Source organism: uncultured Pontibacter sp. (genome assembly GCF_947499215.1).
In the GTDB taxonomy this organism is placed as follows: Bacteria; Bacteroidota; Bacteroidia; order Cytophagales; family Hymenobacteraceae; genus Pontibacter.
Genome location: NZ_CANMNI010000001.1, coordinates 633,924 through 749,266 on the forward strand (window position 1 = coordinate 633,924; position 115,343 = coordinate 749,266).

Consider the following 115,343-nt stretch of genomic DNA (forward strand, 5'->3'; position numbering starts at 1 on the left):
GGCTCCCGGCGTTACCGGATGTTTGTCCAGCGCATCTTCCTTGTCAGCCGCCTCTCGCATCATGGCCAGCGCTTTGTTCTTGTCTCCTTTTTGATACTCCAACCACGCCTGCACTGCCATGTGCTGTGCTTCGGCCTGCGCTGCCCAATAGGTGTCGCCAGAACTGTTCAACTGCGTCCGCAATCTGTCCAGTGCTGCAGTAGCCTCTTCTGCCACCGCTGTGTTGCCGGAACGGGCACCGCCTATACCTTTGGCAAAATGGGTGATGGCTTCGGCGCCTGGGTATTTATCCCAAGCAAAGTTTTCAGGTGAGCGAACAGGCAAAGCTGCCGCCTCCGCCCATTTGCCCCTTTCCAGTGCATGGCGGGCAGGTATAGCGGCAAGGGCATAGGCCGTCGCGAAACTTGGCGCATACCCCTCCACTCGATGCATTTTTTCTACTACCTCCTGCGCTTTTTTGTCTCGTCCCTGTTGCAGGTAGCCGTAAGCCATGTAATCCAAGGCGTGCGGATAGTGCATGGACATGGACTCTTTGGATGACTGCCGGAGTGCAGCGTCGGCGGAGCGCATGTTCCAGTCCACGGCATCTGTCCACTGGCCCAAGCGAACAAAAATATGGCTCGGCATATGCAGCGCGTGTGGCACGTCCGGAGCTATGCGCTCATACTCTCGTGACACCTTCACGGCCCTTTTGGCAAGCATCGGATTGTCGTAAGCGTGAATGATGTAGTGAAACAGCCCCGGATGATTAGGGTGCTTGGCGTGCAGTTGTTCCAGCAATGCTCCAGCTTCTTTCTGCTTGGCAAAGGTGTTGTCCGTTTTAGGGGCAGTGCCCAGCTGGCCTAAGGCGTAAAAAGCCGCCGCTTCCACTTCATTTGGATACGCTTCGTGCGCTGCCCTATACCCTGCCTCAAAGGCTTTCAGTTGATCTGCATAGCTTGTATTCTCCCAATTCTCATAAAACCCAGACACCGCTTTGATATAAGCTTTCTCCTTATCTGGCAGATTCTTCTGCTGCAGGGCCTTCTCCACCGCTGCCTGTCCCTTCTGCAGGTCTTCATTGGAGGGCCGCTCACCCCAGAGCGGGTGAATATAGCTCATGGCGATGCCCCACTGCGCCATACCGCAATCTGGAGCGGCCTGTGCAGCGGCGGCAAACTCCTGCTCTGCTTGGTCATACATCATGTGGTGCATCAGCGCCAGCCCATTGTCAAAACTTTGTTGGGCCGACTCGCTGCAGGAAGTTTGCAGATCCACGGTGCCGTGTTTGGTTACATGGCCCTGCGCTACAGAAAAGTGAGGCGTTATAACATAGAGTGCACAGCTAATAATAGCTGTTTCAAGTAATAGCTTCATATTGGCGTTGCGAAATGGTTGATTGAAAACATCAGAGGCAAGGACGAATATCGCCAACAGTTAAGCTGTGATTGCTTAATAGAATGGGGTACTGATAAGCCTACTTGCAGAGTAGCCTATCCTATTTTTTTACTCATACCGCTGTGTTTTGTTTATTTTCTCTTTACTTAATCTCACTTTGATCAGCAAAAGAAAAAAAGGTATAGCATTAAACCATTCTTATCGGGCAGAGTCTTTTATACTATATTTTAAACCGATATATTGTATTAACAACCTAAAACTAACCTAATCTTTCACCCATTTATGAGCAAGAATGTACGCTATGCCCGGCTGGCTACGCTGCTTCTGGCTGGTGCGCTTATAGCCCCGCCTACCTTTGCCCAGAGCAAGGAAAAAAAGAAGAAGAAAAAAGCCAAGCAGGAAGTAACCACTACACAGGCTACCCCAGCTGCTAAAAAAGACGACAACGGTGTAAAGCCCTACGCCAGCGTCATCACCCCGAGTGCCGTAACCGACGAAGGACTGTTTAAGGTGCACCGCATCGACGAGAAGTATTTTTACGAAATTCCGGATACGCTCCTGAACCGCGACATGCTCATGGTAAGCCGCATCGCCAAAACAGCGACTAACCTTGGTTACGGTGGTGAGGAGCTGAACCGCCAGATGCTTCGCTGGGAGAAAAAAGGCAACCGCATCCTGCTGCGCCTGATCTCTTACCAGAACGTGGCAAGCGACACACTCGAGATCTATCACTCCGTACAGAACTCCAACCTCGCCCCTGTTATTCAGGCCTTCGATGTAAAAGCCTATAATAATGGTGCATCGGTAGTAGAAGTAACTGATTTCTTTTCAAAAGACGTGCAGGCCCTTGGCTTGAACAAACGCCAGCGTGAAGCCCATAAAGTGAAGAAACTGGACGATAAGCGCTCTTTTGTAGAAGGCATCAAGAGTTTCCCACTCAACATTGAGGCACGCTCGCTCATGACCTACGAGGCTACTGATCCGCCTGCCAACTCCAATGCCGGCACTATTACAGTAGAGCTTAACCACTCTATGCTCCTGCTGCCAAAGGTGCCGATGCCAGCTCGTCGTTTCGATGAGCGCGTAGGGTACTTTACACTTTCACAGACCGACTATGGCACTGACGAACAGCGTGCTGCCAAGCGCCGCTACATCGTGCGCTGGAAACTGGAGCCGAAAGACAAGGAGGCTTATGCCCGTGGAGAACTGGTGGAGCCTATCAAGCCAATTGTATACTACATCGATCCGGCCACGCCGATGAAATGGCGCCCATACCTGAAGCAAGGTGTTGAGGATTGGAACAAGGCTTTTGAAGCCGCAGGTTTCAAAAATGCCATCATCGCTAAAGATCCGCCGAGCTTCGAGGAAGATCCGGAGTTCAGCACCGAAGACGCACGTTACTCTGTTATCCGCTACTTCTCTTCGGAAACGCAGAACGCTTACGGCCCGAACGTGCACGACCCGCGCTCTGGCGAGATTCTGGAAAGCCACATCGGCTGGTACCACAACGTAATGAACCTGCTCCGCAACTGGTACTTTGTGCAGACGGCAGCCATTAACCCGGACGCCCGCAGCATAAAGTTCAAAGACGAGGTGATGGGTGAGTTGATCCGATTTGTGTCCGCGCACGAGGTGGGCCATACTTTGGGTCTGCCGCACAACATGGGCTCCAGCGCTGCCTATCCGGTAGAGAAACTGCGCGATGCGAAATTCACGAAGGAAATGGGCACGGCCCCTTCCATTATGGACTACGCCCGCTTTAATTACGTGGCACAGCCGGAGGACAAGGGCGTGGCCCTGATGCCGGGTATCGGCGTGTATGACAAGCATTCTGTGAAGTGGGGTTACACTTACTTCCCGGAAATGAACGGCTACGACAATACGGCCAAGCTTACGCAGTGGATCCTTGAAAAGGAAAAAGATCCGATGTACCGCTTCGGACGTCAGCAGGGCAACCCGGTAGATCCGTCTTCACAGACCGAGGACTTGGGTGATGATGCCATGCTGGCCAGCCACTACGGCATCCTGAACCTGAAGCGCATCATGCCAAACCTGATGGAGTGGACGAAAGAGGAGAATAAGAACTACGACGACCTGCAGGAGATGTACTCCCAAGTACTGGGCCAGTGGAACCGCTACATGGGCCACGTAACGGCTAACATCGGCGGGGTGTACGAGAACTATAAGACATACGACCAGAAAGGCGATGTGTACGCTGCCGTACCGAAAGAGAAGCAGCAGCGCGCCATGAAGTTCCTCAACGAACAGGGCTTTGCCACACCGACTTGGATGTTGGACCAGAACATTCTGCGCAAGTTTGAGTCTGCCGGGGCATTGGAGCGTATCCGCACAGCGCAGGTGAACATCCTGAACAATGTGCTGGAGCCGGGCCGCATGCAGCGCTTGCTCGAGTCTCAGGCTTCGCTTGGCGGCAAAACCTATACCCTGCCGGAGATGATGGCTGACTTGCGTAACGGCGTGTGGTCTGAAGTAGGCAGCGGCAAAACAGTGGACATGTACCGCCGCAACCTGCAGCGCGGCTACCTTGACCGCATGGAGTTCCTGATGAAGGAGGAGCAGCGTTCGGTTCCGGCCAGCGCACGTGCTTTTGCCGGAGTAACTTCGGTGAACGTGTCGCAGTCTGACATCCGCCCGATGGTGCGTGGTGAACTGACAGCGCTCCGTAACCAGATCAAGGCGTCACTACCAAAGACTAAGGACTCGATGACGAAGTACCACCTGCAGGACGCACTGGTGCGTATCGATAACATCTTGGATCCGAAAAGTTAATTTTCCTGTTTTTATAATAGTGAAAGCCCCGGTCATTTTGGCCGGGGCTTTTTATTTATCCTTTCTGTTGAATATTAACTAAGATATCCTATGCAATAACAGAACTCATCATCCGCTTTACCGAAAAATCAAATTATTCCAGTAACTTTGTAGCCCATAAGACTAACACAACTTATGGCTGCTAAATATATTTTTGTTACGGGGGGCGTTACCTCCTCACTCGGTAAAGGTATCATCTCCGCTTCTCTTGCTAAGTTGCTGCAGGCAAGGGGCTTTTCTGTAACAATCCAAAAATTCGACCCTTATATCAACATCGACCCGGGCACGCTCAACCCCTACGAGCATGGCGAGTGCTTCGTGACCGAAGATGGCGCTGAGACCGACTTGGACCTAGGCCACTACGAGCGTTTCCTCAACAAAGCGACTTCACAGGCAAATAATGTGACCACCGGTCGCATCTATTATAATGTGATCACGCAGGAGCGCGAAGGTGCTTACTTGGGTAAAACGGTGCAGGTTATCCCCCACATCACCGACGAAATCAAGCGCCGCATGCTGCTTTTGGGCGAATCAGGCGAATATGACATCGTAATCACGGAGATTGGCGGTTGTGTGGGTGATATCGAATCCCTGCCGTTTATCGAGGCCGTGCGCCAGTTGCGCTGGGAACTGGGTGTGCACGAAACGTGCGTGATTCACCTGACGCTGGTGCCCTACCTAAAAGCAGCCGGCGAACTGAAAACAAAACCAACACAGCACTCCGTGCGCGACCTTTCAGAAGCCGGTGTGCAGCCGGATATTCTGGTGTGCCGCTCTGAGTATCACATACCTGCCGACCTGCGCAAAAAGATCGCGCTGTTCTGTAACGTGAAGCAGAACTCCGTGATCGAGTCAATTGATGCGGAAACGATATACGATGTACCACTGCTCATGCGCAAAGAGAAACTCGATGAGCGTGTGATCGCCAAACTGAAACTGCCGCAGCGCGGTGAGCCAGAACTGGAAACTTGGAAAGAGTTCTTGGGCCGCCTTAAAAACCCGACCGCTGAGGTTAACATTGGCCTAGTGGGCAAGTACGTGGAGTTGCCGGACGCCTACAAGTCCATTGTGGAGTCCTTTGTGCACGCCGGGGCATCCAACGAGTGCAAAGTCAACATCAAGTGGTTCCAGTCGGAGAACATCAACGACGAGAACGTAGCCAGCCTGCTACAAAAAATGGATGGCGTGCTGGTAGCCCCGGGATTCGGTGAGCGGGGCTTTAAAGGCAAACTGGAGGCAATCCGTTTTGTGCGCGAGGCCGGTATACCGTTCTTGGGCATCTGCCTAGGCATGCAGTGCGCTGCCGTGGAGTTTGCCCGCAACGTACTGGGACTGGAAGGCGCCGCCTCAACCGAGATGGACCCGAACACGCCATACCCAGTGATCGACATGATGGAGGATCAGAAGGAAATTACGCAAAAAGGCGGCACGATGCGTCTTGGTGCCTATACCTGTGAACTAAAGAAGGGCTCAAAAGCATTTTCTATTTACGGAAAGGCCAAGATTTCGGAGCGTCACCGCCACCGTTATGAGTTCAACAACAGGTTCTTGTCCGATTTTGAGAACGCCGGCATGGTCGCTTCGGGCATTAACCCTGGTACCGGACTGGTAGAAGTGATTGAGCTGCAGAACCACCCATGGTTTGTGGCGGCGCAGTACCACCCTGAACTGAAAAGCACCGTGCTGAACCCACATCCGCTCTTCGTGAAGTTTGTGAAAGCGGCCATGAATTATTCTAAACCTAAGTAAGCATTAACCAACACACAATTCAATATTTATTAAATGGATAGAAATCAAGCTATTGGCTTTGGATTGATTGCCGTGCTCCTGCTGGCTTATTCCTTCTTCTTCTCGGGAACGGGTGATGAAGCCAACACACCGGCATTTGACCAGACAGCCAAGGTAGAGCAAGTGCAAACGGGACCTGCCCCGGTAGCAGAAGACGACTCGCTAGCACAGGTGCGCCGTGCAGAGGCGCTTGGTGCTTTTAGCGCCGCTGCCACAGGCGAGGCTGTTAACACCGTGCTCGAAAATCAGAACATGGTTGTCTCCTTTAACAGCAAGGGCGGCCAAGTAGAGGAAGTTGTACTGAAGAACTACAAGGATTACAGAGGCCAGACACTGGTGCTTTTCGACAAGGCGAGCAGCCAGACCGATGTGCAGTTCGCCACCAACGACGGCCGCAACATCCGTCTCTCTGACCTATATTTCACACCTTCTGAGGTACAAACAGGTAATGTGGGCGATGTGGCGACGCAAACCCTCACCTACCGCGCACAATTGGGCGACGGTCAGTATATCGACCAGATTTATACCTTGTTCGACAACAATTTTCAGGTAGGCTACAAGCTTGATTTCAAAGGCCTTAACAACCAGATCAGCGGCGACAATGTCACCATGACTTGGAATGACAATTTAAAGCAGCTTGAGAAAGACATCACGCAGAATCGCGCCAAATCTACGATCAATTTCTATACTGCTGACGAGAGCTTTGATTATGTGTCTATCTCAGAGGGTACAGAAACTGAGAACGTTTCAGAGCCCCTTAAATGGGTAGCTAACAAGCAGAACTTCTTTACAGCCGGTATTATCGCCACTAACACTTTTTCTGGTGCTAAATTAGAGGCGGTGACCAACCCAGCTGATACTACCGTAGTCAAAGCCCTTAATTCTCAGATTCTGATCCCGACGGCTGACCTGCTGAGCGGAAAGGGTGAGTTTACGTACTACTTCGGTCCGAACGACTATAAGATTCTAAAGCACATGGGCCATGAGTTCAACAAGAACCTTGACCTTGGCTGGGGCATTTTCTCCTACGTGAACAAGTGGATTATCATCCCGGCGTTTGACTTCCTGGAGAATTATATCGGCAACTACGGCATCATCATTATGCTGCTGGTGCTTTACATCAAAATGATTCTGTTGCCGTTAACCTACAAGTCATTCCTGTCGATGGCTAAGATGAAGGTGTTGAAGCCGGAGATCGATGCCATAAAAGAGCGTAACGATGGTGACATGCAGAAAACGCAGATGGAAACCATGAAGCTGTACGGCGAAATGGGCGTAAATCCGCTGAGTGGCTGTATACCTATGCTGTTGCAGATTCCGATCCTGTTTGCGATGTTCAACTTCTTCCCGAACTCGATTGAGCTGCGCCAAGAGGCTTTCCTGTGGGCAGATGACCTTTCAACCTACGACGTATTCGCCCGTCTGCCATTCGAGATCCCGTTCTATGGCAGCCACGTGAGTATGTTTACCCTGTTGATGACGGCTTCTACGATCCTCTATACTTGGTCTAACAACCAAATGAACACCATGCAGGGTCCGATGAAGATGTATACCTACCTGATGCCGATCATCTTCATGTTCGTGCTGAACTCCTTCCCGGCAGGTCTTTCTTTCTACTACTTCGTGTCAAACATGGTGACTTTCGGTCAGCAGGCGATCATCCGTAAGTTTGTTGATGAGACCAAGATTAGAAGAAAACTGGAGGAGAACCGCGACAAGCGCAAGGAAAAGAAAAAAACAGGCGGTCCGTCGTTCACGGAGCGTATGCAGGAGGCCATGCGTGCCGCAGCTGACAAAGAGCAGGAGCGTCGCAAAAACCCGAAACTCAAGAAGTAAGTATTTGTATGCTATACCTAACAGAAAGCCCCGAAGCAATTCGGGGCTTTTTTGTTTGACCATAATCGCGGCTTTGCGTATAGCCCTATACCTATATTACAAAAATGCGAAAGAACACACTACCCTACCTCTTATTGCCCCTGTCTTTTATGGCGATCATGGGAGCCGCCTGTCAGCAACAGACAGACGAAGAAAAGACCATTGCCAGCACGCACCCGAAGCTGGAGGAACACCTGCAGCGCGACACCGTGCGGATGCCCATCACATCAGAAGAAAACCCTGACTTGTACCAGCGCTACCGGTTGCGCATGGAAGCCTACCAGAGCGATGAGGCCTTTCGGGTGCAGGAGCCCTTCAAAGGCCGTTTAGCTCCCTTGGATGAAGGGAGCCATAGTGATGCCGCCAAACACAATAGCGTCTTGCGAGACGGCCTGAAACAGGGCGTAAACTTTGCGGGAAGGTATACCGTGGTGACGGTGGAGTGCGGCCCTACCTGTCAGGAACACTACGTTGTCGACCGTAAAGACGGCAAGGTGCTCGACAAACTACAGAGCAGCTCAGGGGCTCAGTTCAGCCCAGACAGCCGTATTTTTATCGTCAATCCTCCTGACTCCTCGCAAAACTATGTAGACTGTCCCTACTGCGAGCCGGAGGCTTATGTGTTAGAACAGGGTAAGTTCAAAAAACTACCCAAAGGGCAGTAAAACAAGTATAACCAAGTATGGATACAATGATCATGCTGTTTAAATGGAGTTTGGGCTTGGGCCTCACGCTGGCAATCGGCTGTAGCGCGGCACAAAACAGTGGGCGCCAGCTGCAGGACACCCCGTTTCTGCACTTTCAGAAAACGCCCTGCCTCGGCACCTGCCCTTCCTATGAGGCCACCATCTTGGAGAATGGCAGGATACGCTACACAGGCTATAAGCATGTGCCGCTGCAAGACACCGCATCCTTTGAGCTTCCACCCCAAGTGCTGGAGGAACTGCGACAAGACGTAGCAGCCTTAAACTATACCGCGCTTAATGCCACCTACCTAACCAATTGGAGCGACATGCCCTCCACCATCACAACGTTCTATGAGCAAGGCAAAGAAGCGAAACGCGTGATCGAAGAAGAAGGCGGCCCAGAGCCCCTGCTAGACTTTCAGAAAAAAGTCCATACCCTGCTGATGGAACTGGCTGAACAGGAAGCTAGAAACAGGCTGCCTTTAAAATGATTTAGACTTTTGACAAGCCAATGCCTTTTATCTCACCATAAATTTTTCTTCGATAAGCAATCCTGCAATTCTCTGAATGGCTTTTCTTAATATAGGCACTCTCCTAGCCTATACCTGCTTTTTAGCTACTATATACCAAAAACGCTAAGTTTTAATATAGGATGAACGCCACTCCGATTTTAAAGATAATAATAACTAATCCCATCTGAGGCCGTAAAAAAATATAGTGCCATCAGCAAGGGCACTAACGGAAAATTAATATTTATATATAGTTTTCATTTTAAATTACTAAGAATTAACTACAATAAATATTAATTCATTTTAACCTATATTCTAGAATAAGCCTATTATTTATTCTTAGCTAGGCGAATGATTTCCCTTTCTAAAATGGGGAATTATCCGACACATAGGTATGGCCCTATTATGGCCTTAAAATCAATAAAAGAAGGGGACTGGAATTCCCACAGATAATAAGCAACGGGTGCAGTGGAGACGCCCGGCCCTATTCAGGGATAAAAGGTCTCCGATGTAGAACTTAACACACATATAACTATGGAACGACAAACTGTAATTGGTATTTTTAAAGAAGGTATAGACGCACAGGCCGCCGTGCAAAAACTAGAGAGCACGCAGCACATTGGCCGTGATAAAGTAGATATAGCGCATCCTGCTTCTGCCAAGCATGTAGGAGGTAGCACAAGCAACAAAGACAACGACGGCGTAAGCGGTTTCTTTGGATCACTGTTTGGCACAAATGACGACGCTAACAAACACACACAGGCCGCTCGCAAAGGCTGGGTGGTAACTGTACACGCTGATTCCCGCCAGCAGGCTGAGAAAGCCGCCGAAGTGCTAGATTCATGTGGCGCTGTGGATGTAGATGAGCATGCGGCACAAACCAATCCGCAGGCTGGTACTGCCAGACCACCTCAAGGAACGGCACAGCCTAGAACAGGCCAAACCGGCAACACGGATCAGACTATTCCGATTATGGAAGAGCGCATGAACGTTGGTAAGCGCGAAGTGGAGCGTGGCGGTGTGCGCATGAGAAGCCGCATCGTGGAGCGCCCAGTAGAAGAGCACCTGCGTCTGCGTGAGGAACATGTTGACGTTGAACGCAACAAGGTAAACCGACCAGCCACAGACCGCGACTTCCAGAACTTTAAGGAAGGCGAGATCAATATCACTGAACGCGCTGAGGTGCCTGTAGTAAACAAAGAGGCCCGCGTAGTGGAAGAGGTGAAGATCAACAAGCATACAGAACAGCGCGACGAGACCGTTCGAGGTACGGTGCGCAAAACTGATGTGGACATTGACAAACTAGACAAAGACAAAGACCTTCGTAACCCGGACAACAAACCCGGCAATCCTAGAAATATCTAGGAAGAAGCTTTGTAGATAATGCAAGAGGCGGCCATCATATGGCTGCCTCTTGTTGTTTAGCGGAAAGAGTTGAGCGAGCATAGCACTGCCTTGCGCTCAGAAAACAAACTATCCCCCACCACACGCGTAAAATTTGAAATTGATAAGGCAACACTAGCCAATGAATTAAACAGCCATACCCCCTAAACATGAGCAAGAAATCAGACAAACTTAAATCCGAATTTGATGAGAAACTTCGCGACAGCCACACCACCAGTCCCCAAGAGGAACGGGACATACAGGATGAATATGGCCGTGATGAGCGCGAAAAGCTGGATGTAGATATAGAGTACGCGAAGACCATACCTGTCATTGAAGAGCAAGTGCATGTGGACAAGGAGATAAGGGAAACCGGCCAAGTGCGTATTTCAAAAGATGTGCACCGGGAAGACGTGTCGCTGGACCTGCCTATCATACATGAAGAGGCGGAGATAGAGCGTGTCGAAATAAACCAGTACGTGGACACTCCACCCCCTCCAGTGCGCTACGAAGGCGACAAAATGATCATACCGGTGCTGAAGGAAGTACTAGTAGTTGAAAAGCGCATACTGGTGGTGGAGGAACTACACATAACGAAGCACCGCACCGAAGAGCACGATAGCCAGCAAATAGAATTGCGCCGTGAGGAAATCCGTGTGGAACGCAGGCGAGCTAATCCCAACGATCCCGGACACAGGTAGTGTACTTGAAGAGTTTCAACCATAAAACCGGACAGGTATAAAATAAATAGTTCCACGGCGCGTTATAGGCTTAACGAATCCATCAATGCATACGGGTCCGACTGCTATCCAAAGTGGTCGGACCTGTTTGCTTTATCATGCTAAAAACGCGCTTATTGTTAGCTTAGCGCCTTCCGCCTCCTATCACCTCGGAATGTGGATAACCCCCAAAATCGTGGATAAAAATATCCTGCGCCGGGCGTGGAACATCATACGTTCTGTACAAAAAACTGTATCTTTGTAAAAGTTCTATACCCGAAACGGGCTAACAGATTAAAAACGGCATACTATGGAAATAACGTATTACGGACAGTCCTGCTTTCTTTTTAAGATCGGTGAGCACCGCATTCTATTCGACCCGTTCATCTCCCCGAATGAGTTGGCTTCGCATATAGACGTTGACAAAATTGAGGCGAACTACATCCTGCTCTCACACGGCCACCAAGACCATGTACACGACGCGGAGCGCATCGCCAAGAATAATTTTGCCACTATTGTAGCCTCTTTTGAGATTGCGACTTGGTACGAGGACAAAGGTATAGAGAGTACCCACCCCATGAACATCGGCGGCAAGGTGACCCTGCCGTTCGGCACCGTGAAGATGGTTAATGCCGTGCATTCCAGTGTGTTGCCGGATGGAACCTACGCTGGCGTCGCAGCCGGATTTGTGGTGGAAACAGAGAATCAGACATTTTATTTTGCCGGCGATACGGCCCTTACCTACGACATGAAGCTTATTCCGGAGCAGTTTGATCTGGATTTTGCCCTGTTGCCGATCGGCGACAACTTCACCATGGACATCCACGATGCCTTGGTGGCAGCTGACTTTGTGCAGGTAGACAAGGTGATCGGCATGCATTACGACACCTTCCCTTACATCAAAATAGACCATGAGGAAGTGAAGGAAGTAGCGCAGATGGCCGGCAAGGAACTAATATTGATGGAGATAGGTCAGACTATAAACCTATAATTTTTAGATGGGAAAAATAATAGCGGTTGCAAATCAAAAAGGTGGCGTAGGCAAGACCACCACAGCCATAAACTTGGCTGCGAGCCTGGCAGCCCTCGAATATAAGACATTACTGGTTGACGCAGACCCGCAGGCAAACGCCACGTCGGGCCTCGGCTTCGACCCGGCCAGCATCACGACCAGCATTTACGAGTGCATGGTAGAGGATGTAACCATTCAGGACATCATCCTGAACTCACCAAACATTGCGTTTCTGGACCTGATTCCGTCGCATATCGACTTGGTGGGTGCCGAGGTGGAGATGATTAACGTGCCGAACCGGGAGGAGAAAATGCGCGAGGCGCTGGCTCCGCTCAAGGAGGTATACGACTTCATCATCATCGACTGCTCCCCTTCCTTGGGTTTGATTACGGTGAACTCGCTGACGGCGGCAGATTCCGTGATCATACCGGTGCAGTGCGAGTATTTCGCTTTGGAGGGCTTGGGCAAGCTCCTGAACACGATCAAGATTATACAGTCGCGACTGAACACGGAATTGGCTATTGAGGGTATTCTGCTGACGATGTATGATGTGCGTCTGCGACTGAGCAACCAAGTAGTGGAAGAGGTGAAAACGCACTTCCAGCAGATGGTGTTCGATACGATCATCCCAAGAAACGTGAAGTTGAGTGAGTCTCCTAGCTTTGGTATACCTGCCTTGCTGCATGACGCAGAGAGCAAGGGTGCCATGAGCTACCTGAACCTCGCCCGTGAGATAGCAGAGAAGAACAGCGTTGCGCTGGCGAAATAACCTAGTATTACATGTCCGATAACAAGAAACCAGTACCAACACGCAAAGGTGGCCTCGGCAGAGGCTTGGGCTCTCTTTTGGAGGGTAACAAGTATACCGGTAAAACTGAGTCTTCCACACTTAACGAAGTCAATACCATCGCAGATATAGCCATAGACCAGATCCAGACGAACCCCTACCAGCCCCGCACGCATTTTGATCAAACGGCACTGGAGGAACTGGCTGAGTCCATCAAAATTCAGGGCATCATTCAGCCCATCACGGTTCGGCAGCTAGATCAGAACACGTACCAGCTGATATCGGGTGAGCGCCGTTATCAGGCCTCCAAAATGGCCGGCCTGACGTCCATACCCGCCTACATCCGCAAGGCCGATGACCAGCAGATGCTGGAAATGGCCCTGATCGAGAACATTCAGCGTGAAAACCTGAACGCGATCGAGATCGCCCTCTCCTACCAGCGTCTGCTCACCGAGTGCAGCCTGAAGCAGGAGGAACTGGGTGACCGTGTGGGTAAAAAGCGCACGACGGTAACCAACTACCTGCGCCTGCTCAAGTTGCCGCCGGATATTCAGATCGCCCTGCGAGACAACGTGATCAGCATGGGCCACGCCCGCGCCCTCATCAACATTGACACGATCGAGAAGCAGTTGGAGATCTTTAAAAAGGTGGTAGCTGAAGAACTCTCGGTGCGCAAGGTGGAGGAGCTGGTTCGCAACGTGCAGAATGCCAGCAAGAAGCCTGACATGCAACAAAAACTGATGTTCAACAAGTATGATGATGAGTTAAAGGGAGTTGAGAAACGCCTGTCGTCCCAGTTCGGCACCAAGATTCTGGTGAAGGCGAACAACGAGGGCAAAGGCGAAATCAAGATTCCGTTTGTGTCTGTGGATGAGTTGAACCGCATTTTAGAAATTCTGAATTACTAATTCGATAGCATGAGGATAGCACCGGGCATTGCGTTCTTTCTGGTAGGGCTGGCATTCCAGTTCCTAGCTCCGCAGGCGCATGGACAGGTTATTACCACCAGTCCGGACTCGGTGTTGGTGCTTACGCCGGAGGCAGACACAGTGAACCAAGAGAAACAGTTCTTTTTGAGCGGTTTCAAAAATCTGGGCAGACCCGGCCGTGCCGCCGTTTTCTCGGCTGTCGTGCCCGGCTTGGGCCAAATTTATAATGGCGCGTGGTGGAAAGTTCCGATCATCTACGCTACAGGCGGTGTCATTGGCTACTTCATTGTCGACAACCACAATAATTACAAAGACTTTGAGCAAGCATTGGAGCAGCGACTAGACCCCAATGCCACCGATAAGTACGTCGACCACCGCTACTATGGCACAGCTTGGCCTGCCGGTACCCGTAACCTAGGCTTAAGCCGTGACTTTTACCGCCGCAACCGGGATATGTCGATCATTATCGGAGTGGTGGCTTATACCTTGAACATTGCAGAGGCCTATGTGCACGGGCACATGCGCGATTTCGACGTAGGCGATAACCTGAGCCTGCGGGTGCAGCCCGACATGTTCCGCACTCCCACCGCAAATACCCTGACGCCGGGCCTTACCCTTACTTTATACACGAGAACTAAATGAGAATCCTATTGATTGGCTATGGCAAAATGGGCAAAACCATTGAGCAGATGGCCTTAGCCAAAGGCCACCAGATAGCCGGCACCATTGACTACACCAACGCAGAAACACTGAACAGTTACACCTCCGAAAATGCGGACGTAGCTATTGAGTTCACCCACCCGGAAGCTGCTTTCGGAAACATTTCCTACTGTCTGCGCCAAGGTATACCGGTGGTTTCCGGTTCCACAGGCTGGCTGGACAAATATGAGGAAGCCGTAAGACTTTGCGAAGAAAACAAAGGCGCTTTCTTCTATGCCTCCAATTATAGCGTGGGCGTTAATTTGTTTTTCCATTTTAACGAATATATTGCCGCTAAAATGCAGGCCTACAAGGAGTATCAGGTTTCGATCCGGGAGATACACCACTTGCAGAAAGTAGACAAACCTAGCGGTACGGGTATAACCACCGCCGAAGGTATACTGTCCAGCTACCCTAGCTTAAGCGGCTGGGCTGCTGATGACGACTCGGACAAGGCCAAACTGAATATTATTTCGGAGCGTGAGCCGGAAGTGGTGGGCACCCACATCGTGACCTACGAATCGGAAGTGGACAAGATAGAACTGGGCCACATTGCCCACAGCCGCGCCGGCTTTGCCGAAGGCGCCCTAATGGCAGCCGAGTGGCTCAAAGACCGTCAAGGCGTGTATGGCATGAAAGACATGCTTAACCTGTAGTTACAAAACGCTTTATACATGAAAGTAAAGTTTTGGGAGAAGAAGCCCGCTAACAGAGCGCCAAAAAAGAAGAAGAGCTTTGCGCGTGAGTGGGGCGACGCCATTCTGTTTGCCGTTATAGCGGCGAGTTTAATACGTTGGGCAACGTTTGAGGCCTATACTATCCCGACGCCTTCGATGGAGAAGTCGTTGCTGGTAGGGGATTTCCTATTTGTGAGCAAACTGCACTACGGTCCGCGCACGCCGATCACGCCGCTGCAGGTACCGCTCACACACCAGACCATCTGGGGCACGAATATCCCCTCCTACTCCGATGCCATACAGCTGCAGTCTTACCGCCTGCCGGGCTTTTCGGAGGTACAGCGCAACGATGTGGTGGTGTTTAATTACCCACCGGAGGAGCACCATCCGGCTGACCTGCGCACCAACTACATCAAGCGCTGCATTGGTATAGCAGGCGACTCCCTCGAGATCCGAGAGATGCAGGTATACATCAATGGCAAACCTGCTGAAAATCCCGGAAAGATGCAGTACAAGTACTTCCTGTCTACGGACCAGCGCTTGGCTGAGAAGTTCTTCTTGGAACGCGACATCACCGACGTGATCCAGTGGCAGGGCGGCTACATCATAGATACTTCACCAGAGAAAGTGCAGGAACTTGCTAAGCTTGACTTCATCAAAGAGGCCATGCTGCTGAAAGACGAAGCCGGAAAAGGCGACGCGGAGGTGTTCCCGCACGTGCCGAGCAAGTACGAGTGGAACAAGGACAATTTTGGTCCGCTGTACATTCCGAAAGAAGGCGCTACAGTAGCTATTACGCCTGAAACACTGCCTTTCTATGAGAAGGTGATCCTAGGTTATGAGCGCAACGAAAACGCCGAGGTGCGCGATGGGAAGCTGTACATGGATGGCGCAGAAGCCACGTCGTATACCTTTAAGCAGGATTACTACTTCATGATGGGCGACAACCGCCACAATTCCCTCGACTCCCGCTACTGGGGCTTCGTCCCTGCCGACCACATCGTAGGCAAGGCCGTGATGATCTGGATGTCCACCGATCCGTACGGCGGCTTCTTGGACAAGATTAGATGGAATAGACTGTTTAAGTCGATTGAGTAAGGTATAGATTATAGAAAATGAAACCGCCAGTTCTGTGAGGAGCTGGCGGTTTTTTGTTTTGGGTACTGATGAGTAATAGCTGAAATATTATATATTTGGTATAATATATAGCGAGTTTTATCGTAATCTATAACTTTAACTCCACACATAATGCAGATAGTGGGAGTAGATACTCCTGCTAGCAGATAGTTATCTAAAATAGGGAATCAATGAAAAATCTTTACCTCTTGCTCTTTCTGTTTTTACTTTCATGTCAGCAAAAAGAGCTGGAAAGCGGTAATGAAGATGAATTTAATTATAAAGTAGTACCTCGACATTTTGGTGAACCATTACCAAATGACCCATACCTCATGGCATTGTACGAGAAGAATAAGTTAAAAAATGGTGACTGGTATAGAGCAAAAGTTTTCCTAGAAAAATTCGAATTCCCTCCTGAATATTCTGACAGTACAATCATAAAATTCTTTCATGGTAGGGCTTCATATAAAGACATAGTGGATGGTAAAGGCATAAATGCTGTTGTTAGGAATGATACAGGATATGTAAAATTTCAGGCTTTTGAACCAGATCTAGCAAAAGGTGATTCAGTGCAAAAATTGTGGGAAGCGGTAATAATTAATCCTGCATTACCTGATAGTATTACCTTTACTGTTGTATTAGACTATATAGTATATGGCAGGTAGAACAAATTTAGATAACCACACCTTTACTGTAGCTACGCCACAGCAAAGCCCAGTACGTTAGACCTCTATTCACCTTATAGTCTTTAAGTTTTTAACGATTTATTATTCATTAAGAGATGAATACGACACCTGAGCATGATGAACGCATGGCCAATTTGACTTTTGCCTCGGTATATCCGCACTATTTGGCAAAGGTTGAAAAGAAAGGCAGAACGAAAGAAGAACTGCATCAGGTAATTACTTGGCTAACCGGTTTCAACAACCAAGAACTGCAGGAACTGATTGACGAGAAAACGACGTTCGCCGACTTTTTTACAAGAGCTAATCTAAACCAGAATGCTCACCTCATAACCGGGGTTATTTGTGGCTATCGTATTGAGGAAATTGAAAACCCCTTAACCAAACAAGTGAGATATTTAGACAAACTGGTGGACGAACTGGCAAAAGGTAAAAAGATGGAGAAAATACTAAGAGATGTATAAAAAGAGCAAATACCCAATATTTTGAAACTCTAAAACCATGAAAAAAAACCTTTTAAACTTCACCCTATACCTGCTCCTCCCATTTCTCACCCTATCCTGCTCCAACAACATGAACCCAACTGCCAGTAAACCCCAAAACGGCCAGCAAGTAATCGAGACTATGTACAGCTACTGGGAAAACAAATGGTACCCGAACTTTGCTTTCGATCAGCGGGCTATCTTTTACACAGATGATCAGGTAAGTAAAGAAGAGGTATGGCAGGAAATCTACAGTTATCCATCTAACCTGCACATCCGCTTCGACGGCTTTGAGACCGGCAACGGCATTATCTACCACCAAGACACGCTGTATACCTTCAAAGAGGGCAAGCAGGTAAATAAGCAATACTCCATCCACCCGCTGGTGCTGTTGAGTTTTGATGTATACTTCTTCTCCCCCGCCACGACCATCAGCAAAGCACAGGAGCTGAACTTTGACCTGAGCAAACTCACTGAAACCAAGTGGCAGGGCCGCGACACCTATGTGATCGGCACCACAGACCCGAATGACAACACCAGTAACCAGTTCTGGGTGGACAAAGAGAATCTATGGGTGGTGCGCGTCATCACCAATAACAAAGGCGTAGCCCGTGACGTGGAAATGAAAAACTACAAGCAGGTTGAAGGCAGTTGGGTAGCCACGGAAATTTTATTTAAGAACAACGGCAAGCTATTCCTTAGAGAGGAGTATTTCAACATCTCTTTTCCTGAAAAAGTAGACCCAAGCTGGTTTGATCCGGCGCAGTTTGCAACTGCAAACTGGAAGTAATAGGTTTCATGGCGCGAGCGTCGACGCTCGCGCCAGTTACCGAGAGGTTACCAGTCAATCGGCTCTTTCCCCTGCGCCTTCAGGTACTCATTGGCCTTGCTGAAGTGGCGGGTGCCAAAGAAGCCGCGATCGGCGGCGAAGGGCGATGGGTGAGCGGCTTTGAGGACGAGGTGCTTGCTTTCGTCTATAAAAGCGCCTTTCTTTTGGGCATAGGCTCCCCAAAGCATAAATACCACCCCTTCCTTCAGATCATTCACTTTGCGCACCACCGCGTCTGTAAACTCCTCCCAGCCCTTTTTCTGGTGGGATCCGGCATCGGAGGCGCGTACGGTAAGCGTCGCATTTAGCAATAATACCCCCTGCTCTGCCCAGCGTTCCAGATTGCCAGTTGCAGGCAAATCTTTTCCTAAATCACTTTTTATCTCTTTGAAAATATTAACCAGCGAGGGAGGTATACGCATCCCGTCTTTCACAGAAAAAGCCAATCCGTTGGCCTGATTGGGCCCATGGTAAGGGTCTTGCCCTAAAATAACCACTTTTACAGCATCAAAGGGACACTTCTCGAAAGCATTGAAAATCTGGTTGCCCGGCGGGTAAACTTTTTGGCTCGTGTATTCGTCTTTAACAAATGACACAAGGTTTTTGAAATAGGGCTTTTCAAATTCGTCTTGTAACACATTTTGCCAGCTTTCTTCTATCTTTACATTCATGATTTGTGGGGATGGTCTTAAGCATTCTGGAATTTGTTTTCAGGAAATAGAACGGCTTTACCTGAAACAGATTCTAATTATACAAAAAACTCTGTAACATGGATACAAAAACTACAGAAGGGGTAAAAGTAACGGTTACGACCAATTACCTCCCAGATTACTCCAGTCCGGTACAGCAGCACTATGTATTCGCTTATAAGATCAGCATAGAAAATAACAGTGAGTTCACGGTGAAGCTATTGCGTCGCCACTGGTACATACATGACGCCACCGGCACCATGCGCGAAGTGGAAGGCGAAGGCGTGGTGGGCCAGCAGCCCGTGTTGGAGCCCGGCGAGTCGCATGAATACGTATCTGGCTGCAACCTCAAAACAGGTATGGGCAAAATGCGCGGCACCTACCTGATGGAGCGCATGGTCGACGGCAAGCAGTTCCATGTTACCATACCTGAGTTCTCGCTCATCGTACCGTATAAGTTAAATTGATTATTGATTGTTAATTGCTGATTGATGAATCAGCTATAACTGTTTGATTATTGATGGTTGAATTGCTTAATTGTTGAAACGATTATACCTTTAATTCGCAGATTCAAACGGCCCTAGTATATCAAATGCTGTTTCGTACTGAGAAAAAAAAAAATCGACAACCAACAATTAACAATTTAAGCATTGCTCCCCTTCCACCTTGCAGCCCATTACCTGCTTTACCGACTAAAGGCATTTAAGCTGCACGGCGTACATTCCCCTTTTGTATTTGACCTTTACCAGAATGTGATCCTGCACGATGGGGATTACTATGCCTACCCGCAGATAGAGGATATGCGGGCATCGCTGTTATTCGACGACCGGACGATAGAAGTAACCGATTTTGGGGCCGGACCAAAAGCCGGGCTGAAGAAAAAACGAAAAATAAGCTACATCGCCCGCACCTCGGCCAAGCCTCCCAAGTATGCGCAGCTGCTTTTCAGGCTGGTAAGTCATTTCAGACCCAACACTGTTTTCGATCTTGGAACCTCACTCGGCCTGACCACCTCCTACCTTGCCAAAGGCAATGAGCAGGCCACTGTCTATACCTTTGAAGGGTGCCCGGCCATCGCCGCCGAGGCACATGACACTTTCGAAAAGCTAAATCTGCAAAATGTGAAGCAAGTGATAGGCAACTTAGACGAAACGTTGGCTGCGCAGCTTAAAAAGGTTGATCAACTGGATTTTGTGTTTTTTGACGGAAACCACCGTTATGAGCCAACTATGCGCTATTTTGAAGCCTGCCTCAGCAAGCATCATGAACTCAGCGTGTTCGTGCTGGACGACCTCTACTGGTCGGCAGAGATGAATAAGGCGTGGCAGGAAATTAAAAAGCACCCGCAGGTAATGCAGACGATCGACCTGTTCTATGTGGGGCTGGTATTTTTCCGGAAAACGCAGCCTAAAGAGAACTTTACGCTACTCTATTAATGCTGCCCTTATTCTATTTTTAGAAAATGATCTCTGACTGGCAAACAGCAAGAGATCATTTCTCCTAATTCCTAATTAAGCGCCACCGCCCTAGTCGTTCTCCCGGATTACCTGCGCTTCCCAACCGTCATACACACCATTATGCGCCTCAGCCAGCTGATAAAGCGCCAACGTACTGGCATGCACTGCCTCTTCATCCAAGGTCTCTACTTTCGAGACAACCAAGCTATAGGGCGCCTCCGGACTTTTCTCGTTTTCTCCCTCCTGCACTAAGGTGTAACCTTGCGCCTCCACCTCCTTCCGCAAAGCAGTTCTGTCGGCCTCGCTGGCTAAGTAGAAGAAATGGGAAATAGGACGAGGAATGTGCTGCTCGTCTCCCTGCTCCTGCATCATGCGCATTACTCTACCGTTTTTGATGCTCTGCATGTCAGCTGGCTCCGGGAACAGGAAATTCAGGTATAAATCCCAGTTAGGATCTTCGAGGTTGTTGGTGGCGTATGTATAGTCCGGGAATTGCTGCATGATATTGGCGGCAATCACATCGGGCAGGGCCTCCTGTTCTGTGTAGAAGTAGAAGTTGCGCTTGCCGTCGTGCAGCAGCTTGCCCACAAATGCCGCTTGCAGCGAGTTCTCAAACTCCTGCACAAAGGCCTCTTCTATTTCCTCCAACTTCTCCCACTCCGCTTCTTCTGCCGGAAATCCATCCTGATCAGCCGCTTGCAGTGCCACCACAATCTCAAAAGCGCGGCGCTTGTCAGGTATAGGCGCCAATGATTCGAAGCCGAGATCCACGCTCACACACGCTGGACGGTCATCAATGTCGCAGAAATAAACTTCCCACTCAGGGGTATAGGCAGGTATAGACATGGGCTAGGTATAAAATAAACAAGAAGCGTATCAACCGTTGTCGATACGCTTCTTGTATACGATTTTCTGTTGTTTAGCGTATGGCTTGGCGGATACGGATCAGTTTCTCCAGCAGTCCTTCCAGCTGGTCGAGTGGCAGCATGTTGGCACCGTCTGACTTGGCTACGGATGGCTGCGGGTGCGTTTCGATGAACAGACCGTCGGCACCAACGGCAATGGCCGCCTTAGCGATCGTCTCGATCAGGGCCGGCTTGCCACCGGTTACGCCCGAGCTTTGGTTCGGCTGCTGCAGCGAATGGGTTACGTCCATCACCACTGGAGCGCCTGTTGTTTGCATTTCCGGCAAATTACGGAAGTCCACCACCATATCGGAATAGCCGAAGCTGTTGCCACGGTCTGTCAAGATCACCTTGTCATTGCCCGACTCGCGTACCTTGTCCACTGCAAAGCGCATGGCCTCACCCGAAAGGAACTGGCCCTTCTTGATGTTCACTACCTTGCCTGTCTGGGCTGCCGCTACGAGCAGGTCCGTCTGACGGCATAGGAAAGCCGGGATCTGGAGCACGTCCACATATTCAGCGGCCATGGCAGCCTCGTGGCTTTCATGGATGTCGGTTACAGTAGGTATATCAAAGGTCTGGCTCACCTTCTGCAGAATGCGCAACGCTTTTTCATCGCCTATACCTGTAAAGGAGTCGAGGCGGGAGCGGTTGGCTTTGCGGTAAGAGCCTTTGAAAATAAGTGGAATCTCCAGTTTATCGGTGATGGTTACGAGGCGCTCTGCTATCTGCAGGGCCATTTCCTCACCCTCTATGGCGCAAGGACCAGCCATCAAAAAAAAGTTGCCGGAGGCGGTATGTTTTAGTTTTGGTATTTCGAACATAATTGGATGCTTAGTTAAATGCCTTTCGGCCTGCAAATTTAGTCAGATGACGGCGAAATAGGAATTAAATTGTGAATTGTTAGTTGCTGATTATTTGGTGCACGATTCGCACAGGTCGCGACCTGTCCCTACAAAATCATTCCCTCCCAAGACTCAGAACTCAGAATTCGGGACTCTCCAACCTCCTCAATTCTATAAACAGTTCTCTACCCTGCCGTGGCGGAATGGAATTGTAGGCGGTTTCGAAGTGCAGGAACTCGAAATAGGGCTCGAAGTAGGTGCGGTACTCTTCGCGACTGCCGCCGAAGGGAGGGCCTTGGTGCTCAAACTTTGTGTCGAAGAGCAGGCCGACCAGTTTGCCGCCGGATGCCAGTAGCTCGGCGCATTTACGGGCGTAAGCTGCACGGTCTGCTGGGTTAATCGCGCAGAAAAATGTCTGCTCCACGATCAGATCGAAAGGGCCTTTTAAATCAAAGAAATTCTGTAGCAGCAGCTGATCTTTGGGGAAGTCCGGGACACGCGTAGCGAACTGTTGCAGAGGCGCTTCCGCCACATCAGCCACATAGGTATGGACAAAGCCTTTTTTGAAAAGATACTCCGCCTCATAAGCATTGCCGCAGCCCGGAACCAGTATGCGCTGTCCGGTGTTAGGCATCTGATCGAAATAATCTTGCAAGGGAGTCGTTATACCCCCAACGTCCCAGCCGGTCTGGCCGTTTTGATAGCGGCTTTGCCAGTAGTCGGCGTTAAAATCTTGATTCATCTTGTATGATAATAGCGCAAAAGTCTTATATTTGGAACTTGCAAAAGCACTTTTCCAGACCGTAAACCCAATTTTATGAGCCCACTGGAACAAAAAGACACCCAAAACCATAATCAGCCCATGAACTCCTCTGAAAAAAGAAGCAACCGTAAGCTTTTGATAAGTGGCCTACTCGTCATCCTGATCAGCATTAACGGCATCCTGCTCTACATGAACTATCAGAAGAAAGAGAAAAATGAAGAGCAAGCTGAAGTTATCCGGGTTAAAGATAAAGAACTGGAGAACCAGATAAAAGTTTACGAAGCCCTGAAGGCCGACTTCGAGCGCCAAAGCCAAGAGTTGCAGGCCATGGGCTTGGAAAACGACTCGCTCGAGGCGCAGATAGCTTCCATTTCTTCTGACCTGACCGAGCTGCGCGGTTTCCGCAAAAGCAGCTACAGTCTTGCTGACCAGCGCCGCTTCCGCGACCGTGCACAGGCTTTTGAGCAGCAACTGAAAGTAAAAGACGAGCAGATCGCCAGCCTGAAGCAGGACAACGAAGTGCTCTTCACAGAGAATACCTCTCTCAAAACCACGCAGAACCGCCTCAGCGACAGCCTCACGACGATGAAGTCGACAAACCAGTCTCTGGTGGAGAAAGTGAAAGTGGCTTCCAGACTGGAGGCACAGCGTTTGAACATCAACGTTGTGAACAAGCGCGGCAGAGAGCTGGACGATAAAGACAACGAGTTCCGCGCCAAAAACGCAGAGAAGATCCGCGTTTCTTTCAATCTGGCCAAAAACGACGTTGCGCCGCGTGAGCCTAAGACGATCTACATGCGTTTGATCGAGCCAGATGGCGCTGCCCTATACAACCTTTCTACCGGCTCAGGTTCGTTTGAGATCGACGGTGAGGACATGTATTACACTGCCAAGCGCGACATCGTGTTCGACAATACAGGACAGCAGGTGAGTTTCGTATACGCCAAGAACGCAGAGTATAAGAAAGGCCAGCATACCATTGAGCTGTATGCTGACGGCTACCTGATCGGATCAACTAACTTCGTTCTGAAATAGATTTAAACCCTAATAGAAAAGCCCCGGCCATTTGGTCGGGGCTTTTTTTGTGCCTCTTCCGCTGAGGTATGGCCATAAAAAAAACCCTATCCTGAGGAAAGGGTTTTAGTCCATCGTTCACATGAAATTCTCTAACGCAGGCGTCAGAAATTAATCAACAAGAATCTTTTACTCGACCAGTATGTGCTTGCGGTCTTGTATTACTTTAAAGCTCTCCACCATCCTCACCGACTCGTGCACATCCTCAGTGAAGATGGCCACAAAGGCGCCTTCTTCGGCGTTTTCGAGTGCGTGGGCGATGGCGCGCATTTCTTCCGGTATCACCTTCACCTGTATGTGCGGTGCCACCTCTTCTATCCCCTGCATCATGGGCAGGGTTATCTCTTCGGCTGATTTGCCTCTCAGGTCATTGTCTAAGCGAATAATCACCTCGTCGAAAATCTCGCCGGCAACACGGCCCAGTTCATAGAAATCCTGCGTTCTGCGGTCGCCTACCCCAGCCACGATGCCAATTTTGCGCGTCACCTCCAAGTCCTCCATAAAGCCGCCTATGGCCTTCAGACCGCCCACGTTGTGTGCGTAGTCCACCAGCACCTCGAAGTTCGGGAACTGGAATAGGTTCATGCGGCCAGGCGTTTTGGCCGGTGAAGGTATAAAGGTGCGCAGGGCACGCTTGATATCGTCTATGTCAAAGTGCGATACATAGCCGGCCAGTGCTGCGGCCAGTATGTTCTCAATGTTAAATTTAGCTCTTCCGCCAAATGTCAGCGGCACGTCGGCCACCCTGTCAATCCGGATCTTGTAGCTGTTTTTGAAGATAGAGATATACCCGTTCTCAAAAACTGCCGCCAGTCCGCCTTTGGCAATGTGCTTGAGTATGCGCGGATTGTTCTCGTCCATACTGAAGAACGCCACCTTGCACTGTAATCCTTCGGCCATTGCGTATACCAGATCATCGTCGGCGTTCAGTATCGCATACCCGTCCTTGCTTACGCTTTTCGGGATCACGGACTTCACTTTGGCCAGATCCTCCAAGGTATGGATGTCGCGCAGACCCAAGTGGTCGGAGCTCACGTTGGTCACAATGCCGATGTCGCACTGATCAAAGCCAAGCCCTGAGCGAAGCAAGCCGCCGCGGGCGCATTCCAGTACCGCAAAATTCACGGTCGGGTCCTTGAGCACGAACTGTGCGCTGTAAGCCCCTGTTGTATCGCCTTTCTCGAGCAGCTTGTCCTGAATGTAAATGCCGTCGGTGGTCGTATACCCTACCTGATAACCCTTGCTCTTCACCATGTGGGCGATGAGGCGGGTTGTCGTGGTCTTTCCATTCGTACCTGACACGGCCACGATCGGAATACGGGCCGGTTTGGTATGCGGAAACAGCATGTCGATCACCGGCTCGGCCACGTTGCGGGGCAGTCCGTAAGTGGGCGAAATGTGCATCCGGAAACCCGGGGCAGCATTCACTTCCAGCACAGCGCCACCGGCTTCGTTCAGCGGTATGGCAATGTCAGTGGTCATCACGTCGATGCCGCATACATCCAGCCCCACTATCCCCGCGATACGCTCGGCCATCAGTACGTTGTAAGGATCCACTAAGTCAGTAACGTCAGTTGCGGTGCCTCCAGTACTTATGTTAGCCGTACTTTTTAGGTATAGCACCTCCCCTTCAGGCAGAACCGACTGAGTAGTAAGGTTTTTGGCCTTTAAAATATTTTGTGTGTGCTTGTCAATATTTATGCGCGTGAGTGCTTTTTCGTGCCCGACCCCACGTCTCGGGTCCTTGTTCTCCCGGTCCACCAGCTGTTTGATCGTGCAGACGCCATCACCAGTCACCATAGCCGGTGTGCGCATGGCAGCAGCCACGAACTTCTTGTTGATCACCAGCAGGCGAAAATCGAAGCCCTGAATGAAGCGCTCCACCAGCACAGCCTCCGAATACTTCTGAGCGGCGGCGAGGCCTTTGAGGGCATCCTTCCAGTTGGTGATATTAATGGTAGCGCCTTTGCCGTGGTTGCCGTCCAGCGGCTTCAGCACGAGTGGGTAGCCCAGTTTGTCAACGGCGCGCTTCAATTCCTCTTGGTCGTACACCGTGGTGCCTTTGGCCACAGGTATACCAGCTTCGTCGAGCAGCTCTTTGGTAGCGTTTTTGTCGCCGGCTATCTCCACGGCGAAGCAGGCGGTGCCGCAGGTCATGGTGGCCTGTATACGCTTCTGGTTCACGCCATAGCCCAGTTGTATGAGTGAGTGACGGTTGAGCCGGATGTAAGGTATGTTGCGGCTTGCGGCTTCCGATACAATGGAATATGTGCTCGGCCCGAAATACTCATCCTCCCGGATCTGGTGCAGACGGTCGATGTCTTCGTCCAGTTTATACTTCTCGCCTTTTATCAGGGCCTCGGTGATGCGCAGCGCGGCATGAGCGGCGTACTCTCCGGCCCTTTCCTCTTGGTAAGAGTAAATAGCGAACTGTGTGCCCTGCTCGTGAGCCATGTAGCAGCGGCCGAAACCACTCTCCATACCTGCCATGGTTTGCAGTTCGAGGGCGATGTGCTGCACCACGTGGCCAAAGGTAGTACCTTCCTCCACCAACTTAAAAAAGCCGCCAGCCACGCCTTCGGTGGCACGGTGGTTATACATATCCGGGAAAAGACGTTTTAAGCGGTTTGCAAAACCGGGCACCTCGTGGGTAAGGGTATCAGCCAGCTCTTCTAAGGCCAACTTCAGTACAATAATTTTTGGGTGTTCAACAGACCAGTAATTCGGTCCGCGCATAATGCGCAAGTCTGTAATCTTCATGGGATTGGGTAAGAAGCTTGTATCGCCTGTCAAATATTATGTAGGGAATGAAGAATTTGCAATCATGTAATGTCTGCTTGCAATACGATTTAGCTTTACAAAAGATATAGCCGCTGCGAAAAAAGAAACAATTTTAAGCGGATGATTTAGAGAATTTTTTAATCAAAAGCGAGGCCTCGATTGAGTGGACAGGTATAGCCAGTCTAATGTGCTGGCAAAAAAAATCGGCCGGTCAGAAATCTGACCGGCCGATTAAGGTGAGGTAACGAGCGGATTCGAACCGCTGTAGCAGCTTTTGCAGAGCTGAGCCTAGCCACTCGGCCACGTTACCCTGATTGGAGTGCAAATATAAGCAGAGATGTATGCTTGTCAAACTATACACCTATATTTTTTAGTCGCTACAAGGTATAGCGCTAATTCTAAGGGCATTATTTTTTGTTCCGGCTTATTTTGGAAGCGGAGCCCCTACAGGTACGGCACAATCGTGGCCCGGCTGTCCGTGCGGCGGGTTGGTGCCTGCTGCCACCGAACCGGATGGTTGCGGCTGGAATGTTGGCTGTGGTGATGTCAGTCTAGGCTGGGCCGGCAAGTTGAGCGGTGCGCCTACCTCGATATCGCAACGGTGACCGGGCTGGCCGTGTTCCGGATTCAGGGCCACATCGCCAGATGGAGCAGCCGTAGCAGCATTGTTCGTATTAGCCGGCAGGTTTGTGGTCGGGCTGTTCGTATTGCTCGTCTTGCTCTCTCCGTCAGAACAGGCGGTAAAGCCGATCAGGGCGGCGGCCAGCAACAGGTTAAAGGTGGTTTTCATGTAAAATTTCTATAAGGTATATGTCGCTAGCCAATCCCGCCGTACCGAGGAAGAACCGGAGCGCTTTTGTTACAACCGACAAGCTACCAAAAAGGTGCCGCAAAAACAAAAGTCACACGACAGACGACTACATCTGCCTGCTCAAAAACTATTGGCATCATCCATAACTTTATGCCCTCATTCAAGGTATATTCTGAAAAACCACTATATCATTAGCCAACCCGCAGCAGGACTTGATCAGATCGTGCGCCTTTAAGCATCAACTGAGCCGTCCTGTAAACTAGGCACTAAACTTTGACGGTAACACATTATATACTCTGGCCGTAACAGCCAGTTAGCAACAATGCAGGAGACGAAGCTATGCCTCCTCTCAGTTGCAGTTGATTACAATTATGAACAGACTTCTATTCTTAGACGCATTAAGGGGTATTGCCGCACTCTCTGTAGCCCTTTTCCATTATACCTCCGTGTACCGCAGCCTTTACGGACACACCTTCTCCCCCGCCTTCGATTTCGATTATGGCCTGTTTGGGGTGGAGCTTTTCTTTATGATCAGCGGCTTTGTAATCTTTTTCAGCTTCGACCGAATCAAGAGCGGCGGGGAGTTCCTCTTTAACCGGGGCATCCGCCTCTACCCTACTTACTGGTTCAGCATGCTCACCACGTTTGTGGTGGTGCAAAGCTTCGGACTGCCCGGCTTCGAGACCACGTTTACCGACATGCTCGTGAACCTGACCATGTTCCAAAAGCTGGCCCGCGTGCCCGATGTAGACGGGGTATACTGGTCGCTGTTTTCGGAGTGGATGTTTTACCTGATGATGCTGGCCCTGTTTATGACCAATAACCTGAAGCGCATCCTGTGGGTTGGGCCGGTATGGGTGCTGCTGAGCCTCGTGCATAAGTATGCCTTTAGTTTCGGGCCAGTAGGTGCGGTGCTTAACCTGTACCACGGCGTGTTCTTTTATGCGGGTATCCTTTTCTACCTGCTGCGCAAAAATCCGGAGAAGCAGCCTATCATTATGGGGCACCTGCTCTTCTCCATCCTCGCCATACTTGCCCTATACCTGCCGGAAGGCCTGCCGCATACCTTGGTGGTGATCAGCTTCTTTGGTCTTTTTTATCTGGGCTTTCAGGGCAAGTTGGAGTTCTTGGTAAACAAGGTGCTGCTATTCTTAGGCAGTATTTCCTATGCGCTATACCTGATCCACCAGTTTATCGGCTATGTGATCATCAATGAGACCAAACACTTTTTCGGAGACAGCCTGTTGGTGATTATACCGCCCTTGGTTATTTCGCTCACTGCCGCTTGGCTTATTACCACTTACGTCGAAAAACCCGCTGTAAGCCGTCTTAAGACTTGGTATAAGCAACGGTCAGGGCATGCTTTGCCACAGGAGAAGAAAGTGCCTGTCAGCGGTTTTGCCAAGCCGGAAACCGCGCCTACGAAATAGGTATAGCAGCTCTGATTTAGGCCTTAACTTGGGTATAGGCAACAGCTATTTCCGCTCCCAAGCGGGCATTGTGCTTAATAAGCGTGATGTTAGCTTCTAGGCTTTCTCCCTGACTATGCTCTGCGATATACTTTAAGAGAAAAGGTGTAACCGCTTTGCCCTTGACATGCTGCTGTGCGGCGGCGTGCAAGGCTTGGGTGATATACCATTCCATTTCTGGTGCCGGCACTTCGTACTTTTCAGGTATAGGATTGGCAATTAGTACCGCTCCTTCCAGTCCCAGTTCCCATTTGGTGCGCAACAGATCGGCAATAGCCTGCGGAGCGTCTAGTCGCAAGGGAGAAGGGAAACCGCTCTGGCGGGAGTAAAAGCTCGGAAAGGCATCCTGCCCCAAAGTAACCACAGGTATACCTTTCGTTTCGAGGTACTCCAGTGTCAGCCCAATATCCAGTATCGACTTCACACCAGCAGAAACCACAGCCACGGAGGTCTGCCCCATTTCCGTCAGGTCGGCCGATATATCCATCGTAGTCTCAGCGCCGCGATGCACGCCGCCAATTCCACCGGTTACAAAGACCCGTATACCTGCCATGGCGGCAAGGCGCATGGTCGCAGCCACTGTAGTAGCGCCGTCCAGCTGCTGGCTGATGACATAAGGCATATCCACCAGACTCACTTTCCAGACGTCCTTGGCTTGGCCCAGATGCTCTATTTGTTGCTCTGTAAGCCCAACACAGCATTTACCTTTCAAGATCGCAATGGTCGCAGGTATAGCGCCCGCTTCCCGCACCACCCCCTCGACCTCTAAGGCCGTCTGCACGTTCTGCGGGTACGGCATGCCATGCGCGATGATGGTAGACTCCAGCGCCACGACAGGTTTTCCTTGGGTTAGGGCTTGCTGGACTTCGGGATGTATTTCTAGGAAGGGGCTCATGGGATGATCCAGTTCTCTTGCTGTACTTAAAGGGCTCGTGTAAGAGGCGCCAAGGCCATCGACCGTAGCTGGTATTTACACAATGTTTGGACTAAGTTTTTCTTCTTTGAAGTTTGCTTAATAAATGTCTCTAAAGTCCCCTAACCAAGAATTAACTTAGGGTCCAACTTAGCAGTACTAAGGATAAGCTCATAGGCTTTAAGAAAATCATTGAGTTTTCTTCTGTCGGTATCGTGGTTAGGCGTATTTACCTGATAGGAGATAGATGACCCGAGCGTTCCAAAGATGATGGAACAAGCTTCTCCATCCAACACAGTAGGGTGTGGCCCGCCGATAATTTCTGCCTGTTTGATACCCTGTATGGCGTTAACAAGCTCGCTGAATTGCCCAGCCGTTATGATTATTTCCTTGTCGATGGATTTGGCGGGGTCTATTTGCCGAAGAGAGACTGATTCCACCTTCAACCTGTACGTATTGTCAGAATTGGGGTGTATGATAACTTTTACCTCAGCATTCACCGGTTTGGCCGCGGTGCTATATACCAAGTTTATGAATTTAATGTCTTGGCTTTGTGCTGTTAGTGACATTACTATTAAGAATGCTATAGAGAGTGCAGCTCTAATTTTTAATCGGCTATCCATTTTATTCAAATATTAAGAATCAGTTTATAAAATTTAGATCCACGGATTGTATAGAAGGCGAACGAGGCGTAGCCTAAGTGTGGCTTATATGTCTTGTTGCCATAAATTTTATTATTTTCAACTACTTTAGAATCTCTACATACTATTATTCAAACTCCACCAGCCAATAATTTCGGCAGCAATTTTTTCTACATCTTTTAAATTTGGGGACAGCCCATAATTGACAGTTAGTTCACTATCTAAAACACGAGTGATTTTTCCCATGTCAGCCCCTTTGTATAAATAACTTAATATCTTATGATTTAAAGAGTCGAATTCGTCTTTTGGTGAACCAGGAATCAAGTCGCAAGAATTCAGAATTTTTCTTAACTCAAGAAACCTCTCTTGAAACTCTTTTTTTAATTCACTATTATTCATTTCAAATTAACGTCTTGTATAAAAGGCGTACGAGGCGTAGCCGAAGTATGACTTGTATACCTTGTTGGCATGTGCCTTTTTATTACTTCTGTTCCATATATAGATTCCAAAGCTCTTGCATTGGCACAGCCCTTCTGCTTACATTATTCAAATCCTTACCTTCTGCTGTCCAGAGAAAAGGGAAGAAATGGATGCCTTTCTTACCATCAACTTTTTTTACTTCTTCTCTCCAGTTTGTCCACCTTAGCCCTTCATAAAATTTGTCGATGTCACCTGCAAAACAAAAGGATATAAAATCAGAGTAACTTAATCCTAATGACTCCCACTCCAGATTGTCAGGCGAGAAGTAGTATACCTTGCCAATCTCTTCTTGCCCGAATGCTCCCGCATTTATGGCGAAGAAACCACCAAGCACATCATCAGCTACCAAAAGAAATGAGGGCTGCTCTCCTTCATTCGTATAAGACTTTCCCCTGTTCCACTCCATGATGCTTCTGTCAAGCTTCTCAGAACCTGAGCCTAAGATGCGTATCCAACCATCATCAACCAGTATTCCGCCAGATTCGTAAACGATTGCTCCCATCGGTGAGCGGGTAGTAACCTGCAACTGTAGCAGGGCGTTCTCCGCCTTCTGCTGTTGTTTAGGCAGAATTTCTACTTTGTTACTCGCTTCTTTTAAACAACCCTGCACTAAAGTCCATCCTGAGTCTTCTTTATTTATAAGCTCTGATAAAGGGCGAGAACTACTGCTCTGTGCATTAGCCATAGTTAAAGAAGATAAAAGCAAAAAGGTGGACACAACTATCTTTTTCAATTCATGTTTTAGGTTAATGCCAACTATCTGCTAGCAGGAGCACCTTCTCCCACTATCTGGACTATGTGTGGCATACAGTGTATTGGGTTGATTTCCAACCTCATCAACCTTTACCTCAAGCATAGCACAAAGCTAATATAGCAGATTTAGCTGGATTATTATTACCCGTAAGTTAGCAGCGAGAAAAATAGCCCTAAAAACAAAAAAGGCCCCGGATTGCTCCGGGGCCTTTCATTATAGGACAAGCTTAGAATTAAGCGTTGTTCTCTTCTTCAGCAGACGCTTCGTCGTCAGAACCTTTTGCCTTTTTAGCGGCAGCGGCTTCCAATTTCTTCACGCCAGCTTCTTTCTCGTTAGAAAGCATTTGCTCTTTCAGGGCAGAAAGCGCGTCCAAGTCACCTAGGGTAGACTTGTTCTCAGCTTCTTTCTGAACTTTAGGAGCTTTCTCTTTCTTCTCACCAGCTGCTGCAGGAGCTGCTTTCTTAGTGGCCTTCGCAATACGCGCGTTGTCAGCCTCTGAGTAAGTAGCAGTATGCGAAAGGATGATCTTACGGTCGTCCTTAGAGAATTCAGTTACTCTGAAGTCAAGCTGCTCACCAGCTTCTACCTGAGAACCGTCTTCTTTAGCAAGACCTTTCGGGAAAGCGAAACCTTCGATACCGTATGGAAGCTCCAGTGTAGCGCCTCTGTCTGACTTCTCAAGAACTGTAGCTTTGTGCACAGAACCGATGTTGAATACAGACTCGAACGTATCCCAAGGGTTCTCCTCCAGCTGCTTGTGACCAAGAGCAAGTCTTCTGTTAGCTACGTCAAGCTCCAGAACAACTACGTCAAGGTTTTCACCAACTTTAACGAATTCAGATGGGTGCTTAATTTTCTTAGTCCAAGACAGGTCAGATACGTGTACCAGACCGTCAACACCTTCTTCCAGCTCCAAGAACAGACCGAAGTTTGTCAGGTTGCGAACTACGCCAGTGTGCTTGGTGCCAACTGCATATTTCGTGATAACATCTTCTTTCGTCCATGGATCTTCAGTAAGCTGCTTGATGCCCAGAGACATTTTGCGCTCTTCGCGGTCAAGTGTCAATACAACTGCCTCAACCTCGTCGCCTTGCTTGATGAAGTCCTGTGGGTTGCGCAGGTGCTGTGACCAAGACATTTCAGAAACGTGGATCAGACCTTCAACGCCTGGCATCAGCTCAAGGAATGCGCCGTAGTCAGCCACATTAACGATCTTACCTTTCACTCTAGAACCAACTTCGATTTCAGCTGGCAGAGCATCCCATGGGTGCGGAGTAAGCTGCTTCATGCCAAGAGAGATACGCTTCTTGTCATCGTCGAAGTCAAGCACTACCACGTTCACCTTCTGGTCAAGGTTCAATACTTCCTCTGGGTGATTAATACGTCCCCAAGAGATATCTGTGATGTGAAGCAGACCGTCTACGCCACCAAGGTCGATGAACACACCGAAGTTTGTCATGTTCTTGATAACGCCTTCCAGAACCTGACCTTTCTCCAGGTTGTTCAGGATGGCTGCACGCTGCTGCTCCAGGTCTTTCTCGATAAGTACTTTGTGAGATACAACCACGTTGTCGAAAGCGGCGTTGATTTTCACAACTTTCACTTCCATCTTCTTACCAACGAACACGTCAAAGTCACGGATCGGCTTCACGTCGATCTGAGAACCTGGCAAGAAGGCTTCAACACCGTAGAGGTCCATGATAAGACCACCTTTGGTTCTTCTCTTAACCACGCCTTCCAGCACAGAATCGTTCTCAAGTGCGTCGTAGATACGAGCCCAAGCGCTAACGATTTTCGCTTTCTTGCGGGAAAGGATAAGCTGGCCGTTCGGGTCTTCCTGGTCTTCGATGAAAACCTCAACCTCGTCACCAACTTTCAGCTCAGGCAGGTCTCTGAATTCAGAAACCGGCACTAGGCCGTCAGATTTGAAACCGATGTTCAGGATCACGTCACGATCAGTGATACCAACAACAGTTCCTTTAACAACCTCCTGCTCCTGTACGGTAGTCAGGGTGTCATCATACATTTTTTCCATTTCAGCGCGCTCTTCTTTGCTGTAGCCGCCACCGAAACCTTGAGACTCAAACTTGTCCCAATCGAAATTTTCTGGAGAATTACTCATAATGTTTTACTGCTCTGGAGAAGCCACCGACTTAGAGCAATAGGCCGGTTTGGTTTGGTTTTACATTTCCCCGGACGCGATGCCGAGGCCATTCACTCGAATGAAGGGGCAAAAGTAATAAATACTTTAAAAGTATGCTAGTATATAGTATAGATTTCGCAAAAAGCATATAAGGTATAAGTACCTGAAAGAGAAGCAACTTGACATATTTTATGCAGAGAACCTGAGCCAACCGAAAGAAAGGTATAGTAAAACCGCTATTTCTTAGCGACGCATGAGCGCTCATCAGCCAAAGTTCGGGCCCCTTTACATACTACCTTTCTAGCATTCCCCTCCTCCTTCCTAAGCCTTTACCAAACCTAGTGCGAGCGAACAAAATCTAAGGTATAGCAGGAGTCCAATGGCAGTCCTCCACCCCTTGTCCTGTAAAAATCATCGATGAGGTTGCCTTAACTGACTATCCAATTGCAGACTTCAAGTTAGTCATTAAGTAAACTAATACCTTTACACTGATTGTGAATCAGTTGAATCAAATGGACTAAATATATTAGTAATTATATACTCCTATTTTTTCCTACGTTCAGGTACAAACCCCAGTCTTGGTTGTAGGCATTTAGGTGCAGTTGCAGGAAGGTTTGCAGGGATGGCTTAGATGGTTTTTGAATAAGTTTTAGCCCCGCCTCTTCAGGCGTCCGGTCGCCCTTGCGGGAGTTGCAGCGGAAGCATGCCGTCACCAAATTGAGCCAGTTGGTTTCCCCTCCCCTAGAGCGGGGTAGCAGGTGATCGAGGGTTAAGTTTTTAGTAGTGCCGCAGTACTGGCAGAGGAAATTGTCGCGACGGAGCACGTTGTGCCTACTAAGCGAAATACCGTAATAGGGCACTTTTACGTAGCGCTGCAGCCGAATAACAGAAGGAACGGGGTAAGTGGTGCTGACGGTGCGCAAAACGGCGCCATTGGCCTTGGAAATGAGTTCAGCCTTTTCGAGATAGACCAGCAAGAAGGCTTTCGTCACCGTGCAGACGGCGATTGCGCTGAAGTCTTGGTTTAATATCAGCACTTTGTCTCTCATGGTCTTTCTTTGAACTTACGCTATGCTTCTACGAGAATTAACCAACTCGTTATAGCCTAAGTTCAAAGAAAAGTGCTGAGAATCAGGAAAAAATACGCTTGATAATGCGAAGATTGTGGGAATAGCGCTTGCGCTCGGTATTGTAGATGCCATTGTGGTCCAGCGTGTCGATGCGGATCTCGCCGTGAGCGTGCATGATCTGCTGTCCCTCCAGCATAATGCCTACGTGGGTAATGCGCCCTTCCTCATTGGCAAAATAAGCCAGATCGCCGGGTTGGGTCTGCGTGGCAAAGTGCACCTCATCGCCTACCGCCACCTGCTGACTGGCGTCGCGGGGCAATTGGTAGCCGCAAAGGCCGTATACCTGTTGTGTAAAGCCCGAGCAGTCGATCCCGAACATAGACTTGCCACCCCATAGGTAAGGAGCTTTCAGGAAGCCCAAGGCCAGTTTGGTGAGTTGAGCTGTTGTAACCTGCACACCGGGATTGGTTGCCCGACCGCTGTACTGGTAACTCTGCCCGTCAATCCGCAGGCTCATGCCGTCAAAAAACGGCAAATAAGCCCCTATACCTACCGGAATGCGCATATCGGCATTGCTTACCACCTGCACGATATCGAGCGCTCGCGGGTGTTGCGCCGCCTTCCACTCTTGGTAATAAGTCGCCGAAACAGGCACATACTGCTTGTAATCGATCCAGCCACGGTATTCATCCGTGGCCAGCTGTATCTGCACCCAGTTACCCTGCTTGGTGATTACCTCTAGACACTCCCCAAAGAGCACCTGCGTCACCATTTCAGCCTTGTCAGAGGGCTCAGCGCGCATCGGCACCAGACTGAGCATGCATATTCCGTAGTCCACTTTTTAAAATTTTGAATGAGTGAATAGTTTTTTGAATTTTGAATGAGTAGATGATTCAGATATCACTCATTCAAAATTACTAATATCCGCTTCTGTCGAGCTCGCGTTTTACGTCCTTTGCTTTGATGTCTTCTCGCTTGTCGTGCAGCTTCTTACCACGTGCCAGTGCAATCTCTACTTTAGCAAAACCACGGTCGCTGATGAATACCCGAATCGGGATGATCGTAACGCCTTGCTCCTGCACGCCCTTCTCCAGACGCTTGAGTTCGCTCTTGTTCACGAGGAGCTTGCGTACCCGCATAGGCTCGTGGTTGTAGTGCGTGCCCTCGGTATAGGTGGAGATGTGCACGTTGTGCAGGTATAGCTCGCCGTTGTGCAGCACACAGTAGCCGTCCTGCATGTTCACCTTGCCTTCCCGGATCGATTTGATCTCGGTACCCATGAGCATGATACCCGCCGTATACTTGTCCAGAAACTGGTATTCAAAAGAAGCCCTGCGGTTCACGATGTTCACGTGCTTCTTTATCCGATCTTTGTCTTTTGCTTTCGCCATGTTTTATCTTGGAGCCAGCACGCTGGCCAGTTTGTCTTTCTTTAAAATCTTCTGTCCTGTCTCGCCGTCCGCCACCAGCCTGTCGCCCACCCGGGCCTCAAAACTGCAAATCACGTTATTACCTTCCTGCGATTTCAGGGAAGCAATTATTTCAATTTGATCGCCTTCAAATGCCGGGCTTTTATGATTGATAGTCAGAAAAGTACCTATCCCCTCTTCATCTTTTTCTTTCATCTCCAACACAAACAATCTCCCTGCCCATTCTGCCGCCTGCGCCAACGAAAAGGTTGAGCAAACCGCATGCACCAGCCCATCATCAAAACGGGCAAAGTCCGCCGCCGTTACCGTTTTGCGGTATACCTTGGTGTCGCCGATTTGAAATGAATTGTTCATTGTTAATTGTTGATTGCTGTTTGTGCATGATTGGACAGGTCGCGACCTGTCCCTACAAAACGGTAATGTGTTATACCTGCTCACATGGCGTTTACCACCCCGCAACGACGTTACACTGTAACGTCGCTACAGATTAATCACCGACTCTTTAACTCCTCAACTCTTAAACTCCCAAACTCCTAGAATTTCATTCTCGGCTCCGGGCTCACATACTGGTCGGCGAAGTCACCTTTAAGGTACTGGTAATGAGCCGTCATGGCGATCATACCTGCATTATCGGTACAATACTGAAATGCCGGGATGTATACGTTCCAATCATACTTTTTGGCGTAGTCCTGCAGCGTTTGGCGGAGGCCGGAATTGGCGGATACGCCACCGGCTATGGCCACTTCTTTTATACCGAGGTCCTTGGCGGCCAGTACCACTTTCTTGAGCAAGGTCTTGATCAGGGTATACTGGACGCTGGCACAGATATCAGCCAGATTCTCCTGTACGAAGTTGGGGTTGTCTTTCGTTTTATCTTTCAGGAAGTAGAGCACCGAGGTCTTGATACCGCTGAACGAAAAGTCGTAGCCGGGCATGTTGCCTACCGGAAAGGCAAAAGCCTTCGGGTTGCCCTGCGCTGCTGTTTTGTCCAGCATGGGGCCTCCCGGGTAGGGCAGGCCGAGCATCTTAGCCGTCTTGTCGAAAGCCTCCCCTACTGCATCGTCAGTTGTCTGGCCGATGATTTCCATGTCCAGATGGTCTTTTACGAGCACGATTTGGGTATGGCCGCCGCTCACGGTCAGGCACAGGAAAGGGAAGTTCGGCTTCGGGTCGTCGATGAAATGCGCCATAATGTGCGCCTGCATGTGGTTTACGTCGATGAGCGGGATGTTGAGACCCAGCGCAAAAGACTTGGCAAACGAACTACCCACCAGCAAAGCGCCCAATAAGCCGGGACCGCGGGTAAAAGCCACTGCACTTAACTCATTTTTAGTTACATTTGCTGTACTTAAAGCCTGCGCCACCACCGGAATAATGTTTTGTTGGTGTGCTCTCGAAGCCAGCTCAGGCACTACGCCGCCATATTTTTCGTGAACGGCCTGAGTAGCAATGATATTCGACAAAACTTTGCCACCGCGAATAACGGCTGCCGAGGTTTCGTCGCAGGAAGATTCAATCGCTAATATTGTAGGTTCAGTCATCTTTTGGAAAAAGAACAGTCCATAAATTACTTCAAAGTTATAGGAAAAGCCATTCTAAAAATAGTTTTGGCTCTAATCCTGTTGCTTTTGGTGGTATTTGCGGTTGTTTTTGTGGCCATCCGCTATCCGGGCGTACAAACCAAGGTTGCCCAGAAGGCCGCCGAGTACATCTCCCGTACCATCGACCATGAAGTCACCATTGAGCGGGTCGACATCGAGTTCTTCAGCAACGTGATCCTCGACAAGGTGAAGGTGCTCGACTACCGAGGTGAGGAAATGTTCTATGTAGGACGTGCCGAAGCGGACATCAGCCTCTTTTCCATCTTCCAGCCTAATACGCTAGGTATAGCCACTCTCGAGTTGCAGGAACCCCGTGCCAACCTAGTGATGTACGAGGGCACCGACTCGCTCAACCTGACCACCTTCATTAACGCCCTTGGCGACCTGATTACCAAAGACACCACCAAGGCCTCTCAGCCCTTTGAGTTCTCAATCGATGAGCTAGTAATCAAGGACGGGGCCTTTACATACGACGACTTCAATAAGCCCCGCACCGACTACGGGATTGACTACTTCCACCTCGGCATTAACAAGATCTCGGCCCGCTTCACAGAGTTTGAGCCCGGCGACACCCTGAAGGTACGCGTGACGGACCTGACCGCCCACGAAACCCCCTCCGATATACAGCTGCACAACCTCGACGTGCTAATGACCTACGCCCCTACTTTCTGGGAATGGGACGAGCTCGACCTGAAAGTAAACGATAGCAATGTGCAGGAGTACATCCGCTTCGACTATAACCGCTTCGGCAACTTTTCCGACTTCATAGATAGCGTAACAGTGACTGCCCAAGTAAAGGACTCGCAGGTATATTCTCGAGACATCGCCTTGTTCGCCCCACAGATCAAAGACTACGATGAGAACGCCTACATCGCGTCGGCTGAATATGAAGGCCGCGTGTCGGAGTTCATGGCCAGCAACCTCGATGTGCGCTACGGGCAAAACACACATATTGTCGGGACTATGAATGTAGACGGTCTGCCTAACTGGGACGAGACCTTTGCCAACATTCGCCTGCGCCCTTCTACCCTCAACGCCGAAGACATTAAACAGTTCCTGCCACAGGATGCCTATGCCATCGCCTCCCGACTGGGCACAATTAAGGTAGACGGCCGCTTTCTGGGTTTCTACAACGACTTTGTGGCCAATGGCAGCTTCGTAACGGCACTGGGCAACGTGCAGTCTGACATCAACATGAAGATCAACCGGAAGACAGACATTGCTTCCTACCGCGGCCGCCTCAAGACCCAGAACTTTAACATTGGTCGCCTGATCGACCAGACTGACGTCATCAAAACTATCACCATGGACGGCAGCGTGGTCGGCTCCGGCTTCACACTGGAAGACGCCCGCCTCGAGATACACGCCGACATCGCCCAGCTTCACCTGCTTGACTACAACTACCGCAACATCCGGACGGACGGTACTCTTAGCCGGCAGAAGTATGTGGGGAGAGTTGCCATCGCCGACCCGAATCTAGCGTTCCGGGCAAATGGGGAAGTGAGTCTGGAACGTAATAACCAAGCCTTTAATCTGCGGGCGGACTTGGACAAAGCCAATTTACAGGCGCTTCGCATTACAGATAAATCGGTGGTGGTGCAGGCCAATGCTGATCTGAATTTCAGAGGCCTCCGACTCGACGACTTTGAAGGCACTGCTTTCTTCGACAGCGCCGCCGTTACCTACGAGGGGCAGCGCATCGCGCTCGACACCATCCGGATCGAATCGGAGATCGGGGGCGGACAGCGCAGCCTCAGCCTTAGCTCTGATGCACTGGCGTTGCGTGTGAACGGCAACTTTGACTACTCCGTGCTGTTTGCCGACCTGAAACAACTCGTGGAGGAGTATCAGCTCAACTTTGAGAGCAACGATGCGGCAACAGCTGCCTACTATGCTAAAAAACGTCCTTCCGCCGATCCAGAGTACAGTCTGGACTATGACCTATACCTGCGACGGGTCAATCCGCTCTTGCAATGGTTCGTCCCGCAACTCACCATCTCTGACTTTTCGCAAGTAGAAGGCACCTTCCGGCACGGCAATACGGTTATCCTGACCTCCTTTGCCCGTATCGATACCATCCTCTACGACAATGTGACGCTATACCAGAATGATATAGAGCTAAGCACCTCCAAGCTTCAGAACAGTCCGGAAGTGCTGGCCAGTGCCCAGTTCACTTCCGACAGACAACTTCTTCCGTCCATAGGCGAAACGGAACGTCTGCTGCTGGAGGCCATCTGGAGTGAGCGCACCATCGGTTTTTATACCAACCTCCTGCAGCCGGCTTACAACAATCAAGCGACGGTGGTGGGCGATGTCAACTTTTTACAGGACCGCTTGCAGGTGGTGTTTGGTAGATCCAACATCACGCTCCGCGAAACACCGTGGGCCTTCCAGCCGGGCAGTATGGTCTACATCAGCGAAAACGGCAAGCGCTTTGACTTCGAAGACCTCATTCTTTCCAACCAGAATCAGATCATCAAGCTAGACGGCGCAATCGGGCAGGATCCGGGCAGTACCCTGATGGCCAATGTGCAAAACTTTGACCTCCGCAACCTAAACCCGCTCATGCCGGAACAGATTCGGGGTACGCTCAATGCCGAACTGAGGGCGCAGGACATTTATAATAATGCGATCCTAAACGCCTCCATGCGTGTAGACTCCTTTTACTTGGACGATGTACTGATCGGGGACATCAACGGAAAGGGCGACTGGGTGAATGCGCAGCAACAGATGGTGGTGGATGTGGACATTGACCGCGACAACAAGAAAGTGCTTACCCTGACCGGAAACTACTACCCGCGTGCCGAAGAGGAACAGCTCGACATGCTGGCCGTGCTCGACGAAACCCAACTCAAGATAGTCGAGCCCATTTTGAAACCGATCATGTCTGAGTTGCAAGGCACCATGGAGGGCCGCATACGGGTATTGGGTAGATTGAGCGCTCCGGTGCTTACAGGGTCTGTTATGGTAACCGGCGGGCAGTTTAAGTTTGACTATCTCGGCACAACCTACCGCTTCTCGGACAGGGTATACTTCGGCGCCAACAGCATCAGCTTCCGCAACGCACAGCTGCGCGACCTCTATGGCAATACAGGGTTCGTAACCGGTGGCATTGCCCACGACGGTTTCCAGAACATGGTACTCGATCTGAGCGCCCGCTTCCGCAACCTGATGATCCTGAACACGACCAATGAGCAGAACGAACTCTATTATGGTACGGCTTTCGTCACGGGCACGGCCAGTGTGCTGGGCCCGGTGGAAAATCTGAAGATTGATGTGAATGCCCGCAGCGACGCCAATACACGCATTGTTATCCCGCTTGATAACCAGACCGACCTTGCCCGTAAGGACTTTATACGCTTCGTGAACCGCAACGTGACCGACTCGACAGGGGTGGCTGTGGCCGTAGAAGAACAAAAGGTGGACCTTTCCGGCATCAACATGAACTTTGACCTTGACGTGACCGACGACGCCTATTTCGAGATCATTATTGACCGGCAGACTGGTGACGTGATACGGGGCTCAGGAAGCGGCCAAATCAAAATGACCATCGACACCCGCGGGGAGTTTAACATGTACGGCAACTTCGAGATTGCTAATGGTGCCTATAATCTCAATTTGCTAGAAGGTGTGGTATCGAGGGAGTTCCGGGTAACGCCGGGTGGCACGCTCTCTTGGAACGGCGACCCACTTGAAGGGGTGATGGACATACGGGCTACCTATACCCAAAATACCGCACTGGATATAGCTCAGAACACCTCCATCGGTTCTGCTTTGCGGGGGGCTCGCTATCCGGTTACGGCCTTGGTAGACTTGAAAGGTCCTATTCTTACACCAGAGATCACCTTGGGGCTGGATTTTGAGAACTTGCCCGCTAACGTGCGGCTAGAGCTGGAGCCGATCCTTCTGGCCATGCGAAACGATGAGAATGAACTCAACAGGCAGGTGTTCAGCTTGCTCGTGCTTCGCAGGTTGGTACCACCGGGCTCATTCGGCGGGCTGGACGGTGTGGGGGTTTCCGCGGTAGGCGGCAGTTTAGGCAGTCTGCTGACCGGTCAGCTCAGCGGCTTGCTTAACTCCATAGACAGTAACCTCGAAATCGATATCGGTTTGGATGGCGTGAGTCAGGACGCCCTCTCCACGCTGCAGCTTCGTCTGAGCTATACCTTCTTCCAAGGTCGTTTGCGGGTAAGTAGCCAGACAGGTATAGGCGCTACGCAACAGGCAGGAGGGGCAAACCGAAACACCTACCAAGGCAGTTGGTCTATCGAATACTATATAACAAAGAGCGGGGAGCTGCGCGGCCGTCTGGAGTACAACACCTTACCGACCACTTACGGCCGGGTAACCAATACCCAGCGGATGAGTTTGCTGCACACCAAGCGTTTTGATAACCTGCGGGAGCTGTTTGGCCGTGACCGGGAAGGCAGACGCGAAAGGCGAAGAGAGGGACTGGAAGAACCTATTATACTGGACTCGGACCCCCGCATTAATCTATAAACACAGAAAGCCTGACCTTGCTGGAAGGGCTTTTTGCTTTAATGGCCTTTCCCCTCCTCAATATTAAATAATATTTCTATTTTTGCGTGGAAGCATATAGTATGGCAACAACTACCCCTAAGTCAGTAAAGAAGAAAAAGCTCGGCAACTACCCGCATGCCATGGTGGTGTTTTCCATCTCGTTGGCCCTTTTCGTGATCGGCCTGTTTGGCATGCTCCTGATACACGCTGGCAAGCTGTCGGAGATCGTGAAGGAGAGCATCGAAATGCAGGTATACCTCGATCGCAACCTCACCCCTGTGCAGATTGACCGTCTGCAGAAGACGCTGGCAGCCAAAGAGTATGTGGCCTATAAAGGCGACACGGCACAGGTGCGTTTTGTGTCGAAGGAAGAAGGTGCTAAGGCTTTTCTGGATGAAACTGGGGAAGATTTTATGGCTTTTCTGGGTGACAATCCGCTGCGAGATACTTATGTGCTCCGCATCAACGCCGAAAGCTCCACTTCTGCCCAGCTCAAAGGTATAAAGAATGATATTGAAGGGATTGAGGGTGTGTATGAAGTGCAGTATGTAGAGAGCCTGATCGAGTCCATCAACAGCAACATACAGAAGATCAGCATCTTGCTGCTCGGCTTTGCCGGTATACTGGTGCTGGTAGTGATTATTCTCATCAACAATACGGTTAAGCTGGCCTTGTACTCACAGCGCTTCCTGATCAGGAGCATGCAGTTGGTGGGAGCTACCTCTTTCTTTATTCAGCGACCTTTCCTGAACCGAGCGGCTTTTCAGGGCATCATTAGCGGCATTATCGCTTCTGCCCTGCTGTTTGGGTTGATGCAGTATGCCTACCACGAAATAACGGAACTGACCCTGCTCAAGGACGAGGAACAAATGTACATGCTCATGATCGCCTTGATCGTGTTGGGTTCCGTGATCGGTTTCCTGAGCTCTTACCGTGCCGTGCGCAAGTATCTGCGCCTTTCACTAGACGAACTATACTAATATGGAAGAAAATAAAATCAAGCTTGCCTTTGGCAGAAAGAACTACATCCTTATGCTGGTAGGCATTGCCGTACTAGCCGTGGGTTTTATCATCATGACACTGGATAACGAACAATACGGTCTCGGCTTTATGGGCATTACGTTGGGCCCATTAGTTGTAATGGCTGGTTTTATTATAGAGCTGTTCGCGATCATGGTAAAAGATAAAGCACACGAGAAAACACAAGATTAGTAACTAGATGAGCGAATGGCAGGCTATTATATTAGCCATAGTTGAAGGACTTACCGAATTTTTGCCTGTTTCCTCGACAGGTCACATGATCATCGCTTCGGCCCTGATGGGCATAAACGAGCTACCCATTACCAAGATATTTGCCGTGAACATACAGTTCGGGGCCATTTTGTCGGTAGTGGTGCTCTACTGGAAGCGCTTTCTCAACAGTTTTGAATTTTACCAGAAACTGATCTTCGCCTTTATACCGGCGGCTGTCATCGGCTTTCTGCTAAATGACGTGATCGACGCCATGCTGGGCAGCGTGTTCATTACGGCTGTGATGCTTGTGCTGGGCGGTGTGGTCCTCCTGTTTGTGGACAAGTGGTTTGCGCACGCACAGGAAAACAAGATTACCTTCAAAAATGCGCTCGTGATCGGTTTCTTCCAGTGTATCGCCATGATACCGGGAGTATCCCGTTCGGCTGCCTCCATCATCGGTGGCCTGACGCAAGGCATTAACCGAAAAGCGGCCGCTGAGTTCTCTTTCTTTCTGGCGGTACCTACCATGCTGGCGGCAGCCTCTTATAAACTGGTGAAGGACCTGCTTAAGCTAGAGATTTCAGATATCCTGACCTTTGATCTTGTGAAGATCCAAAACAGTTTTGAGGTAATCACAGCGGATGACTTACGTCTATTGATCATTGGCAACGTGGTGGCCTTTGTCGTTGCGATGGCAGCCATTAAGTTTTTCATTAACTTTTTGACCAAGTATGGCTTTAAGATGTTTGGCTACTACCGTATAGCATTAGGTATAGCCTTGCTGGCCCTGCTGGCGATGGGAGTTGACTTAAGAGTATAAAATGACCTACAACTTTGAGGCAGGCGAAGTACTGCTCCTTAATAAACCGCTTACCTGGACGTCGTTTGACGTTGTGAAGAAAGTGCGCAACACCCTGCGCGTGAAAAAGATCGGCCATGCCGGCACGCTGGACCCTTTGGCTTCGGGCCTGCTCATTTTGTGCACAGGCAAGTTTACCAAGCGCATTGACGAGATACAGGCGCAGGAAAAAGAGTATACCGGCACGATTACGCTGGGCCAGACCACTCCCTCCTATGACCTTGAAACACCTGTAAGCGAAAGCAAGGACATCAGTCACCTTACGCCCGAAGATATTCAGGCAGCTGCCAACACTTTTGTGGGCACTATCGAACAAATACCGCCTATTTACTCCGCCGTGATGATCGACGGCAAACGCGCCTACGATCTGGCCCGCAAAGGCAAAGAGGCCGAAATGAAGCCACGCACGGTCACCATCAAAGCCTTTGATATCACAAACATCGAAGGGGCTGTGGTCTCTTTTAAGGTCATTTGCAGCAAAGGCACCTACATTCGCAGTCTGGCCCACGACTTGGGGCAGAAACTGGGCGTGGGCGCTCACCTTTCGGCGCTGGTGCGCACCCGCATTGGGGAGTACAAGTTAGAAGACGCCCTGACAATAGAAGATATTCAGGAGATTAGAAGAGCCCAACTCGAAGCGAATGGAAGTAATTCGTGATATCTCTGATTTTCCGAAGCTGAGCTTTCCGGTGGTTACCAGCGGCACCTTCGACGGGGTGCATGTGGGCCATCAGAAAATTCTTCAGCGCGTCAAAGAAATGGCGCGACAGTCGAACGGGCAGAGTGTGGTGATCACCTACTGGCCACACCCGCGCCTCGTGCTTTTCCCGGAAGACAACGATCTCAAACTACTCTCCACCATAGAAGAGCGCATTGCTCAATTGCGCAGCTTTGGCATCGATTACCTGCTTATCATCCCTTTTACCAAAAAGTTCTCACGCCTGACATCCCGTGCCTTTATTTCGGATGTGCTGGTGAAAGCGCTGCACACCAAAGTGCTCGTAATCGGCTACGACCACCGCTTTGGCAAAAACCGCGAAGGCAGCTTTGAGCACCTGAAGGCCCGCTCAAGTCAGTATGGCTTTGAGGTGGAAGAGATTCCGCGTCAGGATGTGGACGATATCGGCGTTAGCTCTACCAAGATCCGCAGGGCGATCGAGTCAGGAGATATACCTACCGCCAACCGCTACCTCGGCCATACCTATACCCTCACCTCTACCGTGGAGGAAGGCAACAAACTCGGCCGCACCATCGGCTATCCTACGGCCAATCTGGCCTTGCCTGCTCCGCACAAGCTTATACCTGGCTACGGCGTGTACGCCGTATGGGTGAACCAAAACGGCCAGCGCCTGCCCGGCATGATGAACATTGGCACCCGCCCAACCGTGGACGGATCTCACCTCACTCTGGAAGTGCACCTGCTCGACTTTGAAGGTGACCTTTATGGCCAAACCTTAACGGTGGAGTTTGTAGAGCAACTACGGCAGGAGCAGAAGTTCGACGGTCTCGATGCCCTGAAGGCACAGCTGGCAAAAGACAAAGCGGCAACAGAAAAGTGCTTGGCGCTGCGCTAGATTACAGTCTGTATACCTAGTCTGCAAATAGCTGCGTGCAAGCACATTAGCATTAATTCCTTTAAACCCCTCTCCCTACTTTACATGAGAGCCTATAATCTGACCTTTGATCAGGTATAACAAACCATCAGGTAATTGAGTAATGCCAATCAGGATAAGCTTAATTCGCCACCCAAAGGATGGAAAAAATAACCCTGATCTACGACACCCGGGAAGAAAGCACGATTACTGATAAGATCGTGCCCGCATTCGGGGATAAAATTCACAAGCTGCTTCCTTTTAAACACAATGATGTCATCAGCCACGAACTGGAGCACGAGTGTTGCGTTGTCACCTACCTGAGCGACGAGTGGCTAGCGGAGGTGGTGAACCTTGCTCTCCACCGGAAATGGACATTGGGCTTTCTTCCTCACCCTGAAATGAAGGAGGCTAGGCAAGGCTATGGCATAGCGGCAGATCTCTTCGAGGCGATTGAGGACGTCAAAAGCTTTGAACAGGGTGTGAGCGCTGACCTATTGCTTTGCAACGGCAAACCTGTTTTCAACTCGGTTGTGATTGGCAACAGCCTCAGCTTGATGTCGGGAAGTGTGGCGCGTGACCCTTTCAAGTCCAGAGTAGAGAAGTTCAAGAACCTTTTCAGTCACACCGAGCTGTTGAAACCGCGGGCCTTCACGATCACAACCGGTAACAAACCTGCTCTTAAAACAGCGGCTCTCGGCATCGTGGCCGTACTGCACGGCAAAAGCACCATGGTATCGCGCTTGCTGCTCAAAGACTCCTACATAAACGACGGACGCCTGCATGTGCTGGTGCTAGCGCCCAGAAGCATCATGGAGCTGATCAGATTTTGGGTCGCCTCCACCTTTAATGGCAAAGACGACCAGCGACTGCCGGAGTTTGTGGGGCATATCAAGACCAAATCGGTGATCATCAGTAGTCCGGAGGCCATGGACTTTTCGCAGGACAACAAGCTGATGAGCGCGAAGGAAATCGAATTAAGCGTAAGCGAAGACAAACTACAGATCGTACCGGGCAGGTACTTGACCGTCGAAAAAGAGAAAACGGATGCGGAAGAGAAGTTCAGAGTAGGTACACTTCCGCGGGGAGAGGCCTACGTGCAAGAGTTTACAGATGAGCCTTTGCCGTTGGTTTACCACGCCTCCACGCATGAGTTCAAAGGACTTTTTACGGTGTTAAGAGAAAATGCCAAAGCATCGAGCCCCTATCTGACGCTCATGGTGATCTCTACAATGCTGGCCACATTCGGACTGTACGCCAATTCCACTCCGGTTATCATCGGGGCCATGATTCTGGCCCCGCTCATGGCCCCTATTATTTCTTTGTCGATGGGTGCGCTCCGGCAGGACCGGAAACTCACACTGCAAAGTATACGCACCATTGGCTACGGTCTCTTGCTGGGCTACATAGCCGCCATCCTGCTCAGCTGGCTGACGCCAATCCAAGCGATGACCGACGAGATAAGCTCCCGTATACGTCCCAACCTGCTGGACTTGGGCGTAGCTATCCTGTCAGGTATAGCTGGTGCCTATGCGCACGTGCGCGAAGAGGTGGCCAAGACGCTGGCCGGGGTTGCCATTGCAGTGGCACTTGTTCCGCCACTGGCCGTCTCAGGTATAGGACTTGGCTGGGGAGACTGGGAGGTGTTTCTAGGTGCCTTGCTGTTGTTGATGACTAACTTGGCGGGCATTGTGCTGGCTGGTTCGGTTACCTTCATGCTGATGGGTTTCAGTCCGCTCCATCTCGCTAAGAAAGGTCTGACCGTATCCTTGCTTGTTGTGATTATCGTCAGCCTCCCTTTAGGCTACGGCTCTTTTACAATGATCCGCGACCACAATATCATACGGTCGCTCAGCAACCACACTGTGGATGACATTACTATTAAACAAGTGTCGGTATTAAGAGGAGGTGACCCTGCAAGGTTGAGCGTAACACTCGTTTCAGAAAATCAGATAGATGATGCGGACCTCGAGAAAGTAAAGGCTTCGATAGCCTCCGAGATTGGTAGCGAAGTGGAGATGGAGGCGCTTATCGTCATCCGAAAATAGGCTTCACCCCATTTAATCCTGATTTCACCTGAAAACGGAAAGGCATGCATTGTATATGGCTTTTTTTCTATCTAACTTACCTTTTCTATAGAATCAATCGTTTAATCGCTGCCTGTGCAGGTATGGCTATACCTTGCATTAGGCAAAAGCACATCATAAACTATGATCAATAAAACTGTAAAAAACGCACAGGAGGCCCTGCAGGGTGTGCAGGACAGTATGACCCTGATGCTCGGTGGCTTCGGTCTGTGCGGCATTCCGGAGAACTCCATTCAAGAGTTGCTGCGCCTCGGCGTGAAGGACCTGACCTGTATTTCGAACAACGCCGGTGTGGATGACTTCGGTATCGGACTGTTACTACAGAAGAGACAGGTGAGAAAAATGATCTCCAGCTATGTGGGCGAGAATGCCGAGTTTGAGCGTCAGCTGCTGTCAGGCGAGTTGGAAGTGGAGTTGATTCCGCAGGGTACGCTGGCTGAGCGTATCCGTGCCGGTGGTGCCGGTATACCTGCCTTCTTCACCCCAGCCGGTTACGGTACCGAAGTGGGCGAAGGCAAAGAGAGTCGTGAGTTCAACGGCAAGAGGTACCTGATGGAAGAATGGTTGAAAGCCGACTTCTCCTTTGTGAAAGCTTGGAAAGGCGACACGGCCGGCAACCTGATCTTCAAAGGCACAGCGCGCAACTTCAACCCAATGATGGCTGCGGCCGGCAAGATCACGGTGGCGGAGGTAGAGGAACTGGTACCTGCCGGAGAGCTGGACCCAAACATGATCCATACGCCGGGTATTTATGTGCAGCGTATTTTCCAAGGCGAAAAGTACGAGAAGCGTATTGAACAACGCACAGTAAGAACCGCTTAAATCACTAAGAAATGGGACTGGATAAAAATCAGATAGCGAAACGAATCGCAAAAGAAGTTAAGAACGGCATGTATGTGAACTTGGGCATCGGTATACCTACCCTTGTGGCAAACTACATCCCCGAGGGTGTGGAAGTGGTGTTGCAGTCGGAGAACGGACTGCTGGGCATGGGTCCCTTCCCTACTGAAGACAAAGTAGACGCTGACCTTATCAACGCCGGTAAGCAAACCATTACGACCCTGCCGGGCTCCTCTATTTTCAGCTCTGCCGAGAGCTTTGGCATGATCCGCGGCGAGCACGTGGACCTCACCATTTTGGGCGCCATGGAGGTATCGGAGCAAGGCGACATCGCCAACTGGAAGATACCGGGCAAAATGGTGAAAGGCATGGGCGGCGCTATGGACTTGGTGGCTTCTGCCAAAAACATCATCGTGGCCATGCAGCACACTGCTCGCGACGGCTCCTCTAAACTCCTCAAGGAATGTACTCTGCCGATCACAGGCCTTAAGTGCATCAAAAAGATCGTGACCGATCTGGCCGTGCTGGAAGTGACTGAAGACGGTTTTAAGCTGTTGGAACGCGCGCCGGGTGTGACGGTGGAAGACATTCAGAAGGCCACGGAAGGACGTTTGATCGTGGAAGGCGACATACCAGAGGTGCAGATTTAATTTAAGCCGGAGCTATACCTGAAAAGCGCAGTATCAAAACTGCGCTTTTTCTTTTTAAATTTGTAAGGAACGGGCTTTTTTACAGCTCACACAAAATATCATATCAAAACTATACTTGCTTCACGTATACCTGTAGCAAGCAACCCCAATAATACAATATGAGTGAAAAGATAGAAGCAAACTCTGAGCACAGGCTGTTATTGCGCCAGCTGGAGCTCAAAGATTACAAAGAAGTAAAGGACATCATGGACTTGGTCTACTCCAACATAGACGGTGCATGGACCCGCAAGGAATTTTCCAATCTCCTTAAGAAGTTTCCAGAAGGCCAGATCTGTATAGAAGACAAAGGCCAAGTAGTAGCCGTGGCACTTAGCCTTATCGTTGACTACGGCGTCTATGGCGACAAGCATACCTACGAGCAAATTATAGACAAAGGGACTTTCAAGTCGCATGACCCGGATGGCGACACGCTCTATGGCATCGACGTGTTTGTGCACCCGGAGTATCGCAATCTTCGCCTAGGCCGTCGTCTGTACGATGCCCGCAAAGAGATTTGCGAGAACCTGAACCTGCGCGGCATCATCGCTGGAGGCCGTATACCTGGCTACAAAGACTACGCCGATAAACTCACTCCTGCCAAGTACATCGAGATGGTGCGCAACAAGGAGCTTTCTGACCCGGTGCTGTCTTTCCAAGTAAGTAATGGTTTCCACGTGCGCAAGATCCTGAAAGGCTATTTGCCTGATGATACCGAATCGCGCGCCTACGCCACCCTGCTCGAGTGGATCAACGTGTACTATGAGGAGAAAGAGAAGCTGCTGGGCGGCAAGAAAACGGTGGTGCGAATCGGCATTGTGCAGTGGCAAATGCGCGCAGTGACCTCTTTGGATGACATGATGCAGCAAATCGAGTTCTTCGTGGACACGGTGAGTTCTTACAAGTCGGACATGGTCGTGTTCCCCGAGTTCTTTAACGCGCCGCTGATGGCCCTCACCAACGAGGAATCCCCTTCGGAGGCAATCCGCAGTATGGCTGAGTATACCGATGAAATTCGGGAGCGAATGATTCACATGGCCCTCTCCTACAACATCAACATCATCGCGGGCAGCATGCCGGAGTACTACGACAACAAACTCTACAATGTGAGCTACCTCTGTCGTCGCGATGGTACCTACGACAAGCAATACAAGCTGCACGTAACGCCGGACGAGTCCCACTATTGGGGTATGCGCGGAGGCCACAAGCTCAAGATTTTCGACACGGATATCGGCAAGATCGGCATCCTGATCTGTTACGATGTGGAGTTCCCGGAGCTGGCCCGTATGCTCTCCGACATGGACATGAAAATCCTCTTCGTACCTTACTGGACGGATACTAAAAACGCCTACCTGCGCGTGCGCCGCTGTGCGCAGGCCCGTGCTATCGAGAACGAGTGCTACGTTGCGATTACAGGCAGCGTGGGTAACCTTCCGAAAGTAGAGAACATGGACATCCAGTACTCACAGTCGGCGGTGTTCTCCCCTTCAGATTTCGCCTTCCCGCACGATGCCGTGGTAGCCGAGGCCACTCCGAACACGGAGATGACGCTCATCGCTGACTTAGACCTTGACCTGCTCAAGGACCTAAACACAGCTGGTAGTGTGCGTAACCTGAAGGATCGCAGAAAGGACCTGTACAACCTGAGCTGGGTGATGCGGCAGGAGGAGTAAGTTAAGGTATATCATAAATCAAAAACCCCACTGCTTACGTGAAAGCAGTGGGGTTTTTGATTTATGATATAAAAGTTACGGCTGTGTTCTGCGCCTGCGTGGGTCTAGATTGAGCGCCACTGTTATACCTACAATCAGCCCAATCAGGCCTCCAATACCCATATACTTTTTCAGACTGGGTCCAGTTGGCCTGAGTCTAGGAACAAATCCACTCACGACCTGCACACTGCTCATTCGCTCCCGATCTGCTTCTAGTCTCACGAGTTCCTTATACATTGAAATACTCTCTTTGTAAAGATTGGTCGGATCTATGGGCTGGCCATAGACAAAACCATTAACTGGTCCTCTCGGCTCGCTCACGCTGGTTTTCATACTGTCGATAGAGGCTACTTCTCGCTTTAGCTTCGAAATCATGTTTTCAACCTCCTGTTGCTTGATCTTCTTTTGGTTTGCAAAGAATTTGTTATTACCTAAGTAACGGACCAAAGCAACTTCCATCGTATCAAACAGCTGTCTGTCATACAGCGCGAGTTCTATGCGGAACGGAAACGTAGTCATAACACTATCTTGCTGTATCCGATCAAGTTCTATATCATGGAAGTTCATTTCCATAATCTGCCTAGCGGCTGCGGGGCTTATGTTTAATCTCCTTGCAATAGCTTCTGAGTTTCTCTCTACAATCATGTCTGAGAGCTTGTTAAACTCATCTTCTATGAACTCATTCCTAATGTTGGCAAGCATTAGCGTCATGGAAGAGGTATAGAAAGGTTTCGTTGTGTGGTATAGTCCATAGCCGGCTCCTAAACCTAGGGCTAAAAACAAGAATACTAACAGCATATTATCTCGAGCTACTTTTACTACATAGCCTACCTTTCTAAACAATTTGCTGAAACCGTTTCCTATTTTATTGATCACTAATCGCAGATCAATTTCATCGTCATATTGGTTTCCTTGCTCTTTTAACCTTTGCATACCCTGATATTAACATTTAAAATGTAAATATGTATAAACATATCATATATTAGTTAATTCTGCAATGATCCTAAAAATAGATAACCCCATAATTAATTATATTTGCGGGTTACTCTCACAGAAACCTTAGTATCTACGAGAATAGAGTCATATGACTGACTCATAAAAAAACATCATAAATTACTATTGGAATTGTTAGGCTTAACTCTAAGCTAATTACACACCCTCTATGCACTTGATCAAAAAACTATATAAAAGCTTAGTACCCGAAAACATTAGATGGAAAATCTGGCGGTATCGGAGTAGAAACTCTGAGTTGGGATTATTACGCAAAGAGGTGCTCCAGTATTACGAATCGCTTCCAGCAAATAAGAAAACAGAAGAAATAAATGAGGTTCTTACGTTTATTAAGAAATATGACGTGGTTACCTTCCCCTACCCATTCATATACGATTATGATATTCAGGGTGTAAAGGTGTATCATGATGAGCGGTTGAATCTGCCCTATGTACTTCTTCAAGAAAAAAGGCTCTATTACAAAAGGAGCTGGACGACGTCTCAGATTCAAGAAAACTTCAATTTCCTTTCTATTGAGCAGGACCCAAGATCACCCCACCGCTACCTGACCGATACTTTCCAAGTCAATGATGGTGACGTGGTGGCGGACATTGGCGCAGCGGAAGGCAATTTTGGACTAAGTGTGATCGAGAAAGTAGCTAACCTTTACATATTTGAGACGGATGCTGAATGGATAGAGGCCCTAGAAGCCACCTTCGCACCTTGGAAAGATAAAGTCCAGATTATTAATAAGTATGTATCTGACAGCTCAGGTGACGCAACTATAAAGTTAGATGACTTCATGGCGGGTAATAAACCTGCTAATTTCCTGAAGATAGATACAGAAGGAGCTGAGGCGCAGGTGTTGAGTGGGGCAAGCGGCATGTTGGAGAAGACCACGCATCTAAAAGTCGCCATTTGTACCTATCATAAACAAAATGACCAAATTGAGCTGTCTGAACGCTTAAGCAGCGATAGTTTTGCAATTTCTTATTCCAATGGCTATATGTTTTTCCTAGAAGACAAACAGTCTCCCCCTTATTTAAGAAGAGGTCTTATCAGAGCTACAAAGCAGCCTTTGGGATCACTAAACTAGCTTGAGAAAATGTTGATTAGCGTTATCATCCCGAATTACAACCACGCAGCCTTTTTACCGCAACGGCTAGAGTCTGTGATGAACCAGACCTTTGATGACTTCGAGGTGATCATTCTCGATGACTGCTCGACCGACCACAGCCGTGAAATCTTGGACACCTATAAAAGCCACTCCAAGATTTCCCATGTAGTGTACAACGAGAAAAACAGCGGATCCACTTTTAAACAATGGAATAAAGGTGTGCAGCTTGCCCAAGGGGAATGGATTTGGATAGCCGAAAGCGATGATAAAGCAGAGCTGAATTTTCTTGAAGTACTGGCCAAAGAAATCCGAGCAAACGACCGCGTTGGCATAGCCTATACCCAGTCACTGAAAATGAACAGCAAAGACGAAGTGACTGGTAGTTGGTTAGAATGGACAGAAGACCTTAACCCCAACCTGTTCAAAACTGATTTTGTGATGAAGGGCATTGACTATACTGAGCAATTCCTCATTCATAAAAACACCATACCTAATGCCAGTGCGCTGCTATTCAAAAAAGAGATTTTTGTTGAAGTTGGAGGAGCAGACGAAACCATCCGGAATTGCAGTGATTGGGAACTGTGGCTAAAGTTTTTACTTGTAAGTGATGTGCTTTACGTTTCGCAGCCCCTCAACTACTTCCGGTACCATGAGCAAAGCGTGATTGCCAAAGCACTAAAGAGCAGACCAAAAGATGTATATGCCGAGCGGTTTGACAAATCAATGCGTCTCAAATTTCAAGATTTCCTGTTAAAGCATTTTAACAGTATCCCATTCAAAAAAATTGCGCGCCTGAACAAAGGCTATATCATGCAGGAAAGTATTTATGAAGCGCTCTTTGACCTTGTAAACCGAAAGTTTACTTCGGCAGGCGTTAAATTAAAAAGAGTGCTTCGCCAAAACAGTTTTTTGTTAGTAACTTTCATGGGAATCAAAATTGTTGCGAAGGAATCTCTTGCGAGAGGGTTTAAAAAATGAAATGGATAAGCAAAACTCACGTTTAAAACAACAGCTACCTTAAACTCTATTGTGGATGACGTGTCAAACCATTTACTAGTTATTAAAAACTAATTGAAGCCTTCTATTTTTTCCAGACTAAGCAATAAGCTCGCTGATGAAAATAAGCCCCTACTTGCAAACTTCTTTTCATTAGGACTTATTCAAGTAATCAATTTCTTATTGTCTATCATCACTTTCCCCTATATCGTGAGAGTGGTCGGGATTGAGTATTTTGGTCTCATAACTGTTGCGCAGGCAGTGATGCTATACCTGAATGTGTTTACAGATTATGGGTTTAACTTAACCGCCACTAAAGACATATCAGTCAACAGAGACAATAAGACTTACTTATCCACTGTTTTTTCTGAAGTTATTGTCACTAAAGCAGTGTTGTTCCTAGTTTCTGGCATTGTACTTCTGCTAGCCTTCTCCTTTGTACCCCAAATACAGGTATACAGTACCCTAATCATGCTCAGTCTGCCTATCGTATTGGGGCAGTTGCTTCAACCCCTATGGTTTTTTCAGGGAATGGAGCAGATGAAATACATCACCTATATCAACATAACTACCAGAGCACTGTATGCCATTTGCATTTTCGCTTTCATAAACGAAGCCGATGACTATCTGTACATCAACTTTATTAATGGCATCACAGCTATTATCGGTGGAGTATTGAGCTTTGTGATCGTATTTAGAACATTCGGTTTGAAATTTAAACTTCCCCGATTTACGCAGCTGACAAGGCAGTTAAAAGACGGATGGAGTATTTTCATTTCAACTATCACGGTTACAATTGCCAACAATACCAATATTCTAATTCTCAGTCTGTTTGCCACTCCCTTAGTATTGGGTTACTACAGCATCGCAGAGAAAGTATTTCTGATCACCAGAACATTTGCAGTAATTTTACACCAAGTTGTATATCCCAGAATCTGCCTACTCGCCCAACAGCCCTTCAAAATTCTCGCGGTTTTCCTGAATAAGATTCTGAAGTTAATTCTGCTCACTTTTCTGCCATTAGGCATTGGAGTGTTTGTTTTTGCAGACTACATTGTGTTCTTAATTGCCGGAGAGTACCATAGCGTCGCCTCTACGGTACTTAGAATTGTATGTTTTGCACCGCTGATGGCTGCCCTGAATATACCTGTGGCACAGACAATGTTAGCGTTTCGCCTAAACAGAACCTTTGCGACGATAGTTAGCATCGGAGCCGCAGCAAACATTGGACTCAATCTAGTGCTAGCCTCACAATTTAAAGCAATAGGTACTGCTTGGAGCATTCTTCTCACAGAAATGCTTATAACCATATTGCTGTATGTTGTATTTTATAAACAATACCCTCAGTACTCTTTCTTTTCACTTTCTCGTTCTGGCAGTCAAGAACAGGTAAAGCAAAAACACTAAACCCATTGTAAATTTTGAATCTATGTCGGAGAGAGTTGCGGGAGTAGTAGTGCTTTATAGGCCTGATGAAGAAGTAGTGGAAAACATAAATACTTACATCACGTCCGTACAGAAACTATACTTGGTAGATAACACCGAAACGTCAAATCACACCATCGTGCAAGCGCTTCAGTCAGCATCTGAACGTGTTGAGTATATACACCTACTTGAAAATCGAGGTATAGCTAAAGCTTTAAACGAAGCTGCAACACGTGCACTGCAGGAGGGATATGACTGGTTGCTAACAATGGACCAAGATAGCCGCGCCAGTCAGGGCATGCTGAGCGATCTGCTGGCTGTAGGAGACACTTACGCGAGTGAGGAACTCGGTATAATTGCGCCCAGATATATACAACAAACAGACGAGACCGTTATACCTCGTCACGGTATAGAGGAGGTGGACGTGGTCATCACTTCTGGCAACTTACTTAACCTTAAGGCATATGCTGAAGTTGGCCCTTTCAGGGAGGACTTTTTTATAGATTATGTTGATCATGAATACTGTCTCCGGCTTAAGCTCGCAGGGTACAAAATCATCGTAAACAACAAAGTCCTACTCAGCCACAAACTTGGCAACTCCCAGAACCACAGATTAATAGGCAGACCAGTTGTCTCTTCTCATCACAACTCTCTGCGACGCTATTACATCACCCGCAACCGCCTTGCTGTGCTTAAAGAGTTCGGCCCACATTTTCCTGATTATTACAAAGAGCAGCACTGGCTCAACGTAAAGGAACTTATTAAAGTACTGCTCTATGAAGATGACAAACTCAGCAAAATCAAGAGCGTTTTCAGAGGTTATTGGGACTTCAAAAAAGGTAACTTTGGTAAGTACAGGCATGACTAGTCTTCTGGCATTCTGTTAATAATTCATTACTTTAAGGCGACTAAGACATACTTATTCAAGCGGAAAGCAGCATGTTATACCTCCCAAAGATTTACATAATACTGGTAAATTATAATGGATGGAAGGACACCATAGAATGTCTGGAAAGCTTATTACAGTTACGTTACACCAATAAACAAATATTGGTGGTAGATAATAACTCCCCCAATGGCTCACTTGCTCACATGCTTGACTGGGCCAAAAACAGATATAACGGGAGGCCTAAAGGCTTTGAGTTAATAGCGGAAAAAAACATCACTGAAGCCTCAAGTGGAGAGGCTGAGATGATATTTATCGAAGCAGCGCAAAATGCTGGATTTGCAGCCGGAAATAACTTGGCTATCCGATTCGCGCTAAGGCAACATGATTTTGAATTTCTGTGGTTGCTTAACAATGATACAGTTGTAGATGCTGATAGCCTGAGTGAGTTAGTGATGAGTGCTTTATCGGCTATCGAAAAAAGAGAAAATATTGGTATTTGGGGCTCCAAGCTGTTATTTTACCATAATCGGGATAAGATTCAGGCCATCGGAGGTGCTTTTAACCTGAAGACTTTCACCACTTCACATATCGGAGAAAATCTTCCTGACCGTGAAGACATTGCTATACCTAACATCAAACAGGACTATGTGATTGGAGCATCCATGTTTGTTAGTAAAGCATTTATTGAAAATGTTGGCCTACTGAATGAAGACTACTTCCTTTATTTTGAGGAACTCGATTGGGCTAAGCGGGGAGAGTTGCAGGGCTATGGGCTTGGTTATGTAGAGAACAGTAAGGTATATCACAAAGAAGGTCAGTCGATAGGCTCGAGTACCAATGGGGCGAGCAAAAGCGCATTAGCTGACTATCATGGTATCAGGAGCAAAATTTTGTTTGTAAAGCGCTTTTACCCGAGTAAGCTGCCACTTTTGTACACATTGCTAACAGGCTCCATTCTGCTAAGGATTAAGCGTTTGCAATTCAAAAGAGCCTTAAAAATTGTATCTTTAATGCTCAAAACAAGCTAAAATGCCACTCTCCTATAGTATCACACCCTATTCTTTCCTGATTAAGTTAATGTTAACCGTACTGTTATTCAGCGGTTTCATTACAAACTTTTTATCCGTGACGCAGACCAACTTAGGCACTTTACTGATAGATGGGCTCATCCTTATCATGCTGCTGCACCTATCCTTCGAAGTTTATGCGGGTTATTATCAGGGGATCGCTGTTCAAAAAGTTTACTTCAACTTTTTGGCGGCTTGGGTAATTTTGCTGTTACTCACCTGCCTTAAACTTTTCCTGATTGATTCAAACCCTTTTACAGAGCGGCTGCTGGGCGTGCGCAACAACTTGCTCTACATGCTTCCATTTCTGTACGCGCCCCTTTTTTTCAAGAGTGAAGACAGTATAGCTAATATTGTTCGGCTTCTGCTCAGTCTCAGTCTGGTACTTGTTTTCTTCTCGATCGCACAATTCTATCTCGGTTTTCAATTGCCTAAATCACTATTGGTGCTGCGGGGAGAGGAGGTATTCAGCTTCTACCAAACCACGATTGTGCGTCCGACCGCACTGTTGGGCAACACGATCATCTTTGCCAGTTTCACACTGATTATTTTCGCTCTCTACCTTGCCAAGTATTACTATGTGGGTAGAAAGCGGTACCTGCTCATTTTGGCAGTGGTTGGTTTTTCGAATATCCTGACCCTTACCAGAGCTTCTATCACTGGGTTGGCTATTGTTATTGTTGTTTGCTTTTTCTTGTACTACTTAAAGCCTACGCTCCTTTTTGTTCTAAGATTTACTGGCCTTGTTTTACTGATGGCAGTCATTGTCTGGGGTACTATTAGGTCGTTCGAGGACACCTTTTTTGTGCAGCGCCTCACAGGTGAGGAGGTCACCTCCCAAGGCTCAACCGCCGTGCACTATCAGCAGCTTGAAGAGTCTACCAACTATTTTAAAACAAATTATCTGGCCGGTGCAGGTGTAGGTTCTCAAGGAGCCAGTGGCAATCCAGCCACCAAAATCATCACAGACGGGTTTTGGATGCAGATAATTGTTGAAAATGGCGTCGTCTTGGGCATCCTCTATATCCTGTTTCATGTGGCGGCCGCTCTGTTCGCGCTTCGGGCCTTTTTCAAGTCCGACAGCTTGCAGCTCAGGCAGCTGAGCATGGCCTTTGTGGCGTTTAGCGCTTACTTTTTTGCAGCCAGTATACTGAACTCCGGATTTGCTGGCAGGGCTAATTTTATCAGTTATTGGCTGCTGTTCGGCGTACTGCTGGCGCAATACATCATTGTCCAAAAATCTCGCCATGCCCTCCCTCGTCCTTGATGCCCGTATGCTCCGCGCTTCTGGTATTGGCGTATACCTGCAGCAGCTTATACCACGGCTCTCTAAAGATTTTGAACTAACACTCTTGGGAGATGCGGATGAACTGGCAACTTACCATGCGTCAGCCAGTGCACGGATCATCCCGATGCAGGCACCGATTTATTCACTGCAGGAGCAGTTGGAACTGAGACTGCGTATACCTGCCTGCGATCTTTTTTGGTCACCTCATTACAATGTGCCACTGTTGCCGATTGCCGCACGCCACCGGGTGGTGACCATACACGATGTGTACCACCTAGCCTACCAGCACACGCTCACGCTGCCGCAGAAAATGTACGCGAATCTGCTTATTCGTGCGGCCGTTAGAATGTCGGATAGGGTGCTGACGGTGTCTGAATTTTCGAAACAGGAAATCATAAAATACACTAAAGTAAGACCTGAGACGGTTGTCGCCATTCCAAATGGAGTGGATAGCTTTCGATTTGTCAGGTCACACAGCGCACATTCCCCTTCAACACAGGAAGCAGCACAACCTATACCCTACACAGCCAATCCCTACCTGTTATTTGTTGGAAATGTCAAGCCGCACAAAAATCTCGTCACGCTGTTAAAAGCCTTTGTAAGCTTGCAGGAGCACATACCTAAACTCGATCTACTAATCGTGGGCAAAAAAGAAGGCTTCATAACAGGCGACACGCAAGTGGGTACACTGCTTGAAAACGATGCCTTGCTCAAAAAAAGGGTTATATTTACAGGTTTTGTGGAAGACGAGCTACTACCGCACTTGTATCAACAGGCTGCTGCGCTGGTTTTCCCATCAGTATATGAGGGCTTTGGTCTGCCCCCACTGGAGGCCATGGCCAGCGGGTGTCCGGTTGTGGCGGCCGATACGGCGAGCATACCCGAAGTATGCGGCGATGCGGCCCTCTATTTCAGTCCTTTAAACCATCTGGAACTGGCTGAGCGACTTAGCGAAGTGCTAAATGTGCAGGCCCTGCGAGACAAACTTATAGCAAACGGCTATCGCCGTGTTCAAAATTTTTCGTGGGACAAGACCGCCGATGGGCATCTCGCTGTATTCCGGCAGATCCTGGAGGGCGGCGATGCCTGATTATCCATGCTGGAAACTAATGCTACTAAGAAACAGTACCTCTCCTACATTAAAAGACAAATTACTGGAAATCGGACTGCTGGGCTTTATACTGACCATGCCTTTCAAGATCCAGGTCAATTCTCTGTTTCTGATACTATCTGTGGTCGCTTGGCTAATCAGTGGCCACGCATGGACAGATGTGCGAGCCGTTTTGAAGATGCGACTGTACCAAGTGTACCTCCTGCTATACTTCCTATACCTTGTCGGGCTGCTTTACAGCGCTAACACACAGGCGGCGTTCGCCGAACTAGAGCTAAAAGTATCACTACTGCTGCTCCCCCCTATTTTCTACGGCAGGGTGCAGGACAAAGCAAGGCAAAACCGCTATTTATATACCTTTGTACTGGCTTGTTTTATAGCGGCCGCGGCCAGTCTCGCGCTGCTTCTTTACCGGATTTACGGAGAGGGCTTGTACAGGGCGGAGGGACAGCCACTGCAGATCGACTGGGTTTATTTTTCTTACTTCCTCCCAAAACAGATTGATTTTCACTCCCCTTTCTTCAGTATGTATGCCGTTACGAGCATGTTTATCGTGACATACTGGCTCATAAACGCCGCTGAGTCCACCAAGCGTTGGAAAGTTATAGTTCTAGTTTCGTTGCTTTTCTTTTTTCTGACTTTCTCAGTTGCGCTTGCTTCGAGAACAGCCTTAGTGGCCGGTATTACCATTCTGTTTATCGGGGGTATCGCCCATTTCATCGCCCAGAAGCGCTATGTTCAAGTTGGAGTGTTTCTTGTCCTATTTATGGCTGTATTTGGGTTGCTATACCTGAACACTCCATACCTTCGCCAAAAAATGGAAGGCGGCACTGGTGTTTCACAGCGGCAGCAACTGTGGCATTCCAGTTTTGAGCTTATTAAACAACATCCCATCATCGGTATTGGAAGCGGTGATGCAAGAGACGAACAGGTGGTGCAGTACAGGAAATCGGGCCTTGTAAAGGAAGCTGAGCAGCGCTTGGATGCACACAACCAGTACATACAGCTTGCACTTGCACTGGGGCTTACCGGTGTTTTGACTTACATAGCTACCTTGGCTTATCTATTACATCTGTCGTTTCGTTATGAGGTCTATCTGCTGACAGGCTTTGTGATGCTCTACTCAATGTGCGGCGTTACAGAAAGTGTTTTTAATGCCCAGAAAGGCTTGATTCTTTTCTCTTTCATCACCAGTGTACTGGCTTTCAAACAGAAACATGGAAAAAACGCTGATTAAAGTGGATGCAGCGCAACTTAAAATAGCCATCATACACGAGTGGTTTGTGGACTACTCTGGTTCTGAGCGGGTAGTGGAGCAGCTGTTGCACCTGTTCCCAGAGGCGGATCTGTATGCGGTGATCGACTTTATGCCGGACCAGCTGCGTAAGCACATGCTGCACAAAAAATCGAGGACTACCTTTATACAGAAGCTGCCTTTCGCCAAGAAATACTACCGGAATTACCTTGCCCTAATGCCGCTTGCCATCGAGCAGTTGGATGTTTCGGGTTACGACCTCGTTATCAGTAGCAGCCACGCCATGGCTAAGGGCGTGCTCACCCATGCCAATCAGGTACACATCTGCTATTGTCACTCCCCCATCCGCTACGCGTGGGACCTGTACCACCAGTACCTACGGGAGTCCGGGTTGAACAAAGGCCTAAAAGGCTTTGTGGCCAAAATGATGCTGCACTATATCCGTATGTGGGACTTTACCACGGCCAATCGTGTCGATCATTTCATCGCCAACTCCGGCTACATCGGTCGCCGTATCCGCAAGGTATACAACAGGGAGTCTAAGGTCATTTATCCACCGGTGGCGGTGGAGGACTTTACTCTGACCACTTCAAAAGAAGACTTTTATCTGGCCGCCTCCCGCCTTGTTCCCTACAAAAAGATGGATATGATTGTGGAGGCTTTCGCCCAGATGCCTGACAAAAAACTTATCGTGATCGGTGACGGCCCCGATTTTCAGAAAGTAAAAGCCAAAGCCACCACCAATGTTAACCTCATGGGTTATCAGGCATTTGAGGTGCTGCGAGACCATTTGCAAAGAGCGAGGGCCTTCGTGTTTGCCGCAGAAGAGGATTTTGGCATTCTGCCTGTCGAGGCACAAGCCTGTGGCACCCCTGTGATTGCCCTCGGTAAGGGTGGTGCTTGCGAGACGGTGCACGACGGCCAAACCGGCGTGTTATACCCGGAGCAAACCGTTGTCTCCCTCCAACAGGCTATCCTGCGGTTTGAGGCGCTGGAACCCCAGCTTGACCCGCACCTGATTCGCAGCCATGCTGAACGCTTCAGCATCGCCAACTTCAGAACTAATATACAGTCTTATGTAAAAGACGCTATTGCTCAATACAATTGATAATTCAATATATTTGTATTGAGATATTATGCCGGGATTATACAATAAATACATCAAACCCCTTCATGCCACTGGTGATGCAGCCTCCATTCTGCTGTCATCGGCTATGGCAAGTGTGCTTACAAACGGACAGGTAGACGTTTTTTTAACGGCACGGCATCTGCAGTTTGTGCTGATTTCTTTGGCAGCATGGTATGGTTGCGCTTATTTGCTTGGCACGTACAAGTTCCATCGCATTGTCCACTCCGCCAAGGTGTTTGCGAGCGTGCTCAAAATGGTCATTCTCTACATCCTATTGCTTGAGAGTATTCTGAGTATTTTTGAAATTCGAGGTCTGTCGCGTGAGTTTCTGCTCTACCACTATGGTATACTGACGGCACTGGTGGCCTTTTACCGTCTGGTGGTCATTTATCTATTGCGCTACTTCCGGAAGCAGGGCTACAACAAACGTTTCGTCGTGATCGTGGGAATGGGGAAGTCCGGCCGGGAACTGCAGCGCTTCTTTCATACGCACCCCGAATACGGCTATAGCTTTCAAGGCTACTTCGACGACAACTCCGTAGGCGAACCGGAGGTCCTTGGACAGATTGAAGATGTGGAGCCATACCTAGAGGAGCATCATGTTGACGAGATTTATTGCAGCCCTTTTGAACTGAGACGTCATCAAGTGATCCGCCTCATGAACTATGCCGATGATCACCTTATCCGAATAAAATTCCTGCCGGAGCCCGGCGCTTTTCCGCACACCCGCCTCAAGCTCGATTTTTATGACATGCTGCCGGTGCTCGTGTTTCGCTCCATTCCGCTCGACGACACCTTTAATAAAGCGGTGAAGCGAACTTTTGACATCGTATTCTCCTCGCTTGTCATCATCTTCTTTCTCTCTTGGCTTCTTCCTTTGCTGGCCTTGCTTATTAAAATCGACTCACGGGGACCGGTTTTTTTCGGACAGGAGCGCTCGGGTATTAACTACCAGACTTTCCGCTGCTGGAAGCTGCGGTCGATGTACGTGAATAACGAGGCGAACTCGCTGCTGGCACGGCGCGGCGACTCTCGTATTACACGCATTGGGGCCTTCCTTCGTAAGACGAGCCTTGACGAATTACCACAGTTTTTCAATGTGTTTTTAGGACAGATGTCCATTGTAGGCCCCCGACCTCACATGCTGAAGGTGAACGAGGAGTATGCCTTGGTGGCTGAAAAGTATATGGTCCGCCATTTTATCAAACCGGGCATTACGGGTCTTTCGCAGGTGCGCGGTTACCGCGGCGACACCAGTTCAAACTACCAGATCCGTGGTCGCGTGAAGCTGGATATCTTCTACCTAGAGAACTGGTCTTTCTTCCTTGACCTTAAAATCGTCTTCTATACCATCTACAACATGGTGCGGGGCGAGGACAACGCCTTTTAAAATTCAGGTGCCGCATTTGCTCCTGTTTTAGTAACTTCGCCTGCAAAGTTGAGAACATGAGCAAAGAGAAACCATCTATACCGAAAGGAACACGCGATTTTGGCCCAGCCGTAGTGGTCAAACGCAACTATATATTCGGCGTGATCAAGCGCACCTTCGAGAAATTCGGCTACCTGCCGCTCGAAACACCAGCCATGGAGCAGCTTTCCGTGCTCACCGGCAAGTATGGCGACGAGGGTGACCAGTTGATCTTCAAGATCCTGAACTCCGGCGACTTCCTGTCCAAAACCACTGCTGCTGACATCGAGCAGGGCTCCAAACAATTGACAAGGAAGATTTCAGAGAAAGCCTTGCGCTACGACCTGACAGTGCCTTTCGCCCGTTTTGTGGTGATGAACCGCAACGAGATCAGCTTCCCGTTCAAGCGATACCAAATCCAGCCGGTATGGCGTGCCGACCGTCCGCAGCGGGGACGCTACCGTGAGTTTTACCAGTGCGATGCCGATGTGGTGGGCACCAATTCGCTACTGTGTGAGGCGGAGATCGTGCAGATGATCGACGAGGTGCTGAGCACGCTGGGCATGACAGACTTCACGATCAAGATCAACCACCGCGGTATACTAGCAGGTATAGCCGAGGCTATCGGGGAAAAAGGTCGAGAGGGCGATATCTGTGTGGCTATTGACAAGCTCGACAAGATCGGGGCGGAAGGCGTGCGCAAAGAACTGCAGGACCGAGGTATAGCCGAAGGTGCCGTGGACAAACTTGAGCCGCTTTATGATCTGAAGGGATCTAACGCAGAAATCTTAGACCAGCTGCAAACCCTATTGGGCAGCACTGAAGAAGGCCAGCGCGGCCTGAAAGACCTGCGAGAAGTATGGGAGTACTTAGACAACTTGGGCAGCTACGCACTTTCGACGCAGAATCCGTCGGGGAAGTTGCGTCTGCAACTGGATGTGACATTGGCACGTGGTCTCTCCTACTACACTGGCTGCATTTTCGAGGTGAAAGTGAACAATGCGAATATGGGCAGCATCAGCGGCGGCGGCCGATACGACAACCTGACGGGAATGTTCGGCATGCCGGGCGTGTCAGGTGTGGGCTTCTCCTTTGGCGTGGACCGCATCTATGATGTTTTGGAGGAGTTGCAGCTTTTCCCAGCCAGCAGCGAAGTGGGCACTAAGGTACTGATCGTGCAGTTTGACAAGGAGGCGGAGCGCTATGCCCTGCCCCTGCTGCAGAAACTGCGCGACGCAGGTATAGCCTCGGAGCTATACCCGGAGGCTGCCAAGCTGAAAAAGCAGATGAGCTATGCCGACCAAAAGAAGATACCATTTGTGCTGCTGATCGGTTCCGAAGAAATGGCATCCGGCAAGCTGAAACTGCGTGACATGCAGACCGGCGAACAGGACGAACTTTACATCGACGACATTATTGCCCAGTTAAAAGCTGAAGCAAAATAAACAAAGCTATGAGCGACGTACACCACATCTCCAGCCAGCACCTGAGTCTGGAGCGCATCGAGACCATAATTAAGCACAGGTATACCTTGGCCCTGTCGCAGGAGGCGGAGGAGCGCATACTGCACTGCTATGACTACCTGCACCGCAAGATCGCCAACTCCGATAAGAGCATTTACGGCATCAACACGGGGTTCGGGTCACTTTACAAAAAGCAGATCTCAAATGACAATCTCGAGCAACTTCAGCGCAACCTCATGATGTCGCATGCCTGCGGGATGGGTGACGAGGTGCCGGCCGAGGTGGTGAAACTGATGCTTTTGCTTAAGATTCAGTCTCTGGCTTATGGCAACAGTGGGGTGCAGTTGCAGACGGTGAAGCGTCTGATCGACTTTTATAACCGCGACATCTACCCGATCGTGTACCAGCAGGGGTCACTCGGAGCCAGTGGTGACTTGGCACCTTTGGCACACCTTTGCCTGCCTCTGATCGGACTGGGTGAGGTATACTACCAAGGCTATCGGCTGGAGAGCCGCCACGTGCTGGAGATGTTCAGTTGGGAGCCGATTGCGCTGCAAGCCAAAGAAGGCCTTGCCTTGCTAAACGGCACACAGTTTATGAGTGCTTACGGTGTGCATTGCCTTTTACAGGGCCTTCGGCTGTCACGCACGGCTGATGTGGTGGGCGCGTTGTCGCTGGACGCTTTTGACGGCCGCATCGAACCGTTTAACAACCTCATACACCAAGCCCGCCCACATCCCGGGCAGCTGGAGACGGCCGCTACTTTCCGACAGTTATTGCAGGGCAGTGAGTTGATCGGGCAGTATAAGCAGCACGTGCAGGACCCTTACTCCTTCCGTTGCATTCCGCAGGTACACGGCGCGTCCAAAGACGCCATCCGCTACGCCGAAGGAGTTATTTTGACAGAGGTCAATTCCGTGACCGACAATCCGAACATCTTTCCCGATGAGGATGAGATCATCTCAGGCGGTAACTTCCACGGGCAGCCACTGGCTTTGGCGCTGGACTTTCTGGCGATCGCGTTGGCGGAGTTGGGCAGTATCTCAGAGCGTCGTACCTACCAACTGATATCTGGCAGTCGCGGTTTACCGGACTTTTTGGTAGCAGAGCCCGGCCTAAACTCCGGTTTCATGATCACGCAGTATACGGCCGCCTCCATCGTGAGTCAGACCAAACAACTTTGTACGCCGGCATCTATCGACACCATCCCTTCGTCTAACGGGCAGGAGGACCATGTGAGCATGGGCTCGAATGCGGCTACGAAGCTGTATAAAGTAGTGCAGAATGTGGAGCGCGTGCTGGCTATCGAGCTGATGAATGCCGCACAGGCGATCGAGTTCAGACGTCCGATGCGCACTTCGCCTCAGCTGGAGCAGCTATTTGCTGACTTCCGGGAGCAGATTCCTTTTGTAAGCACCGACCGCGTGATGCATCCAGACATGGAGCGCAGCGTGGATTTTTTGAGAGCGTATAGCTGGACCATTTCGATGGCCTAGCCACTACACTAAAAATCAGGAATCCGCAATGGCCTTGCTAGCTGTTGCGGATTATTTGTTAAAGAACATTCTGGTGCGGCGAATCATTTTTCACATTTAGCAACAGGTAAGTTCCCATTTTTCTTCAGGCTGAGCAGCGAAAGTCAGTCCCCTTCCCTGAAATTTAGGTATAGGCTTTTCAACTTACAGCCGCTTGACTATCTTCGTAGCATACCCTATACCTATCGCTTGAGGTTTCTGCTTTTCATATCAATTCTGCTGGCTTCTATACCTGCTCTTGGGCAGGACGGTTGTTTCCGGGCTATTCAGAACGGTGTGGAGGTTTCAGTCATCTGTGTGGGCACGCCAGTTTATTTTGTAGACTGCACCCCCGACCCTAACGAGCTGGACATCATCTTTTACGATCCCGGACCCAACGCTTTCGACGGCACCAACTACGACCAAAGCAAACTGGTGCAACGTGGTGCAGACGGGAGCTACCAGTATACCTATACCCAGCCCGGCTCGTACATCATCACCCAGATCATCAACCGACAGGGCAGCGGTGGTACCAGCCCGCCTTTTCCGCGCACCTTCAAGGTAGTAGCCACTCCGGCCCCTGATTTTACAGTGCAGGCTTGCGCCAGCAGTTCCGTTAAAGTCACCATTGCCGACACGGGTTACGATCTGTACGACATCAATTATGGCGACAACACGGTGGTGCGCGATGTGGCGTCAGGGGAACAGGCAACCCATACCTACCGTGGCGCGACCTCCTCCTATACCATTAACGTAAGTGGCAAGTATAGCGGAGGCTCCTGTGAGACAAGTAGTTCGCAGACAGTTACGATTCTGCCCACGCCCCCCACTCCTCTCATTTCGCAATTGGAAGTATTAAACGAAGCAGTTAACGGCGAAATAAGCTTCACTTTGCAAAATCTGCTACCGGGCTACCGCTACGTGGTGGAGCGACGATCTCCTGCCACAAGTAATTTTGAAGCCGTTTTCACAACGGCACCAGTCATGCAAAATGTTTTACCAAACCTGCGGGTAAGCGACTTAAATACCAGTGAAGCGGCGCAGTACCGGGTGCGCCCTGCGGATGACTGTGGCAATCAGCTTCAGATTTTCTCAGCACCGGTCAGCAGCTTGGTGCTAGGCGTGCAAGCTGGAGATGAACAGGCTATACTCAACTGGACAGGTATATCCGGCAACGTGCAAAGCTACGCCATATACCGGGATGGGAATCTTTTAACAGAGGTAAGCGGCACCACTAGCAATTACACAGACCCTAACCTGAGCTGCGGAGAGAACTATTGCTACCAAATAACAGGTATAGCCAACGGAGGGCAGAGCCGCTCCGTTTCTGTCTCCCGTTGCCTACAGGTTACTTCTACCGCCACCCCACCTGCGGGCTACCTTTACAGCTCCTACGACGAAAACAATCAGATCCAGCTTAAACTGACTGTTCCAGCAGGAGAGGCAGCCCAGCAGGTCCGCTTCCAGCGTAGCATTGATGGAGAACCGTTTGCCGATTTGGCCAGCGGGCAACAACCAGAGCATGTTGATCCGCTGCAGCCTTTGAGTCCGGTATGTTACCGGGCCAGCTATACCAATCCCTGCGAGCGAACTTCTACCTTCAGCAACACGACCTGCCCTGTATACCTGATCGCACTACCACAGGAAAACGCGCCGATCATCTCACTCGGCTGGACAGGGTATGTAGGCTTTCCGGATGGGGTAAGCAGCTATAGCATCGAACTTTTGAATGCCGACAACCAAGTGGTTACCAGCTATCCTGCCACGGGCAATACCTTTATCGACCGCAACCTGAGCGACGATTTGCAGGAGTTGCGCTACCGCATTAAAGTCGTCTCGGGCAATAGCAGCGCTGTTTCTTACTCTAATATGGTAGTGGTGCAGCAACCTCTGCAGGTACACATCCCGAATGCCTTTACGCCGAACGGTGATGGGCTAAATGACGTGCTGGAGGTAAAAGGCCGTTTCATCCAGTCTTTCAACATCAAGGTATACAACAGCATGGGGAACGTAGTTTTCACCTCTGATGACCGCAACAGTGCTTGGGACGGCACTTATCAAGGAAAACCCCAGCCCGCCGGGGCCTACGCCTACGAGATTAACATCGTGAGCACCAGTGGCGAAGCGAAACGCCGCACCGGCACCGTTACGCTGTTGCGTTAAGTTCTGTATTTCCATTCAAGTGGTATACTTAATTATTCTCAAGCCATACCTGATCTGCCGCCTTCTTGCACCATTTTCCCCTTATTTTTAAGATATGCTTGTATATTTGTATACCCCCTCGGCACAGAGGGACGTTTATACCTGTACAGTACACCAAAAAGAAGATAGACTATGTTTGATATGATGGGCATGATGGGCAAGATGAAAGAAGTCCAAGCCAAAATGAAAGAAGCGCAGGACAACCTGCAGCATATCACCGTTACCGCCGAGTCGGGTGCGGGCCTTGTGAAAGCCACCGTGAACGGACAGCGTAAACTCCTCAAAATTGAAATTGACGAGTCGATTATGAACACCAATGACCGCGATATGGTGAACGACCTCGTGGTAGCCGCTGTGAACAACGCCATGCTGACAGCAGGTGAGCGTGCGCAGGAAGAAATGAAGAAGAGCACAGAGGGCCTTTTACCTAACATCCCCGGTCTAGATTTAGGAAACTTTGGTCTCTAATCCCAGCCTCACGGCTATTGTTATACTTAACTGGAACGGGCTCCGCTATTTGCAGGAGTTCCTGCCATCGGTTGTGGAGAATAGTCCGGGCTGCGAGGTCATAGTGGCTGACAATAACTCTTCCGATGGCTCCATTCCTTTCTTGAAAGAGCACTTCCCGGAGGTGCGCATCATCCAAAACGACGACAACTACGGTTTCTGCGAGGGGTATAACATGGCCCTACGTCAAGTAGAAGCAAAGTATTATGTGCTGCTTAACTCCGATGTGGCCGTACCGCCGGGTTGGACCGAGCCTATCATTCAGCTAATGGAGGCGGATGAGAATATTGCCGTCTGCCAGCCCAAGATTTTGGCACAACAGCACCCAGAGTTTTTTGAGTATGCCGGAGCCGCAGGCGGAATGTTGGATGCCTTAGGCTACCCCTACTGCCGCGGAAGAATGTTCGAGACGCTGGAGGAGGACAAAGGGCAATACAACGATGTGACGGAGGTATTTTGGGCGACCGGGGCTTGCATGTTCGTAAGAGCCAATGTATACCATGGTTTAGGAGGTCTGGAACCGGCCTTTTTCGCACACATGGAGGAAATCGACTTTTGCTGGCGTGCCAAGAATGTGGGATATAAGGTGCTATATAACGGGCACAGTCAGGTATACCACGTGGGTGGCGGTACGTTGCACAAGTCCAATCCACGCAAAACTTTTCTGAACTTCCGTAACGGACTGGCTCTATTATACAAAAATCTGCCCGCTGACGAGCTGTTTTCAACTGTTGTTATTCGCATCCTGCTGGACTGGGTGGCGGCGCTTCGCATGCTGCTCGCCGGCCAGCGGGCCGATGCAAAAGCTGTGCTCGATGCACATGCCGCTTTGCTTCGCAACAGCAAATACTGGCGAAAGCGCCGGAAAGAACAGCAGCCCAAAGGCACTTTTCCGACCATGACCGGCGTTTACAGAGGCAGTGTGGTGTGGGAGTATTTTGTGCGGCAGCGCCGCACGGTGGGGGACTTATAGGTCCCAGACCGTGTTTCGTTCCCGGCGGAGGCTTTTGCTCACGTTCATCCAGAAGGCCATGATGAAGTAGACGATGACCGGTGAGCCAAAGGTAAGAAACGAAACATAGATGAAAGACAGGCGAATGCTGCTGGAGGCAATACCCAGCTTCTCTCCCAACATGGTGCAGACACCGAAAGCCTGAGATTCGATAAAGTATTGTAGCCTTTTCAAGTTCGTTTTGTTTTAAATTTAAAAGTAGGAATTAAATAGAAATCTGTCAAAATAAATACACAGAAATCAAGTATAGCTAACGTCGGAATACACGCTGTAGTGTATATCTTACGTTAATTGCCCGAAAGCGATATGATACACAACAAAAAAACCGCCGCATTGTTCCTGCCGGTTGCTTCTCTTTTGCTCCTGTCCAACACAGGCTGCACCCTGCAGCGAATGGTAAAACAGGCTGAAAATCAGGAAATAGTAGTAACTCCCAGCCCTTTAGTGACCAACGGCGAAGAAGTGGTATTTGAGATGAAAGCCACATTGCCGGAGAACATGCTCAAAAAGAATCAAGACTACCGCTACAAGATAGATGTGGTTTACGAGGCGGCCGGACAGCAGCGCGAACACCTCGGGGCCCTTAACTTCGATGTGGGCCAGTACCTGTACGAGAATAGGCAGCCGACCATCACACAGGAATTCACCTTCCCTTACGCCCCGCATAAAGCGAAAGGTCGTCTGTTGGTACAGGGCACGGCCATTGATAAGCGGAAGCGTGACCGCGTGAAGTATACGCCGGAGGAGCAGGTGGCAGTGGGTCTCAATACCACGGCGCTCCTGATGGTGCGCAGCAACGAGTTCGACTACGTGCCCGACAACTATAAGACAATGGCCGAGGGTCCGGCTACGCTGCTCTTTTATTTCGACCCAAACCAGTTTACCACCAAGAGCTACTTGGGGGAAAACCTTGACGTGCTCGATCAGTACGCCATGGACACGGTGAAGCGACAGACTATAAAGATCATAGGCAGTCAGGCACCCGACGAGAAAGGAACCGACCTTGCCCGGAAACGCGCCAAAGCCATTGCCGACTACTACCGTGGCAAAGTGAGCGCCTTGGACTACTCGGGCAAGAAGGTCGACATCAAAACAGAAACGGAGCCTGTCAACTGGGAGTCGCTGCTGGAGAAGATAGACAAATCGGCCCTTCCGAAAGACCAGAAACAGGAAGTGGTTACTATTCTGCAAGGAGCCGGTACCGACCGTCAGAAAGTAGCTGCCCTGCAGCGCACTGCCGCAGCCGACTACATCAACCGTTATGTATACCCTACCATGCGCTTCGCCCGTGTGGAAGTAGATTACAATCGCGCCCGCAAATCGGACTACGAGCTATACCTGCTGGCCCGCCGCATTGCCGACGAAACAGCCAGTGCCGATGTGCTCACAGCCGAGGAACTGCAATATGCCGCCACCCTTACCCCATTGCTGGAAGAGCGCCGTAAATTGTACGAATCGGCTATAAAGACCACCGACAAATGGCCTGCCTACTACAACTTGGGCGTGGTGTACAACGAAATGGCCCGCAAGGACTACCGCCCAAAGGCAAAAGAAGCCCTGTTGGACAAGGCTATTCACAACCTGAACTTTGCCGGCTTCCGTAACCCAACCGCCGAGGTCAACTATGCACTGGCCAGTGCCTACCACATGCGCGGCGAACGCGAAAAAGCTCTCCAAATCTACGACTATGCCATTAAGCTGGGGGCTGAGCAGGAGTTGCTGCACCGTATCTTTACTGACAAAGCAGCTCTTGAGATGGAAATGGGCCGCTACGATGAGGCCATCCGCAGCCTGACCTACGCCGGCGACAGCTACCAGACCAACATGAACCTAGGCTTGAGCTATCTGCTGAAAGAAAACTACGAGGGAGCCATCCGCTATTACGAGAAGGCATTGGAATTGAAGGAGGAAGACCCGCTGGCGCACTATTCACTTGCCATTGTGGGTGCTCGTCAGCAGAACGAGGGCCGTATGACCATTCACCTGCGCCGTGCCATCCGGAAGGACCAGTCTTACATGCAAAAGGCGTTCGACGATCCGGAGTTCAGCGCCTACCACGGTCAGCAAAAATTCAGAGACTCCCTAGTGCGATAAGTTGCCGATTATACATTGCAAATTGACAGACTTATCTTAATTTTACCCACAGAACCGAGAATTAAACATTTATATGCGAAGTATACAGTTTAGAGAAGCCCTTCGTGAAGCTATGTCAGAGGAAATGCGCCGCGACGAGAGCGTTTTCCTGATGGGTGAAGAAGTGGCAGAATATAACGGAGCCTACAAAGTAAGCCAAGGCATGCTGGACGAGTTTGGTCCGGAGCGTGTGATCGACACCCCTATTGCCGAGCTTGGCTTTGCCGGTATCGGTGTAGGCGCCTCTATGAACGGCCTGCGCCCAATCGTGGAGTTCATGACCTTCAACTTCTCGCTGGTGGCCATTGACCAAGTGATCAACTCTGCCGCCAAAATGATGTCGATGTCAGGTGGGCAGTACTCTTGCCCGATGGTATTCCGTGGTCCGACTGGCAGCGCGGGTATGCTGTCTTCGCAGCACTCCCAGAACTTCGAGAACTGGTATGCCAACACACCGGGTCTTAAAGTAGTGGTACCTTCCAACCCTTACGACGCCAAAGGCCTCCTAAAGTCTTCTATCCGCGACAACGATCCGGTTATCTTCATGGAATCGGAGCAGATGTATGGCGACAAAGGCGAGGTACCTGAAGAAGAGTACCTGATTCCGATCGGTGTGGCTGACATCAAGCGCGAAGGCTCTGATGTGACGATTGTTTCTTTTGGCAAGATGATGAAAGTGGTGCTGGCCGCCGCTGAAGAACTAGCCAAAGACGGTATCAACGCCGAGGTGATCGACCTGCGCACCGTGCGTCCGATCGACTATAAGACTTTGATTGAGTCTGTAAAGAAGACAAACCGCATGGTAGTAGTGGAAGAAGCATGGCCACTGGCCTCTATCTCCGCCGAGCTGGCATACCACATTCAAAGCAATGCGTTTGATTACATGGACGCCCCTGTGAAGCGTGTAACTTGCCGCGACGTGCCACTTCCTTATGCTCCGACCCTGATCGAAGCATCGCTTCCAAACGTAGAGCGCACGATCGAGGCGGTAAAACAAGTGATGTACAAGAAGGCTTAATCAGCTTTTGAACATAGTAAAAGGGCGAAGCACTGGTTTGGTGCTTCGCCCTTTTTATTTCTTCTTCACTTCTACCTTGCCTGTATCCTCATCTGTCTCCACTTCCTGTTTCTCTACTTTTACGGCTGTATCAGATGGTCTTATACCTCGATCATGCTCTTCGGAGTATACTTGCGTGAATTCGGCGCCAAGTAGGAATATGATAGAGGTATAATACACCCAGACCAGAATAAGCACCAGTGAGCCGGCAGCCCCATAGGTGTCGGCCAGCGGATCGTGCTGGAAATAGATGTTGAGGATGAATTTACCCAATGTGAATAATATGGCTGTCACCACAGCCCCCATCCAGACGTTTGCCCAGCGTATTTTGGCATCAGGCAATACTCTGTAAATAGCTGCAAAAATGACCGAGGCGATAACAATGGAGACCAGTATATTACCGATCGTGACAAGGTAGATGGCTATACCGGACAGTTGCTCTCGCAGGTAGGCATACACCAACCCTAGCAGCACATCAATGGAGAGCGACACGAGCAGCAGAAACCCGAAGCTCACTACCAGCGCCAGAGAGAGCAAACGCCCCACCACAAGCTTCATAAGCCCTTTCTCCGCTTTAGCTTTTACCCCCCAAATGGCATTGATCGAATCCTGAAGAGCAACAAAAACTGTAGTGGCACTGAACATCATGACTACTACGCCGATGACGGTACCTATTGTGCTGGCCTCTGACTGACTGGCGTTTTCGATGATACTCTGTATCTGTGCTGCACTGTTACGCCCTACAATCCCTCCCACCTGCTCCACCACTTCTCCCCTGACAGCATCCTGACCAAAGAAAATCCCGGCAATCCGGATAACGATTATCAGGACAGCCGGCAGCGAGAAGATGGTATAAAAGCCGATGATAGCAGCATAGTCCAAGGGATTGTCGTCCATGAACTTCTTAAACGTCTGCTTTGTGAGCTCCCAAGTCGTTTTTAGCTTTTTGCGCATACCTGCTTTTGGTTTCCCTTAAATAAACCCATACGGCAAAGCGCTCATCAGGATTTAACTTAAAGCAGGTATATTAAGAGCTAAGCAGGTTGCACCACAAGGCGGGCGAGGTAGTTACCGTACTCCCCTTCATACAGTTGCTCAAAGGTATAGCCATGCGCAGTGGCATAGTCCTCGAGTATGGCCGGGTCTATGAAAAGCCACTTGAACTCGCCTGTCTCCTGCGCTTTGTAGCGCATGTTGTAAAACACCTCCCCGTAATAGCCCGCATTCAGATCTAAAAGCACGGAACCGTCCTCCTCTTCGAACATATACAGAATGTCAGACGACTCGAGCAAGATCTGCCCACCCGGCCGCAGCAGCTTTTTGGCATGTTCCAGAAAGCGTTCAAGCCCAGCAAGGTCGCCAGCGATGCCGATACCGTTCATGAGCAGCAACAGGGTATCGTAGTCCCCTGCATTCAGCTCAAACACATTTTGCTGCAGCACGTGGCGTATACCTTGCAGTTTCATTGCCTCCACAGCGCCTGCCGAAATATCAAGCGCCGTCACGTCCAGTCCCTGCTCCTGCAATGCCAGACTGTGACAACCCGCTCCGGCGCCCACATCCAGCACCCGTCCCCTGCATTCCTGCAAAGCCAGCAGTTCCAACTCGGGCATCTCTTCACTGGTGCGGAACAAGTAGTCCACTGCTATCACATCATCTTCGGTTAAGTTACTCTCCACTACAATCTTTGCCTCCTTGTTGCCTTGTAGGTAGTCTTGAATGGCAGTTCCAACGGGGTCATTCGTATAATTCATCGCTCGTTATATTTTGCGCAAATAAAGTGATATTCCAGATTTAAGTAAAATACAATTTGAACTTATCTAATTATATATTTTAACTAATAAACAGTTACTTTGCTTATTTTCAGCTGTTTACTATTAAAAAACATTATCCATTGGTTGCATTTATAGAAATATTATGTAGTTTAGCCACACGATACCGACCAAACCATACGTTTACCTATGAACACAACGCTCTACAGTCACATCCAATTTATGAACCCCTATCTGGAGGCCCGCTATTTAAAATTGGAAGAATCCCGCAACAGACTTCTGGATGAACTGGAAGGGCTGGATGAGGAATTATTGAATCGTCCCGCCGCTGAGGGCAAGTGGTCCATTAACCAAACCATTGCCCATCTGATTCAGTCTGAGCAACTCACCAACAGTTATCTGCAGCGCAAAATGCGGGAAGAGTCGCTTGAGACAGCTGGTCTAGCCCACGTAGTTCGTTCGCTTATACTACGTGTAGCGCTGAATACCAACATGAAGTTTAAAGCGCCCGCGGCGGTAGCGCAGGTGCCGGCCCAAGCCGCGCTCCCCTCGCTAAGAAACCAGTGGGATGCCGCCCGCTACCAGTTGGAAGATAACCTGACCGAACTACCGCAGGACATGCTGGACAAGTGCATTTTCCGTCACCCCTATGCCGGTATGCTGACCATGCCGCAGACCTTAACCTTTTTACAGGATCATTTTAACCACCACGCACGCCAGATAGCACGACTTCGCCAACAATGGCTGGGTAATTAAAAATCACCCAGTTCCATCTGTCTGATTACTAGTCCGGCCCCGCCAGTGCGCAGGCCGTTGATTTTACCTTGCTCATCTAAGTTAAGCTGTACTTCAAGCTGGCTAGGTGAAGGGTGCCGCATGAGATAGCCCTGATGTATAAGGAACACAGGCTTGTGCTGCCCTAAGAAGTCGTGGAGATAACAGGCCAAGGGACCCGCCGCCATACCGGTGGCGGACTCTTCGGCGATGCCATAGCTGGGCGCAAACATGCGTGTGGTAGCATCAGCCTCAACGGTATCGGTAGTGAAGACATAGAACCCTACTAGTCCGGCCTTTTCTGACATGCGCTTAATCATTTCCTGATCCGGTTGTAAACGATGCAGCATCGCGGCATCTGGTACTTGTACCATCAGAAAGGGAACTCCTGTGCTGGCAATAACCGGGGCATGTTCAAAAATGAAATCGTCGGGAAGCCCCAGCGAGCTGATAATTGCGAGCGGGGTTATGCCAGCCGTATCAATGGGCGTATACTGCGGCGGCAACTGACTCTGGTATACCTTATTGTTCTCGAAACTAACCTCCCGCGGCCCTTCTATAGACTCTTTAACTGCTTTGCCATTCGTCAGCAGTCCTTTCTGCCAAAGCAGGCTAAAAGTTGCCACCGTGGCATGGCCGCAATGCGGAATCTGCTTAACGGGTGTGTAGAATTCTACTTTCACATCGCCTATGTCAGATGCCGATACAAAAGCCGTTTCCGAAAGCCCCAGCATGGCCGCTATTTTCTGGCGACGTTCGTGAGAAAGCTTGTCTGCATACAGCACCACGCCAGCTGTATTACCCCCGTTGGGTTGGTCAGTAAAGGCTTTCACAAGGTATAATTCTGGTATTAACGCTTCAGGGTTAGTCATAGGCAGTTCAAAGGTTCTTTTATGGATGTAAAAATAAGCATGTTATTTCTCGAGTCCTACTCTTCCTGAGGGGCTTCACCGGCTTTTAGGGCGGCAAATTCCATTTGCATCGCCTTGATGCGCACCTCGGCTTCATCAGCCATGCCATCAAAAGCCTCTTTGCGCTGGTTAAGTTCTTCCAGTACAAGCTCAGCCATCTCCCAATCATCTTTTTCCCAAGTGCGGTGTCGCGCCCGCACATTTTCTAAAAAGGTGCTGTAAGCCATCTGTATGTTGCCAGCACTGATGGATGCGCCATTGGCATACTGCCCCAACAGGTCGCGCTCCCATTGGTCTAATCGCTCATTTCGATTAGAAAGCCGATCTCGTTCCCGCTCACGCGCTTTGAAATCCTCTTTAATTTGCTGATAATCTGATTTGAGTTTGTCCGAGAAGCGCTCCTGTTTTTGATCCAGCTCTTCGGTACGGCGCTGGAAGTCTGCCTTGGTATTCTTCCAATCCTCCTCCGTTCGCTCCTCGAGCTTGTTGGTCTGTGCGTTTACCCAAGAGCGGAATTCATTCACATCGCCCTCTATTTCCTGCTCGCGTGTGGCCGTACAGGCGCCCATCATCAAGCTAAGGAATAATACAAAACCCACACCGCGTACAAACAAGCTTTTCATCTGGGAAAAGCCCAAAAATGATTTAGTATACCTCATAACTATCCTTTTATTAATCTTTCGTTTTCAGCCACTTCCAAAAGCGACAATCCATTTTTAAATAATTAATAAGTATAAAGTCTTTCAATAACCTATACTTAAAACGCACCGTATTTACATTCAAACAAAACGTCAAAATACAAATAATAAAACCTATACTTACATAAGTAAATATTTGAAATTTAAATCATAGGCTGTGTATGAACAGCACAGCGCAACAGCTAGTATAGCTTGCACTACGAGTATGCGTGAATAGGGCACAAGTGTAGTGTAAGCTATTGCTGTTATATATACTTATATCTGCAGCTTTAGGATAGGTAAATCCCTCAATTTCATCTCTGTTTTCCGATAAGGGTCAAAAGGCAATTCTTGTGCCATTGCCCTATCCTGATCTACCTCTCATGCGTATGTTGGTTTTGAACGATACGCTATGACACAAGAACAAGAAAACTTCATGCGGGAGGCAATTAAGCTTTCGGTGGAGAAAATGGAAGCTGGTTTCGGGGGCCCCTTTGGTGCAGTGGTGGTACGAAACGGCGAGATCATTGCCCGTGGCTACAACAACGTGCTGGCCACCAACGACCCTACCGCCCACGCAGAGGTAGACGCCATCCGCAAAGCCTGTCAGGCCTTGGGCAATTTCCAGCTTACAGACTGCGAACTCTATACCAGTTGCGAGCCCTGCCCTATGTGTCTGGGTGCCATCTATTGGGCCCGCCCCCGCAAGGTATATTACGCCAACACCAAAACCGACGCGGCAGAGGCAGGGTTCGACGACCAGTTCATTTATGATGAGCTAGACAAAGACGCACCTGACCGGTTTATACCCATGGTGCAGCTGCTACGGGAGGAAGCGCAGGAGGCCTTCAGGCGCTGGGCTGAGAAGGAGGATAAAAAAGTCTATTAACGCAAAAAGGCTGAGCATATACCTGCTCAGCCTTTTTGCTTATGTTATGGAAATGCTTAGCGACGTCCGCCCATCATCTTGGCAAGGTTGGCCATACCGCCTTTGGTACCGGCCATCTTGTTCATGGAGCGCATCATTTTGCGCATGTCGTTGAACTGCTTCATCAGGTTGTTCACCTGCGTGATATCCGTTCCAGAGCCCTTTGCGATACGGGCACGGCGGCTGCCGCTAATCATATCAGGATTCTCACGCTCCTGTGGTGTCATCGATTTGATAATGGCTTCGATCGGCTTGAAAGCACCCTCGTCAATCTCTACATCCTTCAATGCTTTGCCAACGCCCGGGATCATACCTACTAGGTCCTTGATATCACCCATTTTTTTGATCTGCTCGAGCTGGGTCAGGAAGTCGTCGAAGTTGAACTGGTTTTTGCGGATCTTCTTGTTGATGCGCTTTGCCTCGTCCTCGTCGAAAGCCTGCTGCGCACGCTCCACGAGGGAGATCACGTCACCCATGCCGAGAATACGCTGGGCCATACGATCCGGGTAGAACAGGTCGAGTGCCTCCATTTTCTCACCAGTCGAGATGAACTTGATCGGCTTCTCCACTACCGCACGGATGGAAAGGGCCGCACCACCACGGGAGTCACCGTCGAGCTTGGTCAATACAACGCCGTCGAAGTTGATCCGCTCGTTAAAGGTCTTGGCTGTGTTCACCGCATCCTGACCGGTCATGGAGTCTACCACAAACAGGGTCTCGGTTGGCTTCACGGCCGCCTTGATCTCGGCTATTTCTTTCATCATCGCCTCGTCCACGGCCAAACGACCGGCGGTATCGATGATTACTACTTTCTTGTTTGTCTTTTTGGCATGCTCGATGGCGTTAAGGGCAATCTGAACCGGATTCTTGTTTTCCAGTTCGGTATAGGCCTCTACCCCCACCTGCTCGGCCAGCACCTGCAGCTGGTTGATCGCAGCCGGACGGTACACGTCGCAGGCAGCTACCAGCACATTGCGGCCCTGCTTCTTGATGTGGTTGGCCAGCTTGCCCGTAAAAGTGGTTTTACCAGAACCCTGCAGACCAGCGATCAGGATGATAGCCGGATCACCTTTGATGTTGATGTCCTGCTTCTCGCCACCCATCAACTCGGTCAGTTCCTCGTACACGATCTTCACCATCAACTGGCCCGGCGACACGGAGATAAGAACGTCGCGGCCCATGGCCTCGTCTTTGATCTTATCGGTTACCGTTTTGGCTACTTTATAGTTTACGTCGGCGTCCACCAAGGCACGGCGTACCTCTTTGATAGTGGCAGCTACGTTGATCTCGGTGATGCTTCCCTGCCCTTTAAGGGTTTTAAAGGCGCGGTCTAGTTTATTACTTAAATTATCAAACATCTCTCTAATTCTGGATTTACCTACAAAACTAAGGAATATCAGGAATAGTTGCTACAATTTACAGTTAACAGTAAACAGTTATCAGTAAACAAATCTATGGTATCGGGATGATGGACGTTTCCGTATCAGGTACAGCGTGTCAGGTGGAGCCGTTAGAACAGCTAAACTCATAATTCGAGATTCATTACGCAGAACTAGACACGATTATTTATATATTTGACCAGCTATCTCTTTTATTGCTTTGAAACAAACCGACCAGACGAACTTACTATACATTTCCTATTACTGGCCGCCGTCGGGTGGGCCGGGTGTGCAGCGTGGGCTTAAGTTTTGTAAGTACCTGCCGCAATTCGGCGTGCAACCGGGTGTGCTTACCGTGGATGAGAAACAGGCTTCTTATCCGGTGCTCGACCATTCCTTTGCTAACGAAGTGCCCGAAGGTATAAAGGTATACCGAACTGCTACTTCTGAGCCTTTTGAGTATTACAAGAAACTTTCGGGCAAGAAAGAGATTCCTTACAGCGGTTTTGCGAATGAAGAAGCTAAGACCGGTTTTCTGAACAAGGTGTTTAAGTTTGTGCGCGGCAACCTATTTATACCGGATGCCCGGGTAGGCTGGAACAAGTATGCGCTCAAAAAAGCTGAGGAACTGCTGCAGGCCGGACAGTATCAGACGATCCTGACGACAAGTCCGCCCCACTCTACCCAATTGATCGGTCTGAAACTGAAAGAGAAATATAAGCTACCGTGGGTGGCCGACCTGCGTGACCCTTGGACGAACATACACTATTACGACCAACTCTACCACACCCCGATCGCTAAACGCATCGACAAGAAGTATGAGCTGCAAGTGCTGGAGCAGGCCGACGCTGTGATCGTGACCAGCGAGGATACCAAGCGTTTGTTCATGAACAAGCCGGTGCGCATCAATCCGGACAAGATCCATGTGATCCCGAACGGATACGATGAGGATGACTTTGTGTATGACTCAGTACCACCACAAGACGAGTTTTTAATCACCTATACGGGGACAATCACCGAGAACTACAATATTGATGTTTTTCTGAAGGTGATTGCGCAAATGAAGTCAATCCATACCGACATCAGGTATAAGCTGCGCTTTGTGGGAAAGGTATCTGAAGGTGTGAAACAACGCATCAACAATGCCGGGTTGGAAGGTATAACGGAATACGTTGCGCATGTACCGCATAAAGAGGCCATTAAATACCTAATGGAGAGCACCGCGCTCTTTATGGCCATTGCGGATGTGCCAAGCATGTACTCCAACGTGCCAGGCAAACTGTTTGAGTACCTTGCCTCCAATAAACCTATCATCTGTCTGGGCCCTGTGCACTCCGACACCGACCGCATTATTGACGAGTGCGGCGCCGGTCGCCTGTTCCACTACACGGCTTACGACCTTATGTTGGATCACCTGTCTTTGATGAGTAAAGCTTGGAAGCTCAATCCTAACTTGGACCTGCCTTACATCAACCACTCGCAGTTTTCGAGAAGGGCGCTGACGGAGCAATTGGCTAAGGTTATAAATAGAATTGTAATAAAAGCACAGGTATAGCAAAAAGCTATACCTGCGTGTTCTTCCTTATTGATGGTTGCGCACCCAAGCGAGCATACTTGGATATAGTGCTTCTATACCTTGGCCTTTGCCCTTTTTCTTATACTGTGCCAGCAACTCTCTGTTAAACTCCTTATACTTCACAAATCCGCGCCGCTCCACCATCATTTTCTCGATATGGTCATTAATCGCGTCAAAATCCTTCTTCTTGAATTTCTCCTTTGCATAAAGCGAGTATACCGCCCATGTCATGTACTCATTGAATACAGCGTACTCATTCGGATAATAGCCTATTGCTTCTGCCGTAGCCCATGCTTTCAGATTTGGCAAGGCAGTTTTAATCTCGTCCATGTACCGGTCCGAAAGAGGGTTTACGTAATTGTGGTCAATCTCCGTGAAAACCATCAGTTCCATCAGACCATTGCGTACAGTCTTCTTGTATTGCGGATCTGTAATAGGTCCGCGGATAAACATAACGGTCTGATTGAAACCTGCCTGCATGAAGCGGTTGGTAGAATGCGACCCGTTTACTAGCGGCGAGAATGTGATGCGGTAGTGGTCGTACTTGCTGTCGAAATTCTTTTCGAGCCAAACCCACTGTTTTTGGATAGGTATAGCTGCCTCCATTTCCTGAATGAGCTGTGAGTAGTATGGCTGATTGCTACGGTAGAAGTTCTGGAAGTTGCTGGCTTTGGCGAAGCGCTCAAGCTCGGCCACAAGGGGTTCAATCTTGTTAACGCCTCCCCAGCTCAGTTTATCGTACACGCTGTCTTGCTCTATTTTATCGCCATCGAAGTAAAAGCCGCAAGCATCCATTTTAAGAGTAGCGTAGTCACCGTAACTATTCTGGCTCAGGCGCTCCTCTATTTGTAGCACTAACGGGTCCGACTCAAATGCCTTGAAGGTCTGCATTACTTTTTGGTAATACTCGCCTTCGTGATTCACCATGTTAGTATCAGCCTTACCGGTTGGCGTCAGGGCCATCACGATATGCATAAGTTCCTGTACTTCTGGCACTTCAAAACTATACTTACCTTTATTTGCCCGGATGTAATGCTCCGTAAAAGAACGTCTGTTATCGTCATACCAACCCAGTACCTCGTAAGCGGCCTGCTCAGTCGGTTCCGTAATGACGATGTTTGGGTTTTCAAACTTATCCCCGGTGTATCCCTCGCTTGCCCAGCTGCCCTTCGTGAATTTAAACTCGACCGGATAAGTAACTTCAACAGCGATGCTCCGCTCGTGCTCTGCTGTCTTTTCCAACTTCACTGCTCCGGGGTTCCAGTGTCCGAGTGCTTTTTGATTACCAACGATGTATACCTCGTCCTCGGCATTTGGAACCTTTACAGTTATGCGCATTTTGGCATCTTGCGCAAACAGGTTGCTGCAAAGTGATAAAGTGAAAATAAATAAAAGAAGCTTTTTCATAAAGATGGTACTTAACTTAAGGATATTTGGCAGCGAGTTTGTCTACACTAGGCTATCAAAGAATTTCAGGGTGCAAATATGCAGGTAAATCTTAAAATATTTCTGTAGGGCTACAAAATATTAGTGAGGGGAATTAGTTGATAGTTCTAATAGGCTTTAATTAGAGGTAAAATGTAGGTCGCTTGAATTTCCCGACTTAAGGCTAAAAAGAGAATCGCTAAGGATTATTGTTTTTTGAAATTTCATGAAAGACCAGAAAGGAATACCTATTGATACTTTATTTCCTTCTTGCTTCTGGATACTCGATGGCCTTCTTCACGTCTTTAAAAACCTCCATGTCAGGACAGGCCATCAACTAATGTCAGTTTGTGAAAAGGCCACTGACGCAGCACTTGGCAAAAGCATTGAAGCCGTTGACTGTAAAGCTTTAGCCCAATTGCTATCTCTTACAGTGTTTTACAAATAAAATACACTGTCGCTTATTTATCGGGGCAAGGTATAGTTGTTTTATGAGTTAGTGTTAAGGTGATAGATGTAGGGCAACGGTTAGTACATAAGGTGAGCGAGGCGTAGCCGAGTATGTGCCTGTGCAGGGTTATGACAAGTGGTTTTTATTCTATTCTGATTGGCAGATAGAACAATGATGGTTCTGTACAGCCTTCTTGATTATTTCTTTTTAATTGAATGTATTTAACGTGCTTTATCAGAACTGGCATAAGTTGAGTTAAATCCTTTTCGAGCATGGTAAAAGGTTCTTCGGTACTTTTAGAACGGAGTTTTGCCACCATAATTTCATACTTGTTGAACTTTAGGCTTTCCCTATCATACTCTGCTTTCAGAACTACTAAGCCATGATAATTTTTTTGAAGATGAAGAGACTTTACACTGTCGTCAGTTAATTGATAGCAAGGTATTTCAACAGGGCATAAATATGATTCTGATGTGTCGGCACTTGCAGCTAATTGCTTCTTCTCAACTTCTGTAGAAGGCACACTCACTTCTGCTTTTTCTGTTGATTCACACGAAAACAGAACAAGCGTAAGCAGTAGATAAAGTTGAGTAAGCAATACAGCTTTTTTCATTCTTGATTCACAGTAAGCATAACGGCTGGGCTAAAGCACGCCTTGGTGTGGTTTAGGTTTTGTTGGCGGAAGTAATTCTACTTCTTTTCCTAAATAAAATATACAACAAAGTAATGATTATGGATGAAGCTAGAAAGGCATAAACATAATTCATGTTCACACCTTCAACATTCATTTCTCCTGTTTCCAAATCTACTAACCAAGTATTAGAGTCCCTTGTGTTAATAATTAGCCGCTGCTCGGCTCCATTTGCGTAATGGTACCCTTTGTCTGCTAACCATAATTGGTGGGATGAAGTCTGTTGAAGATATTGCGTGGGTATGTCAAACTTATCACCTGTTATTGCGATTGGCTTTTTTTCTCTTCTGTATACTTCCACTATGGGAGAATCAGAATAGTACCAGTAGTTAACATAGGAGAAGTACATACCGTCATTGGACAGTTTTCCTTCTGGATACCCTATGGGTCTTATTTGCTGTTGCCAAAGCTCAGTACTATCTTTTGTGTAGACAATTAAAGCCCACTTCCGCTCCCAAGGTAACTTAGTGGTATCATTGTCGCCAAAAAGCACCCAAGAGAAAAAGTCCCCATTTTCAGATTCTACTTTATATGGATTCCAAGAGGGAGGAGAGTCAGCATTTCCCTTAACCCCAAAGAACAGTAGTATAAAAACAATGGAGAATGCTTTTTTCATTAATTCGATATTACCGTCAACTCGTAGCTAAACGGGAGTAAATTCGGCTTATCTGCACAATGTGTGGAGGTTGTCTATACCTGACTCCCAGTCTTTATAACTCAATTTAACCAAATATCCTTAAGCCCCTATACCTCTCAACCACGTTTCTACTTCCAACACTGGCACGGCATAATTTTCCTGTTTATCACCTGTCGAACCGACCACAGCGCTATACCTGAAGCCAAGCGCTTTGCATAGCAAAAAGTAATGCGTTTTAATCAGATTGGCCGGATGAAACTCAAGTACTTGACACTGCTCCGAGAAAAGCAGGTTGGTTAAGCCAGCGCCGTGTGGGGCCACAACGACTTCGGCCTCATAAAAGAGCTGCACCTGCTGTTGGTAAGTCAGCTCCTCAGCTCGCACGACTTCAAAACTGTGCCTCTCAAGCAATGGTAGAAGCTCCTGCTCATTCAGAACACGGCGGGTTTTAGCTTTAGCTCGGCTGATGTAAATGCGTCTTTTCGGCTTATTTGGTTGCACGCCATAGCCCTGCCATACCTTGTGTCGCAGCCAGTCAGCCACATTGCGAGGCAGATAGCCGCTTTGCGTGTTGGCCAGAAAAGAAGGCAGTGCAAATTCCTCCACCTGCCATTTTTCATGCTTCCCGATGTAGACAATCTCTGCCTGCGGATACTCCTTGACCACAAAGGCCAGTGTTTCGAGTTGGTAAGGGGCCATGTCCAGGCGCATAATGATCTTGATCGGCTCTTGCATATGCTCAAGCACAAGGTATAGCCGCGGCAAACAATCGAAAAACCAGTGGTAATTGTTTTGATCTGCCCATGGCAGGTGCAGCACTGATGTATACAGCCCCCTTTTCTGCTTCGGCAGCAGCAGCGATACCTCCTTAAAAGCGTCGGACTTCGCCAGTCGACTCACCTCTCCCACCGATTCCACCACTACTTTCCCGTCCAGCACCACGGCACCGGAGTTACCAAGCACCTCCACCTCCTGCAGTTGTATCAAGTATTGCTCTTTCTGGCGGTAGCCCAAACTATAGTCGATCGCGTAGTTAAAGCTGCGTGCCGAATCCTCCAGAAAAGCCTTCTCCGTTTCATCAAATTGCACCACAAAGCCGGGGGATAGCAACTGCTTACTGGGATGGTGCAGCACCGAGGTATAGCGGGAGTAGTAACCTAAGGCATGGAGTACGCCAAAAAAAGCCTTTTTTAACATGTAGAAGTTTTGGAATTTGGATTTGGGAAACGAAGCATTTGCGCTAGACAGCCTACACCCTGCTCACCTTGTAGTCATGCAAATTAAGAACTTCATCTCAATATTAGCCATCAACAATTTAACCATTCAACAATTTATCAATTAACATTGAGCAATTAAATATTTATCTTGCAGCTTGGCACGGGTTACAGATTCCGTGCCCCAGTTTAAAGCAAAAATTTAGCATGGCATTAGACCTTAACAATAAGTCTATACTCGTAACGGGCGGCACAGGCTCGTTCGGAAAAAAGTTCGTGGAGATGGTATACGCTCGCTTTCCGGACGTGAAGCGTGTGGTGATCTACTCCCGCGACGAACTCAAGCAGTTCGAAATGTCGCAGGTTTTTCCGCACAGCAAATACAACTCTGTTCGTTACTTTATAGGAGACGTGCGCGACGGTGACCGCTTTAAGCGCGCCTGCGAGGGCATCGACATCATTGTGCACGCCGCCGCCATGAAACAGGTGCCTGCCGCCGAGTATAACCCGATGGAGTGTATCAAGACCAACGTCTTAGGTGCTGAGAACATCATCAACGCGGCCCTTGACACAGGCGTGAAACACGTAGTAGCGCTCTCTACCGACAAAGCCGCTGCTCCGATCAACCTGTACGGCGCCACCAAACTGTGCTCCGACAAGTTATTTGTTGCCGCCAACAACATGAAAGGCAAGCGCGATATCAAGTTCTCGGTGGTGCGTTATGGTAATGTGATTGGCTCCCGTGGTTCTGTGGTGCCATTCTTTTTGAAGAAACGTAAAGAAGGCGTGTTGCCGATCACCCACCCGGAAATGACCCGTTTCAATATTTCGCTGGAAGAAGGTGTGGAACTGGTTTTCCATGCGCTGGAGCACCATTGGGGCGGCGAGATTTTCGTACCAAAGATTCCTTCTTACGTGATTACCGATCTGGCAGAGGCCATTGGTCCGAACTGCAAGCAGGAAGTGGTAGGTATACGTCCGGGCGAGAAACTGCACGAAGAAATGATCACCGAAACTGATTCCCTGAGCACCGTTGAGCTAGACAAGTACTACGTCATTGTACCTTCTACCCCACTTTGGACAGTCGAGGATTTCATGAAAGCGCACAATGGCAAAATGGTAGAACTGGGCTTCAAATACAACTCCGGCACCAACACCGAATGGCTCAGCGTAGAGCAGCTCCGCGCGCAAATCCGCCAGCACGTGGACCCAAATTTTAATGAATAATGATGAATGACGAATGATTAATTTTTAATCGTATTCATCTATTTAATTCATCATTATTCATTACTCATTCATCATTAAAAACAACTCGTGACTCAGAACTCAAAACTCAGAACTCCCATCCCTTACGGTCGTCAGCACATCACGGAGGCCGACATACAGGCGGTGGTGGAGACGCTGCAATCGGACTTCCTGACGCAGGGGCCGAAGGTTGCCGAGTTTGAGCAGGCCTTCGCAGCATACGTGGGTGCCAAGTACGCCGTGGCTGTGAGCAACGGCACGGCCGCCCTGCACCTGAGCGCCATGGCGCTGGGCGTGAAAGAGGGCTCGCGCGTAATCACTACCCCCATCACATTCGTGGCCTCGGCCAACTGTGTGCGCTACTGCGGCGGCGAGGTGGCGTTCTGCGACATCGACCCTGAAACAGGCCTGATCGATATAAAGAAACTGCGCCAGATGGTGGAGACCCAGTGCAGGGGCCACTACGACGGCATCATCCCGGTTGACTTCGCCGGCAACCCGGTGAACTTGGAGGAGCTGCGCGCACTGGCCGACGAGCATGGGCTGTGGATCATCGAGGACGCGGCCCACTCGCCCGGCGGCTTCTTCATTGACAGTAAAGGCGACAAACAGCACTGCGGCAACGGACGCTACGCCGAACTGGCCATCTTCTCCTTCCACCCCGTCAAGCACATCGCCACAAGCGAGGGCGGCATGGTGACCACCAACGACGAGGAACTCTACAAAATGCTCCTGCTCTACCGCACCCACGGCATCACCCGCGATCCGGACCTGCTGGAAGAGCACCACGGCGGCTGGTACATGGAGATGCAGGCGCTGGGCTACAACTACCGCATCCCCGACATGCTCTGCGCGCTGGGCATCAGCCAGCTGGCCAGAGCAGACGAGGGCATGGCGAGAAGAAAAGAGATCGCGCGGGTATACGACGAGGCGTTTGCAGGCACTGAGGGTATAGAGGTGCTGGGCACTAACTCTGCGGCTTTGACTGAATCAGGGGAGACGGGTCACGCCTACCATCTATACGTCATTCAAGTAGAGGACCGCAAGGGGCTTTATGACTTCCTTCGGGAGCACCAAATTTTTGCGCAGGTGCACTACATCCCGGCGCACACCATGCCCTACTACCGCGAACTGGGCTACAAGAAGGGCGACTTCCCGGAGGCCGAGGACTACTACGGGCGCTGCCTGAGCCTGCCTATGTACCCGACCCTTTCGGAGGAGGAGCAGCGATTCGTGATTGAGAGGGTGAAGGAGTTCGTACAAAGGTGAAGGCTGCCCCTTTCAAAAATACAGGCCGGCTCATACTCGGCACCGCCCAGTTCGGGCTCGACTACGGCATCAGTAACCAGCGCGGACAAGTTCCGCAGCAAGAGGTGGCAGCGATACTTTCAGAAGCGGCAACAGCAGGTATACTCACCTTGGATACGGCAGCGGCCTACGGCAGCAGCGAGCAGTGCTTGGGCGAAGTCCTGAGCACCCTGCCAGACCAGTACCGCATTATTTCCAAGTATCCACCCAACCAACCGGATAAAAGCATCACGCAGGCGTTCCGGGAGTCACTGCAACGACTGCATGTGGACAAGCTCTACGGCTACCTACTGCACAGTTATGCGACTTACGGTGGCAAACCTGCTGTGCTTGACGAGCTACGAGAGCTCAAATCCTCCGGCCAAGTGAAGAAGATCGGAATATCGCTCTACCATCCGGCGGAGGCGGAGGAACTTTTGCGGCTAGAGGCACCGATCGATCTGGTGCAGTTCCCCTACAGTGTCTTCGACAGGCGCTTTGAGGAGCTGCTGCCTGAATTGAGAAGCCGGGGTATTGAGACACACATTCGCTCGGTATACCTGCAGGGGCTGTATTTTATGCAGTCAAGCAACCTGCCGCCACACCTGCAGGAGGCAGCACCCAAACTGGAGCGGTTGCAGCAACTGGCCAAAACTTACCAACTCCCGATAGGGGCGGTTTGTCTGGGTTTTGCGCTGTCAAATCCCTATATTTCCCAAGTGGTAATCGGTGTGGAGAGCCTGCAAACCCTGCGGGAGAACATCAGCTTCAGCGACACAGTTTTGACTGAGGCCCTCTTTACCGAACTGTTAGAATTGAAAGAAGAAAACGAGCATATACTCTTACCCTACAAGTGGCCCGCATGAGCAGAAGTCTGACCGATCTATTTTCCCTCACCGGCAAGGTGGCCCTCGTCACAGGCGGCTACGGCCACTTGGGCACCGCCATCAGCTTGGGGTTGGCCGAAGCCGGTGCCACGGTCTATGTACTGGGGCGAAGCGAAGCCAAATTCAAGGAGGCCTTTAGCAAACATACCGATCTTGACCTCGCCTTTGTCTATTGCGACATCTCCGACACGAAGACCGTTGTGGCGGCCTTTGAGCAGGTGCAGCGCGAACAGGGTAGGCTCAACATATTGGTGAACAACGCTTTTTACTCAAAGGGCCAGCAGCCGGAGCTGCTCACGGACGAGGAATGGGCTTACGGCATCGACGGCAACCTCAACAGCGTGTACCGCTGCATCCGGGAGGTGATTCCCTATCTGAAGCAGAACGGCGGACGCATCATCAACGTGTCGTCTATGTACGGCATGGTCTCCCCCGATTTCAGCATCTACGACGAGAGCCCCGCCTTCCTGAATCCGCCGCACTACGGGGCCGCCAAGGCGGGTGTGCTGCAGCTGACGCGCTACTTTGCTTGTTATCTGGGCAAGTATGGCATCACCGTCAACGCCGTCACCCCGGGTCCGTTCCCGAGCGAGCAGGTGCAACAAAACGAGGTGTTTGTCGAGCAGCTCAAAAAGAAGAACCCGCTGGGTCGCATCGGAAAACCGGAGGATTTGAAAGGAGCCTTCGTATACTTGGCTTCGGACGCCTCGGCCTTTATGACGGGCCAGAACATGGTACTGGACGGAGGCTGGACGGCATGGTGAAGGTCGGCGCCATCATACAGGTGCGCCTCGGTTCGGAGCGACTGCCGGGCAAGGCCCTGCTGCCCCTGCCCTTCAGCGGCGGCCCCTCCCTGCTGGAGCATGTGGTGGCCAACGCATGTTCCGCCCAGTCATTGCACCAAACAATCATTGCCACCACGACTCGCAGCGCCGATGATGCCATCAAGGCTTTCTGCAGCGAAATGGAAATTCCCTGTCTGCGCGGGTCGGCCGATGATGTGCTGGAGCGCTTCCGGCAGACGGCGCACAGCTATGAACTGGATGTGATCGTGCGGCTCACCGGCGACAACCCTTTCGTGATGCCGGAGACAATCGACCGGGCGGTGGAGCAGTTACAACAGACTAACTCAGATTATATCATTACCACAGGCCTCCCCCTCGGCACCAACGTCGAGGTGTTCACGAGACAAGCCTTGGAAAAAGCCGCCATTCAGGCCACGGCAACCGCCGACCGGGAGCATGTGACGCCCTTCATCAGAAGAGAGGCCGGTTTCAATATCCGAACAATTCACTGCGACTCTGCCATCAGTCAGCTGCGCCTTACCGTAGACTACCCTACCGACTACGCGCTGGCCGCTATGCTTTTTGAACGGCTCTGGAAACCGGGCCGGCCGGTCACGCACAATGCGATTAGCGAACTGCTGCAGGAGAATCCTTGGCTGCGGGAGATCAACGCCGCAAATTCGCAACGGCAGGTTTTTGTAACCGAAGAAGAGGAGATGACGGAGGCCAAGAAATTGCTGCAGGACGTAGGATTTACCAGAGCGCTTTTAAAACTGCAATAGTATGGAGAAGAAAACACGCATTATTTTCAGGGCAGACGGCAACAGCCGCATCGGGCTGGGGCACGTCACGCGCTCATTGGCACTGGTGCACATGCTGCGCAAGGAGTTTGAGTGCGTGTTCGCCATCCAGTCACCGGACCAAGCCCTGCAGGAGCGCATCCGCGAAGTTTGCCATGGCATCATTCTGCTGCCCCCGGCAGATGCCTCTGAGGAGCGGTTCAAACACGAACTAGACGCCTATATTTCGGAAGAGGAGATTGTGGTGCTGGACGGCTACAATTTCAGAACTGAGTACCAGCAGAACATCAAGTCACGCGGTGCCGCACTAATTTGCGTTGATGATATCCACGCCTACCCATTTGTGGCCGACGCGGTGATTAACCAAGCAGGTGGCGTACTGCCAGAAGCGTACGAAACTGCTCCCTATACTCAGTTAGCCCTCGGCCCACACTATGCAATGCTCCGTCCTGCCTTCCTGAAAGCCGCTAAGGCTTCCCGTACTATACCTGCGGATGAGTTACGTGTGCTGGTTTGTATGGGTGGTGCTGATCCAGATAATCATACTTTGCAGGCAGTTAAATTGCTACAGGGTATACCTTCGGTGAAGCATTTGGAAGTAGTGGTGGGAAGCGCCTATACCTACTTGAATGAGCTCAAGCAATATGTAAAAGAGCATAAGGAAATTAAGCTCCACCGTGACCTGTCTGCAGAAAGCATGCGCCGGCTCATGGTTAAATGTCAGGCGGCCGTTACCTCTGCTAGCGGGATATCCTATGAATACGCCGCTGTGGGTGGTCTGCTTTTCGTAAAACAGACTGCTGACAACCAAGCGGGCATTCATAGTTTCCTTATCTCACAAGGTATAGCTACGGATTATGCTGCGCTGCACAAGACACTTAAAGCAGACATAAGCGAAGAGATGTTTAACGAACAGGTAGCAGCGCAACGATTACACTTCGATGGTAAAAGCGACATAAGGCTTCTACAGCTATTTCAGAAACTTAGCTTGATGGCCGACATGAAGCTTCGGAAAGCCACCATAGCCGACCTCCAATTGCTGTTTGAATGGGCCAATGACCCAGAGGTGAGACAACATTCTTTTAACCCGAAACCCATTTCGCTTGAGGAGCACACCAAGTGGTTTCAGACCAAACTTGACAACCCTGCTACTAGCATTTATATTGCTGAAATTGACAGTTTACCGGCCGCCCAAATTCGCTTCGACATAAGCGACAACAAGGCAACCATTAGCTATTTAATCGGCGCTGATTTCCGAGGAAAAGGACTAGGGCACACCGTACTGCAGAAGGGTGTTCAGAAATTATTACGGGAGCGCCCCGAAGTAACCAAGATCGATGGTCTAGTACAGCAACAGCACAAGGCCTCAATCCGGTCTTTTGAAAAAGCAGGTTTCGCCAATGGCGAAGCCGATCAGCAGCACCCACAGGCAATGCGCTTTGTGTTGGAGCGGCAATAGAAATTTAGCTTAGGATTAAAAATGATTCACGACATAGAAATAGCCGGCCGTTTGGTAGGCTCATCGCACAAGCCCTTCATCATTGCCGAGATGTCGGGCAACCACAACCAGTCGCTGGAGCGGGCGCTGCAGATCGTTGACGCGGCCGCCGACGCCGGGGCCGACGCCATCAAACTTCAGACCTACACGGCCGACACCATGACGCTGCCCGGCGCCCTCACCATCGAAGACGAGGGTTCGCTGTGGAAGGGCCGCGAGCTCTACGACCTTTACAAGGAGGCCTATACACCTTGGGAGTGGCACCAACCCATTTTTGAGCGGGCCCGGGAGCGGGGTATCCTCGCCTTCTCCTCCCCCTTCGACGAAACGGCCGTAGACTTTCTAGAGAGCCTCGACGCCCCTGTCTACAAGATCGCCTCGTTTGAGAACACAGACCACCCGCTGCTGCGCAAAGTGGCGGCCACGGGCAAGCCTGTGATCATGAGCACCGGCGCGGCCACCATACAGGAGGTGGCCGAAGCCGTGCAGGTGTTGCGTGAGGAGGGCTGTCTGGAACTGATCCTGCTCAAGTGCACCTCCACCTACCCGGCCACGCCGGAGAACACGAACCTGCGCACTATCCCCCACATGCGTGAGCTCTACGGCGTGCAGGTCGGCCTCTCGGACCACACCATGGGTGTGGGCGCCTCGGTGGCCGCAGTGGCCTTGGGCGCAACCGTGATCGAGAAGCACTTCACCCTTCGCCGAGCAGATGGTGGCGTGGACTCGGCCTTTTCGCTGGAACCGGAGGAGCTGCGCTCGCTGGTGGTGGAGTCCGAGCGCGCGTGGCAGGCCTTGGGGCGAGTGCAGTACGGTGTGCAGCGGGCCGAGGAGAAGAGCCGCCTCTTCAAGCGCTCCGTCTATGCCGCCAAAGATATTGAAGTCGGTGAGGTGCTCACAAAAGAAAATATCCGGGTGATCAGGCCGGGTTTGGGCCTTGCCCCGAAGCACTACGAAGACCTGCTCGGCAAAACGGCTACACAAGCTATCAAAGCCGGCACTCCGTTTAGTTGGGACATGGTATAGCGCATGAAAGACTGGTATATCCTTTACCGCAACATCCTATACCTGCATTTTTCCGAAGGTTTCCTGAAGCTTCCGGAAAGCGCTAAAAACGCGGCTTCTCCCAGTAACCCTTTTAAGCGTTTGCTTCGCATTGTGGGCTATACCGTGGTACGCCTTTTTGGGAATTTGTTTCAGTCCGTAGAGCATCCTCAAAAGCTACACGGCAAGGTATGGCTGTATGTGGTAAGCCAGAACAACTACGACAGCCTACATTTTCTGGAGGAGGCTATACCTGAAGCTGTAATGGTGGCCGGTCAAAGCAAAGCGATTGGCAGGTACAACCAATCTGTGCAAAGGCTGTCACTCCGCAAAAAACTAATCTACTACTATAAGTTTCTGCCCCTGTTCTTTCAGTTTCTTGTCCGTCGCAAAGAAAGCACGCTTCGCTTCATGGACCTGCTTTACGATGCCGTGGGTTTCTATGAGGTATACCTACAGAAGCTGAGAAAATACCGTCCGCAGGCCATCGTGTTTGCCAACGACCACAATGCAGATGCGCGTGCTATTCTGCTGGCAGCGAAGCAACTGGGCATCAAAACTGTTTATGTGCAGCACTCCAGTGTCAGCAACTTATTTCCTCCACTGGCTTTTGACCTAAATCTGCTCGAGGGACAGGACTCGTTGGACAAGTATACCCAATGCGGTCAGGTGACTAGTCGCGTGGAATTTATTGGCATGCCCAAGGCGGATAAGTTCGTACCCTTGCGTAACAAAAGCCAAACGGTGAAAGTCTTAGGTATAGCCTGCAGCTTGATGGACCTGACAGAGGAGGTTAGAACACTTCTCTCGAATATCAGCCGCGATTTTCCAAACTTACGTATTATCCTCCGCCCCCATCCCCGCGACAAACGGAATTTCAGCTTTATACAACATATCAGCCCGCATATTCAGCTGTCCGATATCCAAAGGCAGTCCGTTTTCGAGTATCTGCAGGACCTAGACATGCTCATAAGTGGTAACTCAGGTATACACTTGGAGGCGGTGCTGCTGAACGTGTGGTCGGTCTACTTTAACCTTAATCCGAAAGAGGGTTTACACGATTACTATGGCTATGCGGCGCATGGACTGATAGAGGCTGCCCCGTCTTACAAGGACTTGAGCCTGCTGCTTCAGCAAGGTATAGCCCAGAAGCCTGAAGTATACCAGCGGGCCAAGTATTACAATGCAACTGTCGGAACAGCCTATGATGGCAAGAGCGGTGAGCTGGCAACACAGTATATAAAGGAGTTTATGGAACAAATCCCGACCAGCCCAGACAAGCCCCTGCCACTTCAATAGAATAATACTATATTTGCCTGCTATACCTAACTTGTTACCCGACTAATGCCTAATCTCCAGCGCGAGGGAATCTGGAACACGATCATTTCATATGCCGGCATCGCCATCGGCTATGTGAACACCATTCTGCTGTTCCCGAATTTTCTGGCTGAGGAGGAAGTGGGTCTGACCCGTCTGCTGATTCAGATCTCGGTTATGTTTGCGCAGTTCTCTGCCTTAGGCTTTGTGAACATGAGCGTGCGCTACTTCCCTTATTTCCGGGACAAAGGCAAAGAGCACAATGGTTTTCTTTTTCTGCTGCTCACTGTGCCCCTGCTGGGTTTCGCGGCTATCACAGGTCTCTTCCTGCTTTTCAAGCCGGTTGTGATCGATTACTACATTGAAAACTCCCCCCTCCTGCTCACCTACTATTATTTCGTTATTCCACTAGCCTTCTTCACGCTGCTTTTCAACCTGCTGACGGCTTATCTGCGCTCCCTTTTCAAAACAATCATTTCATCTTTCGCGCAGGATTTTCTGCTGCGCATTCTTACTACGCTGCTCATCACGCTCTTCGCTTTCGACCTGATCGTTTTCCGGGAGTTTGTGCTACTTTATATTGTCATCAATGCTGTCATCACACTTTCTTTAGTTGTCTATGCCTTATGGCTGAAACAACTGTTCCTGCGGCCGCAACTGGCCGTGATAGGAATTATACCGCTGCGTGAGATGCTCTATTATGGCTTCTTCACCTTCATGGGCAATATCTCGGTCACCATCATCACGACGGTTGACCAGATCATGATTAGTTCCTACAGTCTGGGGGACAATGGCATTTATACCACGGCTTTCTTCATTACCAGCGCCATTATGGTGCCGGCACGTTCTATCTTCAAAATTGCTTTTCCGCAGGTTGCCGAGTATTGGAAAGATCGTGATATGGCAGGTATGGAGAAACTTTACAAGCAGATCACGCTCATTAACCTGATTGTCGGACTGCTACTATTTATCGGCATCTGGGCGAACATTGACAACCTGTTTTCCTTTATGCCGGAAACCTATAGGGCGGGTAAGTATGTGGTGCTTTTCCTGTCCATGGCCCGCATCATCGACTTGGCCACAGGTATAAACGGTATCATTCTGGCCACTTCAGAGAAATACCGCTGGGACCTGCTTTTCAACGTGGTGCTGGCCGGCCTTACTATCTGGACGAACTACGTCTTTATACCTATTTACGGAATTAACGGCGCGGCTTTGGCCTCCATGATCTCTTATGTGACCATCAACCTGTTGCGCCTTTTCTTTGTGCAGTGGATTTACAAAATGCAGCCTTTTGCTTGGAGTTCTGTGACCGTGACGGTAATCGCTGCCATCGCCCTAGGGGCCGCCTATCTCCTGCCCTACCTAGGTAATCTATACCTTGACATACTGGTGCGTTCGCTAATGATTACCGCCATCTACATGGGTTTAATGCTAAGCCTGCGGGTATACCCTGAAATGAACCAGTGGATACTGAATAAGGTGCGCAGATAGGTATAGCTATTTAGAAGAGTATCTTTAGTAACCTGTAGTCAGGGTAAAAGTCTCCACTTTTGAATCCAACACCTTGGCGTTCTCGCACTTGAGCACGCGGTGTGGGTAGCGGTTGATGATCTCGTAGTTGTGGGTAGCCATGAGTACAGCCGTGCCACTGTTGTTGATCTCATTGAAGAGTTGCATGATGCCGTCGGCCACGATCGGGTCGAGGTTACCGGTAGGCTCATCGGCCAGTAAGATAACAGGCTCGTTCAAGAGCGCGCGAGCCACCACGATACGCTGCTGCTCACCGCCCGATAGTTGGTGCGGGAGTTTGTTGGCGGCGGCGTCCAGTCCAACACGCATCAGCACTTCAGAGATTCGCTGCTTGCGCTTCGATTTGTCATTCCATCCGGTAGCTTTCAGCACAAAGGCCAAGTTTTCGGCCACCGTGCGGTCGAAAAGCAACTGGAAGTCCTGAAAGATAATGCCAATCTTGCGGCGCAGGTATGGGACCTGTTTGCGGGGTAGCTTATTCAGCTTAAAGTCGGCGATAGCGGCTGTACCTGTCAGAAGTGGCAAGTCACCGTAGAGGGTTTTGAGCAAAGAGCTTTTCCCGCTTCCTGTGCGCCCTACCAAGTACACGAACTCGCCCTTTTCAATGTCAAAGTTGACACTGCTCAGCACGGTGTTCACATCCTGATAAATAGCCACATCGCGCAGCGAAACCACTGGAGTAGAAGAAGAAAAACTCATAGGTATTTTAAATGTCTAATTGCTGCAATTTGCCAAATTCAAGGGATTCAATCAGCGCAGCCAAGGCCTCCTCTTTTCCCTCCAGCCCGTAGCGGTCGAGGTTCTTAAGCGGACGGTCTGCCCTAAAATAGGCGATTAACACGAAATTATCGTCGCGCAACTGTATGTAATCCGGAATTTTGGCCTTGCCCTTTACTTTGATGATGTACATCTTTATGGAATGAATAATGAATGGTGACTAATGATTAATTGCTATAGCATAGAATGGATAATGATTAATGAAGCATAATGTTTAAGATTCATACCTTATTCACTATTCTTCACTAATCATTACTCATTAGTCATTCACTATTACTTATTGCCTTTGGCGTGGTCAGCTAGGAACTTCTGCAGACCGATGTCAGTCAGTGGATGGTTCAACAAACCAGTGATTACAGAAAGCGGGCAAGTTACCACATCGGCACCCAGCTCAGCGCACTGCACAAGGTGCATCACGTGACGCACAGAAGCGGCCAGTACCTGTGTCTGGTAGCCATAGTTGCCGTAGATGTGCACGATCTGCTCAATCAGCTGCAAACCATCAGTTGACACGTCGTCGAGACGGCCTACGAACGGAGACACGTAGGTAGCACCAGCCTTTGCAGCCAGAATAGCCTGACCAGCGGAGAATACCAGTGTACAGTTTGTTTTGATGCCACGCTCGCTGAAATGACGGATCGCTTTCACGCCTTCACGCGTCATTGGCACCTTCACTACGATGTTCGGGTGCAGTTCTGCCAGCAGTTCGCCCTCGCGTACCATGCCGTCGAAGTCAGTCGCGATTACTTCCGCGCTGATATCGCCATCCACGATCTCGCAAATCTGCTTATAGTGCGCCATCACGTTATCGTGGCCGAAGATGCCTTCTTTGGCCATCAGCGATGGGTTGGTGGTTACACCGTCGAGCACGCCGAGGTCGTGTGCTTCCTGAATTTCCTGCAGGTTTGCAGTATCAACAAAGAATTTCATAATGCTGAGGATCTAGATTTGCTTACAAATCTAACGCAATATGACCTAAGTCAAAAGACATTAGGTAAAAGATGCAGGACAATTTAGATACAGGGCGTTATCCGGATGTGAATACTGTGGTTCTCAGACCCTTACTGGAGTTTGGACTTCCTTAGGGGTAGATTTCGTTTGAAACAAAAAGACCGGCAGCGGGGCCGGTCAGAAAAGTATGGGCAAAAAAAAGTGGCAAACCAACATCGCGCCGCTTCAACCATCTACCCTTGCTGCCTTCCGGCCCTGGGGGAGTTCGACGGGAGCTGGCCGTGCCGATTTGCCGTTACAAAAGTACGAAGATTATCTTGCAGTGCAAATTTATTCTGCAGAATAGTGTCGTTTTAGCAAGAATGAGCAGAAATAGTGCTCTCTGTCAGAGGGTTTGAAGGAAAAACATTTTTAGGAGATTAAACCTGATTGAACCGAAAGGTATAGAGTTGCTAGAACAGCATAAAGCATTCCATGCAATCCTTTATGCTTTAAACCAGCAATTAAAACATATATCCCCTATTTTTGGCAAAAACCCCTAAAGTGCCTTACCTTTGCGCATGCCAGAAAAAATACTGATTCTCGACTTCGGCTCCCAGTACACCCAGTTAATTGCAAGACGGGTGCGTGAGCTTAATGTATATTGTGAGATCTACCCTTACAATAATGTTCCAGAACTCACAGATGACGTCAAAGGCGTTATCCTCTCGGGCAGCCCCTGCTCGGTGCGCGACCAAGAACACCCTACTATCGATTTGAGCCAGTTTATGGGCAAACTCCCATTGTTGGGCGTATGCTACGGGGCACAACTGATCGCTTATGAGCACCAAGGCGAAGTTACTCCCTCTACCATCCGCGAATACGGCCGTGCCAGACTTACCGAGCTGCACACCGCCAACCGCCTCATGAAAGAACTCACCCCGGGTTCGGTGGTTTGGATGTCACATGGCGACACGATCAAGGAAATTCCAGACAATTTTGAAGTAATAGCCAGTACGGAGACCGTGCGTGTGGCCGCTTACAAGCTGCGCGATCAGGAGACATACGGTATACAGTTTCACCCCGAGGTAACCCACTCCGATGAAGGCAAAACATTGCTTCGAAACTTCGTAGTGCATATTTGCGACTGCCAGCAGGACTGGACCTCCGAACAATTTGTAGAAGCGACTGTGGCTGAGTTACAACAGCAACTAGGCAATGATAAAGTGGTGCTCGGCCTGTCAGGCGGGGTTGACTCTAGCGTGGCCGCCATGCTGATTCACCAAGCGATTGGTAAAAACCTCTACTGTATCTTTGTAGACAACGGCCTGTTGCGCAAAGACGAGTTTGAAAGCGTTCTGGACTCCTACAAGCACATGGGTCTGAACGTGAAAGGCGTTGACGCGAAAGACAGATTCTATTCAGCATTGGCCGGTATCTCAGATCCGGAAGGCAAGCGCAAAGCCATCGGCCGTGTGTTTATCGAGGTATTCGACGACGAGGCTCACAAAATTGAAGACGTTAAGTGGTTGGCACAGGGTACGATCTACCCGGATGTGATCGAGTCAATGAGCGTGAAAGGCCCTTCGGCTACCATCAAGTCCCACCACAACGTGGGCGGTCTGCCTGACTTCATGAAACTGAAAGTGGTGGAGCCGCTGAAGGCGCTATTCAAAGACGAAGTGCGTTTAGTGGGTAAAACCCTGAAGATTGACGATAATATCTTGGGTCGTCACCCTTTCCCAGGACCGGGCTTGGCGATTCGTATTTTAGGTGACATCACCCCAGAAAAAGTGCACGTTTTGCAACAGGTAGATCATATCTTCATCAGCAACCTAAAGAAATCAGGTTTATACGATGAGGTATGGCAGGCTGGCGCTATCCTGACGCCGGTACAGTCGGTTGGTGTGATGGGCGATGAGCGTACCTACGAAAATGTGGTAGCCCTTCGTGCCGTAACTTCTATCGACGGCATGACAGCGGACTGGAGCCGTTTGCCGTACGAGTTTCTGGCCGACGTGTCGAACGAGATCATCAACAAGGTGAAAGGCGTCAACCGCGTCGTATACGACATTAGCTCTAAACCACCGGCTACTATCGAGTGGGAATAATATTAGTGAGTGAATGAGTGAATGAGCGGGTGAGTGAATGGGTGAAAATTTTGAAATTCTAAACAAATTCACTCAATCACCCATTCGCTCATTCAAAATTAAAATGAACATGAAAAGAAGCTTTTTGAAGCATGCAGCGGGTATGCTGTTACTGACTGCCTTGGCATTGCCTGCACAGGCACAGCAGGACTACAGTACTACCTATAGTAATGGCAAGGTATTGCTCGAGCAAGAGCGTTTTGACAAGGCGATGGCTGAGTTGTTGCCCGCCACACAGACAGGACCTAAAAATCCGTATGCACCCGAAGCTTCCTATCTATACTCCGTAGCGGCCCTCAAGGCCAACAAGCTTCCTGAGGCACAGCGCATGCTGCAGCAGCTGAATTCTCAGCACCCGAGTTGGCCGAATCAGCCGGAGGCAAGCTATCTGCTAGCTAATGTGCTGTTCGAACAAGGCAGTTACGATCAGGCGCTTGCAGAACTAAACACGATCCGCTCTTCCAAACTGCAAGCTGACGCAGAAGGCTTGAAGCGCTATTACCTAACAAGAATCACAGAGCGTGAAGCATTTGAGCAGTTGTTGCAACGCCACCCTGACGATAAAGCTGTAGCACAGACCTATGCAGATAAGCTTTTGGCTGGCTGGTACCGTCCAGAGGACAAGGCTACACTCGAACAAATCGTTTCGAAGCACAAACTGGACCGCAACCGTTATTTGAGCGCCAATGCCATGCGCAAGCAGGCTTACAATGTGGCGGCGCTCATGCCCTTTCAGCTAAGCCAAGACTTGGGTCAGGCAGCCCGCAAAAACCAGTTTGCGACCGATTTGTTTGCCGGTATGAAACTGGCGCAGGACTCACTCAAGCGACAAGGTATAAACATCAACCTGTATGCTTATGACGCGGGAACGGATACAATGGCGGTAAAAAGCATCTTGAACACACCGGAGCTAAAACAAATGGACCTCGTGATAGGCCCTGTTTACAAGTCTTCCGCTAAAATCGCTGCCCGCTTTGCCGCTGAAAACAATGTGAATGTGATAAACCCGCTCTCACAGGACCTAGAAGTGGCAGGCGATAATCCCAATGTGTTTTTGTTCGAGTCATCCATTGCAACTCAGGCACAGCAGGCGGCTATATACGCTTACAATACTTTTCCAGTTAAAACGGCCATCATCCTCTTTGAAGATGATAAGGACGATATAACTTTTGCGCAGCACTACCGTGAGCAGTTTCTGAAGCTGGGTGGCAAGGTAGCTACTTATAAAAAGCTGAATTCAGCACAAAACGCTGCCACAGCCGCAATTTTCAAGGACCTGAAGCTGGATGACATGGGGCATATCGCAGTTTTCTCAGACCAGATGACGGCAGCGGTCAATACCATCAGCACACTGCAGTCCAGAGCGGCCATCCTCCCACTCATGACCTATGAGAAGTGGCTCGGTATAGGCCAGATCACGCTGCGCCAGCTTGATGACTTGGAGATTTACTTTGTTAGTCCGAAGTATGTCGACCAGTTAGGTCCAGCTGCCAGACATTTCAGGAAAAAATATGCTGCAAGGTATAACATTCCGCCTTCACAATATGCCTATGCCGGTTTTGAGATGATGTACTACTTCGGAACGCTGCTGCAGAATTACGGTCCACGCTTCAATCTGACGCTTGGTAACGATCGCTTGAAGCCCGGTGTTTTCTATCAGGGGCTAGGCTATAACGACGGTTCCTCACTCAATGAGTTGCGCCGCGACAATCAATACATCCCCATTACCAAATTGGAAAACCAACAACTGACGGTGGTGAATCCGGTTTTTTAGAAGCTGGAAAAGAATACTGAAAGTAGGACTGCCTCCAATCAGAATAATTAAGAGGTTGATATTTTAAGTATCAGCCTTCGATCTAAAACACATAGACATTAATACGATGAAAATAGCACCAATTAGCGAAGAACTGTTTCAACGTGCACAGCATTCCATACCGGGCGGTGTAAACTCGCCTGTTCGTGCCTTCAGAGCCGTGGGCGGCAATCCGCGCTTCATGGTATCGGCCAAAGGTCCCTATATGTACGACGAGGACGGCAACCGCTACATGGAGTTCATCAACTCATGGGGCCCGATGATTCTGGGCCATGCCTCTGAAGTCGTGCAGGAAGCCGTGCAAAAAGCTATACCTAACTCCCTTTCTTTTGGAGCCCCAACCCGCAAGGAAATCGAGATCGCCGAACTGATCGTGAACATGGTGCCTTCCATTGAGAAGGTGCGTATGGTAAACTCCGGTACCGAAGCGACTATGTCGGCTGTGCGTGTAGCCAGAGGCTATACCGGCCGCAACAAAATGATCAAGTTCGAAGGCTGTTACCATGGCCACGGCGACTCATTTCTGATTGCTGCTGGTAGTGGTGCCATTACGCTTGGTGTGCCCGACAGCCCGGGCGTAACGCAAGGTGTGGCCGCTGATACCCTCACCGCTCCTTTCAATGATCTGGAGGCAGTGAAGACACTCATAGAAGCCAATAAAGACCAAATAGCTGCCATCATCCTAGAGCCAGTGGCTGGCAACATGGGTCTTGTACTCCCTGCGCCCAGTTTCTTGCAAGGCTTGCGCGACCTTTGCACCAAAGAGGGTATCGTACTGATCTTTGACGAGGTTATGACAGGCTTCCGTCTCGCTCCGGGCGGTGCGCAGCAGCTCTATGGCGTTACGCCGGATATGACCACGCTGGGCAAGATCATCGGTGGCGGTATGCCGGTAGGCGCTTACGGTGGCAAAAAAGAGATCATGAATTTTGTGGCTCCGGCCGGACCGGTATACCAAGCAGGTACGCTCTCCGGTAACCCGATTGCGATGTCAGCAGGTATGGCCATGCTACAGTATTTGCAGAGCCATCCGGAGGTATACACGAATTTGGAACAGACCACAGCCAAAATGGTAGCCGGCATGAAGCGGAACATGCATGAGTTGGATATGAACTATACCATCAACCATGTAGGCTCTATGTTCAGCATTTTCTTCACAGAGCAGCCTGTCACCGATTTCGAAAGCGCCAAGACATCCGACACGGCGATGTTTGGCCGCTACTTCAACAGCATGCTGCAGCGCGGCATATACCTTGCCCCTTCACAGTACGAGTCGCTGTTTGTATCCACAGCCATTACAGATGAATTGGTAGAGGAGTACATCAAAGCCAGCCACGAGGCGCTGCAAGAGGCAGTACAGCAATAACTATACCTTATGATACAGAGACGGCAGTTCAGCAATGGACTGCCGTTTTTTTGTTAGCTATATTGTCACCTTATACTCTACTACTCTCACGAAAACAAACACATGTTGATTGCATCTATACTTACTGTCCAATCTCAACCATTAAGCCATTTAACAATCCAATAATTAACAATCAACAATTCACCCAATTTCCGTACTTTTACAGCCATAACATTGCACCCCCATGATTCTTACAGATAAGCAGATTTTAGAGGAGATTGAGAAAGGCACTATCCTGATTGAGCCTTTCAAGCGTTCCAGCCTCGGCACCAACTCCTACGATGTACATTTAGGCCGCTACTTGGCAACTTACCGCGACGAGGTACTTGACGCCCGAAAGCATAACGAGATCGACGTATTCGAGATTCCAGAAGAGGGCTTTGTGCTGCAGCCTAACACGCTATACCTTGGTGTCACATTTGAGTATACTGAAACGCATGCGCACGTACCTTTTCTAGAGGGCAAGTCAAGTGTAGGCCGTCTGGGTATAGACATTCATGCCACTGCCGGCAAAGGCGATGTGGGCTTCTGTAACACGTGGACGTTGGAGATCTCAGTAACGCAACAAGTACGGGTATACCATGGCATGCCGATCGGGCAGCTTATTTATTTCGAGGTAAAAGGCGGAATTGAGAACTATTACAACAGCAAAGACAACGCGAAATACAATAATCGCACGACCAAACCAGTAGAATCGATGATGTGGCGAAATGTTTGGTAATAAAGTGGTTATATTTTAAAATATCTCAAAAAAGGTCGAATAATCACACTATTCGACCTTTTTTGGCATTATATCTGCACTATATTACACGTATCCAACTCAGAGGAATAGCATAAAAAATTAAAGAGGGTCAGGAATCATTTCAGCACCTTCTTCGTTTTAAAACTACAATGCCTCTGGAAACGGATTAAAAGCATTTAAAACTCTACAAAAACTAAGATTATGAAAAAGCTACTGGTAATGACATTTATGGTATTCGGAATAGTATATGGCGCAACTGCCACAGGGAATGTATCCTTGGTTGCAGAGAAGCGTGCCAATCACTTATCTGACCAGATGATTAAGGAGCTTCGTCTTAATAACTATCAGTCGAACAAAGTTAGAGCCATCAACCTTGATGTTGCTGCGCAAATCACTGAGATCGAGCAGAAGTTTGAAGGTAATGAGCAACTAATCGCTGAGAAGTGCAAAGATGTGCTTGCCGTACGTGACCTTGCGTTTGAGGACGTACTGAGCACAGTACAGTATAACGACTACTTCGGCGACCGTAAAATGTACTCAAAAGTTGACAGAGAATTTATGGCGAATTTGAGCGAGCAGGGTACTCAAAACCTCGCATCTAACGAGAATGCCTCTGAAAATAACGTCAACTAATTAGAAAAAAGACTTCTTATAAATACAAAAGCCACCTCTTAAGGTGGCTTTCTTTGTTTCTGGGCTTAGTTGTTTTGCTTCTTGCGCTCTTCCTCTACGTGGCTCATCAGGTCCTCGCACAGGGCGCGCATTTTATCGGCCATTGTTTTATCGCTGGTAGCGGTGGCTATACTTTGCGCCATAGCCCCGATAGTGTCGATGTAGAAGTACTTCATTTCGTCGATCGGCATATCCTTAGTCCATAGGTCGATCTTCATGGTACCGGCCTCATCACGGTCCCACAGGGAGATGTTAATGGCCTTGGCAAAGTGGATCTTCTCGCCTGCGTCGGTGGCTCTCCAGCTGATGGCTTCCGGTACGCGCTGCTCGTCTAATGCGATGCTAAAGTATATCTCTGACTTCTTCATTTTCGTTTCTGTTAAACTTTGTGCTATATATATCTCGTACTATGCTTGAATACTAAAACTAAGTACAAAGTTACGCGATGCGCTACGGAATAAAAACCTTCTTCTTTCTTTTTAGCCTGACCATCCTCTCGGGATGCGCCAGCTTAACATCCTCTATTAAAAAGCCCAAGTTACACACGGTCGCTTTTTACAATACGGAAAAGCTCTACGACACTGAAAATGACCCTAAAATTGATGATGATGGCTTCACGCCGGAAGGAATCATGAACTGGAATCAGGACAGGTACAGCACTAAAATAAAGAATATCGCTCAGGTCATTGAGTCCATTGGCGGCAAAGATGCTCCGGCAATAATGGGCCTTGCCGAAGTGGAGAACCGCAAAGTGCTGGAAGACCTCGTGCGCTCTAACCCGCTTCGCAAGCGGCGCTATAGCATTATACATTACGATTCACGAGACCCCGAGGGGCTGGATGTGGCACTGCTGTATAACCCTAGAGTCTTTAAACCTACAACCCATACCAGTCTGCCCATTAAATTCTCAGAGAGAGGCTTTGCCTCACGCGATATCCTGCAAGTGAAAGGCACCTTGGCAGGTGAACCGGTGACGGTATACGTCAGTCATTGGCCGGAAGACCGTGGCAGTACCACATTGGGCACAGCTCGTAGAAGGGACGCGGCAGCAGAGCTCCGCCGCCAGATAGACGCTCAGAAAAAGGCAGATAAAAACGCTAAAATCATCGTGCTGGGCGATTTCGTAGATGAACCTAAGTCTGCCAACATGGAACGTGTACTAAAAGCCACAGGACGTCCTAATCCGGCCTATCAGGAGGAGCTGTTCAACACGTTCTATACATGGTATGTACAGGGCCTCGGTAGTTTCCATACCCGCAACGACAACAAAATGCGCGACCAGATACTAGTTTCCAAATCGCTGATTAGCAGTGGGCGAGGAAGCGGCCTCCAGTTTGTGCACGGGTCGGCTCAGATACATGATCCCGAGTTTGCCAAGTTTACCTTTGGCAGATATAAAGATACACCTCGTCAGACTTGGTCAGGTACACTCTATATTGGAGGGTATAGCGACCACTTCCCTGTGTTCATCAAGCTGCAGCAATAGTAAAGATTCAGGCTTGATAAAGAAGAAAATGCTTTAACTAGATTATTTACAGTCAAAAGCAGAGGAAAACACACCCTCTAAAAACAGGAAAGGCGAACCATAACGGTCCGCCTTTCTGCATTAGGAGAAATTATTTTCTTATACGTAATTGTTCAGCATTACAGGCATCACCAGCATCAGAACATTTTCATTATCTTCATTTGCAAGCGGCATCAACAGACCGGCACGGTTCGGTGTGGAGAGCTCAAAAGAGATTTCGTCGGCGTCGATGTTGTTGAGCATTTCGATCAAAAACTTCGCATTGAAGCCGATTTCCATATCCTCACCGTCATACTGGCAAGTCAGTCGCTCGTTTGCTTCGTTTGAGAAGTCAAGGTCTTCGGCAGATACCTGCAGCTCAGAGCCTGATAGCTTTAAACGGATCTGATGTGTAGTCTTGTTAGAGTAGATTGAGATACGACGGACAGAGCTCAGCAAAGCGGAGCGGTCAATCACCAGTTTGTTCGGATTCTGCACCGGAATCACGTTCTCATAATCCGGATAGCGCTCGTCAATCAGACGGCAGATCATACGGATGTTGTCAAAGCTAAAGAACGCGTTTGATTGGTTGAACTCCATGCGCACGGCAGTAGCCTCTGAAGGCAGTGTAGACTTCAGCAGTGTGAAGGCCTTACGTGGGATGATCAAAGAAGCCTCTTGGCTCGTGGAGATGTCCGTACGACGGAAACGAAGCAGACGGTGGCCGTCCGTCGCTACAAAAGTAACGTTATCAGGGCGCAGCTGCACGTAGATACCCGTCATAGCCGGACGAAGCTCGTCATTGCTTACTGCGAAAATCGTCTTGTTAATAGCACGAGCCAGCACATTAGACGGAATTTCGATGGCGCTTCCACCCTTCACCACAGGTACACGCGGGAAGTCAGTTGCGTTCTCGCCAGAGAGTTTATAGCGTCCGTTAGAGGAGCTGATCTCGATGGTATAGGTCTCTTCGTCGATGGTGAAGGTAACCGGCTGATCTGGCAGGTTCTTCAGCGTCTCGATCAAAATCTTTGCAGGGGCAGCAATGCGGCCGCTTTCCTTCGCCTCTACCGGCAACTCCGTGATCATGGATGTCTCCAAATCACTGGCTGTGATGGTCAGGGTGCTGTCGTTGATTTCGAACAGGAAGTTCTCAAGGATAGGAACCACCGGGTTGTTGGTTACTACGCCGTTTATGCTGGCTAGCTGCTTCAAAAGAGCAGAAGAAGAGACGATAAATTTCATTATGTATAGCTATAATGTTATTTGGACAAAGTTAAAAAATTTCGCATTTAAACGAAGTAAAGCCGCCTGCTTTTTCACAATTTCTTTACATACAGGGCAAAAAACTTAGAAACGCTCGTAACGGCGCTTGCGCAGGTAGTAACGCACCACCCCAAACAGGGTCAGCAGCACGATCGGAGCTACGAGATTGAGCAGCTGCCAGTAAGTACGTTCCTCTTTCACCCGTACCCGATCCAGTGGCCGAAGCTGTATTTCCTTGCTGCGCACGTTGATGAGGCCTCCGGCATCGAGCAGGTAGTGGACCGTGTTCATGGCCAGTTCGCGGTTGGCAAAAGTCACGTTGTTATACCTGTCGAAACCCAATTCGTAGGCCTGACCGGTACGTGGGTTTACGTCATTGCGTATCAAGTCGCCATCCGAGAATACTGCTATTTTGGTAGGCACGCCAGTTTCTTTTACCTGTGTGCTCTCCATCCCCTCCGGCGCTCTCCTGTTACGGAAGAGCGAGGTAAAGGCTCCCTCCAGCAGATAACCCACCGGCTGAGGACCGGCCTGATACTGCTCCGGCTTCACCTCCATACGGGCCTCTTCGAGCGTGAGAGGCACCGGCGCCTGCATCACGCGGGAGTAAACCGAGGTATAAACCAAAGGGGTTTTGCGTATACCGTCGGCCTTCACCGTGTCGATCGTGCCGATAAATTTAGAGTATACCGCGTCGATGTTGCGAGTGATCGGGTGTCTGGCGAAGGTGTTGAGCAAGGGGTAGAAGCGCCAGTTGATCATCTCGGTCTGGGGCCTCTCTCCGGTATAGCCCGTCACGATCGGTATAAAACCTGAGTTCAGGTCCATGATCATGGTCGGATTGAGGCGCACGCCGTAGCGGAAAAACAGGTCGTCGAGGTTCAGGTTATACGGCATGGCGAACATCCCGCCTGCCCCTACACTGTCCATGTTAGCATTCAGCGCGTCCACGAAGAACACAGCCTTGCCCCCGTTCATGATAAACTGGTCGATCTTATACTTATCAGCCTCGGTGAACGCTTCAGTCGGTTTGGCTATGATTATCAGGTCCAAGCCTTGCAAACTAGGTATATCGCTCAGCTCACCACGGGCAACGCGGTAAAACTCCTGCAAAGAGCCCAAAAGGTCCGTTACATACTGTGTTTCCAGTTGCCCTTGGCCGCTGATGTAGCCAATGGTCTTCGAGCCCGGGAAAGCCATTTTGCGTATGGCTGTAGCCAGCTCGTACTCCACCCCTTCTACGGACTGGTTCAATCGCTCATCGGCAGAGGCCGCCAGATTACCTTTCAGCAGCATAACGCCGGTTTCCTTGCCTTTGTACATCACTCGTGCTCCCGGAAAAACGAGGCGCTCCACCTGCTTCCCTCCCTCTATGGCTCGTAGGTTCGTCGGTTGTATACTTGAAGCGGCCAGTTGTTGAAACAGCGCAACCCGCTGTTCCTCGTCCGAAATATCGTTGGGGTCTATAAATTCGTAGCGCACGTTGCCACCCGCGTATATCCTAAACTCGTCCAGCGTCTCGCGCACGGATTGCTGCAAACGTTTGAAGCCGGCCGGAAACTCGCCCTCTAGGTATACCTCCACAAAAACCGGTTCAGGCAACTCCGCAAGCATCTGCTTGGTTACAGGAGAAATAGTATAGCGCTTGTCTTCGGTCAAATCAAGGCGGAAGAAGAAATTGGCTGCCAGCACATTTAGTAACACGATTGCCACTATCCAGATCAGGTAGCGGGTCAGGTCACGGCTTCGTTTGCTTTTATAGGCCGGCTGCGTCTGTACTTGCTCTGTTACCATTTTCTGCTGCTCAAAACAAGTTTAGTCGATAGAATCATAATGGCAATCACACTCAAAAAGTAGAGCACATCACGCGAGTCAATGAGCCCTTTGCTAATGGCGGTATAGTGGTACTCTATACCCAACTGGCTGATAAAATAGCCATAGCCACCCCACACAGGTATAGAGGCAATCAGCTCGAAACCGGCGTAAATGATGTAGCACAGAAAAATAGCGATTACAAACGAGATGATCTGGTTATCTGAAACCGACGAGGCGAACACACCGATAGCCGTAAACACTCCCGCCAGAAAGACCAGTCCCAAATAAGAGCCCACCACGGCGGCGGAGTCCACGTTGCCCTGCGGATTGCCCAGCTCATAAATGGTGTAGTAATAGATCAGAGTGGGGATAAGGGCAAACAGCGCCAGCAAAAGTGCCGCAAAGTATTTGCCCAAGATCAACTGCAGGTCAGAGATCGGTTTGGTAAGCAAAAGCTCAATCGTACCCTCCCGCTTCTCCTCGGCAAAAGTACGCATGGTAATGGCCGGAATCAGGAACAGAAACAGCCAAGGGGCCATGTTGAAGAGCGTCTGCATGTCGGCAAAGCCGTAATCGAGCACGTTGCTCTCCGGGAAAACCCACATGAACATGCCAATTGCCACCAGAAACACCATGATCACGATATAGGCGATCAGCGTGTTCAGGAAGCCGTTAAATTCTTTCTTAAGTATTGCGAGCATTGATTTTACCCTACTTCGTCAGTTGTTGGAATATCTTTTCGAGTGAGTTCTCTTCGTGGCGGAGACCTACGAGCGGCCAGTTGCGCTCAGCGGCTACCCGGAATAAAGTAGACCGGATGTCAGTGTCTTTGCGGGAGACGATGCGGTAAGTCGCGCCCTCGGCCAGTGTCGCGCTCAGCACACCCGGCACTTGTTCCAAGGCCTCGACAGGTATAGGCTGCTCAAATTCAACCAATGTTGTTTTCTCGTTTCGCCCGCCCGCCTGCAGACTCGCCACGTCACTGTCAGCTACCAGTTTGCCTCGGTTGATAATCACAACACGGTCGCAAATGGCTGTAACTTCCTGCATGATGTGTGTGGAGAAGATCACGGTTTTGTCCTGTCCGATGCGTTTGATAAGTGATCGGATCTCTACTATCTGGTTTGGGTCAAGACCTGTAGTAGGCTCGTCGAGAATCAGTACCTGTGGGTCGTGCACCAAGGCCTGTGCCAATCCTACGCGCTGCCGGTAGCCTTTGGAGAGTGCTCCGATCTTTTTTCCTTGCTCTAACGTGAGGCCGCACAGCTCCACCATTTCCTGTACCCGAGCCTTAGCATGTCGGCCTTTCAGTCCGTAGATGGAAGCTACAAAGGCAAGGTACTCATGCACGTACATGTCCAAGTAAAGCGGGTTGTGTTCGGGCAGGTAGCCCACATGACGGCGTACGGCTATCGGGTCCTGCACCACATCGTAACCAGCTACCAATACGGTACCGGCGCTGGGAGGCAGATAACAGGTCGCGATCTTCATGGTCGTGGACTTGCCGGCGCCGTTAGGCCCCAGAAAACCTAAGATCTGCCCCTGTGATACCGAAAAAGAGATATCGTCGACGGCACGCTGTGACCCGAATATTTTAGTAAGGTTCTTTACTTCAACTGACATTTGTTGTAATGAATAGCGCTTGCAAAGCTACAAAAGCTGTTCCACATTATGGCTATACCTGTTTCCGGCCTTTTGGCATAAGCGGACGCACCTCAATGTCCACATGGTGGTAGTTCGGGTGCGATTCGAGGCAATGCACAATGGTGGAGGCGATGTCCTCCGGGCGCATCATGTTCTCGTTCACGGTTACGCTGTCGATGTTGTCGAAAAAGTTGGTCTGAACCGAACCCGGATAGATGCAGGTTACTTTCACGCCATAGTCGCGCACCTCTTTGTAAAGCGAATGGGATATGCCACGCACCGCATGTTTGGTGGCGCAGTAGGCCGACATTTCTTCTATACCTGTAGTACCGGCGATGGAGGAAATATTGATGATGTGCCCCTCGCCCATCTCCTTCATACCCGGCACCACCAGACGGGTGCAGTAGAAGAGACCGTTTACATTGGTATCAAACATCAGGTGCCAGTCTTCCAGACTTTGGTCCTCTAGCTTGGCGGAGCGGCCCAAGCCGGCATTATTTACCAGCACAGCAATGTGACCGCCAAAGTGCTCCAGGGTCTGCTTATAGGCCATCTGCACGGAGTCGGCTCTGCGCACATCACACTCCATAAATTCAAAGTTCTCATGCTGCACCTCCGGGGCGGTACGGCCCCATCCTGCAACTTTCATACCCTGCGCTAATAACGATTCAACCGTTGCCAGTCCTATACCTCGGCTCACGCCGGTTACCACTGCTATTTTGTTATCAAGTTTCATGGTACTTATCTGCTTTGGTAGGTAATGCTTGTTTTGTGTTAAAGGAATATGTTCGAACTTATATAGTTCATTCTCTGCAAAATCCCTAGTTGCTAATGCGCATATACATGACAGGGCTATACCTGTCTACCATCGCGTAGCTATTTTCAGAGCCTCCAGAGAAAGAATATTATAACCTAAACAATAAACCTAGGCGGGCGGCCCGCAAAAACAACTCCGGGTTATTACCGTCCCACTCTGACTTATAATTTGTAAGGCCGTGTGCGTAGCTCGCCGATAGACCAATATGTCCACGGTATAGCGTCAGTCCTATTCTTGGGCGGAAATCTGTTCGAGGTTTGCTGAAGTCATACGCTGTCTCATAAGACGAGCCATCCTCTAAGGTAGCTTCTCCTTCGCTCTGCATTTTACGGCCAAAGCCCACATCAGTGCCTACCGTCAGGTCCAAATCAAAGGAGCCTTTCAGCAAACGCCAGCCTAGGTAGGGCTGAAACTGGAAAAAATCAGCTTTCATAGTTGATTCTCCATCAGCATCCTGCTCTGTAGGCACCGCATTCCCATCGGCAACGTAGGCTTTGTTAATGTTAACCATGCTGCGCAGCTGCTCTGCACCTGCTTGTGCCCCCAAAATAAAACCGCTCTCCCCTACGCGTTGCAGTTGCAAAGAGGCACCAAAGGTCGGTCTTGGTTTACTTCCGAATGGGTTATGGGTATAAAAAGAAGTAGGTCCCGCGTCAGCTACTGTAATCGCACTTGTTTCTGAGGCCGATTCACCCGCAAATACCGATGCTCCCGCATTTAATTGTAGGCCAAACTCCACTTTCTGTCCAAACGACAACGTTGCACTACCTAGGGCAAGCAAAAGCAGATATACTTTTTTCATATAATTTTATTTTATTGATTTTCTTTATCAACCCACTCTCCGCACTTTATACCTTTTCAAATCTAGATGTCCCCCAACTGCGGTCGGATCAATATCTCCTCCACCACACTGTTTGGTGACATAATGTATGCCCCATAAATCGCCATGGCCACGTCTTCGGATCGCATGAAGCGCTCTGGCGGCAGGTCCACGCCCTCCCAGCTGGCTGTAAGGGTCGCGCCGGGCAGGATGGCCGTCACACGCACGTTGTGGGTTTTCATCTCTTCGCGCAGCACTTTGGTCATCCCATAGAGGGCGAATTTGGAAATGCAGTAAGAGCCGCCGTTGGTATAGGGTGTGATGCTGGCGGTGGAGCACATGTTGAAGATGTGGCCGCTTTTGCGCTTCATCATGTCCGGTAAAATGGCTTTGGTGAGGTAATAGGCGCTGTAGAGATTGGTGTTGATCATGAATGGAAGCGCGTTATCGTCCTCTTCGTGAATCATGCCCGGTATAAAGAGTCCGCTGTTGTTAACTAGCACCTCCACTTTCACCTGTAGACCGTTTACATACTTGATGAAGTTCTTAAGTGAGCCCATATCGCTCAGGTCAGCTTCCTGGTAGAATACTTTAGAGAAGGTATAGCGTTCTTCAATCTCTAGTTTTAACTTCTTAAGGTCTTTTTCGTTTCGGGAACAGGTAATGATGTGGAATCCCTCTTTTGCGAATTGTTCGATCACGGCCCGTCCGATGCCTTTCGTGCCCCCTGTCACCAGAATGTATCGTTGCATGCTTTCTATCTAGATATAAAATATTACGTTTTCAAATTTTAACCGTAATATAGGCATTTAAACAGTATTTTTGTTCTGAATCACGTTTAATACCTTGGTTTAACTCTCAAAGCCCTTATGCTACAATCCCTTGGGAAATACCTGCTCTTCATGTCGACCTTATTCATCCGAAAGGAATCAGGGCGTATCTTGTTTAACAGGACTATTGATGAAGCTATCCTGATCGGCATCAACTCTATTATAATCGTTGCGATCGTTTCGACCTTTATAGGAGCTGTAACCTGTGTGCAGGTCGCTTATAACCTCGACAATGCGTTTATCCCGCGTTCAACCATTGGTTTTATGGTGCGCGAGATGACCATTCTAGAGTTGGCACCTACCATTACCTCTATCGTGCTTGCAGGCAAAGTAGGCTCCAGTATTGCGGGCGGTCTCGGCACAATGCAAATTACAGAGCAGGTGGACGCACTGGAAGTAATGGGTATCAACTCTGCTTCTTATCTAGTGCTCCCTAAAGTAGTTGCGGCCATACTCGTATTCCCAATGTTGGTAATTCTGGCTATGTTTTTATCCATACTCGGCGGATATGTTGCCGGTACGCTGTCGGGTGAGGTTACTGCGCAAGAGTATATCACAGGTATACGGGATCAATTCATTCCCTATAACATTACTTTTGCCCTTATCAAATCGGTAGTTTTTGCCTTTCTGATCTCCTCTATCTCATCTTTCCGCGGATATTATACCACTGGTGGAGCTCTAGAGGTAGGGGCTGCTAGTACGGCTGCCGTAACCAACAGCGTAATCGCCATCCTGATCGGTGATTTCGTGCTAGCCTACTTACTACTTTAAGTTGTCCACAATTTATACCTGTGGCCAAAATCCATGAACGAAAATGATTGAAATACATAACATACATAAAGCCTTTGGCGACAAAAAAGTATTGGACGGCGTTAGCGGTGTCTTTGAGACGGGCAAAACCAATCTCCTGCTTGGCGCTAGTGGCACCGGAAAGAGCGTGCTGCTCAAATGCATTGTAGGCCTTATTAAGCCCGACCTAGGCAGCGTAACCTTCGATGGCACTTACTTCACCAACAACAAGCTCGATA

The 115,343-nt window shown here is 49.5% G+C and carries 106 protein-coding genes, 1 tRNA gene, 1 other RNA gene and 2 pseudogenes (2 of these 110 cut by a window edge); 68 read left to right on the top strand and 42 right to left on the bottom strand.

The genetic code is table 11. The features are described from left to right. A protein-coding gene (locus Q1A04_RS02770) for a hypothetical protein (RefSeq protein ID WP_299700890.1) crosses the window boundary here: on the bottom strand, positions 1–1,356 show its 5' portion. Its footprint begins 261 nt before the window's first position; 1,356 of the gene's 1,617 nt are visible here — the first part of the coding sequence; its start codon is at positions 1,354–1,356; the stop codon falls past the left edge of the window. A 303-nt stretch (positions 1,357–1,659) separates the two neighbouring features. On the opposite strand from Q1A04_RS02770, the gene Q1A04_RS02775 reads away from it, so the two are divergent. From Q1A04_RS02775 to Q1A04_RS02850, 17 genes and pseudogenes are all read left to right on the top strand, one after another. Continuing rightward, positions 1,660–4,167: a zinc-dependent metalloprotease gene (locus Q1A04_RS02775; RefSeq protein WP_299700893.1), complete on the top strand. Its 2,508-nt coding sequence runs from the start codon at positions 1,660–1,662 to the stop codon at positions 4,165–4,167. Positions 4,168–4,341: 174 nt separating this feature from the next. Further along, positions 4,342–5,955, top strand: coding sequence for a CTP synthase (locus tag Q1A04_RS02780; RefSeq protein ID WP_299700896.1), 1,614 nt, complete (start codon positions 4,342–4,344; stop codon positions 5,953–5,955). A 33-nt stretch (positions 5,956–5,988) separates the two neighbouring features. Beyond that, on the top strand, positions 5,989–7,830 hold the full coding sequence (gene yidC / locus Q1A04_RS02785; protein WP_299700899.1) for a membrane protein insertase YidC: 1,842 nt from the start codon (positions 5,989–5,991) through the stop codon (positions 7,828–7,830). 104 nt (positions 7,831–7,934) lie between these two features. Next, positions 7,935–8,534 carry a hypothetical protein gene (locus Q1A04_RS02790; RefSeq protein WP_299700902.1) on the top strand — a complete coding sequence of 200 codons (600 nt, stop codon included), beginning with the start codon at positions 7,935–7,937 and terminating at the stop codon, positions 8,532–8,534. A 17-nt stretch (positions 8,535–8,551) separates the two neighbouring features. Beyond that, a complete protein-coding gene (locus tag Q1A04_RS02795; protein ID WP_299700905.1) occupies positions 8,552–9,046 on the top strand; it encodes a DUF6438 domain-containing protein in 495 nt (164 codons plus the stop codon). A gap of 552 nt (positions 9,047–9,598) precedes the next feature. Continuing rightward, entirely contained in the window at positions 9,599–10,429 is an 831-nt protein-coding gene (locus Q1A04_RS02800; protein WP_299700908.1) for a YsnF/AvaK domain-containing protein, read from the top strand. 8 nt (positions 10,430–10,437) lie between these two features. Further along, positions 10,438–10,512: pseudogene (locus Q1A04_RS19015) on the top strand (hypothetical protein); the annotation flags it as partial. Positions 10,513–10,617: 105 nt separating this feature from the next. Further along, positions 10,618–11,148, top strand: a complete 531-nt coding sequence (locus Q1A04_RS02805; RefSeq protein ID WP_299700910.1) for a YsnF/AvaK domain-containing protein — start codon at positions 10,618–10,620, stop codon at positions 11,146–11,148. Positions 11,149–11,476: 328 nt separating this feature from the next. Then, positions 11,477–12,157: a metal-dependent hydrolase gene (locus Q1A04_RS02810; protein WP_299700913.1), complete on the top strand. Its 681-nt coding sequence runs from the start codon at positions 11,477–11,479 to the stop codon at positions 12,155–12,157. A gap of 7 nt (positions 12,158–12,164) precedes the next feature. Next, positions 12,165–12,947, top strand: a complete 783-nt coding sequence (locus Q1A04_RS02815) for an AAA family ATPase (protein WP_299700916.1) — start codon at positions 12,165–12,167, stop codon at positions 12,945–12,947. A gap of 11 nt (positions 12,948–12,958) precedes the next feature. Then, complete coding sequence (locus tag Q1A04_RS02820) at positions 12,959–13,873, top strand: ParB/RepB/Spo0J family partition protein (protein WP_299700919.1); 915 nt, start codon at positions 12,959–12,961, stop codon at positions 13,871–13,873. 9 nt (positions 13,874–13,882) lie between these two features. Then, entirely contained in the window at positions 13,883–14,536 is a 654-nt protein-coding gene (locus Q1A04_RS02825; RefSeq protein ID WP_299700922.1) for a DUF5683 domain-containing protein, read from the top strand. After that, the gene (gene dapB, locus Q1A04_RS02830; protein ID WP_299700924.1) at positions 14,533–15,249 is read left to right on the top strand and encodes a 4-hydroxy-tetrahydrodipicolinate reductase; all 717 of its coding nucleotides are present in this window, start codon (positions 14,533–14,535) and stop codon (positions 15,247–15,249) included. The genes Q1A04_RS02825 and dapB overlap by 4 nt, the downstream gene beginning before the upstream one ends. 18 nt (positions 15,250–15,267) lie before the next feature. Beyond that, positions 15,268–16,368, top strand: a complete 1,101-nt coding sequence (lepB, locus tag Q1A04_RS02835; protein WP_299700927.1) for a signal peptidase I — start codon at positions 15,268–15,270, stop codon at positions 16,366–16,368. 209 nt (positions 16,369–16,577) lie between these two features. After that, positions 16,578–17,051 (top strand): hypothetical protein, encoded by a 474-nt coding sequence (locus tag Q1A04_RS02840; RefSeq protein ID WP_299700930.1) that lies wholly within the window; start codon positions 16,578–16,580, stop codon positions 17,049–17,051. Positions 17,052–17,167: 116 nt separating this feature from the next. Beyond that, positions 17,168–17,533, top strand: coding sequence for a DUF2200 domain-containing protein (locus Q1A04_RS02845; RefSeq protein ID WP_299700933.1), 366 nt, complete (start codon positions 17,168–17,170; stop codon positions 17,531–17,533). A gap of 37 nt (positions 17,534–17,570) precedes the next feature. Then, positions 17,571–18,341 (top strand): outer membrane lipoprotein-sorting protein, encoded by a 771-nt coding sequence (locus Q1A04_RS02850; protein ID WP_299700936.1) that lies wholly within the window; start codon positions 17,571–17,573, stop codon positions 18,339–18,341. Positions 18,342–18,388: 47 nt separating this feature from the next. Here Q1A04_RS02850 and ung read toward each other — a convergent pair whose 3' ends face one another. After that, positions 18,389–19,051: a uracil-DNA glycosylase gene (ung, locus tag Q1A04_RS02855; protein WP_299700939.1), complete on the bottom strand. Its 663-nt coding sequence runs from the start codon at positions 19,049–19,051 to the stop codon at positions 18,389–18,391. A gap of 98 nt (positions 19,052–19,149) precedes the next feature. Between ung and apaG the strand changes: the two genes are divergently transcribed. Together apaG and Q1A04_RS02865 are read left to right on the top strand one after the other, a co-directional pair. Beyond that, on the top strand, positions 19,150–19,536 hold the full coding sequence (gene apaG, locus Q1A04_RS02860) for a Co2+/Mg2+ efflux protein ApaG (protein WP_299700942.1): 387 nt from the start codon (positions 19,150–19,152) through the stop codon (positions 19,534–19,536). 183 nt (positions 19,537–19,719) lie between these two features. Beyond that, positions 19,720–20,505 (top strand): class I SAM-dependent methyltransferase, encoded by a 786-nt coding sequence (locus Q1A04_RS02865; protein ID WP_299700945.1) that lies wholly within the window; start codon positions 19,720–19,722, stop codon positions 20,503–20,505. A 90-nt stretch (positions 20,506–20,595) separates the two neighbouring features. On the opposite strand, the gene Q1A04_RS02870 is transcribed toward Q1A04_RS02865, so the two are convergent. The 3 genes from Q1A04_RS02870 to Q1A04_RS02880 form a co-directional block, all read right to left on the bottom strand. Beyond that, entirely contained in the window at positions 20,596–21,372 is a 777-nt protein-coding gene (locus Q1A04_RS02870; RefSeq protein ID WP_299700948.1) for a DUF695 domain-containing protein, read from the bottom strand. A gap of 73 nt (positions 21,373–21,445) precedes the next feature. Beyond that, positions 21,446–22,255, bottom strand: a complete 810-nt coding sequence (gene kdsA, locus Q1A04_RS02875) for a 3-deoxy-8-phosphooctulonate synthase (RefSeq protein WP_299700951.1) — start codon at positions 22,253–22,255, stop codon at positions 21,446–21,448. Positions 22,256–22,415: 160 nt separating this feature from the next. After that, the gene (locus Q1A04_RS02880) at positions 22,416–23,018 is read right to left on the bottom strand and encodes a methyltransferase (protein ID WP_299700954.1); all 603 of its coding nucleotides are present in this window, start codon (positions 23,016–23,018) and stop codon (positions 22,416–22,418) included. 75 nt (positions 23,019–23,093) lie between these two features. Between Q1A04_RS02880 and Q1A04_RS02885 the strand changes: the two genes are divergently transcribed. Then, a complete protein-coding gene (locus tag Q1A04_RS02885) occupies positions 23,094–24,074 on the top strand; it encodes a hypothetical protein (protein WP_299700956.1) in 981 nt (326 codons plus the stop codon). A gap of 168 nt (positions 24,075–24,242) precedes the next feature. Here the strand turns inward: Q1A04_RS02885 and cphA are convergent, their stop codons facing one another. The 3 genes from cphA to Q1A04_RS02900 all read right to left on the bottom strand — a co-directional run bounded on the left by cphA (position 24,243) and on the right by Q1A04_RS02900 (position 27,684). Continuing rightward, a complete protein-coding gene (cphA, locus tag Q1A04_RS02890) occupies positions 24,243–26,873 on the bottom strand; it encodes a cyanophycin synthetase (protein WP_299700959.1) in 2,631 nt (876 codons plus the stop codon). Between the two features lie 260 nt (positions 26,874–27,133). Next, a tRNA-Cys gene (locus tag Q1A04_RS02895) sits at positions 27,134–27,204 on the bottom strand. 114 nt (positions 27,205–27,318) lie between these two features. Next, positions 27,319–27,684: a hypothetical protein gene (locus Q1A04_RS02900; RefSeq protein ID WP_299700962.1), complete on the bottom strand. Its 366-nt coding sequence runs from the start codon at positions 27,682–27,684 to the stop codon at positions 27,319–27,321. A 392-nt stretch (positions 27,685–28,076) separates the two neighbouring features. On the opposite strand from Q1A04_RS02900, the gene Q1A04_RS02905 reads away from it, so the two are divergent. After that, entirely contained in the window at positions 28,077–29,135 is a 1,059-nt protein-coding gene (locus Q1A04_RS02905; RefSeq protein ID WP_299700965.1) for an acyltransferase, read from the top strand. A 16-nt stretch (positions 29,136–29,151) separates the two neighbouring features. Here Q1A04_RS02905 and Q1A04_RS02910 read toward each other — a convergent pair whose 3' ends face one another. From Q1A04_RS02910 to Q1A04_RS19020, 11 genes are all read right to left on the bottom strand, one after another. Then, positions 29,152–30,069 carry a pseudouridine-5'-phosphate glycosidase gene (locus Q1A04_RS02910; RefSeq protein ID WP_299700968.1) on the bottom strand — a complete coding sequence of 306 codons (918 nt, stop codon included), beginning with the start codon at positions 30,067–30,069 and terminating at the stop codon, positions 29,152–29,154. Between the two features lie 140 nt (positions 30,070–30,209). Beyond that, positions 30,210–30,656, bottom strand: coding sequence for a hypothetical protein (locus Q1A04_RS02915; protein WP_299700971.1), 447 nt, complete (start codon positions 30,654–30,656; stop codon positions 30,210–30,212). Positions 30,657–30,845: 189 nt separating this feature from the next. Next, complete coding sequence (locus tag Q1A04_RS02920; protein WP_299700974.1) at positions 30,846–31,127, bottom strand: hypothetical protein; 282 nt, start codon at positions 31,125–31,127, stop codon at positions 30,846–30,848. Between the two features lie 82 nt (positions 31,128–31,209). Next, complete coding sequence (locus Q1A04_RS02925) at positions 31,210–31,941, bottom strand: DUF2625 domain-containing protein (RefSeq protein ID WP_299700976.1); 732 nt, start codon at positions 31,939–31,941, stop codon at positions 31,210–31,212. Positions 31,942–32,194: 253 nt separating this feature from the next. Continuing rightward, positions 32,195–34,084, bottom strand: a complete 1,890-nt coding sequence (rpsA, locus tag Q1A04_RS02930) for a 30S ribosomal protein S1 (RefSeq protein ID WP_299700979.1) — start codon at positions 34,082–34,084, stop codon at positions 32,195–32,197. Positions 34,085–34,638: 554 nt separating this feature from the next. Then, complete coding sequence (locus Q1A04_RS02935; protein ID WP_299700982.1) at positions 34,639–35,154, bottom strand: HNH endonuclease; 516 nt, start codon at positions 35,152–35,154, stop codon at positions 34,639–34,641. An 82-nt stretch (positions 35,155–35,236) separates the two neighbouring features. Beyond that, on the bottom strand, positions 35,237–36,013 hold the full coding sequence (locus Q1A04_RS02940) for a C40 family peptidase (protein WP_299700985.1): 777 nt from the start codon (positions 36,011–36,013) through the stop codon (positions 35,237–35,239). Positions 36,014–36,092: 79 nt separating this feature from the next. Next, complete coding sequence (gene smpB / locus Q1A04_RS02945) at positions 36,093–36,566, bottom strand: SsrA-binding protein SmpB (protein WP_299700988.1); 474 nt, start codon at positions 36,564–36,566, stop codon at positions 36,093–36,095. A gap of 3 nt (positions 36,567–36,569) precedes the next feature. Next, positions 36,570–36,959, bottom strand: coding sequence for a hypothetical protein (locus Q1A04_RS02950; protein WP_299700991.1), 390 nt, complete (start codon positions 36,957–36,959; stop codon positions 36,570–36,572). A gap of 179 nt (positions 36,960–37,138) precedes the next feature. Further along, positions 37,139–38,146 (bottom strand): tRNA (adenosine(37)-N6)-threonylcarbamoyltransferase complex transferase subunit TsaD, encoded by a 1,008-nt coding sequence (gene tsaD, locus Q1A04_RS02955; RefSeq protein WP_299700994.1) that lies wholly within the window; start codon positions 38,144–38,146, stop codon positions 37,139–37,141. A gap of 1,286 nt (positions 38,147–39,432) precedes the next feature. Further along, positions 39,433–39,579: a PEP-CTERM sorting domain-containing protein gene (locus Q1A04_RS19020; RefSeq protein ID WP_366943818.1), complete on the bottom strand. Its 147-nt coding sequence runs from the start codon at positions 39,577–39,579 to the stop codon at positions 39,433–39,435. Between the two features lie 1,591 nt (positions 39,580–41,170). Here Q1A04_RS19020 and Q1A04_RS19025 point away from each other — a divergent pair. The 10 genes from Q1A04_RS19025 to Q1A04_RS03005 all read left to right on the top strand — a co-directional run bounded on the left by Q1A04_RS19025 (position 41,171) and on the right by Q1A04_RS03005 (position 51,697). Continuing rightward, on the top strand, positions 41,171–42,706 hold the full coding sequence (locus Q1A04_RS19025) for a translocation/assembly module TamB domain-containing protein (RefSeq protein ID WP_366943819.1): 1,536 nt from the start codon (positions 41,171–41,173) through the stop codon (positions 42,704–42,706). A 101-nt stretch (positions 42,707–42,807) separates the two neighbouring features. Continuing rightward, positions 42,808–43,707, top strand: a complete 900-nt coding sequence (locus Q1A04_RS02965; RefSeq protein ID WP_299701000.1) for a permease-like cell division protein FtsX — start codon at positions 42,808–42,810, stop codon at positions 43,705–43,707. A 1-nt stretch (position 43,708) separates the two neighbouring features. Next, positions 43,709–43,939, top strand: coding sequence for a DUF3098 domain-containing protein (locus tag Q1A04_RS02970; protein WP_299701002.1), 231 nt, complete (start codon positions 43,709–43,711; stop codon positions 43,937–43,939). A gap of 7 nt (positions 43,940–43,946) precedes the next feature. Beyond that, the gene (locus Q1A04_RS02975; RefSeq protein ID WP_299701005.1) at positions 43,947–44,780 is read left to right on the top strand and encodes an undecaprenyl-diphosphate phosphatase; all 834 of its coding nucleotides are present in this window, start codon (positions 43,947–43,949) and stop codon (positions 44,778–44,780) included. Between the two features lies 1 nt (position 44,781). Next, entirely contained in the window at positions 44,782–45,477 is a 696-nt protein-coding gene (gene truB / locus Q1A04_RS02980) for a tRNA pseudouridine(55) synthase TruB (RefSeq protein ID WP_299701008.1), read from the top strand. Further along, positions 45,461–46,393 (top strand): bifunctional riboflavin kinase/FAD synthetase, encoded by a 933-nt coding sequence (locus Q1A04_RS02985; RefSeq protein ID WP_299701011.1) that lies wholly within the window; start codon positions 45,461–45,463, stop codon positions 46,391–46,393. Before truB ends, Q1A04_RS02985 begins: the two co-directional genes overlap by 17 nt. Positions 46,394–46,572: 179 nt before the next feature. After that, positions 46,573–48,459, top strand: coding sequence for a TIGR00341 family protein (locus Q1A04_RS02990; protein WP_299701014.1), 1,887 nt, complete (start codon positions 46,573–46,575; stop codon positions 48,457–48,459). Between the two features lie 162 nt (positions 48,460–48,621). Then, a complete protein-coding gene (locus Q1A04_RS02995) occupies positions 48,622–49,320 on the top strand; it encodes a CoA transferase subunit A (protein ID WP_299701016.1) in 699 nt (232 codons plus the stop codon). Positions 49,321–49,331: 11 nt separating this feature from the next. Beyond that, positions 49,332–49,988: a CoA transferase subunit B gene (locus Q1A04_RS03000; protein WP_299701019.1), complete on the top strand. Its 657-nt coding sequence runs from the start codon at positions 49,332–49,334 to the stop codon at positions 49,986–49,988. Positions 49,989–50,146: 158 nt separating this feature from the next. Beyond that, entirely contained in the window at positions 50,147–51,697 is a 1,551-nt protein-coding gene (locus Q1A04_RS03005; protein WP_299701021.1) for a carbon-nitrogen hydrolase family protein, read from the top strand. 75 nt (positions 51,698–51,772) lie between these two features. Here the strand turns inward: Q1A04_RS03005 and Q1A04_RS03010 are convergent, their stop codons facing one another. Beyond that, entirely contained in the window at positions 51,773–52,255 is a 483-nt protein-coding gene (locus Q1A04_RS03010; RefSeq protein ID WP_299701023.1) for a hypothetical protein, read from the bottom strand. Between the two features lie 643 nt (positions 52,256–52,898). On the opposite strand from Q1A04_RS03010, the gene Q1A04_RS03015 reads away from it, so the two are divergent. The 15 genes from Q1A04_RS03015 (at position 52,899) to Q1A04_RS03085 (ending at position 71,070) form a co-directional block, all read left to right on the top strand. After that, positions 52,899–53,822 carry an FkbM family methyltransferase gene (locus tag Q1A04_RS03015; RefSeq protein WP_299701025.1) on the top strand — a complete coding sequence of 308 codons (924 nt, stop codon included), beginning with the start codon at positions 52,899–52,901 and terminating at the stop codon, positions 53,820–53,822. Between the two features lie 9 nt (positions 53,823–53,831). Further along, complete coding sequence (locus Q1A04_RS03020) at positions 53,832–54,821, top strand: glycosyltransferase (protein ID WP_299701027.1); 990 nt, start codon at positions 53,832–53,834, stop codon at positions 54,819–54,821. 93 nt (positions 54,822–54,914) lie between these two features. Beyond that, the gene (locus Q1A04_RS03025; RefSeq protein ID WP_299701029.1) at positions 54,915–56,246 is read left to right on the top strand and encodes a flippase; all 1,332 of its coding nucleotides are present in this window, start codon (positions 54,915–54,917) and stop codon (positions 56,244–56,246) included. Positions 56,247–56,268: 22 nt separating this feature from the next. Beyond that, positions 56,269–57,132, top strand: coding sequence for a glycosyltransferase family 2 protein (locus tag Q1A04_RS03030; RefSeq protein ID WP_299701031.1), 864 nt, complete (start codon positions 56,269–56,271; stop codon positions 57,130–57,132). A gap of 71 nt (positions 57,133–57,203) precedes the next feature. Next, complete coding sequence (locus tag Q1A04_RS03035) at positions 57,204–58,181, top strand: glycosyltransferase family 2 protein (RefSeq protein WP_299701033.1); 978 nt, start codon at positions 57,204–57,206, stop codon at positions 58,179–58,181. 97 nt (positions 58,182–58,278) lie between these two features. Next, positions 58,279–59,487, top strand: coding sequence for a hypothetical protein (locus tag Q1A04_RS03040; RefSeq protein ID WP_299701034.1), 1,209 nt, complete (start codon positions 58,279–58,281; stop codon positions 59,485–59,487). Further along, a complete protein-coding gene (locus Q1A04_RS03045; RefSeq protein ID WP_299701036.1) occupies positions 59,468–60,598 on the top strand; it encodes a glycosyltransferase family 1 protein in 1,131 nt (376 codons plus the stop codon). The genes Q1A04_RS03040 and Q1A04_RS03045 overlap by 20 nt, the downstream gene beginning before the upstream one ends. Before the next feature lie 19 nt (positions 60,599–60,617). Then, positions 60,618–61,856, top strand: coding sequence for an O-antigen ligase (locus Q1A04_RS03050; RefSeq protein ID WP_299701038.1), 1,239 nt, complete (start codon positions 60,618–60,620; stop codon positions 61,854–61,856). Continuing rightward, entirely contained in the window at positions 61,837–62,982 is a 1,146-nt protein-coding gene (locus Q1A04_RS03055; protein ID WP_299701039.1) for a glycosyltransferase family 4 protein, read from the top strand. The genes Q1A04_RS03050 and Q1A04_RS03055 overlap by 20 nt, the downstream gene beginning before the upstream one ends. A 28-nt stretch (positions 62,983–63,010) precedes the next feature. Then, entirely contained in the window at positions 63,011–64,393 is a 1,383-nt protein-coding gene (locus Q1A04_RS03060; RefSeq protein WP_299701041.1) for an undecaprenyl-phosphate glucose phosphotransferase, read from the top strand. 56 nt (positions 64,394–64,449) lie between these two features. Next, positions 64,450–65,856 carry a histidine--tRNA ligase gene (gene hisS, locus Q1A04_RS03065; protein ID WP_299701044.1) on the top strand — a complete coding sequence of 469 codons (1,407 nt, stop codon included), beginning with the start codon at positions 64,450–64,452 and terminating at the stop codon, positions 65,854–65,856. 8 nt (positions 65,857–65,864) lie between these two features. Further along, positions 65,865–67,370 (top strand): histidine ammonia-lyase, encoded by a 1,506-nt coding sequence (hutH, locus tag Q1A04_RS03070; RefSeq protein WP_299701047.1) that lies wholly within the window; start codon positions 65,865–65,867, stop codon positions 67,368–67,370. A gap of 228 nt (positions 67,371–67,598) precedes the next feature. Next, complete coding sequence (locus tag Q1A04_RS03075) at positions 67,599–69,551, top strand: gliding motility-associated C-terminal domain-containing protein (protein ID WP_299701050.1); 1,953 nt, start codon at positions 67,599–67,601, stop codon at positions 69,549–69,551. Positions 69,552–69,722: 171 nt separating this feature from the next. Then, entirely contained in the window at positions 69,723–70,058 is a 336-nt protein-coding gene (locus tag Q1A04_RS03080) for a YbaB/EbfC family nucleoid-associated protein (RefSeq protein ID WP_299701053.1), read from the top strand. Beyond that, a complete protein-coding gene (locus tag Q1A04_RS03085; protein ID WP_299701056.1) occupies positions 70,048–71,070 on the top strand; it encodes a glycosyltransferase family 2 protein in 1,023 nt (340 codons plus the stop codon). Before Q1A04_RS03080 ends, Q1A04_RS03085 begins: the two co-directional genes overlap by 11 nt. Here Q1A04_RS03085 and Q1A04_RS03090 read toward each other — a convergent pair. After that, complete coding sequence (locus Q1A04_RS03090) at positions 71,065–71,283, bottom strand: PspC domain-containing protein (protein WP_299701059.1); 219 nt, start codon at positions 71,281–71,283, stop codon at positions 71,065–71,067. The two genes, Q1A04_RS03085 and Q1A04_RS03090, sit on opposite strands and share 6 nt — an antisense overlap. 132 nt (positions 71,284–71,415) lie before the next feature. On the opposite strand from Q1A04_RS03090, the gene Q1A04_RS03095 reads away from it, so the two are divergent. Both Q1A04_RS03095 and Q1A04_RS03100 read left to right on the top strand, forming a co-directional pair. Beyond that, positions 71,416–73,203, top strand: coding sequence for a tetratricopeptide repeat protein (locus tag Q1A04_RS03095; protein WP_299701062.1), 1,788 nt, complete (start codon positions 71,416–71,418; stop codon positions 73,201–73,203). Between the two features lie 73 nt (positions 73,204–73,276). Then, a complete protein-coding gene (locus Q1A04_RS03100) occupies positions 73,277–74,260 on the top strand; it encodes a pyruvate dehydrogenase complex E1 component subunit beta (RefSeq protein WP_299701065.1) in 984 nt (327 codons plus the stop codon). 54 nt (positions 74,261–74,314) lie between these two features. Here Q1A04_RS03100 and Q1A04_RS03105 read toward each other — a convergent pair whose 3' ends face one another. Then, positions 74,315–75,253: a YihY/virulence factor BrkB family protein gene (locus Q1A04_RS03105; RefSeq protein ID WP_299701068.1), complete on the bottom strand. Its 939-nt coding sequence runs from the start codon at positions 75,251–75,253 to the stop codon at positions 74,315–74,317. Positions 75,254–75,333: 80 nt separating this feature from the next. After that, positions 75,334–76,053, bottom strand: coding sequence for a class I SAM-dependent methyltransferase (locus tag Q1A04_RS03110; protein WP_299701071.1), 720 nt, complete (start codon positions 76,051–76,053; stop codon positions 75,334–75,336). Between the two features lie 207 nt (positions 76,054–76,260). Between Q1A04_RS03110 and Q1A04_RS03115 the strand changes: the two genes are divergently transcribed. Further along, positions 76,261–76,827 carry a DinB family protein gene (locus Q1A04_RS03115; RefSeq protein ID WP_299701073.1) on the top strand — a complete coding sequence of 189 codons (567 nt, stop codon included), beginning with the start codon at positions 76,261–76,263 and terminating at the stop codon, positions 76,825–76,827. On the opposite strand, the gene Q1A04_RS03120 is transcribed toward Q1A04_RS03115, so the two are convergent. Together Q1A04_RS03120 and Q1A04_RS03125 are read right to left on the bottom strand one after the other, a co-directional pair. Continuing rightward, entirely contained in the window at positions 76,824–77,717 is an 894-nt protein-coding gene (locus tag Q1A04_RS03120) for a PhzF family phenazine biosynthesis protein (RefSeq protein ID WP_299701076.1), read from the bottom strand. The two genes, Q1A04_RS03115 and Q1A04_RS03120, sit on opposite strands and share 4 nt — an antisense overlap. 56 nt (positions 77,718–77,773) lie before the next feature. Beyond that, complete coding sequence (locus Q1A04_RS03125) at positions 77,774–78,379, bottom strand: hypothetical protein (RefSeq protein WP_299701079.1); 606 nt, start codon at positions 78,377–78,379, stop codon at positions 77,774–77,776. A gap of 466 nt (positions 78,380–78,845) precedes the next feature. Here Q1A04_RS03125 and Q1A04_RS03130 point away from each other — a divergent pair, with 466 nt between their 5' ends. Continuing rightward, positions 78,846–79,322, top strand: a complete 477-nt coding sequence (locus Q1A04_RS03130; RefSeq protein ID WP_299701081.1) for a nucleoside deaminase — start codon at positions 78,846–78,848, stop codon at positions 79,320–79,322. A 56-nt stretch (positions 79,323–79,378) separates the two neighbouring features. Here Q1A04_RS03130 and ffh read toward each other — a convergent pair whose 3' ends face one another. After that, positions 79,379–80,719: a signal recognition particle protein gene (gene ffh / locus Q1A04_RS03135; RefSeq protein WP_299701083.1), complete on the bottom strand. Its 1,341-nt coding sequence runs from the start codon at positions 80,717–80,719 to the stop codon at positions 79,379–79,381. A gap of 241 nt (positions 80,720–80,960) precedes the next feature. On the opposite strand from ffh, the gene Q1A04_RS03140 reads away from it, so the two are divergent. Continuing rightward, a complete protein-coding gene (locus Q1A04_RS03140) occupies positions 80,961–82,295 on the top strand; it encodes a glycosyltransferase family 4 protein (protein WP_299701085.1) in 1,335 nt (444 codons plus the stop codon). A gap of 27 nt (positions 82,296–82,322) precedes the next feature. On the opposite strand, the gene Q1A04_RS03145 is transcribed toward Q1A04_RS03140, so the two are convergent. The 4 genes from Q1A04_RS03145 to Q1A04_RS03160 all read right to left on the bottom strand — a co-directional run bounded on the left by Q1A04_RS03145 (position 82,323) and on the right by Q1A04_RS03160 (position 86,717). After that, positions 82,323–83,723 carry a DUF4932 domain-containing protein gene (locus tag Q1A04_RS03145; protein ID WP_299701087.1) on the bottom strand — a complete coding sequence of 467 codons (1,401 nt, stop codon included), beginning with the start codon at positions 83,721–83,723 and terminating at the stop codon, positions 82,323–82,325. 611 nt (positions 83,724–84,334) lie between these two features. After that, positions 84,335–84,805 carry a hypothetical protein gene (locus Q1A04_RS03150; protein ID WP_299701089.1) on the bottom strand — a complete coding sequence of 157 codons (471 nt, stop codon included), beginning with the start codon at positions 84,803–84,805 and terminating at the stop codon, positions 84,335–84,337. Between the two features lie 52 nt (positions 84,806–84,857). After that, positions 84,858–85,499, bottom strand: a complete 642-nt coding sequence (locus Q1A04_RS03155) for a hypothetical protein (protein WP_299701092.1) — start codon at positions 85,497–85,499, stop codon at positions 84,858–84,860. Between the two features lie 120 nt (positions 85,500–85,619). After that, complete coding sequence (locus Q1A04_RS03160; RefSeq protein WP_299701094.1) at positions 85,620–86,717, bottom strand: glycosyltransferase family 61 protein; 1,098 nt, start codon at positions 86,715–86,717, stop codon at positions 85,620–85,622. A 224-nt stretch (positions 86,718–86,941) separates the two neighbouring features. On the opposite strand from Q1A04_RS03160, the gene pseB reads away from it, so the two are divergent. From pseB to Q1A04_RS03205, 9 genes are all read left to right on the top strand, one after another. Further along, entirely contained in the window at positions 86,942–87,961 is a 1,020-nt protein-coding gene (gene pseB / locus Q1A04_RS03165; protein WP_299701096.1) for a UDP-N-acetylglucosamine 4,6-dehydratase (inverting), read from the top strand. Positions 87,962–88,048: 87 nt separating this feature from the next. Continuing rightward, positions 88,049–89,248 (top strand): UDP-4-amino-4,6-dideoxy-N-acetyl-beta-L-altrosamine transaminase, encoded by a 1,200-nt coding sequence (pseC, locus tag Q1A04_RS03170; protein ID WP_299701099.1) that lies wholly within the window; start codon positions 88,049–88,051, stop codon positions 89,246–89,248. Next, positions 89,245–90,132: an aldo/keto reductase gene (locus Q1A04_RS03175; RefSeq protein WP_299701102.1), complete on the top strand. Its 888-nt coding sequence runs from the start codon at positions 89,245–89,247 to the stop codon at positions 90,130–90,132. The genes pseC and Q1A04_RS03175 overlap by 4 nt, the downstream gene beginning before the upstream one ends. After that, positions 90,129–90,917, top strand: a complete 789-nt coding sequence (locus tag Q1A04_RS03180; RefSeq protein WP_299701105.1) for an SDR family oxidoreductase — start codon at positions 90,129–90,131, stop codon at positions 90,915–90,917. The genes Q1A04_RS03175 and Q1A04_RS03180 overlap by 4 nt, the downstream gene beginning before the upstream one ends. Then, complete coding sequence (locus Q1A04_RS03185; protein ID WP_299701107.1) at positions 90,911–91,720, top strand: glycosyltransferase family protein; 810 nt, start codon at positions 90,911–90,913, stop codon at positions 91,718–91,720. The genes Q1A04_RS03180 and Q1A04_RS03185 overlap by 7 nt, the downstream gene beginning before the upstream one ends. A gap of 1 nt (position 91,721) precedes the next feature. Next, a complete protein-coding gene (gene pseG, locus Q1A04_RS03190; RefSeq protein ID WP_299701109.1) occupies positions 91,722–93,197 on the top strand; it encodes a UDP-2,4-diacetamido-2,4,6-trideoxy-beta-L-altropyranose hydrolase in 1,476 nt (491 codons plus the stop codon). Positions 93,198–93,218: 21 nt separating this feature from the next. Then, positions 93,219–94,262: a pseudaminic acid synthase gene (gene pseI / locus Q1A04_RS03195; protein ID WP_299701112.1), complete on the top strand. Its 1,044-nt coding sequence runs from the start codon at positions 93,219–93,221 to the stop codon at positions 94,260–94,262. A gap of 3 nt (positions 94,263–94,265) precedes the next feature. After that, the gene (locus Q1A04_RS03200; RefSeq protein WP_299701114.1) at positions 94,266–95,579 is read left to right on the top strand and encodes a hypothetical protein; all 1,314 of its coding nucleotides are present in this window, start codon (positions 94,266–94,268) and stop codon (positions 95,577–95,579) included. Between the two features lie 45 nt (positions 95,580–95,624). Next, complete coding sequence (locus tag Q1A04_RS03205) at positions 95,625–97,091, top strand: polysaccharide biosynthesis C-terminal domain-containing protein (RefSeq protein WP_299701115.1); 1,467 nt, start codon at positions 95,625–95,627, stop codon at positions 97,089–97,091. A 24-nt stretch (positions 97,092–97,115) separates the two neighbouring features. Here Q1A04_RS03205 and Q1A04_RS03210 read toward each other — a convergent pair whose 3' ends face one another. The 4 genes from Q1A04_RS03210 to ffs form a co-directional block, all read right to left on the bottom strand. Then, the gene (locus tag Q1A04_RS03210) at positions 97,116–97,829 is read right to left on the bottom strand and encodes an ATP-binding cassette domain-containing protein (protein ID WP_299701117.1); all 714 of its coding nucleotides are present in this window, start codon (positions 97,827–97,829) and stop codon (positions 97,116–97,118) included. A gap of 7 nt (positions 97,830–97,836) precedes the next feature. Continuing rightward, the gene (locus Q1A04_RS03215; RefSeq protein ID WP_007654512.1) at positions 97,837–98,040 is read right to left on the bottom strand and encodes a hypothetical protein; all 204 of its coding nucleotides are present in this window, start codon (positions 98,038–98,040) and stop codon (positions 97,837–97,839) included. A 140-nt stretch (positions 98,041–98,180) separates the two neighbouring features. Next, positions 98,181–98,837, bottom strand: a complete 657-nt coding sequence (gene fsa / locus Q1A04_RS03220) for a fructose-6-phosphate aldolase (RefSeq protein ID WP_007654513.1) — start codon at positions 98,835–98,837, stop codon at positions 98,181–98,183. A gap of 219 nt (positions 98,838–99,056) precedes the next feature. Then, positions 99,057–99,154: signal recognition particle sRNA small type (gene ffs / locus Q1A04_RS03225), an RNA gene on the bottom strand. Positions 99,155–99,418: 264 nt separating this feature from the next. Here ffs and guaA point away from each other — a divergent pair. The 5 genes from guaA (at position 99,419) to Q1A04_RS03250 (ending at position 105,580) form a co-directional block, all read left to right on the top strand. Beyond that, the gene (guaA, locus tag Q1A04_RS03230) at positions 99,419–100,948 is read left to right on the top strand and encodes a glutamine-hydrolyzing GMP synthase (RefSeq protein ID WP_299701132.1); all 1,530 of its coding nucleotides are present in this window, start codon (positions 99,419–99,421) and stop codon (positions 100,946–100,948) included. A 109-nt stretch (positions 100,949–101,057) separates the two neighbouring features. Continuing rightward, positions 101,058–102,761 carry a tetratricopeptide repeat protein gene (locus tag Q1A04_RS03235; protein ID WP_299701135.1) on the top strand — a complete coding sequence of 568 codons (1,704 nt, stop codon included), beginning with the start codon at positions 101,058–101,060 and terminating at the stop codon, positions 102,759–102,761. A gap of 106 nt (positions 102,762–102,867) precedes the next feature. Then, entirely contained in the window at positions 102,868–104,166 is a 1,299-nt protein-coding gene (gene hemL / locus Q1A04_RS03240; protein ID WP_299701137.1) for a glutamate-1-semialdehyde 2,1-aminomutase, read from the top strand. 223 nt (positions 104,167–104,389) lie between these two features. Continuing rightward, positions 104,390–104,926: a dCTP deaminase gene (gene dcd, locus Q1A04_RS03245; RefSeq protein ID WP_299701139.1), complete on the top strand. Its 537-nt coding sequence runs from the start codon at positions 104,390–104,392 to the stop codon at positions 104,924–104,926. A 249-nt stretch (positions 104,927–105,175) separates the two neighbouring features. After that, complete coding sequence (locus Q1A04_RS03250) at positions 105,176–105,580, top strand: hypothetical protein (RefSeq protein WP_299701141.1); 405 nt, start codon at positions 105,176–105,178, stop codon at positions 105,578–105,580. Between the two features lie 65 nt (positions 105,581–105,645). Here the strand turns inward: Q1A04_RS03250 and gldC are convergent, their stop codons facing one another. After that, positions 105,646–105,987, bottom strand: coding sequence for a gliding motility protein GldC (gene gldC / locus Q1A04_RS03255; RefSeq protein WP_299701143.1), 342 nt, complete (start codon positions 105,985–105,987; stop codon positions 105,646–105,648). 77 nt (positions 105,988–106,064) lie between these two features. On the opposite strand from gldC, the gene Q1A04_RS03260 reads away from it, so the two are divergent. After that, positions 106,065–107,105, top strand: coding sequence for an endonuclease/exonuclease/phosphatase family protein (locus Q1A04_RS03260; protein ID WP_299701145.1), 1,041 nt, complete (start codon positions 106,065–106,067; stop codon positions 107,103–107,105). A 138-nt stretch (positions 107,106–107,243) separates the two neighbouring features. Here Q1A04_RS03260 and dnaN read toward each other — a convergent pair whose 3' ends face one another. From dnaN to Q1A04_RS03295, 7 genes are all read right to left on the bottom strand, one after another. Further along, positions 107,244–108,368 (bottom strand): DNA polymerase III subunit beta, encoded by a 1,125-nt coding sequence (dnaN, locus tag Q1A04_RS03265; RefSeq protein ID WP_299701147.1) that lies wholly within the window; start codon positions 108,366–108,368, stop codon positions 107,244–107,246. 105 nt (positions 108,369–108,473) lie between these two features. Beyond that, positions 108,474–110,183, bottom strand: coding sequence for a gliding motility-associated ABC transporter substrate-binding protein GldG (gene gldG, locus Q1A04_RS03270; RefSeq protein WP_299701150.1), 1,710 nt, complete (start codon positions 110,181–110,183; stop codon positions 108,474–108,476). Then, positions 110,177–110,905 carry a gliding motility-associated ABC transporter permease subunit GldF gene (gene gldF, locus Q1A04_RS03275; protein ID WP_299701153.1) on the bottom strand — a complete coding sequence of 243 codons (729 nt, stop codon included), beginning with the start codon at positions 110,903–110,905 and terminating at the stop codon, positions 110,177–110,179. Before gldF ends, gldG begins: the two co-directional genes overlap by 7 nt. Positions 110,906–110,915: 10 nt before the next feature. Then, the gene (gldA, locus tag Q1A04_RS03280) at positions 110,916–111,827 is read right to left on the bottom strand and encodes a gliding motility-associated ABC transporter ATP-binding subunit GldA (RefSeq protein ID WP_299701156.1); all 912 of its coding nucleotides are present in this window, start codon (positions 111,825–111,827) and stop codon (positions 110,916–110,918) included. 52 nt (positions 111,828–111,879) lie between these two features. After that, positions 111,880–112,584 carry an SDR family NAD(P)-dependent oxidoreductase gene (locus Q1A04_RS03285; protein WP_299701159.1) on the bottom strand — a complete coding sequence of 235 codons (705 nt, stop codon included), beginning with the start codon at positions 112,582–112,584 and terminating at the stop codon, positions 111,880–111,882. A gap of 169 nt (positions 112,585–112,753) precedes the next feature. Beyond that, positions 112,754–113,467, bottom strand: a complete 714-nt coding sequence (locus Q1A04_RS03290) for a hypothetical protein (RefSeq protein WP_299701162.1) — start codon at positions 113,465–113,467, stop codon at positions 112,754–112,756. A gap of 62 nt (positions 113,468–113,529) precedes the next feature. After that, a complete protein-coding gene (locus Q1A04_RS03295) occupies positions 113,530–114,237 on the bottom strand; it encodes an SDR family oxidoreductase (RefSeq protein ID WP_299701165.1) in 708 nt (235 codons plus the stop codon). A 117-nt stretch (positions 114,238–114,354) separates the two neighbouring features. Here Q1A04_RS03295 and Q1A04_RS03300 point away from each other — a divergent pair, with 117 nt between their 5' ends. Both Q1A04_RS03300 and Q1A04_RS03305 read left to right on the top strand, forming a co-directional pair. Continuing rightward, on the top strand, positions 114,355–115,086 hold the full coding sequence (locus Q1A04_RS03300) for an ABC transporter permease (RefSeq protein ID WP_299701169.1): 732 nt from the start codon (positions 114,355–114,357) through the stop codon (positions 115,084–115,086). A 43-nt stretch (positions 115,087–115,129) separates the two neighbouring features. Next, positions 115,130–115,343 (top strand): annotated as a pseudogene (locus Q1A04_RS03305) (ATP-binding cassette domain-containing protein) (its annotated part continues 533 nt past the right edge of the window); the annotation flags it as partial.

What these genes read in the sequence shown, in the direction of transcription:
- Q1A04_RS02775 (WP_299700893.1), top strand. Translation starts at nt 1,660, where the DNA reads ATGAGCAAGAATGTACGCTATGCCCGGCTGGCTACGCTGCTTCTGGCT.
- Q1A04_RS02780 (WP_299700896.1), top strand. Translation starts at nt 4,342, where the DNA reads ATGGCTGCTAAATATATTTTTGTTACGGGGGGCGTTACCTCCTCACTC.
- yidC (WP_299700899.1), top strand. Translation starts at nt 5,989, where the DNA reads ATGGATAGAAATCAAGCTATTGGCTTTGGATTGATTGCCGTGCTCCTG.
- Q1A04_RS02790 (WP_299700902.1), top strand. Translation starts at nt 7,935, where the DNA reads ATGCGAAAGAACACACTACCCTACCTCTTATTGCCCCTGTCTTTTATG.
- Q1A04_RS02795 (WP_299700905.1), top strand. Translation starts at nt 8,552, where the DNA reads ATGGATACAATGATCATGCTGTTTAAATGGAGTTTGGGCTTGGGCCTC.
- Q1A04_RS02800 (WP_299700908.1), top strand. Translation starts at nt 9,599, where the DNA reads ATGGAACGACAAACTGTAATTGGTATTTTTAAAGAAGGTATAGACGCA.
- Q1A04_RS02805 (WP_299700910.1), top strand. Translation starts at nt 10,618, where the DNA reads ATGAGCAAGAAATCAGACAAACTTAAATCCGAATTTGATGAGAAACTT.
- Q1A04_RS02810 (WP_299700913.1), top strand. Translation starts at nt 11,477, where the DNA reads ATGGAAATAACGTATTACGGACAGTCCTGCTTTCTTTTTAAGATCGGT.
- Q1A04_RS02815 (WP_299700916.1), top strand. Translation starts at nt 12,165, where the DNA reads ATGGGAAAAATAATAGCGGTTGCAAATCAAAAAGGTGGCGTAGGCAAG.
- Q1A04_RS02820 (WP_299700919.1), top strand. Translation starts at nt 12,959, where the DNA reads ATGTCCGATAACAAGAAACCAGTACCAACACGCAAAGGTGGCCTCGGC.
- Q1A04_RS02825 (WP_299700922.1), top strand. Translation starts at nt 13,883, where the DNA reads ATGAGGATAGCACCGGGCATTGCGTTCTTTCTGGTAGGGCTGGCATTC.
- dapB (WP_299700924.1), top strand. Translation starts at nt 14,533, where the DNA reads ATGAGAATCCTATTGATTGGCTATGGCAAAATGGGCAAAACCATTGAG.
- lepB (WP_299700927.1), top strand. Translation starts at nt 15,268, where the DNA reads ATGAAAGTAAAGTTTTGGGAGAAGAAGCCCGCTAACAGAGCGCCAAAA.
- Q1A04_RS02840 (WP_299700930.1), top strand. Translation starts at nt 16,578, where the DNA reads ATGAAAAATCTTTACCTCTTGCTCTTTCTGTTTTTACTTTCATGTCAG.
- Q1A04_RS02845 (WP_299700933.1), top strand. Translation starts at nt 17,168, where the DNA reads ATGAATACGACACCTGAGCATGATGAACGCATGGCCAATTTGACTTTT.
- Q1A04_RS02850 (WP_299700936.1), top strand. Translation starts at nt 17,571, where the DNA reads ATGAAAAAAAACCTTTTAAACTTCACCCTATACCTGCTCCTCCCATTT.
- ung (WP_299700939.1), bottom strand. Translation starts at nt 19,051, where the DNA reads ATGAATGTAAAGATAGAAGAAAGCTGGCAAAATGTGTTACAAGACGAA.
- apaG (WP_299700942.1), top strand. Translation starts at nt 19,150, where the DNA reads ATGGATACAAAAACTACAGAAGGGGTAAAAGTAACGGTTACGACCAAT.
- Q1A04_RS02870 (WP_299700948.1), bottom strand. Translation starts at nt 21,372, where the DNA reads ATGTCTATACCTGCCTATACCCCTGAGTGGGAAGTTTATTTCTGCGAC.
- kdsA (WP_299700951.1), bottom strand. Translation starts at nt 22,255, where the DNA reads ATGTTCGAAATACCAAAACTAAAACATACCGCCTCCGGCAACTTTTTT.
- Q1A04_RS02880 (WP_299700954.1), bottom strand. Translation starts at nt 23,018, where the DNA reads ATGAATCAAGATTTTAACGCCGACTACTGGCAAAGCCGCTATCAAAAC.
- Q1A04_RS02885 (WP_299700956.1), top strand. Translation starts at nt 23,094, where the DNA reads ATGAGCCCACTGGAACAAAAAGACACCCAAAACCATAATCAGCCCATG.
- cphA (WP_299700959.1), bottom strand. Translation starts at nt 26,873, where the DNA reads ATGAAGATTACAGACTTGCGCATTATGCGCGGACCGAATTACTGGTCT.
- Q1A04_RS02900 (WP_299700962.1), bottom strand. Translation starts at nt 27,684, where the DNA reads ATGAAAACCACCTTTAACCTGTTGCTGGCCGCCGCCCTGATCGGCTTT.
- Q1A04_RS02905 (WP_299700965.1), top strand. Translation starts at nt 28,077, where the DNA reads ATGAACAGACTTCTATTCTTAGACGCATTAAGGGGTATTGCCGCACTC.
- Q1A04_RS02910 (WP_299700968.1), bottom strand. Translation starts at nt 30,069, where the DNA reads ATGAGCCCCTTCCTAGAAATACATCCCGAAGTCCAGCAAGCCCTAACC.
- Q1A04_RS02915 (WP_299700971.1), bottom strand. Translation starts at nt 30,656, where the DNA reads ATGTCACTAACAGCACAAAGCCAAGACATTAAATTCATAAACTTGGTA.
- Q1A04_RS02920 (WP_299700974.1), bottom strand. Translation starts at nt 31,127, where the DNA reads ATGAATAATAGTGAATTAAAAAAAGAGTTTCAAGAGAGGTTTCTTGAG.
- rpsA (WP_299700979.1), bottom strand. Translation starts at nt 34,084, where the DNA reads ATGAGTAATTCTCCAGAAAATTTCGATTGGGACAAGTTTGAGTCTCAA.
- Q1A04_RS02935 (WP_299700982.1), bottom strand. Translation starts at nt 35,154, where the DNA reads ATGAGAGACAAAGTGCTGATATTAAACCAAGACTTCAGCGCAATCGCC.
- smpB (WP_299700988.1), bottom strand. Translation starts at nt 36,566, where the DNA reads ATGGCGAAAGCAAAAGACAAAGATCGGATAAAGAAGCACGTGAACATC.
- Q1A04_RS02950 (WP_299700991.1), bottom strand. Translation starts at nt 36,959, where the DNA reads ATGAACAATTCATTTCAAATCGGCGACACCAAGGTATACCGCAAAACG.
- tsaD (WP_299700994.1), bottom strand. Translation starts at nt 38,146, where the DNA reads ATGACTGAACCTACAATATTAGCGATTGAATCTTCCTGCGACGAAACC.
- Q1A04_RS19020 (WP_366943818.1), bottom strand. Translation starts at nt 39,579, where the DNA reads ATGTCGGCGTGTATCTCGAGGCGGGCGTCTTCCAGTGTGAAGCCGGAG.
- Q1A04_RS19025 (WP_366943819.1), top strand. Translation starts at nt 41,171, where the DNA reads ATGGTAACCGGCGGGCAGTTTAAGTTTGACTATCTCGGCACAACCTAC.
- Q1A04_RS02965 (WP_299701000.1), top strand. Translation starts at nt 42,808, where the DNA reads ATGGCAACAACTACCCCTAAGTCAGTAAAGAAGAAAAAGCTCGGCAAC.
- Q1A04_RS02970 (WP_299701002.1), top strand. Translation starts at nt 43,709, where the DNA reads ATGGAAGAAAATAAAATCAAGCTTGCCTTTGGCAGAAAGAACTACATC.
- Q1A04_RS02975 (WP_299701005.1), top strand. Translation starts at nt 43,947, where the DNA reads ATGAGCGAATGGCAGGCTATTATATTAGCCATAGTTGAAGGACTTACC.
- truB (WP_299701008.1), top strand. Translation starts at nt 44,782, where the DNA reads ATGACCTACAACTTTGAGGCAGGCGAAGTACTGCTCCTTAATAAACCG.
- Q1A04_RS02985 (WP_299701011.1), top strand. Translation starts at nt 45,461, where the DNA reads ATGGAAGTAATTCGTGATATCTCTGATTTTCCGAAGCTGAGCTTTCCG.
- Q1A04_RS02990 (WP_299701014.1), top strand. Translation starts at nt 46,573, where the DNA reads ATGGAAAAAATAACCCTGATCTACGACACCCGGGAAGAAAGCACGATT.
- Q1A04_RS02995 (WP_299701016.1), top strand. Translation starts at nt 48,622, where the DNA reads ATGATCAATAAAACTGTAAAAAACGCACAGGAGGCCCTGCAGGGTGTG.
- Q1A04_RS03000 (WP_299701019.1), top strand. Translation starts at nt 49,332, where the DNA reads ATGGGACTGGATAAAAATCAGATAGCGAAACGAATCGCAAAAGAAGTT.
- Q1A04_RS03005 (WP_299701021.1), top strand. Translation starts at nt 50,147, where the DNA reads ATGAGTGAAAAGATAGAAGCAAACTCTGAGCACAGGCTGTTATTGCGC.
- Q1A04_RS03010 (WP_299701023.1), bottom strand. Translation starts at nt 52,255, where the DNA reads ATGACTACGTTTCCGTTCCGCATAGAACTCGCGCTGTATGACAGACAG.
- Q1A04_RS03015 (WP_299701025.1), top strand. Translation starts at nt 52,899, where the DNA reads ATGCACTTGATCAAAAAACTATATAAAAGCTTAGTACCCGAAAACATT.
- Q1A04_RS03020 (WP_299701027.1), top strand. Translation starts at nt 53,832, where the DNA reads ATGTTGATTAGCGTTATCATCCCGAATTACAACCACGCAGCCTTTTTA.
- Q1A04_RS03030 (WP_299701031.1), top strand. Translation starts at nt 56,269, where the DNA reads ATGTCGGAGAGAGTTGCGGGAGTAGTAGTGCTTTATAGGCCTGATGAA.
- Q1A04_RS03035 (WP_299701033.1), top strand. Translation starts at nt 57,204, where the DNA reads ATGTTATACCTCCCAAAGATTTACATAATACTGGTAAATTATAATGGA.
- Q1A04_RS03045 (WP_299701036.1), top strand. Translation starts at nt 59,468, where the DNA reads ATGCCCTCCCTCGTCCTTGATGCCCGTATGCTCCGCGCTTCTGGTATT.
- Q1A04_RS03050 (WP_299701038.1), top strand. Translation starts at nt 60,618, where the DNA reads ATGCTACTAAGAAACAGTACCTCTCCTACATTAAAAGACAAATTACTG.
- Q1A04_RS03055 (WP_299701039.1), top strand. Translation starts at nt 61,837, where the DNA reads ATGGAAAAAACGCTGATTAAAGTGGATGCAGCGCAACTTAAAATAGCC.
- Q1A04_RS03060 (WP_299701041.1), top strand. Translation starts at nt 63,011, where the DNA reads ATGCCGGGATTATACAATAAATACATCAAACCCCTTCATGCCACTGGT.
- hisS (WP_299701044.1), top strand. Translation starts at nt 64,450, where the DNA reads ATGAGCAAAGAGAAACCATCTATACCGAAAGGAACACGCGATTTTGGC.
- hutH (WP_299701047.1), top strand. Translation starts at nt 65,865, where the DNA reads ATGAGCGACGTACACCACATCTCCAGCCAGCACCTGAGTCTGGAGCGC.
- Q1A04_RS03080 (WP_299701053.1), top strand. Translation starts at nt 69,723, where the DNA reads ATGTTTGATATGATGGGCATGATGGGCAAGATGAAAGAAGTCCAAGCC.
- Q1A04_RS03095 (WP_299701062.1), top strand. Translation starts at nt 71,416, where the DNA reads ATGATACACAACAAAAAAACCGCCGCATTGTTCCTGCCGGTTGCTTCT.
- Q1A04_RS03100 (WP_299701065.1), top strand. Translation starts at nt 73,277, where the DNA reads ATGCGAAGTATACAGTTTAGAGAAGCCCTTCGTGAAGCTATGTCAGAG.
- Q1A04_RS03105 (WP_299701068.1), bottom strand. Translation starts at nt 75,253, where the DNA reads ATGCGCAAAAAGCTAAAAACGACTTGGGAGCTCACAAAGCAGACGTTT.
- Q1A04_RS03110 (WP_299701071.1), bottom strand. Translation starts at nt 76,053, where the DNA reads ATGAATTATACGAATGACCCCGTTGGAACTGCCATTCAAGACTACCTA.
- Q1A04_RS03115 (WP_299701073.1), top strand. Translation starts at nt 76,261, where the DNA reads ATGAACACAACGCTCTACAGTCACATCCAATTTATGAACCCCTATCTG.
- Q1A04_RS03120 (WP_299701076.1), bottom strand. Translation starts at nt 77,717, where the DNA reads ATGACTAACCCTGAAGCGTTAATACCAGAATTATACCTTGTGAAAGCC.
- Q1A04_RS03125 (WP_299701079.1), bottom strand. Translation starts at nt 78,379, where the DNA reads ATGAAAAGCTTGTTTGTACGCGGTGTGGGTTTTGTATTATTCCTTAGC.
- Q1A04_RS03130 (WP_299701081.1), top strand. Translation starts at nt 78,846, where the DNA reads ATGACACAAGAACAAGAAAACTTCATGCGGGAGGCAATTAAGCTTTCG.
- ffh (WP_299701083.1), bottom strand. Translation starts at nt 80,719, where the DNA reads ATGTTTGATAATTTAAGTAATAAACTAGACCGCGCCTTTAAAACCCTT.
- Q1A04_RS03145 (WP_299701087.1), bottom strand. Translation starts at nt 83,723, where the DNA reads ATGAAAAAGCTTCTTTTATTTATTTTCACTTTATCACTTTGCAGCAAC.
- Q1A04_RS03150 (WP_299701089.1), bottom strand. Translation starts at nt 84,805, where the DNA reads ATGAAAAAAGCTGTATTGCTTACTCAACTTTATCTACTGCTTACGCTT.
- Q1A04_RS03155 (WP_299701092.1), bottom strand. Translation starts at nt 85,499, where the DNA reads ATGAAAAAAGCATTCTCCATTGTTTTTATACTACTGTTCTTTGGGGTT.
- Q1A04_RS03160 (WP_299701094.1), bottom strand. Translation starts at nt 86,717, where the DNA reads ATGTTAAAAAAGGCTTTTTTTGGCGTACTCCATGCCTTAGGTTACTAC.
- pseB (WP_299701096.1), top strand. Translation starts at nt 86,942, where the DNA reads ATGGCATTAGACCTTAACAATAAGTCTATACTCGTAACGGGCGGCACA.
- Q1A04_RS03180 (WP_299701105.1), top strand. Translation starts at nt 90,129, where the DNA reads ATGAGCAGAAGTCTGACCGATCTATTTTCCCTCACCGGCAAGGTGGCC.
- Q1A04_RS03185 (WP_299701107.1), top strand. Translation starts at nt 90,911, where the DNA reads ATGGTGAAGGTCGGCGCCATCATACAGGTGCGCCTCGGTTCGGAGCGA.
- pseG (WP_299701109.1), top strand. Translation starts at nt 91,722, where the DNA reads ATGGAGAAGAAAACACGCATTATTTTCAGGGCAGACGGCAACAGCCGC.
- pseI (WP_299701112.1), top strand. Translation starts at nt 93,219, where the DNA reads ATGATTCACGACATAGAAATAGCCGGCCGTTTGGTAGGCTCATCGCAC.
- Q1A04_RS03200 (WP_299701114.1), top strand. Translation starts at nt 94,266, where the DNA reads ATGAAAGACTGGTATATCCTTTACCGCAACATCCTATACCTGCATTTT.
- Q1A04_RS03205 (WP_299701115.1), top strand. Translation starts at nt 95,625, where the DNA reads ATGCCTAATCTCCAGCGCGAGGGAATCTGGAACACGATCATTTCATAT.
- Q1A04_RS03210 (WP_299701117.1), bottom strand. Translation starts at nt 97,829, where the DNA reads ATGAGTTTTTCTTCTTCTACTCCAGTGGTTTCGCTGCGCGATGTGGCT.
- Q1A04_RS03215 (WP_007654512.1), bottom strand. Translation starts at nt 98,040, where the DNA reads ATGTACATCATCAAAGTAAAGGGCAAGGCCAAAATTCCGGATTACATA.
- fsa (WP_007654513.1), bottom strand. Translation starts at nt 98,837, where the DNA reads ATGAAATTCTTTGTTGATACTGCAAACCTGCAGGAAATTCAGGAAGCA.
- guaA (WP_299701132.1), top strand. Translation starts at nt 99,419, where the DNA reads ATGCCAGAAAAAATACTGATTCTCGACTTCGGCTCCCAGTACACCCAG.
- Q1A04_RS03235 (WP_299701135.1), top strand. Translation starts at nt 101,058, where the DNA reads ATGAAAAGAAGCTTTTTGAAGCATGCAGCGGGTATGCTGTTACTGACT.
- hemL (WP_299701137.1), top strand. Translation starts at nt 102,868, where the DNA reads ATGAAAATAGCACCAATTAGCGAAGAACTGTTTCAACGTGCACAGCAT.
- dcd (WP_299701139.1), top strand. Translation starts at nt 104,390, where the DNA reads ATGATTCTTACAGATAAGCAGATTTTAGAGGAGATTGAGAAAGGCACT.
- Q1A04_RS03250 (WP_299701141.1), top strand. Translation starts at nt 105,176, where the DNA reads ATGGTATTCGGAATAGTATATGGCGCAACTGCCACAGGGAATGTATCC.
- gldC (WP_299701143.1), bottom strand. Translation starts at nt 105,987, where the DNA reads ATGAAGAAGTCAGAGATATACTTTAGCATCGCATTAGACGAGCAGCGC.
- Q1A04_RS03260 (WP_299701145.1), top strand. Translation starts at nt 106,065, where the DNA reads ATGCGCTACGGAATAAAAACCTTCTTCTTTCTTTTTAGCCTGACCATC.
- dnaN (WP_299701147.1), bottom strand. Translation starts at nt 108,368, where the DNA reads ATGAAATTTATCGTCTCTTCTTCTGCTCTTTTGAAGCAGCTAGCCAGC.
- gldG (WP_299701150.1), bottom strand. Translation starts at nt 110,183, where the DNA reads ATGGTAACAGAGCAAGTACAGACGCAGCCGGCCTATAAAAGCAAACGA.
- gldF (WP_299701153.1), bottom strand. Translation starts at nt 110,905, where the DNA reads ATGCTCGCAATACTTAAGAAAGAATTTAACGGCTTCCTGAACACGCTG.
- gldA (WP_299701156.1), bottom strand. Translation starts at nt 111,827, where the DNA reads ATGTCAGTTGAAGTAAAGAACCTTACTAAAATATTCGGGTCACAGCGT.
- Q1A04_RS03285 (WP_299701159.1), bottom strand. Translation starts at nt 112,584, where the DNA reads ATGAAACTTGATAACAAAATAGCAGTGGTAACCGGCGTGAGCCGAGGT.
- Q1A04_RS03290 (WP_299701162.1), bottom strand. Translation starts at nt 113,467, where the DNA reads ATGAAAAAAGTATATCTGCTTTTGCTTGCCCTAGGTAGTGCAACGTTG.
- Q1A04_RS03295 (WP_299701165.1), bottom strand. Translation starts at nt 114,237, where the DNA reads ATGCAACGATACATTCTGGTGACAGGGGGCACGAAAGGCATCGGACGG.
- Q1A04_RS03300 (WP_299701169.1), top strand. Translation starts at nt 114,355, where the DNA reads ATGCTACAATCCCTTGGGAAATACCTGCTCTTCATGTCGACCTTATTC.